The organism is Agromyces indicus, from assembly GCF_031432295.1.
Classification (GTDB): Bacteria; Actinomycetota; Actinomycetes; order Actinomycetales; family Microbacteriaceae; genus Agromyces; species Agromyces indicus.
The window spans coordinates 170,662-285,609 of record NZ_JAVKGS010000004.1 but is presented as its reverse complement, the minus strand read 5'-3'; the positions used below and the strand labels follow the sequence as shown (position 1 = coordinate 285,609).

Below are 114,948 nucleotides of genomic sequence, written 5' to 3'. Positions count from 1 at the left end.
CGTCGCGGTGACCGTGCACTGAAGCACCTCAGTCGACGGCGCGCGGCCCTCCGGAGCGCAGGCCGGACAACTCGATGACGTTGGCGAACTCGCCCTGATGCCACGCCGAACGACGCCTCGTGGCCTCGTACTGGTCGTCGATCCACAGTTCGAGCTGGGTGCGCTCGACTCGCCAGGGCCCGCGTTCGCCGACTCGGATCGCGGGGAGCTCGCCCGACAGGATCAGGTCATGAACGGTCTCGACGTCGACGGCGAGCACCTCGGCCGCATCGGCGACCGTGAGGAAGCGGCCGATCGCATCGCCCGGACCGTTCTGGATCATCACTCGATTATCGACCTCGCCGTCGGACGCCGTCCGCGGTGTGGATAACTTCACGGTGACCTCTCGGCAACGCGCCACCATGGTCCCGGCGACCGAGGAGAGGAGTCGGAATGGCGGTTCGCAGCGCACGACGAGAGCGGGGCTCGACGCGAGTCGATCCCCGCCTGCTCATCGGGCTGGCGCTCGTGGCCGGATCCAGCCTCGGGGTCTGGGCGCTCGTCGAGGCGCTCGACGACACCCGCGAGGTCCTCGTCGCCCCAGCGACGCTCACGCCGGGCACGCGCGTGGAGGCCGCCTCGCTCCGGGTCGAATCCGTCCGGCTCGGCGCCCTCGCCGACGGCTACCTCGCCCCCGACGACCTCCCCGAGGGCGGCCTCGTGGTGGTGCGCACCGTTCAGGCGGGCGAGCTCCTGCCCGCGGCATCCGTCGCCGATCGCGAGCGCGCCGACCTCGCGGTGGTGGTCGTCACGAGTTCGCGTCCGCTGCCGGGCGAGGTCGCGCCCGGCGCCCTCGTCGACGTGTGGACCGCCGCCGAGGTCGAGCGCGGCGCGTTCGAGCCGCCGGTGGTGCTGGTGCCCGGTGCCGAGGTCGCGGCGGTCGCCGAATCCGACGGCATGATGTCGACGGGCGGGCCTACGGTCGAGTTGCTGATCCCGCGCGAGAAGACCGCGGCGCTCCTCGAGGCGCTCGCCGCGGGCGACGCCGTCGACCTCGTCCCCGCGACCGGCGCGGTCCGCGACTGATGGCCCGTCTCGCGCTCGCCCTCGATCCGTCGCTCGAGGACGGCATCCTCGCCGACCTGGTCGAGTCGGGGCACACGATCGTGGCCCGGCTGGTCGGATGGCGCGACGTGCTCGACTGCCTCGACGTCGTCGGGCCGGAGGTGGTCGTCGTCGGCGCGGGCCGCGCGACACTGACGCCCGAACTGCTCGCCGCGTGCGACGAGCGCGGCATCCGCTGCATCGCGCTCGCCGATTCCGACCACGATCGCGCGCAGGCCAATCGCATCGGGCTCCACGAGGTCCTCGACGCCGGGGTGCCCGTCGCCGAGCTCGAGGCCCTCGTCAGCGGCGGGGTGACCGTCCCGTCGCGTCTGGGCGACCCGGCCACCGCGGGCCGGGACGCCGGCCCGGCGAACGGGATCGTCGCGGTCTGGGGCCCGGCGGGCGCCCCGGGCCGGACCACCGTCGCGGTCAACGTCGCCGCCGAGCTCGCCGCCGCGGGCCACCGCGTGGCCCTCGTCGACGCCGATCCCTACGGCGGCGCCATCGCGCCGATCCTCGGCCTGCTCGACGAGGCGCCGGGATTCGCCTCGGCGTGCCGGCTGGCCGGTGCGGGGGCGCTCGATCGCGCCGAGCTCGAGCGCATCGCCCAGCGCTACTCGTCGCCGCGCGCCCCGTTCGAGGTGTTCACGGGGCTCGTCGGGCCGAGCCGGTGGCCCGAGCTCTCCGACGAGCGCGTCACGGCCGCGCTCGCGGCCATGCGCGAGCGGTTCGAGTACGTCGTGGTCGACACGGGGTTCTCGCTGGAACGCGACGAGGAGCTCATGACCGACCAGTTCGCGCCGCGGCGCAATGCCGCGACGTTCGCCGCACTCGCGGCGGCCGATCGCGTGCTCGCCGTCGGCCTCGCCGACCCAGTGGGACTGTCGCGGCTGCTGCGTGGCCACGGCGAGCTGGTCGACCTCGTCGACGCGGAACGCGTCGACGTGGTGGTGAACCGCGTGCGGTCGAGTGCGCTCGGCCTCGATGCGCATGCGCAGGTCCGCCAGACGCTGCGGCGGTTCGCCGGGCTCGCCGAGGCGACGCTGCTCCCGCACGACGGGCGGGCGACGGATGCCGCGATCCTCATGGCGCGCACGCTCCGCGATGCCGCGCCGCGGTCGCCGCTCCGGGCGGCACTGCGTGCCTACGTCGACGACCGGCTGCTGCCCGAACCGGAACCCGCGCCGCGCCGGCGCGCACACCTGCCGCTCGGCCGCCGCCGCGCCGCGGTGGCCTGAGCAGGCCGTCGGCGCTCGCTACGCTGGGTCTGTGTCGACCCTCAGTGATCTCGTCCTCGCCCAAGGGCGCAGCAGCCAGGCGGACGTGGACTGGCTCCACATGCTCGTCGGCGACCTCCAGCTCCTCGCCGACCTCGCCTTCGCCGACATCGTCCTCTGGGTGCCGTCCGGCGATGACGACTTCGTCGCCGTCGCGCACTCGCGTCCGTCGAGCGCGGCGACCCTGTTCTACCGCGACTTCGTCGGGCAGGCGATCCGTGCGGAGTGGCGCGACCTCGTCTCGCAGGCGTTCGACTCGGGCGCGATCGTCGACTCCTCGGCACCCGACTGGTACGAGGAGATGCCGACGCGCGTCCGCTCCGTGCCCGTGATGCGTCGGCTCTCCGTCACCGGCACCGAGCTGGCGCCCGAGCCGGTCGCCGTCATCACCCGGCACACCAACCTCGGGTCGACCCGCACCCCGAGCCGTCAGGAGCTGACGTTCAACGACTGCGCGGCCGAACTGTTCCAGATGATCGCCTCGGGGGACTTCCCCGACCTCGGCGCGCCGACGGGCCCCCGGCGCGGCGCGCCGCGCGCGTCGGACGGGCTCATCCGCCTCGACGTCGACGGCATCACGACGTTCGCCAGCCCGAATGCGCTGTCGGCGTTCAACCGCATGGGCTTCGACGACGAGCTCGAGGGCCAGTCGCTCGCCGATGTCGCGTCGCGGCTGCTCAGCGGGCGGCTCGACGTCGACGAGTCCCTGCCGCTCGTCGTGACCGGGCGCGCGCCGTGGCGCACGGACGTCGAGTCGCGCGGTGTGACGGTGTCCCTCCGAGCCATCCCGATCCGTCGCCGCGGCGAGCGCACCGGCGCGATCGTGCTCACACGCGACGTCACCGAGCTGCGCCACCAGGAGCAGGAGCTCATCACCAAGGATGCGACGATCCGCGAGATCCACCATCGCGTGAAGAACAACCTGCAGACGGTCGCGTCGCTGCTGCGCATCCAGGCCCGGCGCACGCACTCCGACGAGGCGCGCGACGCCCTCACCCAGGCGATGCGACGCGTCGGTGCGATCGCCGTCGTCCATGACACCCTCTCGGAGGGCCTCAGCCAGAACGTCGACTTCGACGAGGTGTTCGACCGCGCGCTGCTGCTCGTGGCCGAGGTCGCCGCAGCCCACAACACGACGGCGCACCCGAAGAAGTCGGGGACGTTCGGGGTGCTGCCGAGCGCCTACGCCACGCCGCTCGCCCTCGCGCTCACCGAGCTCGTCACGAACGCGGTCGAGCACGGCCTCGCCGGGCAGGAGGGCGACGTCGAGGTCATCGCGAGCCGGTCCGAGACGATGCTCATCGTGCAGGTCCGAGACACCGGCTCCGGGCTGCCCGAGGGCAAGGTCGGCGAGGGCCTCGGCACCCAGATCGTCCGGACGCTGATCCAGGGCGAGCTCGGCGGCACGATCGACTGGCACACCGTGGTCGGCAGCGGCACCGAGGTGACGATCGAGGTGCCGCTGCGCTGGATCACGAAGCCCTGATCAGGGGGCGCCGCGGCCCGACGAGGATCGCTCCCCGCATGCGGACGGCACCCGCGCGATGCGGGTGCCGTCCGGTTCGGGTGCTTGCGGGGAGTTCGGGCCGTGGGCCTGCCGGTCGAAGTCGATCCGGGGACTGCGGCAGCCGGCCCGCAACGCGCGCGGGCGTCAGCCCGCGCGACGTGCTCGCGCGGCGCGGCGCTTGAGGGCGCGGCGCTCGTCTTCGCTGAGGCCGCCCCACACGCCCGAGTCCTGGCCGGTCTCGAGGGCGTACTGGAGGCAGATCTCGGTGACGGTGCATCGGGCGCAGACCGCCTTGGCCTTTTCGATCTGGTCGACGGCCGGTCCGGTGTTCCCCACGGGGAAGAAGAGTTCCGGGTCCGCGGTCAGGCAGGCGGCCTTGTCGCGCCAATCCATTCAGATGCTCCTTGCGTTGTCGATCCGCAGCAGACGCATGCGTGCGCTGCCGGGAACCGGCGGGGCTGCGGTGGGGGAAAGCCGAATCTCGGGAAGTAGGATCGTGGAAGATCGGCTCACGTCCCTGTGAGCATCAATTCGGCCTCATAAATGGTCGCATAGCGTGGGAAGTGAATCAAGAGTGCACTTTCGGAGAAGCCTGTGAATGGGCGGGACGCCGGCCGAGACGCCACCGCGTCCGCGCCGGGAGGGGTCCGGGCGGCGCTGCTCACGGTCACCGTCCTGCTCTTCGCCGAGGCGGCGGCGCTCGCGGCGATGGTCGCGTGGCTCGTCATCGACCTGCTGGTGCTGCAGCCGTCGTCGTTCGCGACCGCGATCGCCCTCATCGTGATCACCGCCCTCGCGGCCGCCTGGGTCGCCGCCATCGCGGTGGCCTCGGTGCGGCGTGCGCCGTGGGCCCGAGCCGGCGCGATCGTCTGGCAGGTGCTCCAGCTGTCGATCGCCGTGGGCGCGTTCCAGGGCCTCTTCGCGCGCCCGGACATCGGGTGGGCGCTGCTCATCCCCGCCGTCACGGTGGTCGGCCTGCTGCTCTGGCCGCCGGTCCGCGCGGCGTACGCACGCGACGAGGACGCCTCGCACCCAGCGGCCGGCTGACCCGCGATGCCGGCCTGAGGCGGAGCGGAGACGCCGCGGGCGGCCGCCGCATCGCGACGACCGCCCGGAGGAACGGCGGGTCTCAGCCGTCGAGGCCGAGGTCCTTGCGGATGCGGGCGACGTGCCCGGTGGCCTTGACGTTGTACATGGGCTTGTCGATGCGGCCCTCCTCATCGATGACGAAGGTCGAGCGGATGGCGCCCGTGACCGTCTTGCCGTAGAGCGACTTCTCGCCCCACGCGCCGTACGCCTGCTGCACCGCGAGGTCGGTGTCGGAGAGGAGCGGGAAGTTCAGGCCGTCGCGCTCGGCGAACTGCTTGAGCGTCGCGACGTCGTCCTTCGAGACGCCGACCACGCGCACGCCCGCGCCGGCGAACGAGTTGAGGTGGTCGCGGAAGTCGCAGGCCTCGGTGGTGCAGCCGGGCGTCATGGCGGCGGGGTAGAAGTAGAGCACGACCTTCTGCCCGCGGAGGGACGAGAGCGTGACGGGGTTGCCGTCCTGGTCGGGCAGGGTGAAGTCGGGGGCGAGGTCGCCGGCGGCGAGTCGAGCGTCGGTCATGCCCCAATCGTAGGCACGGCGACGGATGCCGCGGCGCGCGCCCGCGGCATCCGAGGTGCTCGGAACCTCAGGCGAACGTCGCGAGCAGTCGCTGCAGCGAGTCGAGGCGCACGCGCCCGGATTCGCCGAGGTCGCCGGCCTCGACGGCCTCGATGATCGCGCAGTCCGGGGAGTCCGGCAGGTGGGTGCAGCCGCGCGGGCAGTCCTCGGCGATGCGGGCCAGGTCGGCGAAGGCGCCGAGGATGTTCGCGGGGTCGACGTGCCCCAGGCCGAACGAGCGGACGCCGGGAGTGTCGATGACCCAGCCGGTCCGGCCCTCGTGCTCGAGGCGCAGGGAGACGGTCGACGACGACGTGTGTCGCCCGCGGCCCGTGACCACGTTGACGTGCCCCGTGGCGCGATGCGCTTCGGGGACGAGGGCGTTCACGAGCGTCGACTTGCCGACGCCCGAGTGCCCGACGAACACCGTGCGGTGGCCGACGAGCCGCTCGGCGATCTCGTCGAGCGGCATCGCGTCGGCGCGGCTGCGGAGCACCGGGAGGTCGAGCCCGGCGAAATTCGCCAGGAACGGTTCGGGGTCGGCGAGATCGGTCTTCGTCACGCACACGATCGGGGCGATCCCCGCGTCGTACGCGGCGACGAGGTAGCGGTCCACGAGGCGCACGCGGGGCTCGGGGTCGGCGGCGGCGATCACGATGAGCATCTGGTCGGCGTTCGCGACGATGACCCGCTCGACGGCGTCCGTGTCGTCGGCGCTGCGGCGAAGCAGGGTCGTGCGCTCCTGCACGCGCACGATGCGGGCGAGCGTGCCCTCGTCGCCCGACGTGTCGCCGACGAGGTCGACCCGATCGCCGGTGACGACCGACTTGCGGCGCAGCTCGCTCGCGCGAGCGGCGGTGATCTCCCGTTCGGTCGGTTCGGCGTCGTCGACGAGCACGGTGTAGCGGCCGCGGTCGACGCCGAGCACGATGCCGGTCTCGGCGTCGGCGTGCTCCGGACGCACCTTCGTGCGCGGCCGGCTCCCGCGGCGGCTGGGTCGGACCCGCACGTCGGACTCGTCGTACTGGTCGTACTCCGGCTCGTCCTCGTCGTCGGTGTCCCACCAGCTCATCCGAGCATCTGCTCCCAGAGCTCGGTGAACTGGGGCAGCGTCTTCGACGTCGATCCGATGTCGTCGACGACCACGCCCTCGACCGCGAGCCCCACGATGGCGCCCGAGGTCGCCATGCGGTGGTCGGCGTACGCCTTCCACTCCCCGCCGTGCAGCGGCGCGGGCTCGATGCGCAGGCCGTCGTCGAGCTCGGTCACCCGTCCGCCGAGGCCGTTGAGCTCGGCTGCGAGCGCCGCGAGCCGGTCGGTCTCGTGGTGTCGGATGTGCCCGATGCCCGTGAACGTGCTCGGGTCGTCGGCGAGCGCCGCGAGCGCCACGAGGTTGGGCACGAGCTCGCCCGCCTCCGAGAGGTCGAGCTCGACGCCGCGGATGCCGCGTCCGCCGTCCTCGGCGGGCTCGGGCGCGTGCACGGTGAGCCGGTCGCCGTCGCGCTCGACGCGGGCGCCGAACCGGGGGAGGAGGTCGGCCAGGTGCGCGCCGACCTGCGTCGTCGCGGTGGGCCACCCGGAGATCGTGACGGACCCGCCGGCGACGACCGCCGCGACCAGGAACGGCGCCGCGTTCGAGAGGTCGGGCTCGATGTCGACGTCGCGTGCGGCGATGGGCCCCGGAGCGACGATCCAGCGGCCGACCGCGGGCTGCTCGACCGCGACGCCGCGCAGGGCGAGGGTCTCGATCGTCATCTCGATGTGGGGCAGGCTCGGCAGGCGTTCGCCCGTGTGCGTGAGGTCGAGTCCGCGCTCGAAGCGGGGTGCGGAGAGCAGCAGCCCCGAGACGAACTGGCTCGAGGCGGAGGCGTCGATGGCGAGCTCGCCGCCCTCGACCCGCCCGAAGCCGTGCACCGTGAACGGCAGGGCGCCCCGACCGTCGTCGTCCAGGTCGACGCCGAGGCCGCGGAGGCCGTCGATCACGCCGCGCATCGGACGGCGACGGGCGCCCTCGTCGCCGTCGAACGTCGTGGGACCGAGGGCGAGCGCCGCCACCGGGGGCAGGAACCGCATGACGGTGCCCGCGAGTCCGCAGTCGATCGTGGTCGACCCGACGAGCTCGTCGGTCGGCGTGACCCGGAGGTCGTCGCCGAACCCGCCGGCACCCGGCATCCGCTCGAACCCGACGCCGAGCTGCCGCAGCCCCTCGATCATGAGCTCGCTGTCGCGCGACCACAGCGGAGCGCGGAGCGTCGAGGGTCCGTCGGCGAGCGCGGCGAGGACGAGTTCGCGGTTGGTGAGCGACTTCGAACCGGGTAGCGATAGGGTCGCCGCGAGCGGCGCCGAGGCCACCGGCGCACGCCATCCGTCGTCCGACTCCACCTGGCGGTTGTCGCCGTACGGGTCGAACTCGGGCGCGGAATACCTCGAAAGCTGCATCGGTTACCAACAGTAGCGCTCGGCGGAACGGGAAGGAGTTGGTGCGCGTGACGATGACGGTGCTCGACCGCCCGGTGGTCTCGGAGCCTCAGGACCTAGGATGGCCCCTGATGACCGCCGACGACACCGCGAACCAGGCCGACGCCGATCGGCCCGACGACGAGACGCGCGACCTCGGCGCGCTGTTCGAGGAGCAGGCGCTGCCGTTCATCGACCAGCTCTACGCGGCCGCGCTGCGCATGACCAAGAACCCGGCCGACGCGCAGGACCTCGTGCAGGAGACGTTCGTGAAGGCGTACGCCGCCTTCGGGTCGTTCACGCAGGGCACGAACCTGAAGGCGTGGCTGTACCGCATCCTCACCAACACCTTCATCAACACCTACCGCAAGAAGCAGCGGGAGCCCTATCAGGGCACGATCGACGACCTCGAGGACTGGCAGCTCGGCGGTGCCGAGTCGACGACCGCGTCCTCGAGCCGCTCGGCCGAGGCGGAGGCGATCGACCACCTCCCCGACTCGGCCGTGAAGGACGCGCTCCAGGCCCTTCCCGAGGACTTCCGCCTGGCCGTGTACTTCGCCGACGTCGAGGGGTTCTCCTACCAGGAGATCGCCGACATGATGAACACCCCCATCGGGACCGTGATGAGCCGCCTGCACCGTGGCCGGCGTCTGCTCCGCGAGTCCCTCGCCGAATACGCGACCGAGCAGGGCATCGCCGTCGCGCCGGCGACCACCCGATCCCGGAGGAGCACGAAATGACGGACTGCGGCTGCGAGAAGGCCAAGGCCGAGCTCGAGGAATACCTGCACAACGAGCTGTGCAGTGCGGATGCCGCCGACATCCGCGAGCACATGGAGCACTGCGAGGACTGCCGCGGCGAGCTGCGCGTCGGCGTGGCGATCACCGAGGTCGTGCAGCGGGCGTGCCGCGAGACGGCGCCCGAGGAACTGCGCCTCATGGTCATGACGCGCATCCGCGACATCCAGTCCGGGCACGGCGTCCTCGTCGACTGATCCCGGCGGTGCGCCGTCCGGGGGGCGGGCGCGGTCCGAACTTTCGATGGACGCGCCGGGCGGTGCCCGTTCCGTACCGTCGGTGACGATGAACGAGACCGCCACCCCCGCCAAGCGCCCCGGACGTGTGCCCACGTGGCTCCGGGTGCTCATCCCGACCGTCCTCATCCTCGTCTGGTTCGCGCTGTTCGGCGCGGGCGGTGCCGCGTTCGGCACGATCAGCGAGGTGCAGCAGAACGACCAGGCGTCGTTCCTGCCGGCCTCGGCCGAGGCCACCGAGGTCAACGACCTCCAGGACGGCTTCCGCGACTCCGACAACGTCCCCGCGATCGTCATCGTCGCGAGCGACGACGGCGCGCAGCTCACCGAGGCGCAGCTCGCCGACGTCGAGGCGCTGCGCGACGACGTGCTCGACGTCGAAGGCGTCGTCGCCGACGAGACGTCGCCGGTCATCCCGTCGGAGGACGGCGAGGCCGCCCAGTTCGTCGCGTCGGTCGCGCCCGGTGAGGGCGAGGAGGGCTCGGGCGTCACCATCGAGGAGATGCGGGCGCTGCTCGAGGAGTCGGCGATCGACGGCACGACGGCGGCCGTCACGGGACCCGCCGGCTTCACCGCCGACCTCGCCGAGGCGTTCTCGGGCATCGACGGCCTGCTCCTGCTCGTGGCCCTGTCGGCCGTGCTCGTGATCCTCGTCGTCGTCTACCGCTCGCCGCTGCTGCCGATCATCGTGCTCTTCACGAGCCTCACGGCGCTGACCGCCTCCGTGTTCACGGTCGTGCAGCTCGCGCAGGCCGACCTGCTGCTGCTCTCGGGGCAGACGCAGGGCATCCTCTTCATCCTCGTCATCGGCGCCGCGACCGACTACGCGCTGCTCTACATCGCGCGGTACCGCGAGGCGCTCGCCCAGCACGAGCGCAAGTGGGATGCCACGTGGGCGGCGTTGAAGGGCTCGTGGGAGCCCATCGCGGCGTCGGCCGGCACCGTCATCGTCGCGCTCCTGATCCTGCTCGCGAGCGAACTCAACTCGAACAAGATCCTCGGCCCGGTCGCGGCCATCGGCATCGTGTTCGCGCTGCTCGCCGCCCTCACGCTGCTCCCGGCGCTGCTCCTGTGGGCCGGGCGCGTGGCCTTCTGGCCGCGCCGCATCGCCCGGCCGGATGCCACGGCCGCAGACCCCTCGCACGGGCGTCACGCCGACGTCGTCGACGACCGCGCTGCGGGCGAGCGGGGACTGTGGGGCGCCGTCGGACGCCTCGTGTCCCGCCGCCCCCGCACGGTGTGGATCCTCTCCACCCTCCTGCTCGCGGTGATGTCGATCGGCCTCGTCCGACTCGACGCCGACGGCGTCCCGTCGAGCGAGTTCATCCTCGGCGAGTCGCAGGCCCGCGACGGCCAGGAGCTCGTGAGCGAGCACTTCCCCGGCGGCTCCGGCACCCCGGCCGTCATCATCGGGCCGGAGGACGACCTGCAGGAGATGGCCGACGTCGCGCTCGGCATCGACGGCGTGGCATCCGTCGCGGTGCTGTCGACCGACTCGCCCGCGGGCAGTGCGCCCGTCACCGAGGACGGCGTGCAGGCCTTCGGCCCGCCCGGCACGCCCGCGCCCGAGCCGACCGTCGTGGACGGCAACGTGCTGCTCCAGGCCACCCTCGACGACCCGTCCGACTCGGCCGAGGCGGAGGCGACGGTCGTGGACCTTCGCGCGGCCCTCGACGACGTCGGCGAGAACGTGCTCGTCGGCGGCCCGACCGCGGTGGCGCTCGACACGAACGAGGCGGCGGTGAACGACCAGCGCCTCATCATCCCGCTCGTGCTGCTCGCGATCCTCGTGATCCTCATGCTGCTGCTGCGCGCCGTGATCGCACCGCTCATCCTGATCGCGAGCGTCGTGCTCTCGTTCGCGGCGGCCCTCGGTGTCTCGGCGCTCGTCTTCGAGTTCATCCTCGGGTTCCCCGGCGCCGACCCGTCCGTCCCGCTCTTCGGGTTCGTGTTCCTCGTCGCGCTCGGCGTCGACTACAACATCTTCCTCATGACCCGCGTGCGAGAGGAGGCCATGCGGCACGGCACGCGGGAGGGCATCCTCCGCGGGCTGCGGCTCACCGGCGGGGTCATCACGTCGGCCGGGCTCGTGCTCGCCGCGACCTTCGCCGCGCTCGGCGTGCTGCCCATCCTGTTCCTCGCGCAGATCTCGTTCATCGTCGCCTTCGGCGTGCTGCTCGACACATTCCTGGTGCGGACCCTGCTCGTGCCGGCCGCCACGTACGACATCGGCCGGGCGATCTGGTGGCCGAGCCGGCTCGCGCGCGAGGAACGACGCCACGGCGTGCACGCGGCGCCCGACGCCGCCGAGCCGTCGTCGGACGGGTCCGAGGCGGGCCCGACGGAGCCGAGCGAAGACTTCGCGGACGGGGACACGGCCGACGCGGCCGAGCCTCCGCGACGCGACCCGGTCCAAGCCGGGTGACGGACCGCCGGCCGCGGCACCGCCCACGCCACCGCCGCGGCCGGCTTCCCCTCCAGGAGGGGAGAACGGAACGAGCGGATGCCCCCTCTGGAGGCATCCGCTCGTTTCGCGTTTCGCGGCTAGCGGCTGAGCGCCCGCTTCACGAGGTCGGCCTGCTCGGCGGCGTGGCGCTTGGCCGAACCGGTCGCGGGCGACGCCGCGGCCGGGCGGGCCACCACGCGCACCTCGCGGGGACCGAGCTTGTTCGTCTCGATGATGAAGAACGGCCACGCGCCCTGGTTCTCCGGCTCGTCCTGCGCCCAGACCAGCTCGGCGTTCGGGTACGAGTCGGCGACGGCCTTGAGCTCCGCCGCGGGCAGCGGATAGTACTGCTCGAGGCGCACGAGCGCGACCTCGGGGTCGGGGTGCTTCTCGAGTTCGGCGAGCAGGTCGTAGTACAGCTTGCCGGCCATGAACACGACCCGCTTGACCGCGGCCTTGTCGGTGATCCGCGCGTCGTCGATCACCGGCTCGAACCGGCCCTGCGTGAAGTCCGACACCTCGCTCGTCGCGCCGCGCAGGCGGAGCATCGCCTTCGGCGTGAAGACCACGAGCGGACGACGCGGACGGGCGTACGCCTGACGGCGGAGCAGGTGGAAGTACGACGCGGGCGTCGACGGACGCGCGACGGTCATGTTGTTCTCGGCGCACATCTGCAGGTACCGCTCGATGCGGGCGCTCGAGTGGTCGGGGCCCTGGCCCTCGTACCCGTGCGGCAGCAGCAGGACCACGCTCGAGCGCTGGCCCCACTTCTGCTCGGCAGACGAGATGAACTCGTCGATCACGATCTGCGCGCCGTTGGCGAAGTCGCCGAACTGCGCCTCCCACAGGACGAGGGCGTCGGCGCGCTCGACCGAGTAGCCGTACTCGAACGCCATCGCCGCGTACTCCGACAGCAGCGAGTCGTAGATCCAGAACCGCGCCTGCTGGTCGCCCAGGTTCTGCAGCGGCAGCCACTCCTGGCCGTTCGCCCGGTCGTGCAGGACGGCGTGGCGCTGCACGAACGTGCCGCGTCGCGCATCCTGGCCGACGAGGCGGACCGGAGTGCCCTCGAGCAGGAGCGAGCCGAGGCTCAGCAGTTCGCCGAAGCCCCAGTCGATCTTGCCGTTGCGGCTCATGTCGACCCGCTTGGCGAGCAGCTGCTGGATCTTGGGGTGCACCGTGAAGCCGTTGGGCTTGTTGGCGAACGCGTCGCCGACCGCGTGCACGACCTCGAGCGACACGCCAGTGGTCTCGGGCTCGCCCGCGGCGGGCTCGGGCTGCAGGTCGTCGGCGCCGACGATCGGGATCGCGCCGGTCTGGGCCGCATGCGTCTCCGCGAAGGCCCGCTCGAGGCGGTCCTGGAAGTCGCGGTGCGCGTTCTCGTACTCCTCCTCGGTGATGTCGCCGCGTCCGACGAGCGCCTCGGTGTAGAGCTTGCGGACCGAGCGCTTGGCCTCGATGAGGTTGTACATGAGCGGCTGCGTCATCGACGGGTCGTCGCCCTCGTTGTGGCCGCGGCGGCGGTAGCACACGAGGTCGATGACGACGTCGCGCTTGAACTCCTGACGGTAGCGGAACGCGAGCTCGGCGACGCGGACGACGGCCTCGGGGTCGTCGCCGTTCACGTGGAACACGGGGGCCTGGATGGCCTTCGCGACATCCGTCGAGTAGATCGAGGACCGCGCGTCGCCGGGGACGGTCGTGAAGCCGACCTGGTTGTTCACGACCACGTGGACGGTGCCGCCCGTGCGGTACGCCCGCAGCTGGGACATCTGCAGGGTCTCGAACACGACGCCCTGGCCGGCCATCGCCGCGTCGCCGTGCACGAGGATCGGCAGGATCGAGAACGAGCCGACGGGCTTGCGGTCCTGCTTGGCGCGGACGATGCCCTCGAGCACCCCGTTGACCGCCTCGAGGTGCGACGGGTTGGCGGCGAGGGACACGGGGATCTGCGTGCCGTCGTCGGCGGTGAAGGTGCCCTCGGTGCCGAGGTGGTACTTCACGTCGCCCGAGCCGGAGAAGCCCTTGGTGTCCTGGGTTCCCTCGAACTCGCGGAACACCTGGCCGTACGTCTTGCCCGCGATGTTCGTGAGCACGTTGAGGCGGCCGCGGTGCGCCATGCCGATGGCGACCTCGTCGAGGCCCTCCTTCGCGGCGCCCTGCAGCACCTCGTCGAGCAGCGCGATCATCGACTCGCCGCCCTCGAGGCTGAAGCGCTTCTGGCCGACGTACTTGGTCTGCAGGAACGTCTCGAACGCCTCGGCCTCGTTGAGCTTGCTGAGGATCCGCATCTGCTCGTCGTGCGTGGGCTTCTCGTACTTGCGCTCGACCTGGTGCTGGATCCACTTGCGCTGCACCGGGTCCTGGATGTGCATGTACTCGATGCCGATCGTGCGGCAGTACGAGTCGCGGAGCACGCCGAGGATGTCGCGCAGGAGCGCCGTGCGCTTGTCGCCGAACCCGCCGGTGACGAACTCGCGGTCGAGGTCCCAGAAGGTGAGGCCGTGGCTCTCGAGGTCGAGGTCGGGGTGCGAGCGCTGCACGTACTCGAGCGGGTCGATGTCGGCCATCATGTGGCCGCGCACCCGGAACGAGTTGATGAGCTCCTGCACGCGCGCGGTCTTGTCGATCGCGCTCGCGATGTCGACGGAGATGTCCTCGTTCCACTTGATGGGCTCGTAGGGCAGGCGCAGCGCCGCGAAGATGTCCTGGTAGAAGTTCCGCTCGCCGATGAGCAGCTCGTGGACCTTCTTCAGGAACTCGCCCGAACCCGCGCCCTGGATGACGCGGTGGTCGTAGGTCGAGGTGAGCGTGATGGTCTTGCCGATGGCGAGGTTCGCGAGCGTCTTCTCGCTCGCGCCCTGGAACTCGGCCGGGTACTCGAGGGCGCCCGCGCCGATGATGCAGCCCTGCCCCTTCATGAGGCGCGGCACGGAGTGCACGGTGCCGATGCCGCCGGGGTTCGTCAGCGAGATCGTCGCGCCCTTGAAGTCGTCGGCGGTGAGCTTGTTGGTGCGAGCGCGACGCACGAGGTCCTCGTACGCGCCGAGGTACTCGTTGAAGGTCATGGTCTCGGCGCGCTTAATCGCCGGGACCAGCAGCGAACGCGTGCCGTCGGGCTTGGGCAGGTCGATCGCGATGCCGAGGCCGATGTGGGCGGGCTTCACGAGGGCCGGCTTGCCGTCGACCTCGGTGTATGAGACGTTCTGGCTCGGGAACTCCTTCAGCGCCTGGATCAGCGCCCACCCGATGAGGTGCGTGAACGAGATCTTGCCACCGCGCGTGCGCCGGAGGTGGTTGTTGATCACGATCCGGTTGTCGATCATGAGCTTCGCGGGCACGGTGCGCACGCTGGTCGCGGTGGGCACCGTGAGCGACGAATCCATGTTCGCGGCGAGGGTCTTCGGCATGCCCTTCAGCGGCACGATCTCGTCTTCGCGCTCGCCGCCGTCGGGCTGCTGCTGCGGGCCCGTGACGGGCACGTCGGCCGGGACGGGTGCGGTGCGCGGGGCGACCGAGGTGGTGCGCGCCTCGGGCGCCTGGCCGACCACGGCGTTCGGCGAGGTGCTCGGGCCGGTGGATGCCGCGGGCTCGACCGGCTGCGCGTTCGGCTGGGCGGCGGGCGCCTGGGCGTCGGCCTGCGGCGCGGCGGCCTCGGACCGCGGCTGGTCGGGGGCGGGGGCGGGGGCGGAGGCGGGGGCAGCGGCGGCGGGTGCCTCGGCGGCCGGAGCCGGGGCGGACGCGGCGGGCGTCGCGGTCTCGGCCTGCTCGCCGGCGGCCTGGTACACCGCGGCCTCATCGGGCATGGTCGTGGGGGTGGCCGATGCGGGCTGCTCGCCGTTGGCCTTGACCCTGCGGTACTGCTCGAGCACGGGGCGCCACGTCTCGTCGACCGAATCCGGGTCGGCGAGGAACCGCTCGTACATCTCGTCCACGAGCCATTCGTTGGCTCCGAACTCCGCCGCAGTCGTCTCTTCGGACCCCGACCCGGTCAATTGGCTCGACACAGCCTCTCGCCCACTCTCTCCATTGATGGATGCTCACCTGGTGGCGTGGCGCGCGCAGCACGTCGCGGAACGCCCCATCAAGCCTAAACCCGTTCGGGGAGCACTCGGCACCGCTTGCGATCGGCATCGGAGTGTGTGCGCATCGACCGCGTCGATCCGCCGCGGCCGCCGCTCTCGGGTGGCACCCACCACGCCCGAATACGCTGGGTGGCATGCAGTTCTATCGCACGACGCCGCGGCACGACCTCACGTACTCCGACGTCTTCCTCGTGCCGAGCCGCTCCGGCGTGACCAGCCGGCTCGACGTGTCGCTCGCGCCCGACGACGGGTCGGGCAGCAGCATCCCCATCGTGTCGGCGAACATGAACTCCGTCACCGGCCCGAGGCTCGCGGCGACCCTCGCCCGGCGCGGCGGCATCGGCGTGCTGCCGCAGGACCTGCCGCTGCAGGAGCTCGACGAGGCCATTCGCTGGGTCAAGTCCCGGCCCGCGCAGTTCGACGTGCCCCACGCCTTCTCGGCCGACCAGACCGTCGCCGACGCCCTCGAGGTGCTCCCGCCCGTCGAGGGCCACGGCATCGTCCTGCACGACGACGACGGCCGGTACGCCGGCACCATCCCCGCCGCGCGGCTCGCGACGGCGCTGGCCGACGCCCGGCTCGGCGACCTCGTCCACGGCGCCATCCCGTCGCTCGACGCCGTCGACGTCGACACGCCCCGCCGGGCGTTCGACCTCATGGTCGACGCCGGCATCGACTTCGCCCCCGTGCTCGAGCACGGCCGCGTCATCGGCACGCTGAGCCGACGCAGCGCCCTGCGCGGCACCGTCTCCGAGCCCAACACGGATGCCTCGGGGCGGCTCCGGGTCGCCGCGGCGATCGGCATCAACGGCGACGTCGAGGCGAAGGCCCGTGCGCTCGCCGCCGCCGGCGTCGACATGCTCGTCGTCGACACCGCGCATGGGCACCAGGAGGGCATGATCCGCGCCGTGCGCGCCGCGAAGGCGGCCGGGCTCGGCATCCCGATCGTCGCCGGCAACATCGTGACCGCCGATGCGGTCGCGGATCTCGTCGCGGCGGGCGCCGACGTGCTGAAGGTGGGCGTCGGCCCGGGCGCCATGTGCACGACGCGGATGATGACGGCCGTCGGCCGGCCCCAGTTCTCGGCCGTGCTCGAGACCTCCGAGGCCGCCCGCGAGGCCGGCGCGACGGTGTGGGCCGACGGGGGAGTGCGCTACCCGCGCGACGTTGCGCTCGCGCTCGCCGCGGGCGCGGCATCCGTCATGATCGGCTCGTGGTTCGCGGGCACCATCGAGGCACCGGGCACGCTGCGCCGCGACCTCGACGGCCGCGTGTACAAGGAGAGCTGGGGCATGGCCTCGACCAAGGCGGTCAAGGAGCGGTTCGGTCGGCTGTCGCCGTACGAGCTCGCCCGCAAGGAGCTCTTCGCCGAGGGCATCTCGTCGTCGGCGATCTACCTCGACCCGCTCCGGCCGTCGCTGGAGGACCTGCTCGACATGATCACCTCGGGCGTCCGCAGCTCGTTCACGTACGCCGGGGCGCGCAGCGTGCCGGAGTTCCGCGAGCGGGCGCTCGTGGGCATCCAGTCGGCCGCGGGCTACGAGGAGGGCAAGGCGCTGCCGGTCAGCTGGTAGCGGCCGAGAGGCGGATGCCGCAGCGAACGCACCGGTGGGTCCGTGACGCGGCGGTCGTGCCGTGCGGCGCGAGCCGGCGCAGACGCGCTCGTGGAGGTTCGCTCGCGGCATCCGTCGATATACTGGGCGGCACAATGGACGACCCTCCTTCTGCCAGTTCGCCCGGCCATAGACCCTCGCCCGTGACCGAACGGGGAGGTGCGGATGTCTGAGTGGATCCTCCTCGGCATCGGACTCCTCCTCACGATCGGCACGGGCCTGTTCGTTGCGAGCGAGTTCGCGCTCGTCAACCTCGACCGCGCCGACCTCGAGTCGCGCCGCGCGAAGGGCGAGTCGCGACTCGGCCTCACCATCGAGGCGCTCAAGATCACCTCGACGCACCTCTCGAGCGCGCAGCTGGGCATCACGCTCACCACGCTGCTCACCGGGTACACGATGGAACCGGCGATCTCGTCGCTCCTCGCCGATCCGCTGCGCTCGATCGGGCTGCCCGACGGGCTCATCCGCCCCGTCGGCGCGGTCACCGCGGTGGTCGTCGCGACCCTCCTGTCGATGATCATCGGCGAGCTCGTGCCGAAGAACTTCGCGCTCGCGCTGCCGCGGCAGACCGCCAAGGTGGTCGTGCCGTTCCAGACGGCCTTCACGTGGATGTTCCGTCCCGCGATCGCCGTGCTGAACGGCAGCGCGAACCGCCTGCTGCGCGCCATGGGCATCGAACCGAAGGAGGAGCTCTCCGGGGCGAGGTCGGCCGAGGAGCTCTCGAGCCTCGTGCGGCGCTCGGCGAGCGCGGGGTTGCTCGAACAGGACACCGCCACGCTCCTCGGCCGCACCCTGCGCTTCTCGGAGCACGACGCGTCCGACGTCATGACGCCGCGTCCGCGCGTCGCGGCCGTGCAGCGGCTCGAACCGGCGGAGGCCGTCATCGAGCTCGCACGGCAGACGGGCTTCTCGAGGTTCCCGGTCTACGACGAGAACCTCGACGACGTGGTCGGCCTCGTGCACGTGAAGCAGGCCGTCGCCGTTCCGCGCGAGAAGCGCGACCAGGTTCCCGCCTCGGCACTGCAGTCCGACGCGCTGCGGGTTCCCGAGACGATGAAGCTCGACCTGCTCCTCGGCGAGCTGCGCGGCCGCGGCTACCAGATGGCCGTGGTGGTCGACGAGTACGGCGGCACGGCGGGCGTCGCAACCCTCGAGGACCTCGTGGAGGAACTCGTCGGCGAGGTCGCCGACGAGCACGACCGCACGCGCGCGGGCGTCGTCCGACGCGGCGAGTTCGTGAGCTTCCCCGGAATGCTCCGGCCCGACGAGCTGCTCGATCGCACGGGCATCCAGGTGCCCGAGGACGGCGCCTACGAGACCGTCGCGGGTTACGTCATGAGCGTGCTCGGCCGCCTGCCCGCGGTGGGCGACGAGGTCGAGGTCGAGGGCGGCCGCTTCCGCGTGCAGCGCCTCGACGGTCGCCGCATCGACCGCATCCAGTTCACCCCGGCGACCGCGCGGACGCACGCCGACGTGCTGACGGAGGTGGAGCGATGAGCGACTGGGCCGGCCTCGCCTGGCTGTTCGTGCTGCTCGCCGGCAACGCGTTCTTCGTCGGCGCCGAGTTCGCCGTCATCTCGGCGCGCCGATCGCAGATCGAGCCGCTCGCCGAGCGCGGCAAGCGCAGCGCCAAGACGGCGCTGTGGGCCATGGAGCACGCGACGCTCATGCTCGCCATGAGCCAGCTCGGCATCACGATCTGCTCCCTGCTGATCCTCACCGTCTCGGAACCGGCGATCCACCACCTGCTCGAGTACCCGCTCGGGCTCACGGGATGGTCGCCCGAGGTCGTCTCCACCGTGGCCTTCGTCATCGCGCTGCTGCTCGTGTCGTACCTGCACGTCGTGCTCGGCGAGATGGTGCCGAAGAACCTCTCGTTCTCGCTGCCCGACCGCGCCGTGCTCGTGCTCGCGCCGCCGCTCGTGTTCATCGCGCGCGTGTTCCGGCCGGTGATCGTCGTGCTGAACGCCATCGCCAACGGCGTGCTGCGCCTCTTCGGCGTCGAGCCGAAGAACGAGGCGACCTCGACCTACACGCTCGAGGAGGTGCAGACGATCGTCGACCAGTCCCGCCGCGAGGGGATCCTCGCCGACGCGAGCGGCACGCTCACGGCCGCCTTCGAGTTCACGACCAAGCGGGTCGAGGACGTGGCGGTCCCCATGGACGAGCTGGTCTGCCTGCCGGCGGATGCCACCCCGGCCGACGTCGAACGCGCCGTGGCCCGTCGTGGCTTCTCGCGATACGTGCTGGCCGGCGACGACGGCGAGCCCAACGGCTACGTGCACCTCAAGGACGTCATCGACCTCGACGACGACGAGTTCGACGACCCCATCCCGGCCAAGCGGGTGCGTCGCCTCGTGTCGATCTTCGACGGGACCGATCTCGAGGACGCCCTCGCGACGATGCGCCGCCTCGGCACCCACGTGGCACGCGCGTTCGACGGCGACGGCGCCACGACCGGCGTGATCTTCCTCGAGGACATCATCGAGGAACTCGTCGGCGAGGTGCAGGACGCGACCCGGAGGGGCTGATCCGCCCGCCCCCCGATCCACCGCGATCGGGGGGCGCGGGTCGATGGGCGCGCGCGTAGAATTCGCGCGTCACGAAAGCTGAGGTGCACTCATGTTCGAGAACTCCATCACGATGGCCACGCTGCCCGCCTCCGACCTCGAGCGGGCGCGCCGGTTCTGGCACGACGTCCTGGGTCTCGACCCGGTCCGCAGCGACTGGGGCGGCGACTTCTACGCGGTCGGGGGCAATGGCGTGCTCGTCTACGAGTCGCAGTACGCCGGCACGAACAAGGCGACCGCGCTGTCGATCATGACCGACGACCTGGACCGCGACATGGCCGCCCTCCGTGCGAAGGGCGTCGCGTTCCACGACTACGACCTGCCGGGCCTCACGACCACGGACGGGGTCGTGGACATGGACGGCGAACGCGGCGCCTGGTTCGACGACAGCGAGGGCAACATCATCGCGCTGGCCCAGCCGACCCGGGTCACCATGGACGAGGCGAGGGGCATGCTCTCGGCAGCGGGCGCCTGAGCCGGATCGCGCTCACCACTCGCCGTCGTTCAGGTCCGGTCGCGCACGGACGTACTGCGGCGGCCACATCGACGTGTCGGCGCCGAGTTCGTGCGCGGCCCGCAGGGCGAAGTGCGGATCCCGCATCATCGCCTTCCCGAACATGACCGCGTCGGCCGCGCCGGAGGCCACGAGCGCCTCGGCTTGCGCCGGCGTGGTGATCCGGCCCACTGCCGACACGGAGACGCCTGCACGGTCCCCGACGAACTCCGCATGCGCCGCCTGGTAGGCGGGGCCGACCGGGATCCGCACATCGCGGACCAGGCCGCCCGTGGAGATGTCGAAGAAGTCGGCCCCGACTTCGGCCGCCCACCCGGCCGCGATCGAGGTCTGCTCCTCGTCCCACCCTCCGGGCGCCCAGTCGGTCGCCGAGAACCGGACGAACAGCGGCATCCGCTCGCCGATCTCGTCGCGCACGGCGCGGACGGTCTCGAGCAGCAGCCGCGCGCGGTTCTCGAGCGAGCCGCCCCAGCGGTCGTCGCGTCGGTTCGACAGCGGCGAGAGGAACTGGTGGATCAGGTAGCCGTGCGCCGCGTGCACCTCGACGAGGTCGAAGCCGGCGTCGACCGCGCGGCGCGCCGCCGCCCGGAAGTCGTCGATGACCGCGAGGATGCCGGGCTCGTCGAGCGCCGTCGGCTCGCGCAGCCCGTCGAACGCCACCGCCGAGGGCGCGACCGTGGGCCAGCCGCCCTCCTCGATCGGCTGCGAGCCGGGCAGGCGGCGGAACTCCGGCCACACCGAGGCCTTCCGCCCGGCGTGCGCCAGCTGGATGCCCGAGGCCGCACCCTGCGAGCGGAGGAACGCCGTGATCTGGGACCACGCCTCGGCCTGCGCGTCGTTCCAGAGCCCCGTGTCGTGGTCGGAGATGCGGCCCTCCGGGCTCACGGCCGTGGCCTCGGCCATGACGAGCCCGGCGCCGCCCGCGGCCATCGCGCCGAGGTGGACGAGGTGCCAGTCGTGCGGGACGCCGTCGCGGGCGGTCACCGAGTACTGGCAGAGCGGCGGAACCCAGACGCGGTTGCGGATCTCGAGCCCGCGGATGGTGATCGGGCGGAACAGCGCCGGAGTCGTCGCCTCCGACGGGGTCGTGCCGCGCTCGCGCGGTCGGGGCGCGGACGCGTGCGGCGCGGGAATGGTCGAGGGCATGCCCATCAACCTATCGTTGGGGCATGGGTACCGGGACCTGGCGCGAATGGGCCGCCGACGACGCATCCGAATGGCTGAGCGAGCCCGGGGCCGACGACGACAAGTACCGCCGGGGCGTGCTCGGCGTCATCACCGGATCGCCCGACTACCCCGGGGCGGCGGTGCTCGGCGTGGAGGCCGCGCACCGCACCGGCGTGGGCATGGTGCGCTTCACCGGGCCCCGCGCCGTGCGGCAGGCGGTCATTTCCGCGCGCCCCGAGACGGTCGGGGTCGCTGGCCGGGTCCAGGCGTGGCTCCTCGGCTCGGGCATGGACGCGTCGCACCGGTCCTTCCTGCTCGCGGGCGAGCTGCAGCACGCGCTCGCCTCGGGACAGCCGACCGTGCTCGACGCGGGAGGACTCGACCTCGTCGGCTCGCACACCGCGCCGACGGTGATCACGCCGCACGCACGCGAGCTCGCGAACCTGCTGAACGAACGCGACATCCCGACCTCGGTGGAGGAGGTCGAGGCCGACCCGGCGGCGTGGGCGGACCGCGCCGCCCGCGAGCTCGACGTCGCGGTGCTGCTGAAGGGCGCCGTCACCCACGTGACCGACCCCGACGGCACCCGCCTCACGGTGACGGTCCGGACGCACTGGCTCGCGAGCGCGGGCACGGGCGACGTGCTCGGCGGGATCGTGGGCGCCCTCGCGGCGACGCACCATGAGCGGCTCGCCGCGGATGCCACCGCCATCACGCGTCTCGCCGCGACCGCGGCCTACGTGCACGCCGAGGCGGCGCGCCGGGCGAGCGCCGCGTGGGACGGCGGTCCGGTCACCGCGCTCGACGTGGCGCACGCCGTTCCGCCCGTGATCGGCGGGCTCCTGCGGCGCTGACGGCGGAGTCGTGGCAGTGACCGGGAGCAGCGTCGAGCAGGTGACGTCGGACGCACCGCCACGCGGCATCCGCCGGCTGCTCGGCGGCCGCGCCGCGGCGTGGGTGGCCTTCGTGCTCGTCCACGCGCTGCTGGCCGCCCTGAACCTGTTCGCGCCGGGGTACCCGATGGGGGATGTCACGGGCGTGTACCTGGTGTGGGCGGAGACCGCACAGCAGGGATGGCTGCGGATGGGGATCGACACCCCGTGGGTGTACCCGATCCTCGCGTTCGCGCCCATGACCGCCGCGCTCGCGTTCGGTGCGGAGTGGTACGGCGAGGCCTGGCTCGCCATGGTGACGGTGCTCGACGCGTTCGCGTTCGCCGTGCTGCTCGGCCGCGGGAGGCTGTCGGTGCGCCGTCGCGCCGCCGCCTGGTGGTGGGTCGCCTTCCTCGCGATGCTCGGCCCCATCGCGCTCGGGCGCATCGACGCGGTGACCGTGCCGTTCGCGATCGTGGGGCTCCTCTGGGCGGCCGGCCGGCCGCGGGTCGCGGCGATGCTCCTCACGGTCGGCGCCTGGATCAAGGTCTGGCCCGGTGCGCTCGTGGCGAGCCTCGTCGTCGCGCTCCGCCGGCGCGGGGAGGTCGCGGTGATGGCCGTGGCGCTGTCGGCCGGCATCCTCGGCGTCAGCCTCATCGCCGGGTCGGGCCTCAACGCGTTCGGCTTCGTGGCCCAGCAGGCCGGCCGCGGCCTCCAGGTCGAGGCGCCGCTCGCCGTGCCGTGGCTGTGGTGGATCGTCGCCGGAACCGACGAGGCGACGATCGAGTACGACCGCAGCATCCTCACCTTCCAGGTCGAGGGGCCGGGCGTCGAGGTGGCGTCGGCGCTGACCACCCCGCTCATGGCGATCGCGGTGGCCGCGGTCCTCGCCCTCGGCATCCGCGCAGCGATGCGGCGGGCACCGGTCGTGGCACTCCTGCCGCCGCTCGCGCTCGCCTTCATCGTCGCCCTGATGCTCGCGAACAAGGTGGGTTCGCCGCAGTTCGTCACCTGGCTCGCCGCCCCGGTGATCCTCGGCATCGCCCTCGGCGGGGGGCGCTTCCTGACGCCGGCGGCGATGACCGCCGCGATCGCGCTGCTCACCCACGTGATCTACCCGTACTGGTACGGCTGGCTGCTCATCGCGAATCCCGGCTTCGTGCTGCTGCTCACGCTGAAGGTCGTCCTGCTGGCTGCGCTGCTCGCGTGGGCCCTCGTGCGCGTGTGGCAGGCTGGGTCCGCGCGCCGGCCGCCGGCGGTCGATGCCTCCGCCTGAGCGGCGTGCGCGCGGAGAGGGGAGCACCATGCTGGTCGCATTCTCGGTCGCGCCGAGCGGCACGGGTCGGAAGGACGCCTCGGTGCACGACGCGGTCGCCGCCGCGGTGCGGATCGTGCGCGAGTCCGGCCTGCCGAACCGGACGACGTCGATGTTCACCGAGATCGAGGGGGAGTGGGACGAGGTCTTCGCGGTCGTGAGGGCGGCCACCGAGGCGGTGGGCGACTACGGTTCGCGGGTCTCGCTCGTGCTGAAGGCCGACATCCGGCCGGGTTGGTCGAACGAGCTCGAGGGCAAGGTCGACCGTCTCGAGGCGGCGATCGAGAACGACGGGTGACGCCCGCCCGGGCGGTCCGCCCCGGAGGCTGACGCCCCCTGCCGCGATTATCGAATCGATTCGATCCGTGGCAGAATCGTGCGGGTGACTCGCCACCCGCACGCGCCGGCAACCCTGTCGCCGGCTCGCATCCGTCTCGCACTCATCGCCCTCGCGATGGGCGGGTTCGGCATCGGCGCGACCGAGTTCGTCGCGATGGGCCTGCTGCCCGACATGGCCCTCGACCTCCTGCCCGGCCTCGCCGCGACCTCGACCGAGGCCGCCAACGCGGCCGCGGGCTGGATCATCTCCGCCTACGCCCTCGGGGTCGTCGTCGGCGCCCCCACGATCGCCGCGGCCGCGGCGCGATGGCCGCGCAAGCAGCTCCTGCTGACCCTGCTCGCCGCATTCACGCTCGGCACCGTGGCATCCGCCCTGCTGCCGACGTTCGAGCTCGTGGTGGCCGCACGCTTCGTCGCCGCCCTGCCGCACGGCGCCTACTTCGGCATCGCGTCGCTCGTCGCGGCGAACCTCATGGGCCCCGGCAAGCGCGGGCGCGGCGTCGCCCTCGTGCTGTCCGGACTCACCATCGCGAACGTCGTCGGCGTGCCCGCGATCACCTGGCTGGGCCAGCTCGCGGGCTGGCGCATCGCCTACCTCGCGGTCGCCGCGATCTTCGCCGCCACGTTCGTCGCCGTACTCGCGGCCGTGCCGTGGCAGCCCGGCGACCCGGGCGCGACGATCGGCCGCGAGCTGCGGATCTTCACGCGCACGCAGGCGTGGTTCGCACTCGGGATCGGAGCGATCGGGTTCGGCGGCCTCTTCGCCGTGTACAGCTACGTGGCCCCCCTCGCCACGGAGGTGACGGGGCTCGACGCCGCGCTCGTGCCGCTCGTGCTCATCGTGATCGGACTCGGGATGACGATCGGCAACTTCGTCGGCGGTCGCCTCGCCGACTGGAGCGTGCGCCGATCGATGTACCTGGGGTTCGGCATCATGGCCGCATCGCTGGTGCTGCTCGCGCTGACCGCGTCGAACCCCGTCGGCCTCATCACGGGCCTCTTCCTCGTGGGCGGCTCGGCGTCGGCGCTGTCGCCCACCATCCAGATGCGGCTCATGGACATCGCGCGCGACAGCCAGTCGATCGCCGCCGCACTGAACCACTCGGCGCTGAACATCGGCAACAGCCTCGGGGCCATCCTCGGCGGCGTCGTGATCGCCGCCGGTCTCGGCTACGTCGCCCCGGTCTGGGTCGGGCTCGCGCTGACGCTCGCAGGCACCGTGCTCGCGCTCGCGTCGTTCGGACTCGATCGCGCTCGCCTCCGCCGCGGCATCCCGATGCCCTCGGTCACCGGCGCGATGCCCGCGATCGGGGACTGATCCGCTCGCCTACTCCGACTGCAGGAGGATGCCATCGGCGATGGCCCGCTTCCGCAGGGCGACCTTGGTGCCGACGTCGTAGCCGGCCAGCCGGTACTTCTCGCGGATGCGCTTGAGGTAGCTCTTCGCCGTCTCCTCCGAGATGCCGAGCTGGAAGGCCACCGCCTTCACCGGTTGGCCGGCGCCGTACAGCGCCATGACGCGGCGCTCCTGGGCGCTGAGTCGCGGTGCGGCCCCGTCGTCGTCGAGCGCGCCGATGAGCTCGGTCGAGATGTAGGTCTCGCCGGCCTGCGCGGCACGGATCGCCTCCACGATCGTCTCGACCGGCTCGGACTTCACGAGGTAGCCGAGCGCACCGGCACCGAGCGCCTCGCGCACCACCGCCGGTTCGGAGTAGGTGCTCATGAGCATGGTCGCGACGTTCGCCGACTTCAGCGTCGACAGCTTGATCGAGATCGGGATGTTGTCGCGCAGGTCGAGGTCGAGCAGGACCACGTCGACGGGGAACTCCGGATGGGCGAGCAGTTCCGACCAGGACGGCACGGCCGCCACGAGGTCGATGTCGGATGCCGCGCCCCGGACCCACTCGGTGAGCGCACCGAGCAGCATGCGATGGTCGTCGACGATCGCCAGCCGGATCGGGCTGGTGTCGGGTTCGGGCACGTCAGACTCCCCTCAGTCAAGCGGCGCCGGACGGCGTCGCAGTTCCCGCACGGTTCGCGGGGTCGATCCGGCAGTCGATGTCGACCCGGAAGCCGTCGGCTCCCACGACCACATCGTGTCTTCCGACATTATCCAGTGCCTCCCACGTCGCCTCGTCGACCCTCCGTGCGGTGACGCCGGACACGTCGAATCGGATCGCGATGCGCGTGCCGTCGAACCGCCGGCCGTCGTCGGGCTCCGGATCGAGCGCCTCGCGGTCGCGGCAGGTCACCAGCACGCGCAGCGGCGGGGCCGAGGCCTTGGTCCGCCGCTGGCCGGCGATCAGCCAGAGCGCGAGCAGGAGGCCGTCGCGCTGGGCCGGGCCGAGAAGGCCCGCGAGGCCGGCCGGGTCGTCGACCGTCACCCGTCGGCTGAGGTACGCGGACTCGGTGACGGCGTGGCGCAGCCAGGTGTCCGTCCGACCCTCGATGAGCCGGACGCGCAGCCGCGCCGCGAGCTGGCCGGCACGTTCGGCCGCCGCCGGCGGCAGCGGCAGCGCGATCCGGCCCGCCCCGACGTCGTCGAGCAGCGCTTCGGCATCGTAGTCCAGCTCCGCGAGCTCCTCCGAGGCGCGCATGCCGACAGCAGAACGCGGCGTGGAGACGGTGCTCTGCACGAGCGTGAGGTCGAGTTCGCGCCCCACGAGGCGCCGGAACCCCCGGACCGCGATGACCACGAGCACCACGGGCACCACGGCGGAGGCCGCGATGGCCACGCCCACCACCGTGCGGGTGCCCGCCTCGGGCGCCTGGATCAGCGCCTGGACCAGCAGCACCGCGGCGATGGTCACCGCCGCGGCGAGCGGTCCGCGCGTCTCGCGCAGCGCGGCCACCGGCATGAGCAGCGCCGCGGCGGCCGGGGCGGCGGTCGGCGTGATCCCGAGCTGCAGGGTGTCGACCGTGGCGGCCACGTCGAGCCAGATCGGCACCGCGAGCGCGACGAGGAGCGTGCCGAACACCCAGTCGGGCACGCGGCTGAGGCCGCGGGTGGCGACCACCGCGCCGACGGTCACGAGTCCGAGGGCGATCCACGCGGGCCCGGGGTCCCGACCGGGCGGGAAGATGTCGGACAGGCCCCACGCGTGCAGCAGGTGGGCGAGCACGATCGCGACGCAGGCGACGGTGACGCCCGCCGCGAGGCGGCGGCCGCCGTGCGCGCTGCGGATGTCCTCCGCGGCGCGGGCCGACCGCGTCGGCCGGCGGAACTGCACCTCGTGGGTGGTGTCGCGCGGCACGTCGTCCGGCGGGAGGCTGCGCTGGAACCGGCTCACGGCTTCGGCACCTCCAGCATCACGGTCGTGCCCGACCCGGGCGAGCTGAAGACCCGCGCGCGGCCGCCGACGGCATGCAGTCGACCCACGACCGACTCCGCGAAGCCGAGTCGTGCCGGGTCGACCGCCGCGGGCTCGAAGCCGGCGCCCTGGTCGGTGACCATCGCGCGGACCGTCCGGTCGTCGTCGGTGATCGTGACGTCGGCCTCCTTCACCCCGGAGTGACGGCGCACGTTCTCGAGGCACTCGCCGAGCGCGCCGAGGAGCGCGTCGAGCGTGTCGCGCGGCAGCACGAGCTGACCGGCGCCGTGCCAGTTGACGTCGAGCCCCATGCGGGCGAACCGCTGGCGGACGGAGTCGAAGGTCGTGCCGAGCACGTCGGCGGGGGAGTCGGGTGAGAAGGCGGTGCTCGAACCGTTGTCGAGCGGGGCGCCCAGGCGGAGCTGCTTCAGCAGGCGCGCGTCGTCGCCGGCCTGCTGGCGGAGGGCGCTCTCGCCGACGCCGACACCGGAGTGGGCGAGGAGGCTCAGCGTCGCGAGCACGGTGTCGTGCAGCACGCGGGCATCCTGACGCTGCTGCGCCTCCGACTCGCTCGCGAGCCGCTCCGCCCGGTGGGCGCGGCCGACCTCGTCGATCCGTTCGGCCGCGCGGTCGATGGCCCGCGCGAGCCACAGGCCGGTGGCGGTCGACGCGGCCCAGCCGGCGATGGAGGCGACGAGCACCGTGCCGAGGTCGGCCCCCGCGAACCACGACGCGACCACGGCCGTCACGACGGCGAGCCCGGAGAGCACGACGAGCGCCACGCCGTTCGGGCGCACGATCGAGGGGATCGCGATGGCCGCGGCGGTGAGCGCGCCGGTCACCGCCATGGCGGTCTCGGCGGCGGGGTCGATGGTCGGGTCGAGCCCGATCACGAGCAGCAGGGCGACGGATGCCACGATCGTGCCGAGGATCGGCAGCGTGGCGCCGCGCGCCGTCGCGAGGACGACGAGTCCGATGAGCGCCAGGTCGAGGATCACCGCGAGGGCGAAGCGGTCCGCGTCCAGGGCGCCCGGGACGAGCAGGCAGGCCAGCGCGAGGACCGCTCCGGTGAGGCTCCCGGCGCGTGCGAGTCGTCGCAGCAGCCGGTCACGTTCCTTGTCGATCCGACGCATGCCACCCCTCTCGCGGCTCGCCATGACGGCACCCGGGTGCCGTCATCCTCGAAGATAACCCAGAGCGACCCCCGGACGCGGGCCAAACGGCCCGAACCGGGGCGACGGGTCCGGTTGTGGTCAGGCCGCGAGGAGGTCGCCGATCGCCCGGCCGACCGCGTCGTCCTCGATGAGGAACGCGTCGTGACCGTAGTCGGAGCGGAGCACGACCGGCTCGTCGCCGTGCACCGTCCGCCGCAGTCCGCGCGCGATCTCGCGCTGGCCCTCGAGGGAGAAGTAGCGGTCGCTGTCGATCCCGAGCACGAGCGCGCGCGCCTCGATGCCGTCGAGCGCCGCCGGCACCCCGTCGCGGCCGCGGCCGAGGTCGTGGGAGTTCATCGCCTCGGTCAGCACGAGGTAGCTGTTCGCGTCGAAGCGGCGCGTGAACTTGTTGCCGTGGAAGTCGAGGTACGACTCCACCGCGAAGCGTCCGCCGCCGCCGAGCGGGTCGAGGCCGGACTGCCAGCTGCGCTCGAACCGCTGGTTGAGCTCGACCGGCGTGCGGTAGTTCAGCATCGCCATCCGCCGTGCGAGCGCGAGCCCGCGGGTGGGTCCGTCGCCGTCCGGGGCGTCGTAGTACGCGCCGCCGCGGAAGGCGGGGTCGCTGCGCACGGCTTCGAGCTGCACCGAGTTCAGGGCGATCTGGTCGGCCGTGGTCGCCGCGGGGGCGGCGAGCACCGCGATCCGCTCGACCGCGTCGGGGGCCATGACGGCCCACTCGAGCACGTGCATCGCGCCCATCGATCCGCCCACCACGGCGGCGAAGCGCTCGATGCCGAGCTCGCGGGCGAAGGCGATCTGCGCGGCGACCTGGTCGCGGATGGTGAGGAACGGGAACCTGGCGCCCCACTCGACGCCGTCGGGCGCCACGGATGAGGGACCGGTCGAACCCTGGCATCCGCCCACGACGTTGGGGGCGACGACGAACCAGCGGTCGGTGTCGATCGCGCGACCCGGGCCGACGACGCCCGGCCACCAGCCGGCGCTCGGATGGCCGGGGCCGGCCGGACCGAGCACGTGGCTGTCGCCCGTGAGCGCGTGCAGGACGAGGATCGCGTTGTCGCGGGCCGGCGCGAGCGTGCCCCAGGTCTCGTAGGCGATGCGCACGTCGGGCAGCGCCTGGCCCGACTCGAGCGCCAGGTCGCCGATGCGCGCGAACCGGCGGTCGCCGACCGGGTCGCCGGCGCGCCACGCGCCCGTGGCGGGGGCCCGGCCGGCGAGCTGGTGGGCGGCGCGGGCCTCGGGCACGATGCTCGCGGGCACCGTCTCCGAGGTCGTCTGCCAGTCCATGCCTCGATTCTCCCGGACGCGCGACGGGGCTGCTCGTCTGTTACGCCCACCGGCCGCCGCGACGCCGCCGGCCCGCGAAGACGACGGATGCCGCGTCCCGGGCGGGACGCGGCATCCGTTCGGTGCTCGTGCGGTCGTCAGACCCGCGCGGCCTCCGTGGCACGACGCGCGGCCGCGAGGCCGGCCTCGAGGTCGGCCTTGAGGTCGTCGACGTTCTCGATGCCGACCGAGAGCCGCACGAGGCCCGGCGTGACGCCGGTCGTGAGCTGCTGCTCGGGGGTCAGCTGCGAGTGCGTCGTCGAGGCGGGGTGGATGACGAGCGAGCGCACGTCGCCGATGTTCGCGAGGTGGCTGAACAGCGACAGGTTGTCGACGAGCGCACGGCCGGCGTCGACGCCGCCCTTGAGCTCGAACGACAGCACCGCGCCGACGCCCTTGGGGGCGTACGTGTTGGCGGCCGCGTACCACGGGCTCGAGGGCAGGCCCGAGTAGTTGACGCTCGCCACGTCGGGGTGGCCGTCGAGCCACTCGGCGATCTCCTGCGCGTTCTGCACGTGGCGCTCGACGCGCAGCGAGAGCGTCTCGATGCCCTGGATGAGCTGCCACGCGCTCGCCGGCGCGATCGACGAGCCGAGGTCGCGCAGCAGCTGCACGCGCGCCTTGATGACGTAGGCGAGCGCGTCGCCGACCGCGGCGGTGTAGCTCGCGCCGTGGTACGACGGGTCGGGCTCGGTGAGGCCGGGGAACTTCTCGACGTGCTTCGACCACTCGAACCGGCCGCCGTCGACGATCACGCCGCCGATGACGGTGCCGTGGCCGCCGAGGAACTTCGTCGCCGAGTGGATGACGATGTCGGCGCCGTGCTCGAACGGGCGGATGAGGTAGGGCGTCGCGATCGTGTTGTCGACGATGAGCGGGATGCCGTTCTCGTGCGCGATGCCCGCGACGAGCTCGATGTCGAGGACGTTGATCTTCGGGTTGCCGATGGTCTCGGCGAAGAAGAGCTTCGTGTTCGGACGGACGGCCCGGCGCCACTCGTCGGCGTCGTCCTGGTTCTCGACGAACGTGGTCTCGATGCCGAGCTTGGCGAGCGTGTACTTGAACAGGTTGTACGTGCCGCCGTAGATCGACGACGACGAGACGATGTGGTCGCCGGCCTGCGCGATGTTCAGCACGGCGAAGGTCTCGGCCGCCTGGCCCGACGCGACGCGCAGCGCGCCGGAGCCGCCCTCGAGCGCGGCGAGGCGCTCCTCGACGACGGCCTGCGTCGGGTTCATGATGCGCGTGTAGATGTTGCCGAACTCGGCGAGCGCGAACAGGTTCTGCGCGTGCTCGGCGGAGTCGAAGACGTACGACGTCGTCTGGTAGATCGGCGTCGCGCGCGCCTTCGTGACCGGGTCGGGGGCGGCGCCCGAGTGCACCTGCTTCGTCTCGAAGCGCCAGTCGGCCTGCTCTGCCATGGGGACTCCTTCGCGTTCGCGGTGCGGCAGCGCCGCAACCGGAGCCCACGTTACGAGCGGTCGATCAGGCGATCAACGGATGCCGCAACACGGCGTCACGCGCCGCGTTCGCCGTCGCGCGGGTCGCCGCCCGGCGGTCGCGCGTCGGGCGCCGTCGCGTCCTCGGCCGCCGTGCGCGGCGCGGAGGGCGCCGGCGGCAGCGCCTCGGGCGGGAGCACGAGCGTGCCGGTCGCGGTCGCCGGCTCCGGGCGGAACAGCCACCGCGCCCGCGGCTCGACGAGGGGGCGGAAGACCCGCCGCACGGACTTCAGCGACAGCACGACCGAGACGCCGATGCAGAACACGATCATGGCCGGCAGCACCCACCACGGCTGCTGCCCCTCGAGCAGCGGCGTCTCGCGCAGCGGGAACAGCACGAAGGAGTGCAGCAGGTAGATGTACATCGTGGCGCTGCCGAACGCGGTGAACCAGGTGGTGCGCCGCGGCATCAGCACGAGGAAGGCGACCGCGAGGAGCATCGCGAGCAGCAGCAGGAACAGCCGGATGGCGCCGGACCAGGGCTCGTCGTAGCCGATGGACTCGTAGGACTCGTCGTAGAGCATGAACCGGCGCAGCCGCAGGTCGCGCCAGGTCTCGATGGCGATGGGGAGCACGACGAGCAGTCCCGCGAAGAGCGCGATCGCGCCGGCCCGCCAGCGCCACGTCACCGCCGTGGGCAGGTCGAGCCAGCGGTCCGTGATGCGCCACTGGCGGAGCTTCCAGCCGAAGACGAAGAAGGGGAACATGCCGAACGTGCGCGCCAGGGCGAGCGTCGAGTCGATCTCGACGGCGTAGCCCGCGCCGATCGAGATCGCGATGGCGATGAGGAGCGGATAGCGCAGGAGCACCAGGAACGGCAGCGCGATGCGCCAGATCGCAAGGGCGATGAGGAACCACAGCGTCCACGAGGCGGTGGTGTAGTCGAGGACGAAGTCCCCGCCGAGGGCGAAGCGGATGACGGTCCAGATCGTCTCGAAGATGAAGTACGGGAAGACGATGTCGGTGAGCACCTGGCGCATCGCGCGCGCGTTCGGCGGACCGGACTTGGCGAAGTACCCGGACACCGTCACGAACACCGCGACGTGGAACGAGTAGATGAACAGGTACACGCTGTAGGCCGCGTCGTCCTCGCCGATGAGGGGCAGGATGCCGTGCCCGATCACGACGAGCGTGATCGCGATCCAGCGCGCGTTGTCCCACAGCGGCACGCGGCGCTTCCGCTGGGGCGGCTTCGGGGCGCGGGTCGACGGCGTCGGCTGCATCCGCCCATTCTCGCGCATGGCCCGCGCCGTGCACGTGGCCGACCGCGCCCGCCGGTGCAGAATGGCCGCATGGACGGCATGCGCGCAGTGGTCACCGGGGCGAGTTCGGGCATCGGGGCGGCCACCGTGCGGGCGCTGCGCCACGACGGATGGGACGTCGTGGCCGTCGCGCGGCGCGAGGACCGCCTGCGCGCGCTCGCCGCCGAGACCGGGTGCGAGGTGGTCGTCGCCGACGTCACCTCCGACGCGGACGTCGCGGCGCTCGCCGAGCACCTCGCGTCGACGGGTCCGGTGCACGCCCTCGTGAACAACGCCGGCGGCGCGAAGGGGCTCGCCTCGGTCGAGGAGTCCGACCTCGCCGACTGGGCGTGGATGTTCGAGGTGAACGTGCTCGGCGTCAAGCGCGTCACGAGCGCGCTGCTGCCCCTCCTTCGGCGCGGCGCCGACGAGCGCGGCGTCGCCGACCTCGTCAACGTGACCTCGCTCGCCGGACACGTCGCCTACGTCGGCGGCGGCGGGTACAACGCCGCGAAGTTCGCCGCGCACGCGCTCACCGAGGTGCTCCGGCTCGAGCTCAACGGGGAGCCCATCCGGGTCGTCGAGGTGGCGCCCGGACTCGTGAAGACGGACGAGTTCGCGCTGGTGCGGTTCGGCGGCGACCGCGAGCGCGCCGACGCCGTCTACGAGGGGGTGCCCGAGCCGCTGGTGGCCGAGGACGTGGCATCCGTGATCGTCGACGCGATGTCGAAGCCGCCGCACGTGGACCTCGACCTCATCGTGGTCAAGCCCGTCGCCCAGGCCGCGCCGCACCGGCTCGCCAAGGGACCGCTCGTCACGCGGCGGGAGGCGTCGCGATGAGCGTCGGCGGGGTCGAGCGGCGGCAGCGCTGGGTCGACGCCACCGGCCGGCTCCTGGCGCTGCTCGGCATCGCGTTCATCGTCGCGTACACCGTGTGGGTGCTGGTCCCGGACCTGCCCACGTCGATCGTGGTGGCCTTCAACGCGATCTTCGTGACCACCTGGGTGCTGTTCCTCGTCGACGCGGTCATGCGGATCGTCCTCACCCCGCGGGGAGCGCGGTGGCGGTACGCCTGGCGTCACCCGATCGAGCTCCTCTCGGTCGTGTTCCCGGTGTTCCGCGCCCTGCGGGTGGTCTCGCTGCTGGGCTACCTCCCGGTGCTGCAGCGCCGGACGACGGAGGCCGTGCGGGCCCGATTCATCCTCTCGGCGATCATCTACGCGACGGTCTACGTGTTCTTCATCTCGCTCGCGGTGCTCCAGGTCGAGCGGGACGCGCCGGGCGCCAACATCACGAGCTTCGGCGAGGCGATCTGGTGGGCCGTCGTCACGCTCGCCACGGTGGGCTACGGCGACACCTACCCGGTCACCGTGCCCGGCCGCATGTGGGCGGCGTTCCTCATGGCCGGCGGCGTCGCGATCGTGGGCGTCGCGTCCGCGACGGTGATCTCCGTCCTCAACGAGCGCCTCTCCGGCCTGCGGAGCGAACACCCGCACCGGCGCGGGGTCGCCGCCGAGCGCGAGGGGCTCGCCGCGGGCGACGACGTCGCGGAGCGCGACGCGAGCGACGACCCGGGCCCCGAGCGGGCGGGCCGCTAGCCTTGGGGGAATGAGCTTCGACGCGAACGACGCCGCTGCGAGCGGCGCGGACGGGATCCGCCGCGAGATCCTGACCTGGGACGACTTCTCCGCCGCGGCCCGCGGGCTCGCCGCCGACGTGCTCGGCTCCGGGTTCCGCCCGGACGTGGTCATCGCGATCGCACGCGGCGGGCTGCTCCTGGCCGGCGCGATCGCGTACGCGCTCGGCACCAGGTCCTGCGGCTCGATCAACGTCGAGTTCTACACCGGCGTCGACGAGCGGCTCCCGGAGCCGGTGCTGCACCCGCCCATGCTCGACGCCCCCGCGCTCGAGGGCAAGCGGGTGCTCCTCGTCGACGACGTGTCCGACTCGGGCCGGACCCTGGCGAAGGTCGTCGACCTGTTGGGCGGGGTCGGTGCCGACGTGCGGAGCGCCACGCTCTACGTCAAGCCGCGCACGGTGCTCGTCCCCGACTTCGCGTATCGCGAGACCGAGGACTGGATCGTCTTCCCTTGGTCGGCGCTGCCTCCTGTGCGAGTGGAGGAGGAGGTCCGATGAGCGTCCACCTCGTGGGGGGCGGCTGGAGCGCGGAGCACGCGCCCGCCGTGTACGCGCCCTTCATCGCCGAGGCGGCCGCGGCCGCCGGCCGCTACGCCGTCGAGCGGCCCCGCGTCGCCGTGCTGCTCGTCGCGCCCGAGGCCGAGGGCGTCGAGCTCGCCGCGCGGTGGCGCGCCGTCCTCGAGTCGGTCGCCGACGTCGACGTCGCGGTCTCGGTCGTGGACGAGGAGGGCGCGTTCGCGATCCCGGCGCTCGCGGGCGCCCACGGGGTGCTCGTCGGCGGCGGCCTGACGCCCGCCTACCGCCGGGCCGTGGAGCCCGTCGCGGGCGAGCTGCGCCGGCTCGTGGCATCCGGCCTGCCGTACCTCGGCTTCTCGGCCGGCGCCGCCATCGCGGCCGACACGGCGCTGCTCGGCGGCTGGCGCATCGGCGGCGTGCCCGTCGCCCCCGAGGAGGCCTCCGAGGACCTCGACGAGGTCACCGCCGAGGCCGGCCTCGGGCTCGTCGACCTCACGATCGACTGCCATGCCGCACAGTGGGGCACCCTCACGCGGCTGATCGCGGCGACCGAGGCGGGGCTCGTCGACGGCGGCATCGCGATCGACGAGGACACGCTGTTCTCGATCGGCACCGCGGGCCTGCGGGTCGCCGGCGCGGGCAGCGTCTGGAGCGTCACCGCGGGCGACGACGGCGTCGTCGTGCGGAGCATCACCGGCTGATGGGCCGCACCCTTCCGGAGCTCGCCGAGGCGGGCCTCATCGATGCGAGCTGGGCCGAGGCGCTCGCGCCCGTGTCCGACGACATCGCCCGCATGGGCGACTTCCTGCGGGCCGAGGTGGCCGCGGGTCGCTCGTACCTGCCCGCGGGCGACCGCGTGCTCCGAGCGTTCCGGCAGCCGGTCGCCGACATCCGCGTACTCATCGTCGGCCAGGACCCGTACCCCACGCCCGGTCACCCGATCGGACTGTCGTTCGCGGTGGAGCGCCACGTCCGGCCCATCCCGCGGAGCCTCGCCAACATCTACCGGGAGCTCGCGGACGACGTGGGGTGCACGCCGCCGGAGCACGGCGACCTGGGGGCGTGGAACCGCAGCGGCGTCATGCTGCTGAACCGCGTGCTCACCGTGCGGCCCGGCGAGTCCGGCTCGCACCGCGGCAAGGGGTGGGAGCGCGTGACCGACCACGCCATCCGCACCCTCGTGGGCCGGGGGACCCCGCTCGTGGCCATCCTCTGGGGTCGCGACGCGCAGTCGCTCGCCCCGCTGCTCGGCGACACCCCCCGCATCGCGTCGGCCCACCCGAGCCCGCTCTCGGCGAGCCGCGGATTCTTCGGCTCCCGCCCGTTCAGCCGGGCCAACGCCCTCCTCGAGGCCCGCGGCGGGCGACCCGTCGACTGGTCGCTCGCCGACGACTGACCGCCTGACGACGGCGGGCACCGCCGCCGGCGGCGTCCGCGCGCGTCATCCGTTCGCAACACGGCGCGCGTACCATGGCGGGATGCTCGAGGAGGAATACCAGCAGCGACGGGTGCTGCCCCGGCACCTGCGCCGGCCCGAGCCGGAGGAGACGCCGTTCGCGTACGAGATCCGCCCGGCGCGGCCCGCCGACCTGCCGGCCGTGCGCGAGATCTACAACTACTACGTCGCGAACTCGACCGTGACCTTCGATGAGGACGCGATGACACTCCGCGAGTGGAAGCAGAAGTTCGCGATGCTGCAGAAGCTCGGCATGCCGTTCCTCGTCGCGGAGTCGCCCTCGGGGCAGCTGCTCGGCTACGCGCTCGTCTCCCCGTGGAAGCAGAAGCGGGCCTACCGCTACACGGTCGAGGACTCGATCTACCTCGGTCCCGCGGCATCAGGCAAGGGCCTCGGGCGGGCGCTGCTCGGCGAGCTCATCGAGGCGTCCAAGGCGGCGGGGCTGAAGGAGATCCTCGCCGTCATCGCCGACCAGGGCGCCGAGGCGTCGATCGCGCTGCACGAGCGCTTCGGGTTCACCGAGATCGGGCGCATGGGCCGGGTCGGCTTCAAGTTCGACCGGTGGCTCGGCACCGTGCTGCTGCAGAAGTCGCTGAAGTAGCCGCCGGGTCAGAGCACGAGTTCGTGCGTGCCCTGCAGCGCGGGCAGCATGACCGCCACGACGAGCCCGGTGGCGCTGAACAGGCCCGGGTGGGCCAGGCCGATCACCGTGCGACGCAGCGCCGGCCGGCTCGCGAGCATCGCGGGCGGCACCCGGTCGGACGCGGGCACCTCGCCCCAGCCGCGCACGCGCCCCAGGAACCACGCGCAGCGCAGCACGAACGCGGCCCACAGCAGGGCGACGAGGATCGGGACGAGGAAGAGCATGACGTCCACGCCCGTGCCGAGGATCTCGTCCTCCCGCCCCTCCGCCGCGAGCTGGATCGCCTGCGAGATCGCCGCGCCGACCACGACCGAGGCGCTCCACGCGACGACGCCGATGACGAGCGCCGCGTAGCGCACGGCGAAGTGGCCGAAGACCGACGACATCTCGTCGAAGTGGCGTCGCGGGGTCGCGTGCAGCACCGTCACCGTGGCCGCGAGCGACGGCCCGACCATGGCCGTGAGGACGATCGCGTCGGCCCACGCCGGCCAGTCGGCGACGAGCGCGACCACGAGCAGCGCGCCGAACGACAGGCTCCAGGCGGCACCCCAGGCGAGCGGATGCCGCGCCACGGCCCCCGCGATGCGCTCTCCGGCTGCCACCCCCGCCACGTGCGTCACTCTACCGGCGACGCTGCGTAGGCTCGTGACGTGGCCGACCCGATCGAGGACCTGCACGAGTACACGGCGTTGGAGCTGCACCAGTTGCTGCAGCGCCGCGACGTGACGCCGACGGAGGCGGCCGAGCACTACCTCGCCCGGATCGAGCGGCTGGATCCGGTGGTGGGCGCGTTCGCGGCGGTCACGCCCGACCTCGCGATCGACCGGGCGCGCCGGGTGGAGCGCGACGTGCCCCGCGCCGCCCCGCTGTGGGGCATGCCCCTGGCCGACAAGGACCTGCACCCGCGCGCCGGCGTCCCCACGGCCTTCGGGTCGCGCGCCCACGAGGGGCACATGCCCGACGAGTCGGACGACGTGGTCGACGCGGTCGATGCGGCCGGCGCGGTCAGCCTCGGCAAGACCGCCACGCCGGAGTTCGGGCTGCCGTCGTACACGGAGCCCGTGGGCGGTCGACCGGCGCGCAACCCGTGGGACCTCGAGCGCGGGGCGGGCGGCTCGAGCGGCGGGGCGGCGGCGGCGGTGGCGGCCGGCCTGCTGCCGTTCGCGCCGGGCAGCGACGGCGGCGGCTCGATCCGCATCCCGGCCGCGTCGTGCGGCCTGGTCGGCGTGAAGCCGTCGCGCGGACGGGTGCCGTCCGGATCGGGACTCGACCGGCTCGCGGGCCTCGGCGTCGTCGGCCCGATCGCCCGGACCGTCGCCGATGCCGCGCTCCTGCTCGACGGCATGATCGCGCCGCACGGGTACCCGCCGCGGCATCCGTTCGCGGTGCGGGCGCCCGGGGACGACGGACCGTACCTCGGTGCGGCGATCCGTGGCGAGGGCCGCTTCCAGGTCGCCGTGATGACGGACACGCCGTGGGACGAGTTCACGGAGATCCGGCTGGATCCGGCCGCGCGCGCCGCCCTGGATGCCGGCGTCGCGCTGCTCGACCGGCTCGGCCACGGCGTCGAGGAGCTCGCCCCGGCGGCGGAGCCCGGGTACCCGGCGGCGTTCCGCACCGTCTGGCAGGCCGGTGCCGCGACGATCGACGTGGCCGAGGAGCGCGCCGACCGGCTCGAGCCCCTCACGCGATGGCTCATGGGCCGGGGACGTGCCCTGACCGCCGCCGACCTCGCCGCGGCGCAGTCGTGGCTCACCGGCTTCGAGCGGCGCACCATCGCGCGCTTCGCCCCCTTCGACGCGGTCATGACGCCCGCGCTCGCCCTCGAACCGCGTCCCGTCGGCTGGTACCACGCCGAGGACGGCGAGGAGAACTTCGCGCAGCAGGTCCGCTTCACGCCGTACACGTCGTTCGTCAACGTGGCGGGCATGCCGGCGCTCACGCTGCCCGTGCTGGACACCGAGGGCGGGCTGCCCATGGGGGTGCAGCTGATCGGACGCCCGGGTGGGGAGGCGACGCTGTTCGCCCTCGCCGCCCAGTTGGAGCGCGCGGCTCGGCGGGGGAGGCGGCGACCGCCGGTGTGGTGACGCGAGGTTGCGGTCGCAGCCGAACCGTGTGCAAGACTTAGGTAATGCTTACCTCACTCGCCCAGGCGGAGGTCGTCGCCCGCCCACGTCCCGCCTACCGGACGTTCCGCGCGAGCGTGTCGCGGGTCGAGCGGCTCTCGCCGCACTTCGTGCGCGTGACCTTCGCCGGCGACGACCTGGCCGGGTTCGGCACGGCCGGATTCGACCAGCGGGTCAAGGTGGTCCTGCCGCTGCCCGGCACCGGCTTCACGTCGTTCCCCGAGGGCGAGGACTGGTTCGGGGAGTGGCGGCAGCTGCCGGCGGACCAGCGCAACCCGTTCCGCACCTACACGATCCGCGGGGTCCGTCCCGGCTCCCGCGAGGTGGACATCGACTTCGTGGCGCACGGCGACACCGGTCCGGGATCCGCATGGGCAGGCCGCGCCGCTCCCGGCGACGAGATCGTCCTCGTGGGACCGGACGAGCTGAGCGAGGGGCGCACGGTCGGCATCGACTGGCGTCCCGGCGACGTCGACACCGTCCTGCTCGCGGGCGACGAGACCGCCGCCCCCGCGATCTGCGCCATCCTCGAGTCCCTCCCCGCCGACGCGACCGGTGCCGCGGTCATCGAGGTGCCGTGCGCCGAGGACGCGCTGCCCGTCCGCGCGCCGTCGGGCGTCGAGGTGCGCTGGCTGCCCCGCCTCGACGGACAGGCGCACGGCGAGCGGCTGGTCCCCGCGGTCCGCGACTGGGTCGCTCGCACCTGCTGGCTGCGCGACTGCGCCGACCCCGTCGCCGCGGTGGCCGAGACGTCGCGACGCACGCTCGCCGACCTCGAGGCGGCCGCCGACGCCGACGGCATCCTGTGGGACGTGCCGGAGGGCACGAGCCTCGACGGCGACTGCTACGCCTGGATCGCCGGGGAGGCGTCCGTCGTGAAGACGCTCCGGCGGTTCCTCGTGCAGGAGGCCGGCCTCGACCGCCGCCAGGTCGCGTTCATGGGGTACTGGCGCCGCGGTCGCGCCGAGCTCGACTGATCCGACGATGGTCCAGCGGATGCCGGTGGCCGAACGGTCGCGCCCCGACGGCGGTGCGGCGGCGGGGCGACCCCACCGCGCGCCCCGGCCGCGCGCACCGTTCGGCGTCGTGCTCGCGGCATCTGTCGCCCTGCTCGGACTCGCCGTGCTCGCGAGCCTCGCGATCGGCTCGCGTGCCGTGCCGTTCGACGTGGTCTGGAGCGCGTTCAGCGCCCCGGTCGACGGCGACACCGACCAGCTCGTCGTGCGCGAGCTGCGGCTGCCCCGCGCGATCATCGGGGTGCTCGCGGGCGCGGCGTTCGGCGCCGTCGCCTCGGTGCTCCAGGGCGCGACGCGCAACCCGCTCGCCGATCCCGGGCTCCTCGGGCTGAACGCCGGCGCATCGCTCGCGGTCGTCGCCGCCATCACCTTCCTCGGCGTCTCGACCCCGCTCGGATTCATCTGGTTCGCGTTCGCCGGCGCGGCCGCTGCGGCGGCCGTCGTGTTCGCCATCGGCTCGGCGGGCGGCGGCGCGACCCCCGCCCGCCTGGCCCTCACGGGCGCGGCGGTCATGGCGGCCACGACGCCCCTCATCACGCTCGTGTTGATCCGCGACCTGGCGACTCTGAACCAGTACCGGTTCTGGTCGGTCGGCTCGCTCGCCGGACGCGGGCTCGAGACCGCCGCCGCCCTCTGGCCGTTCCTTGTCGCGGGACTCGTGCTCGCCGCGTGGCTCGCGCCGCGGCTCAACCTGATGGCGCTCGGCGACGACGTCGCCCGCGGCCTCGGCGTCCGCCTCGGGGTGACCCGTCTCGTCACCGCCGTGGCGGTGATCGTCCTCGCCGGGACGGCGACCTCGCTCGCGGGACCGATCGCGCTGCTCGGCCTCGCCGTCGCCCACGCCGCCGGCGCGTCGGCCGGCGGCGACTACCGGCGGCGCATCGCGCTCGCCGCCGTCCTCGGCGCCACCGTGCTCGTCACGGCCGACGTGATCGGGCGCGTGGTCGCCCCGCCGGCCGAACTCGAGGCCGGCATCGTCGCGGCCGTCGTCGGTGCGCCCGTGCTCATCGCGCTCGTGCGCCGGCGCGGGGGAGCGGCGACGTGACCGCCGTCCGCCCCGACGCCGGCGCCCGCACGCCGTCCGGACCGACGGCGGAGGCCGCCGCGAGCGTCGTCGCCGCCGTGCACTCGGCCACGCGCCGGCGCGCGATCCTCGTGGGCGTCGCGGCCGCGGCCGTGGTGCTCGTCGCCGCGACGGCCGCGCTGCTCCTCGGCGCGGCTGGCGTCTCGGCGCCCGACCTCGTCGCGGCGCTCACCGGCCGGGCCGATCCCACCACCGACCTGGTGGTGTACCGGCTTCGCCTGCCCCGCGTCGTCGCGGCCGTCATCGCGGGCGTCGGACTCGGCCTCGGCGGCGCGCTCTTCCAGTCGACGCTGCGCAATCCGCTCGCGAGTCCCGACATCCTCGGCGTCACCGGCGGGGCGAGCCTGGCCGCCGTGACGGCGATGCTCCTCTTCGGCCTCACCGGCCCGGCGGTCTCGCTCGCCGCCTTCGCCGGCGCCCTCGCCGTCGCGGCGATCGTCTGGGCGCTCGCGTGGCGAGACGGGCTCACCGGCATCCGCTTCGTCCTCGTCGGGATCGGCGTCGCCTCGATCGTGTCGGGGCTGCTCGGGTGGCTCATCACGCGTGCGGAGATCCGCGAGGCGCCTGCGGCGCTCGTGTGGATGGTCGGCGGCGTCTCGAGCATCGGCTGGGACGAGCTCGCGATGGCCGGCGGCGCGCTCGCGATCGTCCTCGCCCTCGCGGCCGTGTTCTCACCGCGCATGCCGCTGCTCGCACTCGACGACGACACGGCCCGCGGGCTCGGCGTGGACGTGACCCGATCGCGCCTGATCGCCATCCTGCTCGGCGTGGCGGCCGTCGCGGTCGCGACCGCGCTCACCGGTCCGATCGCCTTCGTCGCCCTCGTGGCGCCGCCCGTGGCGAGGGCGCTCGCGGGGCACGGGCGGCCCTCGCTCGCGGCATCCGCCCTCGTCGGCGCCGCGATGGTGCTCGTCGCCGACCTCGTCGCCCAGCACGCGCTCGGCGGCGTGGCCGTCCCGGTGGGCATCGTCACGGGCCTGATCGGCGCGCCGTACCTGCTGTGGCTCATCGCGCGCGGCAATCGGAAGGGAGCAGACGGATGACGCATCCGGACTCGCACGCACTCCGTGCGGAAGGGCTGCGGCTCGGCTACGACGGCCGCACGGTGGTCGACGGGCTCGACCTCGCCGTGCCCGACGCGCGCATCACCGCGATCGTCGGCCCGAACGGCAGCGGCAAGTCGACCCTGCTGCGCGGGCTCGCCCGGCTCATCGTCCCGCAGTCGGGGCGGGTCTCGCTCGACGGACGCGACGTGCGTTCGTACGGCGCGCGGGAGTTCGCGCGCCGCGTCGCCGTGCTGCCGCAGCAGCCGGTCGCACCCGACGGGGTTCTCGTCTCCGAGCTGGTCGCCCGCGGTCGCCATCCGCATCGCGGCTGGTTCGGCGGACGCTCCTCGGACGACGATCGGATCGTGGCCGAGGCGCTCGCGGCCACGGGCACCGCCGAGCTCGCCGCCCGCCCCGTCGCGGAGCTTTCGGGCGGCCAGCGACAGCGCGTCTGGATCGCGATGGTGCTGGCCCAGCGGGCCGGCATCGTCCTGCTCGACGAGCCGACGAGCTTCCTCGATGCGGCCCATCAGCTCGAGCTGCTCGACCTGCTCACGGAGTCCAACCGTGAGCACGGCACGACGGTGGTCATGGTGCTGCACGAGTTGAACCTCGCGGCCAGGTACGCCGACCACCTCGTCGTCGTCGACGGCGGGCGGATCCGCGCGGCCGGACACCCCGCCGAGGTGATGACCGCCGACACCGTGGCGGAGGCGTTCGGCCTGGAGTGCCTCGTCACGCAGGATCCGGTCGCGGGTTCGCCCCTGGTCGTGCCGATCGGGCGATACCACCGGGGCGCGAGCGATTTAGGTTAGGCTAAGCTAAGTTCGCTGGATCTCCGATCCGCACGCCCAACCCCTCCGTCGAAAGGCCCTCCATGCACGCGCGCCGACAGCTCGCCGCCATCGCGGTGACCGCCGCCACCGCCCTCGCCCTGACCGGCTGCGCCGGGACCGGAGCCGCCGATCCGGGCGGCCAGGGCGCCGCCGCCGCATCGGACGGCGCGTTCCCCGTCACGATCGAGCACGCCTTCGGCGAGACGGAGCTCGCCGAAGCGCCCGAGCGCGTGGCGACCTGGGGCTGGGGGAGCACCGAGGCGTCCCTCGCCCTCGGCGTCGTGCCGGTCGCCATCGCCCAGCAGACCTACGGGGCGAACGAGGACGGCGTCCTGCCCTGGGTCGCCGACGAGCTCGAGGAGCTCGGCGCCGAGACGCCCGCCATCCTCACCGACGACGGCGAGGCGCCGCCCTACGAGGAGCTCATCGAGGCCGCTCCGGACGTGATCCTCGCGCCGTACTCCGGCATCACCGAGGAGCAGTACGAGCTCCTGAGCGAGATCGCCCCCACCGTCGCCTACCCCGACGCGGCATGGACCACGCCGTGGCGCGAGGTCGTGACGACCGTCGGCACGGCGCTCGGGCTCGAGGACGAGGCGCAGGGCGTCCTCGACGACCTCGACGCCGAACTCGCCGCGAAGGCCGAGGAGCACCCGGAGCTCGCCGGGAAGACCGTTGCGGCCGTCTGGGACACCGCGGGCACCTTCTACGTCTACACCCCCGAGGACTCGCGCGTGGAGTTCCTCTCGGCGCTCGGCCTCGAGGACGCGCCCGCGGTGGCCGAGCTCCAGAACGGCGACTCGCCGTTCTTCTACACGCTGAGCTACGAGCAGCTCGACCAGCTCGACTCCGACCTGGTCCTGAGCTACCACGACACGCAGGCCGAGGCCGACGCGTTCCTCACCTCCGCCCCGATCTCGGCCATCCCGGCGGTCTCGCGCGGCCAGGTCGCCCAGGTCGTCGGCACCGAGCTCATCGCCGCCGTCTCGCCGCCCACGGCGCTCTCGCTCACCTACGGCCTCGACGAGCTCGTCTCGGCGCTCTCCGCGGCGGCCGAGCCGTCGAACTGACGCCCGCTCGTCAGCCGGCGGATGCCGCCTCCCGGCCCGGGCGCGTCGAGCGCCCGGGCCGCTTCACGTAGCCGCCGGCCTCGAGGCCGGCCTCGATCTCGAAGCGATTGGCGAGCGGGTCGCGCCCCGACATCCAGTAGAGGATCGGGAAGAGCATGCCGTATCGCCGCCACTGGGCCCGGTGGACGGCCTCGTGCCCGAGGACGGCGTGCGACACGTTCGTCGAGGTGAGGTAGCAGCCGCCGACGCAGGATCCACCGCGGCCGAAGGTCCATCGGGGCATGCCGCGGAACACGATGAGGCCGCGGCGCCGCTCGATCCGGCCACGGCTCCAGAGGAAGCCCCACGCGAAGCCGACCGCCGTCGCCCACCAGTACCCGGCGAGGCTGATGGGGGAGTCGGTCAGGCGGAGGCGAAGGGTGCGGTTCCGCGGCGCGCTCGGCGGCCACGGCGCCCGGGCGGATGCGCGGTGGGCGGCGCTCATCCGTCGGCCTCGGGACGCCCGAGCGACTCGAGCAGGCGCAGCCAGATCTCGCTGAGCGTCGGGAAGCCGGGGACGGCGTGCCACAGCCGGTCCACCGGGACCTCGCCCACGATGGCGATCGTCGCGGCGTGCACCAGCTCGGCCGTGTCCGGCCCGACGAAGGTCGCACCGACGACGACGCCGCGGTCCGCGTCGATCACGAGGCGGGCGCGCCCCTCGTACCCGTCGGCGAGGATCCCGGCACCGCTCACGCTCGAGAACGGCACCTCCGCGAGCCGGACCGCGATCCCGGCCTCCTCGGCCGCTGCGGCGGTCAGCCCGACCGTCGCGACCTCCGGATCCCCGAACACGATGCTCGGGACGGCGACGCGGTCGGCGGTGGCCGCGTGGATGCCGAATCGCGCATCGTCGACAGCCCGGCCGAGTGCCCGCGCGCCGATCACGTCGCCGGCGGCGCGGGCCTGGTACTTGCCCTGGTGGGTGAAGAGCGCACGGTGGTTCACGTCGCCGACGGCGTAGAGCCACGGAGCGGCACCGTCGGCCGCGGCATCCGCGAGCTTCGTGACGGCGAGGGTGTCGTCGACGTCGATCCACGCTCCGGCCTCGAGTCCGACCGTCTCGAGCCCGATGCCCGTGGTGCGCGGTCGTCGCCCGGTCGCGACGAGGACCTCGTCGGCGTCGACGGTTCCCCCGCCCGGAAGGGCGATCACCACCCGGCCGTCGTCGCCCCGATCCACGCGTTCCGGCGAGACCCCGAGCCGCACGGTCGCGCCCGCGGCGCGGAGCCCGGCGACGACCGCCTCTCCGGCGAACGGCTCCATCGATCCGAGCATGGTCGTGCGGGCGAGGACCGTCACCTCCGTGCCGAAGCCGGCGTACGCCGACGCCATCTCGGCCGCCACGACGCCGCCGCCGATGACGGCGAGGCTCCGGGGGGCGCTCCGGGCGCTCGTGGCCTCGCGGCTCGTCCACGGGCGGGCCTCGGCGAGGCCCGGGATGTCGGGGACGTTCGGGGTCGAGCCCGTGCACACCGCCACCGCGTGCCGCGCGACGAGCGCCACCTCCGTGTCGTCGGGACGGGTCACGACCACTCGTCGCTCGCCGTCGAGTCGTCCATGACCGCGGACGAGCTCGACGCCGATGCTCTCGACCCACGCCACGCCGTTGCGGTCGTCCCAGTCGGAGACCCACTCGTCGCGCCGGGCGAGCACCGCGGCGACATCGAGCTCACCCGAGGCCGCCTCCGCCGCGCCCGGGACGCGGCGCGCCGCGCGCAGGACGGTCGAGCTGCGCAGGAGCACCTTCGACGGCACGCACGCCCAGTACGAGCACTCGCCGCCGACGAGCTCGTGTTCGACGATGGCGACCTCGAGGCCGGCGGCACGCGCGCGGTCGGCGACGTTCTCGCCGACCGCTCCGGCCCCCAGCACCACGACGTCGAACTCGCGGTGGTCCATTCCGACTCCCTCCGGTGGCGCCGCGATGCACCGGGCGGCCCGACCCCAGCCTAGGCACCGGGCGCCGTCGCCGGCATCGGCTCGCGGCGATTCAGCGGCCCGCGCTCGATGCGCCCGATGCGAGCGCGCCGACGATGCGGAGGATCGTCGGGAGGTCGTCGTTCGCGAGCTCGGCCGAGGCGGGCGTGAACCCGGCGATCGACGCACCGGCGAGCGGGAACGCCTCGACCACGGCCTTCAGCACCGCGACCAGTTCCACGGCTCCGATGCCGAACGGCAGCGGGTACGACAGCCCGGCGATGGCCGACGGATCGAGCACGTCCAGGTCGACGTGCACGTACACGCGGCCGGCGCCGGTGGCTCGGAGCGCCGCCACGACCGACGCGGGGTCGGCGAGCTCGCCCACCCCGAACGCCGTCACGCCGTGCTCGTCGAGGAACGCCTGCTCGCCGTCGTCGATCGCGCGCAGCCCGCCGAGGACGAGACGCGACGGCGGGATGCGCGTCGCCCCGTCGAGCGCGAGCCCGTCCGCACCATCGCCCGTGATGGCACGCAGCACCATGCCGTTGAACGCGCCCGACGGGCTCGTCTCGGGCGAGTTCAGGTCCGGGTGCGCGTCGAGCCAGAGCACCGCGACCTCGCCCGGGTGCGCGGCGGAGGCCGCGGCCACCGGCGCGAGCGCGATCCCGCAGTCGCCCCCGATGGCGATGGGCGTGCCCGTGGCCCGCGCGAGCGCGTCGGCGGTCCGTTCCCGGACGCGCCGCAGCGCGCTGTACCGCTGCACTCCTGTCCCGAGCGCGTCGCCCGCTTCCATGGGCACGTCGACGAGCACGGTGGAGGCGGACGGCAGGTCGCCGTGGATCGCGTGCGCGCCATCGGCATGGCTCATGGCACGGGACGACACGGAGCCCTGCCACTCGGGGATGACGAGGAAGGCGGCCGGCATGCTCCCAGTATGTTCCGCGGGGCACGGGTCCGCCACGACGCGCCGGGCACCGCCCGCGGCTCGGCGCCTCACTGGTCGGGGAAGCGGACCAGCCGACCCTGCACCGCCAGGCCGAAGCAGGCGATCGCCATGAATCCGAGCCCGAGCAGGCCGGCCACGGTCGTCGATGCGATGACCGCGATCGCGCTCAGTCCGAGGAGGACCAGGGTGATCCGCCACACCCACCGGCGACCCGTGAGCGCGGTGGCCAGCGCGAAGGCGATGAGCAGCCCCAGCCGCACCCAGAGGTCGGCCGGCGTGAACAGCGGGCCGGTCGCCGTGGACAGGATCGCCCCGACGACGGTCAGTGCCGTCCAGGCCGCGAACAGCCACCAGCCGAACGGTCGCCGGTGCGCGGTCTCCGGCCGCGTGGCATCCGCCGGGGGGCGTTCGACCACGATGCGAGCGGATGGCGCGGGCCGGCGCGGCGCCGCGAGCAGCACGTCGTGCGCCCGGGTGACCTCGATGAACCGGTCGCTGGCCGCCCGCACCTCGTCGGCCGGACGGCCCGTGTAGCGGTCGGGGTGCAGTTCGCGCGCAAGGCGCCGGTAAGCGCGGTCGATCTCCGCGGAGTCGGCGTCGCGGTCGACGCCGAGCGCGGCAGCGGCCTCGTCGGGCGTCATGGCGTCGACGCGCGCGGCTCGCGGGCCGCAGGCGCGCGCCGGACGGAGGCGGCCATCACGCCGGCCCTCCGCCGAGGTCGCCGTTCAGCAGCGTCACGGGCGAGCCGGCGGGCGCCTCCGGGCGGGTCTCCCCGGCTCGCGGATCGACCGAGTGGGGCTCGGGCCGGCGCATGGCGGGATCGTGCTCGGTGTCCGGCACCGGTCGGGGGTCCGCCGGAGCGAGGTCGGGCGGGGAGGCGAAGACCTCGGCCGTGCCCTCGGCGCGCAACCGGTCGCGCGCCTGGTGCTCGGTGAGCACGGGCACGAAGTCGCGGATCGGGCGTCCGTCGAAGCGCCGGTACTCCTGTTCGACGACCTCGGCGATGCGCTCGGGCGCGATCTCCGGGAAGTGCGCGGCGAGCCGGTCGGGGATGCGACCGACCAGGGTCCGCTCGTCCTCGGCGTGCATCTCTCGGCTCCTTCCGCCGCGGGGTCGGGTGGTGGCCAGGCGAGGGGCGGATGCCGCGCGGCGGGCGGCCGGCGGCATCCGCTCACTCGTCAGTTCGACGCGATCTGCCCCTGGTCGGAGGAACCGCCGCCGGCCTTCAGCGCGGCGAGCCGGGCCTCGACCTCGGTGAGCTCGCCGAGGTCGTCGAGCTCGTTGAACTGCGCGTCGATGCTCGACGCGGCGATCTCGGCCTGGCCGCGCGCCTTGGCCTCCTCGCGGCGGATCTTGTCCTCGAACCGGCCGAGCTCGCTCGTCGGGTCGAGGATGTCGATCGACTTGACGGCGGCGTGGACCTGCTGCTGCGCCTGGGCGGTCTTGGCGCGGGCGATGAGCTCGGACCGCTTGTTCTGCAGGTCGACGAGCTTCTGCTTCATGCCGTTCAGGCCGCTCTTGAGCTTGTCGACGACCTCGGTCTGCGCGGCGATCTGCGGTTCGGCCGCGCGTGCCTCGTTCTCGGACGAGATCTGCCGGCTGAGCGCGACCTTGGCGAGGTTGTCGAACTTGTCGGCGCCCGCGGCGTCGCCCGCGGTGCGCAGCTGGTCGGCCTTGCGGCTCGCGGCGAGGGCCTTGTCGCCCCACTCGCGCGAGGCCTCGAGGTCCTCGCGGTGGTCGTCCTCGAGCAGGCGCAGGTTGCCGATGGTCTCGGCGATGGCCGCCTCGGCGTCGGCGATCGAGTTGGTGAAGTCGCGCACCATCTGGTCGAGCATGACCTGGGGGTCCTCGGCCTGGTCGATGAGCGCGTTGACGTTCGCCCGCAGCAGCTGCGAGATCCGTCCGAAGATGGACTGCTTGGTCATCGTGGCTTCCTTCCGGTTGGTGGTCGTGGGGTGTGGGCGGTGGAGCGGGTCAGAAGCGGCCTCCGCTGCCGCGGCGGGCGCGCGTGGCCGAACCGCCGAAGCTGCCGGGGGAGCGCCCGCCGCCGAAGCCCCCGCCGAAGCCGCCCCGGCTGCGGCCGCCGCCTCCGCCGCCGCCGAACATGCCGCCGCCTCCGCCGCCGCCCATCATCGAGTTGATGAGGATGCCGCCGAGGACCGCGCCGAACATGTCGCCGCCTCCGCCGCGCGCGGGCTGGCCGAACATCCCGCCGCCCGGCATGCCGCCGCCGAATCCGCTGACGTCCTGCTGGGCGAGCGACATCGCGCTCGACGCGAGCTGTTCGGCCCGCTGGGCGCTCGCGAGGGCTCGGGGCGGGTCGGATGCCGCGAGCGACTGCGCCTCGACGACGAGGCGGCCGGCCTCGGCGAGCCGGGTCCGGGCCTCCGAGCCGATGGCGCCGCGGCGCGCGACGAGGTAGTCCTCGGCGGCCTGCACCTGGCTTCGGGCGGCCAGCAGCGAGCGGTCGAGCTCGGCGCGGGTGCGCTCGGCCTGCACCTGCGCGTCTCGGGCACCCTGGACGGCCCGGTCGATCTCGGCGTTGACCCGGTCGACCCGTGCGGCGAGGTCGAGCGGCGACCGGCCAGGGCGAGCGAGTTCGGCTCGGATCGCGGCGGACTCCGCTTCCACGCGGTCGGCGAGGCCGGCGAGCGACGCGTCGGGCAGGCCGCGTGCGGTGCGGACGTCGGCGTCGAGGTCGTCCACGCCGGCCGCGACGGCCCGGTCGCCCTGGGCGAGGTCGGCGGCGAGGCGTTCGATCGCCGCCGTGAGCAGGCGCGCCTGGTCGGTGGCCTCCTCGGCGGCCCGGATGTCGACGGCCGCGGCCCCGCTCTCGCCGCGCTCGAGCGCGGCCCGCGCCTCGCCGATCGAGTCCCTGGCGAACGCGATCCGGGTGCGCGCCTGCTCGGGGTTGTCGGCGACCGTGGCGAGCGCGGATGCCGCGTACTGGGCGCCGAGCGCCTGCAGTCGCTGCGCGGCGGGGGCGATGCCGTCCTCCGCGGCGCGGGCGGCGGCCTCGACGCGTGCGAGCGCCTGCGGGGCGTTCTGCTCGAGATCGCGCAGAGCGTCGAAGCGGTCGGCCTCGGCGTCGAGCATCGACTCCGCCTCCGCCGTGAGGGCCAGGATCGCGGTGTACCACTCCCGTTGCTGCTGCTCGGTGTCGGGCTCGTGGTCGTCGAGTCGCTGCTGCAGCGTGAACGCCTCGGCGACGCGCGCCTTCGCGGACTCGAGCGCGGTGCGGAAGCCCGCGGTGGCCTCCTCGCCGTAGCCCGCGGTCGCGAAGCCGAGCTCCTCCTCGCTCGTCTTCAGTGCGTCGTCGGCCTGGACCAGCGCGCTCGCGGCGCGGCGGCGGAGCTCCTCGAGCGGGACCTGCGGTTCGGCGTCCGCACCGGGCGCACCCCCGGGGACCCCGGGCGCCCCCGCGTCGCGACGGCGACGCCGCGCCAGCACCACGGCGACGACCGCGATGACGGCCGCGCCGCCGAGGAGGATCCAGAGGAACCCGGCGCCGAACCCGCCGCCGCCTCCGCCGCCGCCGAGCGCCTGGGCCGCCGCGACGGCCGCGCCCGCCCAGTCCTCGTCGCGGAGCCGGGGCTCGATCCGCTCGATGCTGATCCGGTCGGTGTCGGCCTGCGTGAGGGATGCGTCGGGCGCAGCGGAGAAGTAGTACGAACGACCCTCGACGGCGACGGCGAGCAGGTAGTCCTCGGTGCCCATGTTGTTGGCGTTCGCGGTGTCGGTCGCCCACGACGCGGCATCCGCCGGATTCGTGAACTCGTCGACGAAGGCGACGAAGAGCTGCCGGCCGGTGTCGTCGGCGGCGCGTTCGATCGCGGCCTCGACCTCGGTGAGCTCGGACGCGCTCAGGGCATCGACGGTGTCGACGACCGGGCTCGCGCCGAACGAGACCGGGTCCTCGGCATGGGCGGCCGCTGCGGGCGCGACCGCGAGCAGCCCGGCCAGCACGGCGACCGCGATCGAACTCCCTCGTACCGACCGCATGTGCCAGACGCCTTCCCCTCGGACCGGAATGTCTGGAGTCTATGGCGGCGCGGACGGGAGCGTCCACGCATCGGCCGCAGACGTGCAGCAGACTTCCAGCGGACGCGGGGGAGTCGCGGAGCGGCCGGGCGTCGGGCGGCTGGGCGCCCGGAAACGGAATGAGCCGGGCCCTCAGCTGACTGAGTGGACCCGGCTCTTCACGACGTGCCCCCGGAGGGATTCGAACCCCCGACCTACGGTACCGGAAACCGGCGCTCTATCCCCTGAGCTACGGAGGCGCACAGCCATTCACACTACCACCTGACGCACCCTGCGCATGACGCGCGGCGGGCTCGCCCGGGCGTGCTCAGCGCGCCGCAAGGTTGCTGCGGACGGCGGTGACGAGCGGCTCGGCGTCACCGGGCTCGAGGAACTCCGGCGACTCGAGCACGATCCAGTAGCCGTCGGCGAACACCTGCGCCCGGCCGACGCCGCCCGACTGGCTGAAGAAGCCCTCGACCTCCGGCGGCGTGCCGTACGTCGGCACCGCGGTGCTGTCGACCGCCGCGCGTCCGACCTGGGCCGCGAACGCGTTCCCGGGCAGGGTCGCGACGCCGAGCCCGATCAGGTCGCCGCTCGTCTGGTTGCTCCATCCGCACACGGTGCCCTGCGCGTCGGCGACCGCGACGAGGTCGTCCGACTCCGGCTCGAAACCGGGGGCCTCGCCGAAGTTGGGGTTGAACTCGTACATCTGGTCGAGCGTGATGAGGTCGGCGCACGCCGCCTCGAACGGGAGCGGCTCCTCGGTCGGCGCCGGCGTCGGTGCCGCCGATCCGCTGGGTGCCGGCGTCCCGGATGACGTCGGCGTCTCGGTGGCCGACGGCGCGTCGGGGGTGGTGCATCCGGCGAGGGCGAGCACGGCGGCCAGGGCGACCGCGGAGCGGCGGAGCTGGGTGTTCGGGCGCGGCATGCGGGAAACCCTACCAACGGCGACGGGTAGGATCTTCGAGTGACTCCCGCCGATCTCTCGCGTGTCCTGTTCGACCTCGTCTCCGAGCTGGTCGAGCGACGACGCGCATCGGGCGAGGAGGTCGCGCTCGAGCTGGCGCCCGAGGCCGTGACGCTCGAGCGTCCGAAGCTGCGCGAGCACGGCGACTGGGCCTCGAGCATCGCCCTGCGCATCGCCAAGCCGCTCGGTTCGAACCCGCGCGAGCTCGCCGGCGAGCTCGCCGCGGGCCTGGCCGACGTCGACGGCGTCGCGAGCGCCGAGGTCGCCGGCCCCGGCTTCATCAACATCCGGCTCGATGCCGCCGCGGCCGGTTCGCTCGCCAAGGCGATCGTCGAGGCCGGCGCGGCCTACGGGCGGGGCGACTCGCTCGCCGGTCGGGTGATCAACCTCGAGTTCGTGTCGGCGAACCCGACCGGACCGCTGCACATCGGCCACACGCGCTGGGCGGCGCTCGGCGACTCCATCGGCCGCGTGCTGCGGGCCGCGGGGGCGAAGGTCGCCAACGAGTACTACATCAACGACGCGGGCAACCAGATGGACAACTTCGGCGCGTCCGTGCTGGCCGCGGCGAAGGGCGAGCCGACGCCCGAGAACGGCTACCCGGGCCAGTACGTGGCCGACCTGGCCGCCCGCGTGCTCGAGCGCGAACCGCACCTGCTCGAGCTCGACGACGAGGTGGCGCTGCACACGGCGCGCGAGATCGCCTACGAGCTGCAGCTCGGCGAGATCCGCGAGTCGCTCGAGCGCTTCAACGTGCACTTCGACGTCTGGACCAGCGAGCGCGCGCTGCACGCGAAGGACGACGAGGGCGTGTCGGCGATCGACGCCGCCGTCGAGCGCCTCCGCGCGCAGGGGCACGTGTACGACGAGGACGGCGCGGTCTGGGTGCGCACGACCGACTTCGGCGACGACAAGGACCGCGTCATCCGTCGCGCGAACGGCGTCTACACCTACTTCGCCGCCGATGCCGCGTACTACCTCGACAAGGGCGACCGCGGCTTCGAGCACAAGATCTACCTGCTCGGCGCCGACCACCACGGGTACGTCCACCGCCTCAAGGCCCTCGCCGGTGCCGCCGGCGACGACCCCGAGCGCGACATCGAGGTGCTCATCGGCCAGCTCGTCAGCATCAACGGCGCCAAGCTCTCCAAGCGCGCGGGCAACATCATCGAGCTCGACGACCTGCAGGCCTGGCTCGGCACCGACGCACTGCGCTACACGCTGGCGCGGTACCCGGCCGACTCGCCGCTCGCGATCGACCCCGAGGTGCTCCAGCGGCGCGGCAACGACAACCCCGTGTTCTCCGTGCAGTACGTGCACGCGCGCACGACCCAGCTGGCGCGCAACGTCGCCGAGGCGGGGGTGGACCGCACCGCGTTCGCGCCCGAACTGCTCGATCACGAGACCGAGTCGGCGCTGCTCGGGGCGCTGCAGGAGTTCCCGCGCATCGTGGCCCAGGCGGCCGAGCTGCGCGAGCCGCACCGCGTGGCCCGCTACCTCGAGGAGCTCGCCGGCCTCTACCACCGCTGGTACGACAATTGCCGCGTGCTCCCGCTCGGCGACGAGCCCGTCACCGACCTGCACCGCACGCGCCTCTGGCTGAACGACGCGACGGGCCAGGTCATCCGCAACGGCCTCGACCTCCTCGGCGTGTCGGCCCCCGAGCGCATGTAACCTCCCGACCCATGGCCGCTTCCGACGCTGACACCGTCCGCTTCGACTCCACGCCCGTCGACGACGGGCCCAGGCGTCGCACGAGCGCCGGCACGCGCGCCGCGATCATCGTCGGAGCGCTGCTCGTCATCGTCGTCGGCCTCCTCGTCCTCGTCGAGACCGTCGGCCGGGGCATCGCCGAGCGCGCGGTCGCCGACTCGATCGAACGCGACCTGCCGGAGGGCGTCGAGGGCGAGGTCGACGTGCAGATCCGGGGGGTCTCGGCGCTCTGGCAGGTCCTCACCGGTCGCATGGACGAGGTCGTCGCGACCGCTCCCGAGCTGTCGGTGCAGGGCGTCCCCGTCGACGCGACCGTCACCGCGTACGGCGTACCCCTCGAGGAGGGTGGAAGCGTGGAACGCGCGGTCGCCGAGGCGACCGTCGACGAGGCCGCGCTCGATGCGATCGCCGAATCCCAGGGCATCGACGGCGGCCTGGCGCTCGGGGAGGGCACGGTCGCGTACTCCGACGAGCTCGAGGTCCTCGGCCTGCGCGTCGGCTTCGAGATCACGGCCGAACCCGATGCCGCGGGGGACCGCGTGCTGCTCACGCCGGTCGCGGCCGAGGTGCGCGCCGGCGGGGCGACGATCGACGCCTCGAGCCTCGTCGATCGCGTGCTCGGCGGCGACCCCTACCCGGTGTGCGTCGCCGACCGCCTCCCCGAGGGCGTCGAGGTGGCCGGCATCGACGTGACCCCGGAGGGGGCCACCGTGCGACTCGAGGCGTCCGACCTGGCGATCGCCGCGGACACCCTCGCGACCACCGGAACCTGCGGCTGAACCGCGCCGTCCCCGTCGTGACCGTGCCCGGGTCGTCCGGCGTCACCCGATTCGGCGGCCGCGGCGCTCGTCGCTAGACTCGCGGGGACGCCGCCTCACGAGGGCGGCTCGCACCGAGGCTTCAGGAACCGATCCGGGTTCGCTCGCCGACCGAGTGATCGTCGTTCCCAAACGTCCCGTGAGGTTCCCGTGGCATCCAGCGCTTCCGCCCCCGTGCCTCCGCCCGCGCCGGCGGACCCGAACGCCCTCGCGCCGCAGGTGTGGCCCGAGGGCGCGCACCGCGACGACGAGGGCCGGATCGTGCTCGCCGGCGTCGACGTCCGCACGCTCGCCGACCGCTTCGGCACGCCGCTCTACGTGGTCGACGAGACCGTCGCCCGCGCCCGGGCCGCGCGCACGCGTGCGGCCTTCGAGCGGGCCGCGGCATCCGTCGGCACCACCGCCGTCGTCTACTACGCCGGCAAGGCGTTCCTGTCGGGGGCCATGGTGCGGTGGATGACCGAGGAGGGCCTCGCGGTCGACGTCTCCACCGGCGGCGAGCTCGCGGTCGCGCTCCGGGCGGGCGCCGATCCCGCACGCATCGGCTTCCACGGCAACAACAAGTCGACGGCCGAGATCGAGCAGGCGATCGCGGCGGGCGTCGGCACGATCGTGATCGACAGCGAGATCGAGGTCCGGCGGGTGGCGGATGCCGCGTCCCGGGCCGGTCGCGTCCAGCGCGTGCGCCTGCGGGTCAACTCGGGGGTGCACGCGTCGACGCACGACTTCCTCGCGACCGCCCACGAGGACCAGAAGTTCGGCATCCCGCTGCAGGACGCGGCACGGGTCGCCGGCGACATCCGCTCGCACGACTCGCTCGACTTCGTCGGACTGCACTGCCACATCGGCTCCCAGATCTTCGACGCCGCGGGCTTCGCCGAGTCGGCAGAGCGGCTGCTCGCGGTCCACGCCGAGCTCGCCGCGTCGGCTCCGGTGCCGGAACTGAACCTCGGGGGCGGCTTCGGCATCGCCTACACCGAGGCCGACGACCCGCAGCCCATCGAGGCGATCGCCGATCGCATCGCCGCGGCGGTCGCCGAGGCCGCCGGTCGTCACGGCGTGCCCGTGCCCCGGCTCGCGTTCGAGCCGGGCCGCACGATCATCGGTCCGGCCGGGGTGACGCTCTACACCGCCGGGACCGTCAAGGCGGTGCCCACCGACGACGGATGGCGCCACTACGTGTCGGTCGACGGCGGCATGAGCGACAACATCCGCACCGCGCTCTACGGCGCGCAGTACACCGTGCGCCTGGCCTCCCGCACCTCCGACGAGGCGGCGGCCCTCGCCCGCGTCGTCGGCAAGCACTGCGAGTCCGGCGACATCGTCGTCGAGCACGACTGGCTGCCGCACGACGTCGCCCCCGGTGACCTCCTCGCGGTGGCCGCGACGGGCGCGTACTGCTGGTCGCTCGCCTCGAACTACAACCACGTCCCGCGGCCGCCGGTCGTGGCGGTCGCCGACGGGGCGGCGCGCGTCATCGTGCGCGGCGAGACCGTCGACGACCTCCTCGCGCGCGACGCCGGGCTGTCCGACCACGACGATGACCGACACGGAGTCACCGCATGATCGAATACCGTTCCATCCGGGTCGCGCTCCTCGGCGCCGGCTCGGTGGGCTCGCAGGTCGCGCGCCTGCTGCTCGAGCAGCGCGAGGAGCTGGCCAGCCGCATCGGCGCCCACCTGGAGCTCGCCGGGATCGCGGTGCGCGACGTCGACGCGCCGCGCGACGCCGACCTCCCGCGCGAGCTGTTCACGACCGACGCCGAGTCGCTCATCGTCGGCGCCGACATCGTCATCGAGCTCATGGGCGGACTCGAACCGGCCCGCACGCTCGTCCTCAAGGCCATCGCCTCGGGCGCCGACGTCGTGACGGGCAACAAGGCGCTGCTCGCCACCCACGGTCCTGAGCTGTTCGCGGCCGCGGAGCAGGTGGGCGCGCAGCTGTCGTACGAGGCGGCCGTCGGCGGCGCCATCCCGATCATCCGCCCGCTCCGCGACAGCCTCGCGGGCGACCGGATCGAGCGGATCCTCGGCATCGTCAACGGCACGACGAACTTCATCCTCGACCGGATGGACACCACCGGCGCCTCGCTCGAGGACGCCCTGGCGACCGCGACCGAGCTCGGTTACGCGGAGGCCGACCCGACGGCCGACATCGGCGGCTACGACGCGGCCCAGAAGGCGGCCATCCTCGCCAGCCTCGCGTTCCACACGGCCGTGCCGATCGAGTCGGTCCATCGCGAGGGCATCACGGGCGTGACCGCGGCGCAGGTCGAGTCGGCCGCCCGCGCCGGCTACGTGGTGAAGCTGCTCGCGATCTGCGAGCGCCTGGCCGACCCCGAGACGGGGGAGGAAGGCGTCTCCGCGAGGGTGTACCCGGCCATGGTGCACCGGAGCCATCCGCTCGCGGCCGTGCACGGCGCGAACAACGCGGTGTTCGTCGAGGCCGCGGCGGCAGGACCGCTCATGTTCTACGGCGCCGGGGCCGGCGGCGTGCAGACCGCCTCGGCCGTCCTCGGCGACCTCGTCGCCATCGCCCGGCGGCACGTGCTCGGCGGTCCCGGCACGGCCGAGTCGACCCACGCCGAGTTGCCCGTGCTCGACATCGGCCGCATCACCACGCGCTACGCCATCACCATCGAGGCCGCCGACGAGCCCGGCGTCCTCGCCACGATCGCCCACGTGTTCGCCGACCACGGGGTCTCCGTCGGCGAACTGCAGCAGACCATCAGCGATGAGACGGGCCGGGCTACGCTGGTCATCGGCACCCACGAGGGGCGCGAGTCCGCGCTCGCCGAGACGGTGCGCGCCCTCGGAGACAGCCCCGTCGTGACCTCCGTCGCATCCGTCATCCGAGTCGAAGGAGCAGAGTGAACCAGCAGGCAACGAAGGCGACGTCGCGCCAGTGGCGCGGGGTCATCCGCGAGTACGCCGACCGGCTCGACGTGACGGATGCCACGCCCGTCGTCACGCTCGGCGAGGGCGGCACGCCCCTGCTGCCCGCTCCGGCGCTCTCGCGCCGCACCGGTGCCGACGTGTGGGTCAAGTTCGAGGGCATGAACCCGACGGGGTCGTTCAAGGACCGCGGCATGACCATGGCCGTGACCAAGGCCGTCGAGCGCGGCGCCGAGGTCGTCATCTGCGCCTCGACGGGCAACACCTCGGCATCGGCCGCCGCATACGCCACGCACGCCGGCATCAAGGCGGCCGTGCTGGTGCCCGAGGGCAAGATCGCAATGGGCAAGCTCAGCCAGGCCATCGCGCACGACGCGCACCTCATCCAGATCCAGGGCAACTTCGACGACTGCCTCGACATCGCGCGGGATCTCGCCGAGAACTACCCGGTGCACCTGGTCAACTCGGTCAACAACGACCGCATCGAGGGGCAGAAGACCGCCGCGTTCGAGGTCGTGGAGGTGCTCGGCGACGCGCCCGACTTCCACTTCATCCCGGTCGGCAACGCGGGCAACTATACCGCGTATACGCGCGGCTACCGCGAGGACATCGAGGCGGGCAACGCCACGCGGCTCCCGCGCATGTTCGGCTTCCAGGCCGCGGGGTCGGCGCCACTCGTGCGAGGCGAGCCGGTGAAGCACCCGGAGACCATCGCGAGCGCCATCAGGATCGGCAACCCGGCCTCGTGGCACCTCGCGCTCGAGGCGCGCGACCTCACCGACGGCTACTTCGGCGCCATCGAGGACGACCGCATCCTCGAGGCCCAGCGCATCCTCTCGGCCGAGGTCGGCGTCTTCGTCGAGCCGGCGTCGGCGATCAGCGTCGCCGGGCTGCTCGAGCGGTCCGCCGCCGGTCAGGTGCCCGCCGGTTCCCGCGTGGTGCTCACGGTCACGGGGCACGGCCTGAAGGACCCGCAGTGGGCCCTCCGCCTGCCCGACGGGTCCGACGTGCAGCCGACCGTCGTCCCGGCCGACACCGCGCACGTGGCGCAGGTGCTGGGGCTCGCATGAGCGCCGCCTCCGCCGAGGCGTCGGCGATCGCGACCGCGGAGCTCTCGGGTCGACGCGTGCACGTCAAGGTGCCCGCGACGTCCGCGAACCTCGGGCCCGGCTTCGACACCCTCGGGCTGGCGCTCGCGCAGTACGACGAACTCGACGTCGAGGTCGGCGGCGACGGCCTGCGCATCGAGGTGCACGGCGTCGGCGCCGGCGAGGTGCCCCTCGACGAGTCGCATCTCGTCGTCCGCGCCATCGCCCACACGCTCGCGCACTACGGTCGCGACCTGCCGCCGCTGAAGCTCGTGGCCCGCAACGCGATCCCGCACGGCCGCGGACTCGGCTCCTCCGGGGCGGCGATCGTCGCCGGCGTCATGGCCGCCCGGGGACTGCTCGCGCCCGAGGTCGAGATCTCGCCGGACGAGCTTCTCGAGCTCGCGACCGAGCTCGAGGGTCACCCGGACAACGTGGCGCCCGCGCTGTTCGGCGGCCTCACGATCGCGTGGGTCACCCCCGAGGGTCCCCGCCACAAGAAGCTCATGGTGCACCGGGGCGTGTCGCCGCTCGTCCTCGTCCCCGAGCACGAGATGTCGACCGCCCTCGCCCGGAGCCTCCAGCCCCAGTCGGTGCCCCACGAGGACGCGGTCTTCAACGTGTCGCGCTCGGCGCTGCTCGTCGCCGCCCTCATCCAGAGCCCCGAACTGCTGCTCGCGGCGACCGAGGACAAGCTGCACCAGCGCTACCGTGCGGAGGCGATGCCCGAGACCGACCGGCTCATCCGGGTGCTGCGCGACGCGGGCCACGCCGCGGTGGTCTCCGGCGCCGGACCGTCGATCCTCGTGCTCGCGAGCGATCCGAGCGAGCGCGCCGACGCGGTGCGGCTCGTCGAGGAATCGGCCGAGACCGCGTGGCAGGCGCTGCCGCTGGCCGTGGACTTCCTCGGTGCGACGGTGACGCGGGTCGACGAGGCCTGACCCGGCGCACGAGCCCGGGTCGCGCCGCGACGGCGTGGCGCGTGGTCGGGACGCGACCCGGCCGGTGCTAGACTGATGGCGCACCCGGCAGACGCTGCAAGCTCGCGTTCCCGCCGCATCGTGCAATTCCCGGCATTTCATGCTTTCGCAACGCGCAGTCTGCGCCCCGTGCGCACGACTCCGTCGCGCCGCGATCAGCTCTCCTCGGCCAACCCAGCACCTGGCGAGGGGAAAGGACGAATCCCAGTGACCAACGGAACCGACCACGCCGACGGCGTGGCGACCCGCACCCGCCTGACCACGATGAAGGTGGCCGAGCTCCAGGAGCTCGCCGCCTCCCTCGGCATCGCGGGCGCCTCCAAGCGCCGAAAAGGAGAACTCGTGGACCTGATCTCCGCCCACCACGACGCCGACTCCGCCGACTCCGCCGACGCTGCCGTCGCCGCAGTCGAGGCTCCGGCCACCGACGGGCAGGCCCTGCCCGGGCTCGAGGCTCCGGCAGCCGCCGAAGCCGGGCCCGCCGCCGACACGACGCCCGCTCCGGCGCCGTCGGTCGACGGCGACGCGGCCCGATCCGAGGCGCCCGCCGCCGCGGCATCCGTCACCGACGCCCCGCCCGTCGAGGCGCCCACACGACGCGGCCGCCAGCCGCGACGCGCGACGAGCGCGACGGCCGCGGCCCGCCACGCCAACGCCGGACTCAGCGGCGTCGACCTCGTGCCCGGCGACCGCCCGGCCGAGGCCCCCCAGGCGGACGAGCCGGGCGACGACGCCCGCGAGGCGGCGCGCGCCGCCGTCCGCGAGGAGCTCGCCGCTGTCACCGGCGGCGCCGGCGACGCCGGCCGCACGCCCGCCCCCGAGGGCGAGCAGGCCGAGGGCGAGCAGGCCGAGAAGGAGCCGCGTCAGGGCCGTGGCCGCAACCGCGGCCGACGCGGCGGCGGCGACCGCGACCGCAGCGAGGGCCAGAAGCCCGAGCAGAAGGGCGACGACCGCCAGAACGGCAAGGGCGGCCAGGAGGCCGGCAAGCAGGCCGACGCCGGCCGCGGCCAGGACCCGCGCAAGGCCGACGAGTCGGGCGACGAGCGCCAGGCAGACTCCGACCGGGGCCCGAAGGAGCAGGGCGGCCGCGGCCAGCAGTCGCGCAGCGACCAGCAGCAGGGCGAGGGCGAGGGCGGCCGCCGCAACCGCTACCGCGACCGCAAGCGTCGCGGTCAGGGCGGCGGCGACGAGGTCGAGCCCGAGATCCTCGACGACGATGTGCTGATCCCCATCGCCGGCATCCTCGACGTGCTCGACAACTACGCCTTCGTGCGCACGACGGGCTACCTCCCCGGTCCGAGCGACGTCTACGTGTCGCTGGGCCAGGTGAAGAAGTACCACCTCCGCAAGGGCGACGCGGTCGTCGGCGCGATCAAGCAGCCTCGCGAGGGCGAGGGCAACAGCCGCCAGAAGTACAACGCGCTCGTCAAGGTCGACTCGGTCAACGGCCAGTCCGCCGAGGAGGCCGCCGCGCGGGTCGACTTCCAGAAGCTCACCCCGCTCTACCCGCAGGACCGCCTGCGCCTCGAGACCGAGCCCACCAAGCTCACGCAGCGGATCATCGACCTGGTGGCGCCGATCGGCAAGGGCCAGCGCGGCCTCATCGTCGCGCCGCCCAAGGCCGGCAAGACGATCGTGCTGCAGCAGATCGCGAACGCCATCGCGACGAACAACCCCGAGGTCCACCTCATGGTCGTGCTCGTCGACGAGCGTCCCGAAGAGGTCACCGACATGGAGCGCACGGTCAAGGGCGAGGTCATCGCGTCGACCTTCGACCGCCCGGCCGAGGACCACACCACGGTCGCCGAGCTCGCGATCGAGCGCGCCAAGCGCCTCGTCGAGCTCGGCCACGACGTGGTCGTGCTGCTCGACTCGATCACCCGCCTCGGCCGCGCGTACAACCTCGCGGCACCGGCATCCGGTCGCGTGCTCTCGGGCGGCGTCGACGCCTCGGCGCTCTACCCGCCGAAGCGCTTCTTCGGTGCGGCGCGCAACATCGAGAACGGCGGCTCGCTCACCATCCTCGCCACGGCGCTCGTCGAGACCGGGTCGAAGATGGACGAGGTGATCTTCGAGGAGTTCAAGGGCACCGGAAACTCGGAGCTGCGCCTGTCGCGCCAGCTCGCCGACAAGCGGATCTTCCCCGCCGTCGACGTCAACGCGTCGTCCACGCGTCGCGAGGAGATGCTGCTGTCGCCCGACGAGGTCAAGATCACCTGGAAGCTCCGCCGCGCCCTCGCCGGGCTCGAGCCGCAGCAGGCCCTCGAGGCCGTCCTCGGTCGCCTCCGCGAGACCCAGTCGAACACCGAGTTCCTGCTGCTCATGCAGAAGTCGGCACCGGTCGGCGGCAACGGCAACGGCCACGGGCACGACGCCGACCACCACCGCTGAGCATGTTCGAGTCCGTCCGGGCCCTGATCGCCGAGCACGGCGAGCTCCAGGAGGAGCTCGCCGACCCGGCGCTGCACGCCGACGCCGCGCGCGCCAAGCGCGTGAACCGTCGCTACGCCGAGCTCAGCCGCATCGTCACCGCGCACGACGCCTGGCAGCAGGCGCAGAACGACCTCGAGGCGGCACGCGAGCTCGCCAAGGAGGACGCCGCCTTCGCCGAGGAGGTGCCCGCGCTCGAGGAGCAGCTCGCCGAGTCGCAGGAGAAGCTCCGGCGCCTCCTCATCCCGCGCGATCCGGACGACGGTCGCGACGTGATCATGGAGATCAAGGGCGGCGAGGGCGGCGCCGAGAGTGCGCTGTTCGCCGCCGACCTGCTGCGCATGTACATCCAGTACGCGCAGTCGAAGGGCTGGAAGACCGAGCTGCTCGAGTCCGACGAGTCCGACCTCGGCGGGTACAAGAACGTGCAGGTCGCCATCAAGTCGAACGCGAGCGACCCGGCGCAGGGCGTGTGGGCCCACCTGAAGTACGAGGGCGGGGTGCACCGCGTCCAGCGGGTGCCCGTGACCGAGACGCAGGGGCGCATCCACACCTCGACGACGGGGGTGCTCGTCTTCCCCGAGGTCGACGAGCCCGAAGAGGTCGAGATCAACCAGAACGACCTCAAGATCGACGTGTACCGCTCCTCGGGTCCCGGTGGGCAGTCCGTGAACACCACCGACTCCGCCGTGCGCATCACGCACGTGCCCACGGGCATCGTGGTGGCCATGCAGAACGAGAAGTCGCAGCTGCAGAACCGCGAGGCGGCCATGCGCGTGCTGCGAGCCCGCCTGCTGGCGCGCCAGCAGGAGGAGCTCGCCGCGGCCGCGTCGGACGCGCGCAAGTCGCAGATCCGCACCATGGACCGCTCCGAGCGGATCCGCACGTACAACTTCCCCGAGAACCGCATCGCCGATCACCGCACCGGTTACAAGGCGTACAACCTCGACCAGGTGATGAACGGCGCGCTGGATCCGATCATCGAGTCGGCCGTGCAGGCCGACGAGGAGGCCCGGCTCGCCGACCTCGGCGACCAGTGAGCGACGTCGTCGTCCGGCCGATCCGCGACGAGGACTGGCCCGCGGTCTTCCGCATCATCGACGAGGTCGTCCGCGACGGCGAGACGTACGCGTACCCCGAGGAGCTCACGACGGAGTCCGCACGGGCATTGTGGATCGAGCCGCCGCCGGGACTCACGGTCGTGGCCGAGCGCGACGGGCGCATCCTCGGGTCGGCCAAGATGGGGCCGAACCGCCCCGGCCGCGGCGACCACATCGGCACGGCCTCGTTCATGGTCGCCGCCGAGGCGCGCGGCGCCGGAGTGGGCCGCCTCCTCGGCGAGTGGGTCGTCGACTGGCACCGTCGGGCGGGCTTCGCCGGCATCCAGTTCAACGCGGTCGTCGAATCGAACGTGGTCGCGGTCCGCCTCTGGCGCTCGCTCGGGTTCGAGGTCGTCGGCACGGTCCCGGGCGCCTTCCGCTCGCGTCGGCGCGGCCCGGTCGGCCTCGCGGTGATGTACCTGCCGCTCTGACCGTTCGCGGATCGGAGCGCGTCGGCCCGCCCGCCACCGGCACCCGGCGGAAGCTCCCGCACGGCGGGACGGTCGAGGCTCAGATGTGGAAGTCGACGTGCCAGTCGTGGACGCCACGCGCGGCATCCGCCGTCGCGGGCGAGAGCGGCTTCGCGACCGCCGGGATGCCGACGAGCAGCGAGTGCGGCGGCGCGCCGCGGGTCACGACGGCGTTCGCGCCGATCGCGCTCCACGAGCCGATCTCGATGTCCCCGAGCACCTTCGCACCCGCTCCGACGGTGACGCCGTCGCCGAGCGTCGGATGCCGCTTGCTGCCCTTCGGCGCGCCGCGCGGCGCCTTCCCGCCCAGGGTGACGCCGTGGTACAGCATGACGTCGTCGCCGACGACGGCGGTCTCGCCGATGACGACGCCCATCCCGTGGTCGATGAAGAACCGCCGGCCGATGGTCGCTCCGGGGTGGATCTCGACGCCCGTCAGGAACCTCGTGAACTGCGACAGCAGTCGCGCGGGCAACCGCAGTGCGGGGGTGTGCCAGAGGCGGTGCGCGAGCCGGTACGACCAGATGGCGTGCAGGCCGGAGTAGGCGAGCACGATCTCGATGCGGCTGCGGGCCGCGGGGTCGTGGGAGCGCGCGGTCGCGATGTCGTCCCTGAGGGTGCCGAGGATTCCCACCGGCTCAGTCAAGCAGATGCCGTCTGGGGATCAGTCGAGCAGCCCCTCGTAGAGCACCGTCGAGAGGTAGCGCTCGCCGTAGCTCGCGAGGATCACCACGATCGTCTTGCCGGCGTTCTCGGGCCGCTTGGCGAGCTGGGTGGCCGCGTACACGGTGGCGCCCGACGAGATGCCGCCCAGGATGCCCTCCTCGACGCCGAGGCGACGCGCGGTCGCGACGGCCTGGTCGATGTTCACGTCGATGATCTCGTCGTAGACGTCGCGGTCGAGGATCGACGGCACGAAGTTCGCGCCGATGCCCTGGATCTTGTGCGGGCCGGGCTGGCCGCCGTTGAGGATGGGCGACTCGAGCGGCTCCACGCCGACGATCTGCACCTCGGGCTTGCGCTCCTTGAGCACCTGGCCGACGCCGGACAGGGTGCCGCCGGTGCCGATGCCCGACACGAAGATGTCGACGGCGCCGTCGGTGTCGTTCCAGACCTCCTCGGCGGTGGTGCGACGGTGGATGTCGACGTTCGCCTGGTTGTCGAACTGGCGGGCGAGCACGGCGCCCGGGGTCTCGGCGGCGATCTGCTCGGCGCGCGCAACCGCGCCCTTCATGCCCTCGGATCCGGGGGTGAGTACGAGCTCGGCGCCGTACGCGCGCAGCAGCGCGCGGCGCTCCTTGCTCATGGTCTCGGGCATGGCGATGACCACCCGGTAGCCGCGAGCGGCGCCGATCATGGCGAGCGCGATGCCGGTGTTGCCGCTCGTGCCCTCGACGATGGTGCCGCCGGGCTTCAGCTCGCCGGAGGCCTCGGCCGCGTCGACGATGCCGATGCCGAGGCGGTCCTTCACGCTCGCGGAGGGGTTGTAGAACTCGAGCTTGCCGAGCACCGTCGCCTCGGCGCCATCCGTCACGCGGTTCAGCTTCACGAGCGGCGTGCGCCCGAAGACCTCGGTGATGTTCTCGTAGACCTGAGCCATGGTGTTCCCTCTCGTGACGACGGCGGCGTGCCGCGACCCAGCCTACGGCGGCCGGCGGGGCAGGGGGAGTGGGTTACATTCCTTTGCGTGAATGCTTCCGCGACGTCCGGCGCCCGCCCACTGCGCGAGGCGCGCGACGAGGCGGTCGACGCGCTGCGGGCGGCCGGAGTGCCCGACCCCGAGGTCGACGCCGACCTGCTCGTCGGCCACGTGCTCGGGCTGTCGCGCGGCGGGGTGCACGCGAAGCTCGTCGTCGGCGCCGAGCTGACGGCGTCGGATGCCGCGGCGCTCGCCTCGCTCGTCGCCAGGCGAGCGCGCCGCGAGCCGCTGCAGCACCTGACGGGACGCGCCCCGTTCCGGTCGCTGGAACTGGCCGTCGGCCCGGGCGTGTTCGTCCCGAGGCCCGAGACGGAGCTCCTCGCGCAGTTGGCCATTGACGCACTCCGAGCCGCCGCCGAGCCGGAACCGGTCGCGCTCGACCTCGGCGCGGGCAGTGGTGCGATCGCGCTCGCCATGGCGACGGAGGTGCCGCACGCGCGGGTGTACGCGGTCGAGAACTCGCCGGAGGCGTTCCCCTGGACGCAGCGCAACGTCGAGGAGGTCGGCGCGCCGAACCTGACCCTCGTCTTCGGCGACCTCGCCGACGCGCTCGGCGAGCTGGAGGGTCGCGCCGCGGTCGTCGCGTCCAACCCGCCGTACATCCCGCAGGATGCGATCCCGCGCGACCCGGAGGTGCGGCTGCACGATCCGGAGCCGGCGCTCTACGGCGGCCCCGACGGGCTCGACGTGGTCCGGATCCTGTCTCGCCGCGGGCTCGAGCTGCTGCATCCCGGCGGCGCCCTCCTCATCGAGCACGGCGAGACGCAGTCGGCCGAGATCGCCGGCATCCTCGCAGGCGACGGATGGCACGCCATCGCCCATCACCGCGACCTCACGGGTCGCGACCGCGTCACGACCGCTCGGCGCTGAGGTCCCGCGCGGGCGCGGCCTCTAGAATCGACGGGCCATGACTTCCATCCACGACTGCTCGGTCGAGTCCGAGCTCCTCGCCGGCATGCGCCTGGCCCGCCGCGCCATCGGCAGCGGCGAGCTCGTCGTCATCCCCACCGACACCGTCTACGGCGTGGCCGCCGACGCGTTCAGCGCCGAGGCGGTGCAGCGGCTGCTCGACGCCAAGGGGCGCGAGCGCACCTCGCCGCCGCCGGTGCTCATCCCCGGCATCCCGACGCTCGATGCGCTGGCGGTCGAGATCCCGGAGGCGGTCCGCACGCTCGTCGCCGAGTTCTGGCCGGGCGGCCTCACGGTGATCCTGCGCGCCCAGCCCTCGCTGCAGTGGGACCTGGGCGAGACGCGCGGCACCGTGGCACTGCGCATGCCAGCCAACCGCATCGCGCTGGAGCTGCTCTCCGAGACCGGCCCGCTCGCGGTGTCGTCGGCCAACCTGTCCGGCATGCCGTCCGCGACGACGGCCGAGGCCGCGCACGAGATGCTCGGCGACCGCGTGGCCGTGTACCTCGACGGCGGCGAGGCCGGAACGGACTACAAGGCGATCGGCGAACGGCCGGGCGACACGTCGTCGACCATCGTCGACGCGACCGGCATCGGGGCCGACGGCTCGGGCGAGCTGCGCATCGTCCGCGCGGGCGTCATCTCGCGCGAGCGCATCGCCGCGGTCGTGGGGGAGTCGCTGCTCGCCCCCGAGCGCACGGTCATCGGCCCCGATGCGACCGACGGGGCGCCCGAGCTCGTCGACGGCGACGCCGATGCCGACGTGGCATCCGCTGACGCGACGCCCGCCGACGCGGCATCAGCTGACGCGGCGCCCGACGATCGAACGGATGCCGCCGCCTCATGACCCTGTTCGTCGCCCTCGCGCTCGTCGCGGCGATCGTGACGTTCGCCGGTTCGATCGTGGTCTGGAAGCTGAGCCTGAAGTACCGGCTCTACCCGAAGATCCGCGAGCGCGACGTGCACACCCGCCCGACGCCGCGTCTCGGCGGCATCGCCATGTTCGGCGGCATCCTCGCCGCGATCGGTGCGGCGGCGTGGGTCTCGACGCTCGGGATCGACCGGTTCGCGAACGTGTCGATCATCTTCCAGGACCGCTGGCAGGTGCTCGCGATCCTCGTCGCCGCGGCCCTCATCGTCGCGATGGGCGTGGCCGACGACATCTGGGACCTCGACTGGATGACCAAGCTGGCGGGACAGTTCCTCGCCGCGGGCCTGATCGCCTGGCAGGGCGTGTCCATCGTCTCGCTGCCGATCGGGCTCGGCCCGGACGGCGGGCTCATCGTTGGATCGTCGTGGATGAGCGCCGTCATCACGGTCTTCACGATCGTGCTGGTGATGAACGCCATCAACTTCATCGACGGGCTCGACGGCCTGGTCGCGGGCGTGGCGCTCATCTCGAGCGGCGTCTTCTACCTCTACTCGTACCTGCTCGTCCAGCAGACCTCGCCGACCAACTACTTCAACCTCGCGTCGTTGCTCGCGGTGGTCGTCGTGGGCGCGTGCCTGGGCTTCCTGCCGCTGAACTGGCACCCGGCCAAGCTGTTCATGGGCGATGCCGGAGCGCTCCTCATCGGCCTGCTCATGGCCACGTCGGCGATCGCGGTCACCGGCCAGATCGACCCGGGCACCATCAGCACCCAGGGCGAGCTGCTGTTCCCCGCGTTCATCCCGATCATCATCCCGTTCGCGGTGCTGATCATCCCGCTGCTCGACTTCGGCCTCGCCGTCATCCGCCGACTGCGCGCGGGCAAGTCGCCGTTCGCGGCCGACCGGAAGCACCTGCACCACCGGCTCCTCGACATGGGCCACTCGCACCTGCACGCCGTGCTCATCTTCTACGGCTGGACCGCCGTCGCCTCGCTCGGCTGCCTGCTCGCGTTCGTGCTGCCCGTCTACTTCCGCATCGACCCGATCTGGGCGTTCGCGTTCATCGGGGTGGGCTTCGTGGTGCTCGCCGCGGTCACGCTCGCTCCGCTCGGCCGTCGCAAGCGGCAGACCGTGGCGGCCGAAGCGGATGTCGCGAACGCGCCGTACGCGCCCGGACTCGACGAACTCGCAGCCAACGGCAGCCCGCAGCAGCCCGAACTCGCCCCTGCCACGCCCGCCACCCCCGACACGTCCGCGTCCGCGGACGAGAACCGCACAGGAGCCCGATGAGCGCCGCACCCCGAGACCCCGCCGACCGCACGCCCACCTCGAACCCCGTGCTGCGGCGCGCGCTCCTGTGGAGCGGCGTGCTGGCCGCCGTGATCGCGGTCGTGGGCGGCGTCGTGGGCTTCGTCGTCGCGGGCACCGAGGGGCTCGTGAGCGCCCTGCTCGGCACGCTCATCGCCGTCGGCTTCATGGGCATCACCGCTGCGAGCATCCTGATCGCCAACCGCTTCGCGGGATCCGACCTGTTCGTCGGGGCGTTCTTCGGCATCGTGCTCGGCGGCTGGCTGCTGAAGTTCATCCTGTTCATCGTGCTCGTGGTGCTGCTGCGCGGCGCGCCCTGGCTGGACCCCATGGTGCTGTTCATCGCCATCGTTGCCGGCGTGCTCGGATCGCTCGTCGTCGACGTCCTCGTCGTGGCGAAGTCGCGGCTGCCCTACGCGAGCGACACCAAGCTGCCCCCGGCGCCCTCCGACGACTAGCATCCGGGTGGCATCGGATGCCTCGCGGAGCATGCTCGCGGCGTCCGGGCCGGTCGCCGCGGACTTCTACGCGATGTAGCGATTCGGCAGGCGCCCGAAGTCTTGCTAGAGTGGGGGCGATCCCCCACGGTCCAGCCCAGCTCAGGCATGGGTTCCGGACCGTGTCCGATGTTCGTCGTCGCGAGAGCCCTGCTCCACGCCCCGAAACAGGAGATAGCGCTGCTAGCTAACGCTGTGAACCTGCTGGTTCTGACTGCAACCGAAGATGGTGGCTTCCATGCGCCCTCGATCTCGGAGTTCTTCCCCGAAGTGGTGCTCTTCGAGGGGACCCCGTTCGCGATCAACCGGATCATGCTGGTCCGCTTCATCGCGGTCGCGGCCCTCCTCCTGGTGTTCTGGCTGGGCACGCGACGCATGCGCGTCATCCCGGGCCGATTCCAGAGCATCGTCGAGATGGGACTGGACTTCGTCCGCGTGAACATCGCCGAGGACCTCCTCGGCAAGAAGGACGGCAAGCGATTCCTGCCGATCCTGACGACGATGTTCTTCATGATCCTGTTCATGAACCTGACGGGCGTCATCCCCGGGCTCAACATCGCGGGAACGTCGGTGATCGGCGTCCCGCTCGTGCTCGCGATCGTTTCCTACGTCACGTTCATCTACGCCGGCATTAAGAAGAGCCCCAAGAACTTCTTCAAGAACTCGCTGTTCCCGTCGGGCGTGCCGATCTTCGTGCTCCCGATCGTCGCCCTCATCGAGCTGATCTCCACGTTCATCCTGCGGCCCGTCACGCTGACGCTACGACTCCTGATGAACATGATCGTCGGGCACCTCCTGCTCGTGCTCTTCTTCTCGGCGACGCACTTCTTCCTGTTCACCCTGGGCGGCGCGTGGACCGTGCTCGCAGCGGGCAGCCTGGCCTTCGGCTTCGCCTTCACGCTGTTCGAGATCCTCGTCGCGATCCTCCAGGCCTACGTCTTCACACTCCTCACCGCCGTGTACATTCAGCTCGCGGTGGCCGAGGAGCACTGAGCCGGGCAAACGCCCAGAACACCCCCAAGAAAGGAAACACAACGTGGACGCAACCACCGTTCTCGCGGAGATCAGCGGCAGCATCGCGACGGTCGGCTACGGCCTCGCGGCGATCGGCCCGGCCATCGGCGTGGGCATCGTCGTCGGCAAGACCATCGAGGGCGTCGCTCGCCAGCCCGAGCTCGCCGGCCGACTCCAGGTCCTGATGTGGATCGGCATCGCCTTCACCGAGGCGCTCGCGTTCGTCGGTATCGCCACCGGCTTCATCTTCGGCTTCTGATCGGGCCACGCACACCGAGGAGGCAATCGTGCTTCATGCAGTCGTGAGTGCTGCTACCGAGGGGGAGTACAACCCGCTGCTGCCGGCCGACTACGACATCATCTGGTCGGCGGTCATCTTCGCGGTGCTGCTGCTCTTCTTCTGGCGCTATGCGCTGCCCCGACTCCAGAAGCTGCTCGATGAGCGTGCCGAGGCGATCGAGGGCAACATCGCGAAGGCCGACGAGGCCCAGCGCAAGGCCGAGGCGGCGCTCGAGGAGTACACCGCCCAGCTCGCCGACGCGCGTGCCGAGGCCGGCCGGATCCGCGAGACCGCTCGCGAGGACGGCAAGAAGATCGTCGCCGAGGCGAAGGAGCAGGCATCGACCGAGGCGGCTCGCATCACCGCGAGCGCGCAGGCGCAGATCGAGGCGGAGCGCCAGACCGCGCTCGTCTCGCTCCGCTCCGAGGTCGGCACCATCGCGATCGACCTCGCCTCCGGCGTGGTGGGGGAGACCCTCACCGACGACCAGAAGGCCAAGGCCGTCGTCGACCGCTTCCTCGCCGACCTCGAGGCGTCCGAGCAGGCCGCCGCAGGAGGGAAGAAGTAGTCCATGGGCAGCGCTACGAGAGGGGCCCTGGCCGGGACGCGAGCGGAGCTCGCGACGCTCGGCCGGGCCGAGCTCCCGGTCGCCGGCGACCTCCTCGCCGCGACCCGGGTCATCGGCGCCACGCCGCAGCTGCGTACGGCCCTCACCGACAACGAGGCCGGTCCTGACCAGAAGCGCGCGCTCGTCGAGCGCGTCTTCGGCGGCCGTCTCCAGCCTGCGGCCGCGGCGCTCCTCGCGAGCGCGGCGTCGCAGCGCTGGTCCTCGGCCGAGGACTTCCTCGGCGGGCTCGAGGACCTCGGGCTCCGCGTCGCCGCCGAGGCGGCGGGCGAGTCGGTCGAGGTCGACGCCGAGCTGTACGCGTTCCAGCGCGCAGTCGCGTCCGACGCCGAGCTCGAGCTCGCGCTCGGATCGAAGCTCGGTTCGACCGATGCCAAGGTCCGGCTGGTCGAGCGGCTGCTCGCCCCGCGCGCGTCGGCGGCCACCACGATGATCGTCGGACACCTGGTGCAGCAGCCGCGAGGCCGCCGCATCGGCGAGATGCTGCGGCACGCGGCATCCGTCGTCGCCGACCAGCGCGGCTTCGACGTCGCCACCGTCACGAGCGCGGTTCCGCTCACCGACGACCAGGTCGCCCGGCTCGAGCGCACGCTCGGAAGCCAGGCCGGCCGCCGCATCCGCTTCGACTCCATCGTCGACCCCGAGGTCCTCGGCGGCGTGCGGGTGCAGATCGGCGACGACGTCATCGACGGCAGCGTCGCCAGCCGCCTCAACGACCTGAGGCAGCAGCTCGCCGGCTGACGCCGGCCCCACCCGACCGGCGTCCGCGCCGCGACCCACCAGCAGCTGTACCCCGGTACAGGACAGGGCCTGGCCCTCAGAAAAGGAAATGGCAATGGCAGAACTCTCCATCAGCCCCGACGAGATCCGTTCGGCTCTCTCGGAGTTCGCCCGGGACTACGAGCCGGGCGCGGCGCAGAAGACCGAGGTCGGCTACGTCGTCGACGCCGCCGACGGCATCGCCCACGTCGAGGGCCTGCCCTCGGTCATGGCGAACGAGCTCGTGCGCTTCGCGGACGGCACGCTCGGCCTCGCGCTCAACCTCGACGAGGACGAGATCGGTGTCGTCGTGCTCGGCGAGTTCACCGGCATCGAGGAGGGCATGGAGGTGACCCGCACGGGCGAGGTCCTCTCGGTGCCCGTCGGCGAGGGCTACCTCGGGCGCGTCGTCGACCCGCTCGGCAACCCGATCGACGGCCTCGGCGAGATCGCGAGCGAGGGGCGCCGCGCGCTCGAGCTCCAGGCGCCCGGCGTCATGCAGCGCAAGTCGGTGCACGAGCCGCTGCAGACCGGCATCAAGGCGATCGACGCGATGATCCCTGTCGGCCGCGGCCAGCGCCAGCTCATCATCGGCGACCGCCAGACCGGCAAGACCGCCATCGCCATCGACACGATCATCAACCAGAAGTCGAACTGGGAGTCGGGCGACCCCACCAAGCAGGTGCGCTGCATCTACGTCGCGATCGGCCAGAAGGGCTCGACCATCGCCTCGGTGAAGGGCGCGCTCGAGGACGCCGGTGCGATGGAGTACACCACCATCGTCGCGGCGCCGGCGTCGGACCCCGCGGGCTTCAAGTACCTCGCGCCGTACACCGGCTCGGCCATCGGCCAGCACTGGATGTACGCCGGCAAGCACGTGCTCATCATCTTCGACGACCTGTCCAAGCAGGCCGAGGCCTACCGCGCGGTGTCGCTGCTGCTGCGCCGTCCGCCGGGCCGTGAGGCGTACCCGGGCGACGTCTTCTACCTGCACTCGCGGCTCCTCGAGCGTTGCGCGAAGCTGTCGGACGAGCTCGGTGCGGGTTCGATGACGGGTCTGCCGATCATCGAGACCAAGGCGAACGACGTCTCGGCCTACATCCCGACCAACGTGATCTCGATCACCGACGGTCAGATCTTCCTCCAGTCCGACCTGTTCAACTCGAACCAGCGCCCCGCGGTCGACGTCGGCATCTCGGTGTCGCGAGTCGGCGGTGACGCGCAGGTCAAGTCGATCAAGAAGGTCTCCGGCACGCTCAAGCTCGAGCTCGCGCAGTACCGCGCACTCGAGGCCTTCGCGATGTTCGCGTCTGACCTCGACGCGGCCAGCCGCCGCCAGCTCGAGCGCGGCGCGCGCCTCACGGAGCTGCTCAAGCAGCCGCAGTACTCGCCGTACCCCGTCGAGGAGCAGGTCGTCTCGATCTGGGCGGGCACTAACGGCAAGCTCGACGAGGTCCCCGTCGAGGACATCCTGCGCTTCGAGCGCGAGTTCCTCGACTACCTCGGCCGCAACACCTCGGTGCTGGCGGACCTCCGCGAGTCGAACGTGCTCTCCGACGAGACGGTCGCGACTCTCGAGTCCGAGGTCGACAAGTTCAAGCTCGAGTTCCAGACGGGTGAGGGCAAGCCGCTCGCCTCGGTCGGCAGCGAGCAGTTCGAGGCGATCGCCGAGGAAGAGGTCGTCCAGGAGAAGATCGTCAAGGGTCGTCGCTAGTCGATTCCTTCGTCCCCGGGCCCTCGGCGTCGGCCGAGCCGGCGTGAGGGTCCGGGAACGGGAAATCAGGACACAGGAGAAACATGGGAGCGCAGCTTCGGGTCTACCGCCAGAAGATCAAGTCGGCGCAGACGACCAAGAAGATCACGCGAGCGATGGAGCTCATCTCCGCCTCGCGGATCCAGAAGGCGCAGGCGCGCGTCGCCGCGTCGACGCCGTACTCCGACGCGATCACTCGCGCGGTGTCGGCGGTGGCGAGCTACTCGAACGTCTCGCACGTGCTCACGACCGAGCCCGAGCGCGTCGACCGCGCCGCGATCGTGATCTTCACGTCGGACCGCGGCCTCGCGGGCGCCTTCAACTCGCAGGTGCTCCGTGAGGCGGAGGAGCTCGCCGAGCTGCTTCGCAGCCAGGGCAAGCAGGTCGTGTACTTCCTCATCGGCCGCAAGTCGGTGGGGTACTTCACGTTCCGACGCCGGGACTACGAGCGCAGCTGGATCGGCGGGACCGACAACCCCGAGTTCGACACCGCCAAGGAGGTCGCGGACGCCGTGCTCGAGGCGTTCCTCCGCGACTCCGCCGACGGCGGCGTCGACGAGATCCACATCGTCTACAACCGGTTCGTGAGCCGGATCACGCAGGTGCCGGTCGTCACCCGACTGCTGCCGCTCGAGGTCGTCGAGGCCGAGGAGGAGCAGGCGCCCACCGGCAAGGCGGAGGTGTTCCCGCTCTACGAGTTCGAGCCCGACGCCGAGACCGTCCTCGACGGGCTCCTCCCCGTCTACATCGAGAGCCGCATCTTCAACGCGATGCTGCAGTCCGCGGCGGCGAAGCACGCGGCGACGCAGAAGGCGATGAAGTCGGCCACCGACAACGCCGACAAGCTCATCACGGACTACACGCGACTGGCCAACGAGGCCCGTCAGTCCGAGATCACGCAGCAGATCGCCGAAATCGTGGGTGGAGCCGACGCGCTCTCCTCCTCCAAGTAGCCAAGATTCATCCAGAAGGAAGAGAACATGACTGACACCGCAACCGCGCCGGTCCAGGACCGGACCGGGGCCGTCGGCCGCATCGCCCGCGTCACCGGCCCGGTCGTCGACATCGAGTTCCCGCACGACTCGATCCCCGAGATCTACAACGCCCTGAAGACCACCATCACCATCGAGGGCGAGAGCACCGAGCTCACGCTCGAGGTCGCGCAGCACCTGGGCGACGACCTCGTGCGCGCCATCGCGCTCAAGCCGACCGACGGCCTCGTCCGCGGCCAGGAGGTGCACGACACCCGCGCACCGATCTCGGTGCCCGTCGGCGACGTCACCAAGGGCAAGGTCTTCAACGTCATCGGCGAGGTGCTGAACGGTGAGCCCGGTGAGACCATCGAGATCACCGAGCGCTGGCCGATCCACCGCAAGCCGCCGAAGTTCGACCAGCTCGAGTCCAAGACCCAGCTCTTCGAGACCGGCATCAAGGTCATCGACCTGCTCACCCCGTACGTGCAGGGTGGCAAGATCGGCCTCTTCGGTGGTGCGGGCGTCGGCAAGACGGTCCTCATCCAGGAGATGATCCAGCGCGTCGCCCAGGACCACGGTGGTGTCTCGGTGTTCGCCGGCGTCGGCGAGCGCACGCGTGAGGGCAACGACCTCATCCACGAGATGGAGGAGGCCGGCGTCTTCGACAAGACGGCCCTGGTCTTCGGCCAGATGGACGAGCCGCCCGGGACGCGCCTGCGCGTCGCGCTGTCGGCGCTGACCATGGCGGAGTACTTCCGCGACGTCCAGAAGCAGGACGTGCTGCTGTTCATCGACAACATCTTCCGCTTCACCCAGGCCGGTTCCGAGGTGTCGACGCTGCTCGGCCGCATGCCCTCCGCGGTGGGCTACCAGCCGAACCTCGCCGACGAGATGGGCATCCTGCAGGAGCGCATCACGTCGACGCGTGGCCACTCGATCACCTCGCTGCAGGCGATCTACGTGCCCGCTGACGACTACACCGACCCGGCGCCCGCCACGACGTTCGCGCACCTCGACGCGACCACCGAGCTCTCGCGTGAGATCGCCTCGAAGGGCCTCTACCCCGCGGTCGACCCGCTGACCTCCACGTCGCGCATCCTCGACCCGCGTTACCTGGGCGAGGACCACTACCGCGTGGCCACCACGGTCAAGCAGATCCTCCAGAAGAACAAGGAACTGCAGGAGATCATCGCCATCCTCGGTGTCGACGAGCTCTCCGAAGAGGACAAGATCACGGTGTCGCGTGCGCGCCGCATCCAGCAGTTCCTCTCGCAGAACACCTACATGGCCAAGAAGTTCACGGGTGTCGAGGGCTCGACCGTCCCGCTCAAGTACACGATCGAGTCGTTCGACGCGATCGCCCGCGGCGACTTCGACCACGTCGCCGAGCAGGCGTTCTTCAACGTCGGACCGATCTCCGACGTCGAGGAGAAGTGGGCGAAGATCCAGAAGGAGAACGGCTGATCATGGCCGCCCTCAACGTGAGCGTCGTCTCGGCGGACCAGGAGGTCTGGTCCGGCGAGGCGGCCATGGTGGTGGCGCGCACGGTCGAAGGCGAGATCGGCATCCTGCCGGGTCACGAGCCGATGCTCGCGATCCTCGCCGGCGGCGAGGTGCGCGTCACCCTGCCCGGCGGTGAGAAGATCACCGCCAACGCGGAGGACGGATTCCTGTCCGTGCAGTCCGACGCCGTGCAGGTCGTGGCCTCGCGGGCCGCGCTCGCCTGAGAGGCTGCGGATGCAGGGGGAGCAGCCGTTCGACCGCCAGTTCGGTGACCTGAGCGTCACCCAGCTCATCGTGATGGCCGGGCTGCCGGGCGCGGGCAAGTCGACGATCGGCGAGATCGTCGGCGCCCGCCTCGGCGCCACGGTCGTCTCGGTCGACCCGATCGAGTCCGCGATCCTCCGTGCGGGGATCGACGCCGACCAGCCGACCGGCCTCGCCGCGTACCTCGTGGCCGAGCAGATCGCCGAGAAGGAGCTCGAATCCGGGCGCACGGTGATCGTCGACGCGGTGAACGCCGCGGAGTCCGCCCGCCTGCAGTGGCGGGACCTCGCCCAGCGCAACGACGTCCGCCTTCGCGTGATCGAGGTCGTCTGCTCGGACGAAGCGCTGCACCGGCAGCGTCTCGAGAAGCGCGAACGGCACCTCCCGCACCTCGACGAGACCACCTGGCGTGCCGTGGAGCAGAGCCTCGAGGGGTACGCACCCTGGACGGGGCCGTCTTCAGCGCTTCCGCGCGTGACGATCGACAGCGCGCAGTCGCTCGGCGCGAACGTCGACGCCGCGCTGGCGTTCATCGGCTCGTAGTGCTGCTCCTGCTGCCGCCGTCCGAGACCAAGCGCGAGGGTGGGACCCATGGTCCGTTCCAGCCGTCGCAGCTCTCCTTCCCGACGCTCGCGGAGCCACGGGCCGAGGTGCTGGCGGCGGTGACGTCGCTCGCCGCGGATCCCGACGCGATGATGCGCGCCCTCAAGCTCGGACCCCGCCAGGCCGGCGAGGTGGAGCGCAACCGCGCGCTGCGGGAATCGCCGACCATGGCGGCGATCGATCGCTACACCGGCGTCCTGTTCGACGCCCTGGATGCGCCGACCCTCGGCGAGGAGGCGCGTCGGTACGCCGCGTCGCACCTGGCGGTGCACTCGGCGCTCTTCGGGCTCGTCGGCGCGCTCGACCGCATTCCCGCGTATCGCCTGTCCCACGACTCCCGGCTGCCGGGTCTCCGATTGAAGTCGCTGTGGCGGGAGCGCATCGCCGAGGTGCTCTCCGACCACCCGGGACTCGTGGTCGACCTGCGGTCGGAGGGGTACGCCGACCTCGGACCGGCTCCCGCGCGCCGCGACTCCGTCTACCTGCGCGTCGTCTCCGCCGACGCGCAGGGGCGTCGGCGTGCGCTGAACCACTTCAACAAGCGTGCCAAGGGCCTGTTCGTGCGGGCGCTGCTCGGCGACCAGCCGGTCCTCCACGACCGGGACGACCTCATCCAGTGGGCCCGTGCCGCGGGCTTCACCCTCGACGCAGGAGCCGCCGTCGACGGGGCTCGGCCGGACGAGCTCGAACTCGTCGCCTGACCGGACCGGTCCGCGCCCGCGGCGCCCGAGCCGTCAGCGCCGCGGAGCGTCCTCGGCTCCGGCTCTGAAGCACCCGGCGACGTGGTCGTCCACCATGCCGGTCGCCTGCATGAGCGCGTACATCGTCGTGGGTCCGACGAATCGGAAGCCGTGCGAGCGGAGCGCGCGGCTCATGGCGGTGGATTCCGTCGTCACGGCGGGTACCTCGGCGAAGGAACGAGGCGCGCGCCCGCGTCGCGGAGGCGCGAATCGCCACAGGTAGCGGTCGAGGGGCTCGTCGAGGGCGAGCACGGCATGGGCGTTCGAGATGGTCGCCTCGATCTTGCCGCGGTGTCGGATGATGCGGGCGTCGGCGAGCAACCGCTCGACGTCGGCCTCGTCCATCTGCGCCACTCGCTCGGGCGCGAAGCCGTGGAAGACCTCGCGGAACGCGGGACGTCGCCGGAGGATCGTGATCCAGGACAGCCCGGCCTGGAAGCCTTCGAGGCAGAGCTTCTCGTAGAGGCGTACGGGGTCGTGTTGCGGACGACCCCATTCCTCGTCGTGGTACCGCCGGTACTCGGCATCCGCCGCCCCCCACGCGCAGCGGGCGAGGCCGTCCTCGCCCAGGACCACGTCGACGGAGGTCGTCATGCGGCGAACCCGACGCGTTCGTGAGCGAGCAACCACAGCTTGGTGGGGACGCCCTCGCCGCCCGAGTAGCCGGTGACCCGCCCGTCGGACGCGAGCACGCGGTGGCACCCCACGATGATCGGCACGGGATTCGCCCCGACGGCCCCGCCGATGGCGCGAGCCGAACCCGGGCGGCCGACGGCGGCAGCCAGCGCGCCGTACGACGTCGCCTCGCCCCACCCGAGCCGCCCGAGCTCCGACCAGACCGCCTGCTGGAAGGGCGTACCCACCAGCCGGACCGGGAGGTCGAACTCCGTGCGGGTGCCCGCGAAGTACTCCGTGAGTTGGCGGCGTGCCGACTCCAGCACGGGATTGGGACGCTCCGGCTCGTCGTCGTGGGGGAGCGTCCCGTCGCGCTCCATGGTGAGCGAGGTCAGGTGCGTGTCATCGGCCTGCAGTTCAATGCGGCCGACGGGGCTGTCGAAGCGAAGGAGGTACGGGGAGGTCATGCTTCGAGGCTAGCCGCGGCATCCGTCATCGACTGGCGGGAATCGGACACTGCTCGTGCGGCGGTCAAGACCGCGGCCTGTGGAGGAGCGGTCCGACCAGTCCTCCCCAGGCGGCCGTGACTCCGCGGCGCCCACCGGCAGGATGCGCCGCCTCCCAGGCGGTCGCCCGTCGCCGACGCTTGGCGCATGACGACGATCATCCGCGCCGGCTCGGCGCACGACTTCCTCGCACTCGTTCCCGCCCTCGTGGGCTACCGTCCCGCCCGATCCGTGCTCTGCGTGGCGTTCAGCGGCAACCGCACGGGCGGCGTCCTGCGCCACGACCTTCCCGCAGATCCGGAATCGGCCGACGCGCTGGTCTCGACGATGGTCGGCACGATGTGCCGGCTCGCCGAGGCCGATGCGGTCGTCCCCATCGTGTACACCGACCGGGAATTCGCAGAGGACGGCGGCATGCCGCATCGCGAGCTGCTCGAGGCGATCGTCCGACGGGCCGAGGAGGCCGGCTTCCTGGTGCGGGACGCGTTGTGCGTCGCCGCGGACGCCTGGGGTTCGCTGCTCGACGACGACCTGCCGTCCGGAGGGCGCGAGCTCAGCCTCGTCGCCGAGAGCGCGCTCGCCGCACGGGCGGAGGAGCACGGGCCGGTCGCGGACTCGCCGGCGAAGCTCGCGCGCCTGCCGGAACCGGACCCGCTGGTGAGCGCCGAGATCGCCCGCCTGCTCGCCGAGCTCGACGGCCCGGTCGACGGCGCGGACGAGGTCGTCGAGTGCGAACGGCGGCGGCGGGCGGCGCTCGACGAACTCGAGCGCGAACTGGGCGACGGGCTCGATCCCGTCGTCGCCGCGGAGCAGCTCGCGCGGGGCGAGATCGCCTCGCCCGCCGGCCTCGCCTGGCTCGTGCACCTGCTCGAGCGGCCCCTGTTCCGCGACGCCGTGCTCCTGCAGGTGGCCTTCGGTGCGGTGATCGGCGAGCTCGCCCTCGACTCCGCCGAGGACGCCGCGCTCCGCGCCCGCGACGCGGATGCCAGCCTCGAGGAGCTCATGCGGCGCGAGTTCGACGAGGCCGATGCCGAGTCGGTCGACGCGTTCCTCACCCGCCTGCTGCTCGGCCAGGCCGCCGCCAGGCCCGAGCGCCGACGCATCGAACGGGCGCTCGAGACGCTCACCGTCGCCGCCGCGAACGCTCCGGTATCGCACCGCGCCGGCGCGCTGTGCGTCGCGGCATGGCTGTCGTGGGCGCTCGGCCGCGGCTCGGCTGCGGGCGCGCTCATCGAACTCGCCCTCGAGTCGGACGCCGAGCACGGCATGTCCCAGGTGCTCGCCCGATTCTTCGGAACCGGCACGCTGCCGGAGTGGGCGTTCCAGCCGCCGGCGGATACCGCATGGGAGCGCCGGACGGGTCAGTGACCGGTGAACGGGCCGATCATCCTCGCCAGCAGGGAAGGCCGCCTGGTCGCGCGCTCCTCGGCGTCGGCGATCGCCATGCCGGTGATGCCGAGGTTCGCGAGCACCCAGCGGATGGGCTCCGGTTCCCAGAGCGGCGAGCGATGGTTCGCCCACGGCAGCTCGGTGAGGTCGCTGCGACGCCCGAGCACGAGGTCGGCGAGCGTGCGTCCGGCGAGGTTGGTCGTCGAGAGGCCGTCGCCCACGTACCCGCCGGCGAAGCCGACTCCCGTGCGCGGGTTGTAGCTGGCGGTCGCATGCCAGTCGCGCGAGATGCCCAGCGGTCCGCCCCAGCGATGGGTGATCGCGGCATCCCCGACGGCGGGGAACAGGTCTCGGAGCGCGCGGCGGAGATGGGTGAAGACCGCGTCCGAACGCTCGAACCGAGGGTCGACGGCGCTGCCGAAGTGGTAGTGCGCGCCCCGTCCGCCGAACGCGACGCGATTGTCGGCGGTGCGCTGGCCGTAGACCAGGAGGTGCCGGAAGTCGCTGAACGTCTGGCCGTGCTCGATCCCGATCTCGTCCCAGACGGCGTCGGGGAGCGGCTCGGTGGCGATCATGAGCGAGTAGATCGGCAGGATGCGCCGCCGTACGCGGGGGAGACCGGGCCCGTACCCCTCGGTGGCCACGATCACGTGGCGCGCGGCGAGGGTCCCCTCGGCGTCGCTGCCGTCGAGCGCTCGGAACCGCACGCGCCCGGCCGCGAAGTCGACGACCTCGGTGCGTTCGAAGATCGCGACGCCGCGCGCCTCGAGGACACGGGCGAGTCCTCGCACCAGCTTGGCGGGATGGACCCTGGCGGTGGCCGGGTCGATCACCGCCGCCGGGACTCGCCCGTCGAGTCCGACGGCGCCGAACCGGTCGGCGACGGCGTCGGCATCCCAGTACTCCAGGGCGTCGACGCCGAACCGGTCGGCCTCGAGCACCTCCGCCCGCGCCGCACCGCGCTGGACCTCGTCACGGGCGAACAGCACCGTCCCGCCCTGGGCGAAATCGCAGTCGATGCCCTCGACGTCGACCACGCGCCCCACCTCGGCGACGGTGTCGACCATCGCACGACGCATCGCGACGGCCGCGTCGCGGCCGTGCGAGCGTTCGAGCGAACTCGCCGACCGCGGGAACAGCGCCGAGCACCAGCCGCCGTTGCGACCGGACGCGCCGAAGCCGGCGATCTCCCGTTCGAGCACGGCGATCCTCAGGTCCGGATCGGCCGCATTCAGCGCATACGCGGTCCAGAGCGCCGTCAGGCCGCCGCCGATGAGGCACACGTCGAATCGCGCGTCTCGCGTGAGCGCCGCGCGCGGGCGGAGGTCGTCCAGCCCGCGCGCGGCGAGGTCGTCGAGCCAGAAGCTCGCGCGGCGGTACCCCGCCGGAGCGGCATCCGTCGCGTCGCCGACCGCCGTCATCAGAGGCGGCTCCACGCCTCGGTGAGGACGCCGCGGAGGATCTGCTCGATCTCGCGGAACTCCGAAGGTCCGATCGTCAGGGGCGGTGCCAGCTGGATGACGGGGTCGCCGCGGTCGTCGGCGCGGCAGTACAGGCCGGCGTCGAAGAGCGCCTTCGACAGGAACCCGCGGAGCAGGCGCTCCGACTCGTCGTCGTCGAAGGTCTCCCTGGTGGCCTTGTCCTTCACGAGCTCGATGCCGAAGAAGTAGCCGTCGCCGCGCACGTCGCCGACGATCGGCAGGTCGAGGAGCTTCTCGAGCTCGGCGCGGAACAGCGGCGAGTTCTCGCGGACCCGCTCGTTGAGACGCTCCTCCTCGAAGATGTCGAGGTTCTCGAGGGCGACGGCCGCCGAGACGGGGTGCCCGCCGAAGGTGTAGCCGTGGTAGAACGACGTCGTGCCGGACTTGAACGGCTCGTAGATCTTCTCGGAGACGATCGTCGCGCCGATGGGCGAGTAGCCGGAGGTCATCGCCTTGGCGCACGTGATCATGTCGGGCACGTAGCCGTAGGCGTCGCACGCGAACATGTGGCCGACGCGACCGAACGCCGCGATGACCTCGTCGGAGACCATGAGCACGTCGTACTTGTCGCAGATCTCGCGCACGCGCTGGAAGTAGCCGGGCGGCGGCGGGAAGCATCCGCCGGAGTTCTGGATCGGCTCGAGGAAGACGGCGGCCACCGTCTCGGGGCCCTCGAAGAGGATCATCTCCTCGATGCGGTCGGCGGCCCAGCGTCCGAAGGTCTCGACGTCGTCGGTGGGGCCGCCCATCTCGGCGGCGCGGTAGAAGTTGGTGTTGGGCACGCGGAACCCGCCGGGGGTGAGCGGCTCGAACATCTGCTTCATCGCGGGGATGCCGGTGATGGCGAGGGCGCCCTGCGGCGTGCCGTGGTACGCCACGGCACGCGAGATGACCTTGTGCTTGGTCGGGATGCCGCGCAGCTTCCAGTAGTACTTCGCGAGCTTGAAGGCGGTCTCGACCGCCTCGCCGCCGCCGGTCGAGAAGAAGACGCGGTTCAGGTCGCCGGGGGCGTAGTCGGCCAGGCGGTCGGCGAGCTCGATGGCCGCGGGGTGCGCGTACGACCAGATGGGGAAGAACGCGAGCTCCTCCGCCTGGCGTGCGGCGACCTCGGCGAGCCGACGGCGGCCGTGGCCGGCGTTCACCACGAAGAGCCCGGAGAGCCCGTCGAAGTACTTGCGGCCGCTGATGTCGAAGACGTGGTGCCCGTCACCGCGCGTGATGATGGGGACCCCGTTCTCCTCCATCGTGGACTGGCGGGCGAAGTGCATCCACAGGTGGTCCTTCGCCTTCTGCTGCAGCGCGGCGTCGTCGAAGCCGGCCGAACCCAGGCTCGGGGCTGCATCGAGGGTGGTCATCGGATCTCCTTCCGGGCGGCCCGCGGTCAGCGGGTGCCCCAGTTGTAGAACTGCTTCTGCAGCTTGAGGTAGACGAACGTCTCGGTGGTCTGGACGCCGTCGAGGTTGCGGATCCGCGAGTTCAGCAGGGTGATGAGCTGGTCGTCGTTCTCGCAGACGACCTCGGCCATGAGATCGAAACTGCCCGCGGTGAGGACGACGTAGTCGATCTCCGGGATCTCCGCGAGCGCCTCCGCGAGCGCGCGCGTGTCGCCGGTGGCGCGGATGCCGATCATCGCCTGGCGGGTGAAGCCGAGCTGCATCGGGTCGGTCACCGCGACGATCTGCATCACGCCGGCCTCGGTCAGGCGCTGCACGCGCTGGCGCACGGCGGCCTCCGAGAGGCCGACGGCCTTGCCGATGTCGGCATAAGAGCGGCGACCGTCGGCCTGGAGCTGCTCGATGATCGCCTTCGAGACGTCGTCGAGTTGCACCGGCCGATGGCCGGACGTGCGGTTGCCGTTCGACATGCGTCCGATCATGACAGTCGCTTCGTCCATCCACAAGTGATTCCGTCGAGATGTGCGCGATTCGCAACGGATTCCATCGTGAATGCCCTTCCGATCAACTGTTCGCCGTGGCACGATGGTGCGCATCGCGAGCGCCGCGCCGGGCATCCCCACGCCTCCGGCCGCGGCATCCGCCCCACCTACCGGAGGACCCCGTGACCGAGACCCTGCGCAACTTCATCGGCAACGAGTACGTCGACGCCCGCGGCGAGGAGGTGCTCGACCTCGTGGATCCCGCGACCGAGGAGGTCTACGGACGGGCACCCGTCTCGACGGCAGCCGACATCGACGCCGCCTACGCGGCGGCGTCCGCGGCGTTCGACGCCTGGGGCCGCACCACGCCGGCCGAACGACAGCTCGCACTCACGCGCATCGCCGACGCCATGGAGGCGAGGGCCGACGAGTTCGCGGACCTCGAGTCGCAGGACACCGGCAAGCCCCGTGCCACGCTCGTCGCCGACGAGATCCTCCAATCGGTCGACCAGCTGCGATTCTTCGCCGGCGCCGCCCGCAACCTCGAGGGGCGCTCGGCGGGCGAGTACGTCGCCGATCACACCTCGTTCGTGCGCCGCGAACCCATCGGCGTCATCGGCCAGGTCGCCCCGTGGAACTACCCGCTCAACATGGCGGTGTGGAAGGTGGCCCCGGCCATCGCCGCCGGCAACACCGTCGTCCTCAAGCCGTCCGACACCACGCCGCTCGCCACGCTGAAGCTCGCCGAGGTCGCTGCGGAGTTCCTGCCCGCCGGCGTCCTCAACGTCGTCACCGGCGACCGCGCCACCGGAGCGGCCCTGCTGCAGCACCCCACCCCCGAGATGGTGGCCATCACCGGCTCCGTCCGCGCCGGCATGGAGGTCGCGCGCGCCGCGGCATCCGACCTCAAGCGCGTGCACCTCGAGCTCGGCGGCAAGGCGCCCGCGATCGTCTTCGACGACGTCGACCTCGAGCAGGCGGCCGAGGGCATCGTCACCGCCGCCTACTTCAACGCCGGCCAGGACTGCACGGCCGCGACCCGCGTGCTCGTGCACGAGTCCGTCCACGACGAGCTCGTCTCGGTGCTCGTCGAACGCGCACGCACCCATGCCCGCACCGGCGGCCCCCGCGAGGACGGGGTCTTCTTCGGTCCGCTCAACAATCCCACCCAACTCGCCAACGTCGCCGGCTTCGTCGACCGGCTGCCCGACCACGCCGACATCGCCACGGGCGGCCGACGGCAGGGCGACCGCGGGTACTTCTGGGAGGCGACCATCGTCACCGGGCTCCGACAGGAGGACGAGGCCGTGCAGCGCGAGATCTTCGGGCCCGTGCTGACCGTCCAGCCGTTCCGCGAGGAACGCGACGCCGTCGCCATGGCCAACGGCGTCGACTACGCGCTCGCTGCCTCCGTCTGGACCCGCGATCACGGCCGCGCCATGCGCTTCGCGCGCGACCTGGACTTCGGATGCGTGTGGATCAACACCCACATCCCGTTCGTCTCCGACATGCCGCACGGCGGGTTCAAGCACTCCGGCTACGGCAAGGACCTCTCCCAGTACGGCTTCGAGGACTACACGCGCATCAAGCACGTCATGAGCTTCATCGGCTGACCGGCGGCTCGGTCGGTGGGACACTGGTTCCCATGGTCGAGGGGGCAGTGCGCAGCAGGATCGACCCCGATGCGCCCCAGTGGGACGTGGTGGTGGGAGCCCGCTTCATCGTCGCGCTCGCGGCGCCGGCGCCCGACCGGGTGACCAGCGCGATAGCCGACCTGGCAGGCGACGAGTCGGTCGAGGTCGAGGACCTCGTCGCCCGCATCCCGATGGGACCCGCCGGGATCGAGGACCTCGCCCTCGTGTGGTGGCCGCGGGGCGGCGACCCGCTCACGGCGCTCGTGCGCGGCCGAGCCGTCGTCGACCTCGCCTCGCCCGGCGGCGCCCGCCGGCTCGACGCGCGCGGCATCACGCCCTGGCACCTCGCCGAGTTCTCGGCCGTCACGCGGCTGCGGATCGCGGCCGCCGGCTCGCCCCTCGAGGCCGTCCGGCACGCGGCCGTGGCCGGCGAGGGGGTGCCGTCGGAGCGCGCCGCGTTCCGGGCCGCCGCGATCGAGTGGGCGTGGAGGGAACTGCCCGAGCGCGCCGACCCGTACGCGCTCGACGCCGACACGGTGCTGGCCCGCCGTCCGCCCGCGGACGCCGCGCCCGATCCCGACACCGTCCGCTCCCTCCGGCACGCGCCGCCGACCGCGCCGATGCCCATCGTGGAGGACGCCGACACGATCCGCTCGCCCGCGCGAAGCGGCTCGACGAGCACCGTCCGGGTGCCGCGCCCCGAGCTCGTCATCGAGGACGACACGGTCGCCGCCCGGGACGACGACGCCGGCGACACCCTCGAGCTGCCGATCCCCGCGACCGCCTACCGCGTCGTGGGCGGTCCGGCCGGGGTGATCGACGCGCCCGTGATCATCGGGCGCAGCCCGAGCCCGCCGCGGATGCCGCAGGGCGACGTCGTGCTCGTCCGCGTCGAGTCGCCCGCCGAGGTCGTGTCGGCGACCCATCTGGAGCTCCGCCGCGAGGGCGGCCGCGTGGTCGCCACCGACCTGCGGTCGACGAACGGCACCATCGTCAACTCCGCCGCGGGCGTCCGGCGGCTCCGGCCCGGGGAGTCCGTGGTCGTGGCCGCGGGAACGACGCTCCAGCTCGGAGGGGATACGATCGTCGAGATCCTCACGGACCTCGGAGGCATCGACGCATGACCTCCACCGGACAGGGGCGGACCAGGTGACGCAGATCGGCAACGGCAACAGCCGGCACCGCGTCGCGCTGCCGGACGGCACGGAGGTGACCCTCTCGTGGGCGGCGGCGACCGACACGGGACTGCGTCGCGCCGTGAACGAGGACAGCTTCGTCGCGCAGGCCCCGCTGTTCGCGGTGGCCGACGGGATGGGCGGCCACGCGGCCGGCGACTTCGCGAGCGCCGCCGTCGTCACGCGCCTGGCCGAGCACGGCGGCAAGCCCGCCGTGGGCACCTCGGACATCGACGCCGCGCTGCAGCTCGCCGTGCAGGACATGGGGCGCGGCGCGGGCGTGACCGACGAGGGCAGCGGCACCACGGTGACCGGCATCGCGCTCGGCGTGATCGGCGACCAGCCCGCCTGGATCGTGTTCAACATCGGCGACTCGCGCGTCTACCGGCTGGTCGGCGGAGTGCTCGAGCAGCTCACGGTCGACCACTCCATCGTCCAGGAGCTCGTGGACGCCGGTCAGATCTCGCGCGAGGAGGCGGACACGCACCCGCACTCCAACGTGATCACGCGAGCGGTCGGATTCCACGAGGCGCCGATCCCCGACTACCGGGCCATCGCGCTCGAGGAGGGCATGCGACTGCTGGTGTGCTCAGACGGGTTGACCAAGGAGCTGACCTCCTACGGCATCCGCCACTTCCTCATCTCCGGGCGCCGGCCCGAGCAGGCGGTGCACCAGCTCGTCGAGGCCGCGGTCGGCAACGGCGGGCGCGACAACATCACCGTCGTCGTCGTCGACGTGCTGCGGGTCGAGCGCCCCGGCGCAGGCGAGACCGGGACCGCGTGAAGTCACCGCGCCCCGCGGCATCCGCCGACCTACAATAAGGCGATGCACCGGGCGGGAGCCGCGCACCGGAGATGCTGCCGGTGCCCGAGCCCGCAGGGAGGAACGTGACGAGGCGACTTCCGTCCACGCCGCCGAACCTCCCCGGGTTCTCGTTCATCCGGGTGCTCGGAGCCGGCGGCTTCGCCGACGTCTTCCTCTACGAGCAGAACATGCCGCGGCGCCTGGTGGCGGTGAAGGTATTGCTCGCCGAGGTCGTCAACGACGACGTCCGGCGGATGTTCCAGGCCGAGGCGAACCTCATGGCCCAGCTGTCGAGCCACCCGTCGATCCTCACCGTGTACCAGGCGAGCGTCGCGGCCGACGGACGCCCCTACCTCGTCATGGAGTACTGCTCGGCCACGCTCGGCCAGCGGTACCGGGCCGTGCAGCTTCCGATCGCCGAGGTGCTCTCGATCGGCGTGCGGATCGCGAGCGCGATCGAGACCGCGCACCGGCAGGGCGTCCTGCATCGCGACATCAAGCCGTCGAACATCCTCACCACCGCATACGGCCACCCCGTCCTCGCCGACTTCGGCATCGCGGCCACGCTCGGCCAGGCCGAGGCGAGCGACGCGGTCGGGCTGTCCATCCCGTGGTCGGCACCGGAGGTGCTGCTCGATGAGGTCTCGGGCACGGTGGCGAGCGAGGTGTGGTCGCTCGGCGCGACCGTGTACTCCCTCCTCGCCGGACGGAGCCCGTTCGAGGTGCCCGGCGGCGACAACGGCACGCGGGCGCTCATCGCCCGGATCGAACGGACCAAGCTTTCGCCGACCGGTCGGCCCGACGTTCCCCGCAGCCTCGAAGCGGTCCTCGCTCGGGCGATGTCCAAGCGACCCGCGGACCGCCAGGCGGGCGCCCTCGAGTTCATCCGCGACCTCCAGTCGGTCGAGGAGGAGCTGAACCTGCCGCAGACGCCGCTCGAGGTGGCCATGGACGACTGGGCGCTCGCGACCGCCGTCGACCTCGACGAGCGCACCCGACTGGGCGCCGGCAGTTCGGCGGATGCCGCGGCGTCCCGGTCGCGTCGTCGCCGGTCGTCCTCCACGCGAGCCGGCGCGGCGACCGCCGACTCGCGATCCCGGGGGACCGCCCGCGGCCCCGGGGCGCGGCGCGCGACCGCTCCGCCGACGCCTCGCCGGCTCATGTGGGGCGTCGGCATCGCGGCGGCCGTCTTCGTGGGACTCGTCGCAGCGGGACTGCTCACCGTCGCCCGGGGCGCGGCGTCGATCCCGGTCGTCGCCGACGTGCGCGCCGAGGTCGTGGGCGAGAACGTCGTCTTCTCCTGGGATGACCCCGGACTGCGGCCGGGCGACACGTACATCGTGACCGTCGGCGGGAGCGACCGACCTCCGCAGCGGGAGACCGTCGCGACGGCGCCGGCCGATGCGGGCGCGTCGGTGTGCGCGACGGTATCGGTGTCGCGCGACGGGCGCTCCGGTCCGCCGAGCGCCGAGCGATGCGTGGAAGCGGGGGCGCCGTGATCGACGTCGCCGAGATCTGGCGGGCCCGCCGCGGGCCGCTCCTGACCGGCACGGCGGTCGGCGTCGTCGTGGCCGTCGTCGCCGGGGTGGCGGTCGCCTCGGGCGGCTACTCGGCGCAGCGCATCGACCTCGGCGACGCTTCGGTGTGGGTGGCCAACCAGAGCTACGAGTCCGTCGGCCGGGCCAACACGGCCGTCGGCGAGCTCAACGCCGTCGTCGAGGCGGGCGGCGCCAGTCCCGAGATCGTGCAGCGCGGCGCGACCGTGCTGGTCCTCGACCGGGACCGCTCGAGCGTCGGCATCGTCGATCCGGCCACTGCCGCCGTCGCCGACACCGTCTCGATGCCGCCCGCCGGCGCCGAGATCGCGCTCGCCGGCGACCGGGTCGTGGTCACGGCCGACGGCGACCTGTGGGTCGAGCCGATCGAGCAGTTCGGCGGCTTCAGGAGCGAGGACGAACCCGCGTTCGAGTTCGGCGCCCAGTCCGTGACGTCGGTCGACGAGGCGGGACGCGTGTTCGGCTACACCCCGTCCACGGGCGACCTCCGGCAGGTCGACGCGACGGCGCCCGAGAGCCCGGTCGACACGTGGCAGGTCGGTCCGATCGATCGACCCGAGGACGCGCAGGTGACCTCGGTCGGCGGTCGCTGGGCGGTGTGGGACGCCGGTGCGCGACTGCTGCACCTCGACGGTCGGTCGGTGGACCTCTCCGACGTCGCCGCGAGCGGTGAGCGGACGGTCCTGCAGCGGCCCGCGCTCGACGGCGACGGGGTCCTCCTCGCGACCCGCGAACGACTCGTCGAGGTGCCCTTCGACGGCGCCGAGCCGGTGATCCTGGCCGACGGCATGACCGGGAGCCCGGCGCGCCCCGTTCGCCACGGCGAATGCGTCCACGCCGCCTGGGGCGGCGGTACGGCGTGGCGGGCCTGCGACGGTGCGACCGGGCAGCGTACGCCCCTCGGCCGGCGCATCGCCGCGCCCGGCCCGCGCTTCCTCGCGAACGGCGACGCGCTGGTGCTGAACGACCCGCAGACCGGGGCGACCTGGTCGGCCGCGGGAGACTACGAGCTCATCGACAACTGGGCGAAGCTGATCGAGATCGAGCGAGACGAGCGCCGCGTCGAGCAGAACGATCCCGACTCGCCCGTGGCGACCGAGAAGAGCCAGGTCCCGCCCGTCGCCGTCGACGACGAGTTCGGCGCGCGTCCGGGGCGGGCGACGCTGCTGCCCGTGCTGCTGAACGACTACGACGCCAACGGCGATGTGCTCGTCGTGCGCAGCACCTCGGGGAACCTCCCGGCCGGCGCGCGGGTCGACCTCGTCTCGAACCGGCAGCAGCTGCAGCTCACGCTCGACGAGGCGGTCACGGGCGCCTTCGACCTCCGCTACGACATCGACGACGGTCGCGGCGGCGTCGCCCAGGCGCTCGCGCGGGTCACCGTGCGGGAGCCGGACGAGAACGGTCCTCCGGCGCAGGTCCGTCCGGTGAGCGCGGTGGTCGAAGCCGGCGGCCGGGTGAACACCCCGGTGCTCGGCGAGTGGGTCGACCCGGACGGCGACCCCATGTTCCTCCGCGCCGCCACGGCGAACGATCCGGACGACGCGACCTCCACCGCCGACGGCGTGGTGGTCTTCGACGAGCGCGGCGGCGAGGGCGATCGGCGCCGCGTCGGTCTCATCGTGTCGGATGGGCGCGACGAGGGCACGGGCACGCTCGAGGTTCGGGTCCGGGCGCCGGGTGAGGCGCCGCTCATCGCGGAGTCGTTCGTCGCGCTCGCCACGGCGGGCGAGGAGATCCGGCTCGAACCCCTCCGCCACGTCCGCGGCGGTTCGGGAGATGCCCGGCTCTCGGCGGTTCCGTCCAAGCCCGAGGCCGACCTGGCACCGGACTTCGACAAGGGCACCTTCCGGTTCTCGAGTGCCGCCGTGCGCACCCATTTCCTCGAGTACACCGTGACCGACGGCGGTCAGACCGCGACGGGCACCGTCCGCGTCGAGGTCGCCGCCCCGCCGGAGCGCGACACCACCCCGATCACCGTGCCGCACACCGCGTTCCTCCGCCAGGACCAGCCCATGGAGGTCGACGTCCTCGCGGGCGACATCGATCCGACCGGCGGGCTGCTCGTCATCACCGGACTGGGGGAGGCGCCCGACGACCCCGGCGTGCGCGTCGAGGTGATCGAGCACCGGATCCTGCGCGTCAGCCTCACGAGCCCGCTCGAACAGGGTTCGGCGACCTTCGGCTACCGCGTCAGCAACGGGCTGGCCGATGCCGAGGGCACGGTGACGGTCGTGCAGGTGCCGCCGCCCGGCATGCCGCAGCCCCCCGTCGCCGCGCCCGACACGGCGTCGGCGCGCACGGGCGACGTGATCGACATCCCGGTGCTCGACAACGACCAGCACCCCGACGGCGAGGCGCTGGAGCTCGACCCCGAGCTGGTGTCGGCGCCGTCGGCCGGTCTGCTGTTCGCCGCGGGCAACCGGCTCCGATTCCAGGCGCCCGGCGAGCCGGGCGTCTTCGAGGCGTCGTATCGCGTCCTCGGTCCGGACGGGCAGAACGCCACGGCATCCGTCACGATCACGGTGCGCGAGGCCGACCCGGCGACGAACTCCACGCCCGTCCCGGCGACCGCCACGGCCCGCGTGCTCGCGGGCGACACGGTCCGCGTCCGGATCCCGCTGGCGGGCGTGGACCCCGACGGGGACTCCGTGCAGCTGCTCGGCCAGGAGTCGAACCCCGAGCGCGGTGCCGTCGTCGACCGCGGCACCGACTGGCTCGAGTACGAGGCGGGGGAGTACTCGGCAGGCACGGACACCTTCGAGTACTCGGTCGTCGACGCGCTCGGCGCACGTGCGACCGGCGTCGTCCGCGTCGGCGTGGCGCCGGGTCTCGACGGCGTGCGCGCCCCGGTCGCCCTCGACGATCGCATCACCGTCCGACCCGGTCGCTCGCTCGCCGTGCGCGTGCTCGCGAACGACTCCGACCCGGACGGCGCGTCGCTCTCGATCGCGGGAGTCGAGCCGAACACCGGCAGCGCCACCGCCGAGGTGGACGGCGACGTGATCCGGGTCGACGTGCCTGCCGGCGAGGGCGACCACAGCTTCATCTACACCGTCGAGAACGAGCGTCTCGGGGCGACCACGGCCTTCCTGCGCATCGACGCGCGCGACGATGCGCCCCTCATCAGGCCCGAAGCCGCCGACGTGGTGCTGAGCCTCAGCGACGTACTCGACGAGGAGCGCGTCGACGTCGACGTCCTTGGCGAGGTCTTCATCGCGGATGCCGACCAGCGCGACGCCCCCGTCTCGCTGGTCGAGGGGTACGACGACGGCGCACGGGTGACCTCGGACGGCTCGATCGAGGTCGAGGTGCAGGACCGGCGCCGCATCATCCCCTACTCGGTCGGCCACCCGGACGACCCCGACCTGCGCGCGTTCGCCTTCATCTGGGTTCCCGGCCGCGACGACGCCCTTCCGCAGTTGCGGCGCGACGCCCCACAGGTGCGCGTCACGACCGGCGAGGAGGTCGTCCTCGAGCTCGAGGACCACGTCGTTGCGGCCTCCGGGCGGCCGGTCCGGGTGACGGATGCCGCGACCGTCCGGGCATCGCACTCCGACGGCAGCGACCTGGTCGTCGACGCCGACACCCTCCGCTTCCGCAGCGAGGCGGGCTACTTCGGCCCCGCGTCGATCTCGTTCACGGTCACGGACGGGGCGTCGGCCGACGACCCGGACGGGCGCACGGGCACGATCGTCATCCCGATCGACGTGCGCCCGAACGAGGACCAGCCACCGACGTTCGTCGGCGGCATGATCGACTTCGAACCCGGCCAGTCGCGGACCATCGCCCTGGAACGGCTGACCAACCGACCCGACGACGAGGGCGGCGCCGAGCTGGCGTACCGGGTCATCGGCGAGGTGCCCGAGGGTTTCGAGGCCTCGGTCGACGGCGGGGAGCTCCGCCTGCGCGCCGCTGAGGCGACGCCCCACGGCACGCGGGGCGCCATCACCATCGCGGTCGTCGACGGTGACGTGGAGGGCACGCCCGGGCGGATCGAGCTGCGGGTCGTCCCCTCCACCCGCCCCCTGGCGCAGCCGGCTCCCGACACCGCCGTCGCGCCGCGCGGCCGCAGCACCACGGTCGACGTGCTCGCGAACGACGCTGCCGGCAACCCGTTCCCGGACACGCCGCTGCGGGTGATCGCGGTGCGCGGCCTGGATTGGGGGGACCTCCCGGCGGGGGTGTCCATCACGCCGAACGCGGACCGCTCGCGGCTGTCGATCACCGTCTCCGCCAACGCGGCGCCTGTGAACACCGTCGTCCAGTACCAGGTGGCCGACGCCACCGGCGACCGCAGCCGGTACGCCTGGGGCACCGTGACGGTCTCGGTGCAGGACCGCCCGGACCCGGTCAGCGACGCGCGCCTGACGGGCTTCGGCGACGGCACGCTCGACGTCGCGTTCGGCGCCGGCGCCTTCAACAACTCGCCGATCCAGGGCTACCGCATCTCGCTCGCCGACCCCCGGGACGGCCGCGAGATCGCGGCGACCGAGTGCGGCGCGACGACGTGCACGGTCGCCACGCCGGGCAACGGACCCGAATCGGCCGTCCGCGTGCGCATCCAGGCGCGAAACGGCATCGGCCTGTCCGACCCGGTCGAGTTGCCGAGTCCGGTCTGGTCGGACGTGGTGCCCGGGCCGGCGTCCGGCCTGCGCGCCATGCCGCTCGACGGCCGGCTCCGCATCGAGTGGGCGCCCGTGTCGACCGGTTCCGGCAGCCCCGTCAGCACCTACGTGGTCACGGTCGCGGGCTCGCCGGTGGAGGTCTCCGCGTCGCGCGTCTGCACCGCCACCCGGTGCGCGACCGACTCGCAGCAGCTCGCGAACGGCAGCAGCGCGGCCGTGTCCGTGAGCGCGCGCAACGGCGCGTTCCCGGCGCTCGCCCAGTGGACCGAGGCCACCACCACCGGGACGCCCTTCGGCGCGCCGATCCCCGGTGACATCGCCGTGGCCGCGGATCCCGCCGCCGGGGCCGTCGTGGTGTCGTGGACGCCGTTCGCCGGCAACGGCGACGCCATCGGCGGCTACTACGTCGAGCGCCTCGTCGAGGGCGAGTCCGGCGTGCCCACCGGCGCGCAGGCCTGCTCGGTCACGCGGCCGGCCCCGGGTACGGTCGTCGCACCCACGGCAGGCGGCACCGTGGCCGAGGTCGTCAGGGTGGGTCCGGATGTCTCGAGCGTGTCGTTCACGGGAACGTCGACCGAGTCCGCGCGGTACTCGTTCATCGTGTGGGGTCACAACCGCGCCGGCTGCGTGCACACCGCGGTCGCCGGGACGGTGGTCCGGCCCGCTCCCGGGGCCGTCTCGGGCGTGGACAGCGCGATGGACTGGCTGAACGCCGAGACGTGGGACCGCTACGTGTCGAACGTCGACGCCGGCACCCGGCGCCTGCAGATCATCGCGGTCGACGCCAACGGCGTGCGCATCGGGACGCCGCGCGACTTCTCCGGCTCGGGGTGGCTCCGCGCCCTGCTGAACCGGCCGTTCGGCGAGACCGCGCGGTTCCAGGTCCGTGCCTGCTCGGTGTGGGGCTCGTGCGGGCCCTGGTCGGAGACGCAGCCGTCCGGCGAGACGCCGTCGCTCACCTTCGCCCTGCCGGGGCGCGCGTACGACCCGGCGAGCGTGACGTGGACGTGGACCGCCGACCCCGCGAACGGCGGGCTGCCGGCCGCGTACCGCTGCGGTGTCGTGGGCGGTTCCGAGAGCCGGGCGGCGCAGTCGCCGACCTCGTGCCAGGTCCCGGGCGCCGCCCCGGGCGACCGCGTCTGGTTGGATGTTGAGGTCGCGGGCGTCACCGCGAGATTCGAGGCCCGATGAACTCGCAGGGAGCAGGAGCACGCATGACCATGACCCCCGAGGACGCGACGCGGTTCGCCGCGGACCTGGACCGACTGGTGGGGGCGGTCGAGGAGGTCCTGCTCGGCAAGAACCGCGTCATCCGCCTCGCCTTCACCGCGCTGCTCAGCGAGGGGCACCTGCTCCTCGAGGATGTGCCGGGCACCGGCAAGACCTCACTGGCCCGCTCGATGGCGCAGTCCGTCGCGGGGTCGAGCAACCGGGTCCAGTTCACTCCCGACCTCCTGCCGGGCGACATCACGGGCGTGTCCGTGTACGACCAGCGCACCGGCGCGTTCGAGTTCCATCCGGGTCCGATCTTCGCGAACATCGTGCTCGCCGACGAGATCAACCGCGCGAGCCCGAAGACCCAGTCCGCACTGCTCGAGGTCATGGAGGAGGGCCAGGTCACCGTCGACGGGCAGACCCACCCGGCCGGCCGGCCGTTCATGGTGATCGCCACGCAGAACCCCGTCGAGCAGGCCGGAACGTACCGGCTGCCCGAGGCGCAGCTCGACCGCTTCCTGATGCGGACCTCGATCGGCTACCCCGACCACGCCTCGACCATCCGGATCCTCGAGGGAACCGACCAGCGCGCCCACGACCACCGCGTCGAACCGCGACTGGGCGCGGCGGACATCGTCCGGATGGCGGCGCTCGCGCGGACCGTATACGTCGACCCGACCATCCACGACTACGTGTCCCGACTGGTCGAGTCCACGCGGACCGCCAAGGAGGTGCGGCTCGGCGTCAGCGTCCGCGGCGCACTCGCGCTCGTGCGGGCGGCGAAGACCCATGCGGCCGGTCGAGGCCGGCACTACGTCGTGCCCGACGACGTGAAGGCGCTGGCCGAGCCCGTGCTCGCCCATCGCCTCATCCTCGACCCCGAGGCCGAGTTCGACGGGGTGACCGCGTCGAACATGATCGCGCAGGTGCTCATCGAGACCCCTCCGCCGTCGGCGAGGCAGGCCGGGTGACGTTCCAGACCCGCTCCACGATCCCCGAGGAGGCGGCCACCGAGGGCCTGCTCGCGGTCGTGATCGGGCGCGCGGTCGCGGCCGCGCAGGCTGCGGCATCCGTCATCGGGCGATGGTGGGCGACGGCCCGCGGCGTCGTCACCCCCCTCGGCTGGGGCGTGGTCGTGGGCGCAGCGGCGGCGCTCGTCATCGGCTACGGCTGGGGATGGGCGGAACTGGTCGTCATCGGCTGGGGACTCGGCCTGCTCGTCGCGCTCGCCTCGGCGTACCTCGCCGGCCGCGGCGCGGGCACCATCGACCTCTCGCTGCCCGTCGCGCGCGTCGCCGTCGGCGAGGAGGCGCAGGCGCGGCTCGTCGTGCGCAACCCCGGCCGCCGGCGGTTCGCGGCGGCCCGCCTCGAGCTCCCGGTCGGCGACCGCGTCATCGCGAAGGTCCTGCCGCCGCTCGCGCACGGCGCGGTGTTCGACGAGCGCGTCGCGATCCCGACCCGCCGTCGCGGCATCGTCGAGGTGGGCCCCGTGCAGACCGTCCGTGCCGATCCGATCGGCCTGATGCGGCGCGAAATCGAATGGTCGGGCGTGCGGATGCTGCACGTCCACCCCCGCACGATCGCGGTCTCGCCGCTCAGTACGGGCTACCTCCGCGACCTGGAGGGCACGGCGACACGCGACCTCACGATCAGCGACATCTCGTTCCACGCGCTGCGCGAGTACCAGCCCGGGGACGACCGGCGCTTCATCCACTGGCGCAGCTCGGCGAAGACCGGAACCTTCATGGTGCGGCAGTTCGAGGAGACCCGTCGCAGCCGCATGATGGTCGTGCTCGACCTCGCGGCCGACGCCTACGACGAGGACGACGACTTCGAACTCGCCGTGAGCGCGGCCGCCTCCCTCGGGGCTCGCGCCATCCGGGACGCCCGGAGCATCAGCTTCGTCGTGTCGGGTCGGGCTCGGAGCGCCCGGCGGGCTTCGGACGACGGGGAGGGACGCCGCGACCCCGCCATGCGGGAACTGCCGACCGCCTCGCGTGATCGACTGCTCGACGGGCTCTGCATCGTGGAGACCGACACGCGCGCGGCCCGGCTCGCCGAGACCGTCCGATCCGCATCCGAGTCGGTGACGGGGGTCTCGCTCGCCTTCCTCGTCACGGGGGCCGCCCGTCCGGTCGCCGAGCTCCGTCACGCCGCCTCCCGCCTTCCCCCCGGCGTCGAGGGCGTCGTCGTGCGCTGCAGCGCCGAGGGCGAGGCGGCGGCGCGTTCGATCGGGGCCATGACGGTGCTCGACCTCGGCTACCTCGACGACCTGCGCGCGATGATCGCGAGATCGGCGTCGGTCGCATGAGCGAGCGCATCATCGGCCCGGAGCGGTTCGGCGGCGCCGAACCGGTCCGGCGCACCGGGCGTCGGCGGGAGCGATGGACGGTCGGGCGCGCGTCATCGCCGCGCTCGGCCGTGGTCTCGGTCGTGATGGTCGCGGCGATGACCGCCGCCGCGATGGTGCCGTGGTGGCCGGTGTACGAGAGTCGGTCATTCGTGGTGGCCGCGGCCGTGGCGATCCTCGTGGGCTCGGTGATCGGCGTGATCGGCGCCGTACGGCGGTGGCCGTCGTGGGCGGTGGTCGCCGCCGTGGCCGGTGCCTACCTGGTGCTCGGCGTGCCGGTCGCGGTGCCGGGCCGGGCGTTCGGGGACGTGCTCCCGACCTCGGAGGGCCTCGTCGAGCTCGTCGCCGGCACGGCGCTGTCGTGGAAGCAGCTCGTCACCATCGCCGTCCCCGTCGGCAGCTACCAGGCGCTGCTCGTCCCGCCCTTCCTCCTCGGACTGATCGCGAGCACCGCGGCGGTGACGATCGCCCTGCGCACCGCGCGGCCCGCGGCGGCCGCACTCCCTCCGGCGCTCCTGCTCGTCGCGGGCATCGCGGTCGGCGTGATCCACGATGAGCTCGCCGTCCAGTCCGGGCTCGCGTTCCTCGTGGCGTGCGTCGCCTGGCTCGTGCGGGTCGGACTGGCGTCGCACCGGGCGATCATCGGCGAGCGGCCCTCGGAGGCCGTGGTCGCGGGAGTCCGCCGCATCATCGGAGCGAGCGCCCTCGTCGCGGTGGCACTCGTGGGGGCGACCGCCGCCGCCTTCGTCATCCCGCCCGGCCCTCGCGAGGTCGTGCGCGCGCAGCTCCAGCCGCCGTTCGAGCCCGACGACTTCGACAGCCCCCTCGCCGGCTTCCGCCGCGCCTTCGATCCGGATGTCGGAGCCACCCCGATGCTCGCCGTCAGCGGCCTTCCCGACGGGGCCGGGCTGCGCGTGGCGACGCTCGACACGTACGACGGCATCGTCTACTCCGTCGGCGGAGCCGACCGCTCGGCGGCATCCGGCCAGTTCACCCGCCTGCCGTTCCGGCTCGACCAGACCGGGACGCCCGGGCAGTCGGTCGACATCACGGTGGAGGTGCTCGGCTACGACGACGTGTGGGTGCCGGGGATCGGGCGACTGGAGCGCATCCGGTTCGTGAATCCCGACGATCGGGCCCCGGTCCTCACCGAGGAGTTCCACTACAACGACGTGACGGGCACGGGCGGCGTCCGGACCGGCTTGCGCGAGGGCGACGAGTACCGGGCACGGTCCGTCGCCTCGATCGACGACGTCGACCTCGCCGAGCTCCGGCCGGGCGGCGCGGTGCTGCCGGAGGCGCCCGACCCGCCCGAGGAGCTGCTGCAACTCCTCGACTCGTGGGCGCCGGCCTCCGATCCGCCGGGGGTCCGACTCGCGAAGGTCATCGACGGGTTCCACGGCCAGGGCTACGTCAGCCACGGCGTCGGCGACGACGAGCCGAGCCGATCCGGTCATTCCCTCGACCGCATCGCGGAGCTCGCGACCGTCAAGCCGATGCTCGGCGATGGCGAACAGTACGCGGTGGCCGCCGCCCTCATGGCGCGCGCGATCGGGTTCCCGGCCCGGGTCGTGGTGGGCTACCTCCCCGGCGAGGACCCGAGTGAGGACGACGCGGGCAGGCGCGTGTTCCGCAGCGACGAGCTCCAGGCGTGGATCGAGGTGCAGGCCAGCACGGGAGCCTGGATCCAGGTCGACCCGAATCCCGAGCGCCGCCCGGTTCCCGAACGGCAGCCGGACGAGCCCACCATCGTCTCCCGACCGCAGTCCGCCCTCCCACCGCCAGAGGAGCGCACCCCGATCGACGACCTGGTCGTCGAGCCGGATACGGGGGCCGACGACCGGGACGACGACCGCGCCGCGTGGCTCGAGGCCCTGCTCGCCGTCGCCCGCGTCGTCGGCATCGGGCTGGCCGCCCTGCTCCTCACCCTCAGCCCGTTCCTCGCGATCGTGCTCGCCAAGGCGCGCCGACGCCGCATCCGGCGGCGGGCGCCGACTCCCGTCGAGCGCATCGAGGGCGGCTGGCACGAGTTCACCGACACCGCCGCCGACTACGGCTACCCCATCTCGGCGGGCGCGACCCGCGCCGAGCAGGCGGCCACCGTCGGCGGGTTGGAGCCGCTCGTCCTGGCCGCGGTCATCGACCGAGCCGTCTACGCGCCGGACGGCCCGGACGAGGGCGACGACGAACGCATCTGGTCGGCGGTCGACGAGCTGCAGCAGCGCATCGCCGCCCCACGGTCGTGGCGGGAGCGCCTGCGCGCGGCCGTCTCCCTCGCCTCGTTCGGCCGCTACGCTGGCAACCGAAGGGAGGCGGCTCGTGACCTGCCGGATCTGCGGCGCTGACCTGCCCGAGGGCGCCATGTTCTGCGGCGAGTGCGGCAGCTCGACGTCGGCCACGCCCGAGTCGCGTCGACCGGTCGACCCACGGCCGGGCGACACCTCCGTCCTGCACCGCTCGGAGAGCGGAGTGATCAGCATCCCCGTCATCGGGGAACCCGTCGGCGTCGAGCGCCGGGCCGAGCCGGAGGTCTCCCCACCCGGTCCGGACGCGACGCCGTCCGGACCCGCGGGCGGCGTGACCTGGCCCGCCGAGCCCCCCGTTCCGGCCGGGCCCGCCGAGCCCGCCGAGCCCGAGGGGGAGCCCGACGCCGGGTCCGCGGTCTGGGTACTGCGCTTCACGACCGGCGAGGTCGTCAGCGTCTCCGGCTCGGGGCTCGTCGGGCGACGGCCGATGCCGCAGCCGGGGGAGCGGTTCGCGCACCTCGTGCAGATCGTCGACCGGGGACTGTCGGTGTCGAAGACGCACCTCGAGTTCGGCGAGCACGACGGCGACCTCTGGATCGCCGACCGGTTCTCGTCCAACGGCACCGTCGTCCGCCGGCCCGGCGAGGGCGGGGTGCGCTGCGAACCCGGGCGGCGGGTACTGGTCCCGCGCGGCAGTCGCGTCGAGATCGGCGAGCAGGCCTTCACCGTCGCCTGACCCGTCCTCCCCAGCGCCGCCGGATGTCGCCGGCGCACCGCCGGGCCCCGATCCGCGTGACGACGGGTGACCGGGGTGCTGGGCTGGACCGGTGTCCGATCCGAGCCACTGGTCCCCGCCCGGCCTCATCCCGCTCGCCCTCCCACCGCGGCCCCCGGAACCGGCTCCGCCCGGGTTCCCCTGGATCGCGTCGGCTGCGCCCGTCGTCGGTGCGACGGCGATCTGGGCGGTCACCGGATCGACGTTCGCGCTGCTGTTCGCCGTGCTCGGTCCACTGGTCGCGGTCGCCTCGATGCTCGACGGGCGCCGCGAGTCCCGTCGCGAACGCCGGCGGTCGGCAGGCGAGCGCCGAGCTGCCCTCGAACGGCTCCGACAGGAGATCGCGCTCCGCCACGACCTCGAGCGCGAGGCGGCCTGGCGCCTGGCGCCCGGCGCCCGTCGGGTGATGGAGCGAGGCATCCCGGCGTGGCGAGCCACTGAGCCGGGGCCCGTGGTCCTCGGCGCCGCGACGCTGCCCAGTCGGGTGCGCATCGACGGCATGCCGTCCGATGACGACGACGCCGACCTGCTGCGGTCGGCGGGCCGGCTCGCCGAGGCACCGCTGACCGCGGAGGTGGACGGCGGACTCGGCTTCACCGGTCCCCGGAGTCTCGCGCTCGCCGCGGCGCGGGCGGCGCTCGTGCAGTGCGCGGACGCCGTGCCCCCGGGCACGATCGCGATCGAGGCGCCCGGCACCGAGGCCTGGCAGTGGATCGCCGGCCTCCCGCACGTGACGGTGCCGGCTCGAGCACGACTGCGGGTCGTCGACGCCGCCGCTGCCGCCGTCAGTCGCGAGGCGGACGGCGACCGGGTGCACCTCATCGCGGTCGGCGCCACCGCCGATGAGCTTCCCCCGGGTCTCGCCACGGTCGTCGAGCTGCGGCACCGGGCACTCGCCGTGGTCGGACGCGGAACGGCCATCCCCGTCGTCCCGGAACTCGCCGGCACCGTCGAAGCGGGAGCCTGGGTGGCACGAGCCGCCATCGCGGGTCGCCGGGCGGGCATGGACGGCGCGGCGGCGCTGCCGGCCAGGGTCGAGCTGTCCGAGCTCGACCTGGCTCCGGCAGCCGGCGATCGGTCGAGCCTGCGGGTTCCGGTCGGTGCAAGCGAGTCCGGCCCGCTCCACCTCGACCTCGCCACCGGACCGCACGCGCTCGTGGCCGGGACCTCGGGCAGCGGCAAGAGCGAGTTCCTGGTCACCTGGGTGGCGGCGCTCGCGGCCGTCCACCCGCCCGACCGCGTGGCCTTCCTCCTCGTCGACTTCAAGGGCGGGGCGGCGTTCGACCCGGTCGCCGCGCTTCCGCACGTGACGGGTGTCGTGACCGACCTCGCCGAGTCGGAGGCCGGGCGGGCGGTGGCGAGCATCCGCGCCGAACTCCGGCATCGCGAGCACGTCCTGGCGTCCGTGGGTGCGCGCGACCTCGCGAGCTTGGGGCCGGACACCGTGCTCCCTCGCCTGGTCGTCGTCATCGACGAGTTCCAGGCCATGGTCGAGCGGTTCCCGGAGCTGGGGGCCGTGATCGCCGACGTCGCCGCGCGCGGCCGATCGCTCGGGGTGCACCTGATCCTCGCCTCGCAGCGCCCGAACGGCGTCGTGCGGGAGAACGTGACCGCCAACTGCGGGATCCGGGTCTCGCTGCGCGTGCTCCAGCGAGCCGACAGCACCGCGGTCGTGGGAACCGAGGCGGCCGCGTCGATCGAGGCGAGCACGCCGGGGCGAGGGATCGCTGATGCCGGTGACGGGCGCGTCGTCCGGTTCCAATCGGCGCTCGCCGATGACGCCGCGGTTCGATCGGCGGCCGATCGCCACGCCGAGGTCGCCCTGCCGCGCCGCCCGTGGCTCGATCCGCTCCCACGCTCGCTCACGCTCGGCAGCGTCGGCGCCGTCCTCGGTCCGGAGCGTCCGGATCCCGATGCGATCCTGCTCGGGGTGGCCGACGACCCGGATCGTCAGCGCCGGGTGCCGATCGAGTGGCGTCCCGCGAGCGACGGACCGCTGGCCGTGCTCGGGGCGCCGGGCTCCGGTCGGACCGCACTGCTCGCAGCGATCGCGAACCAGGTCGCCGAACGGCGCGGCCCAGATGGGGTGCTCCGGATCGAGGGTCCCCGGAGCGCCGTGTGGGACGCGCTCGACCAGCTCGATCGTGCGCTCGCCGACGGTCGGCGCCTCCCCGCGCTCGTCGTGCTCGATGGCCTGGACTCGTGTTTCGCCGCATGGCCCGACGAGGCGCGCCTCACCGGAATCGCCCGGGTCGAATCGATCCTGCGGGGCGTCCGCGACCTCCGGTCGGCCGTCGTCGTGTCGGCGGCCCGGCTCACGGGGCTCGGCGCCGGCGTGCGCGACGCCCTGGGATCGACCGTGCTCCTGCGCCACCCGACGCGTGCCGACCTCGTGCAGGCGGGCGGGGAGGGGACCCTCTGGGAACCCGACGCGGTGCCGGGCTCCGGCCAGTGGCACGGTCTCCGAGCCCAGTTCCTCGCCGCACCGCGGCCGTCGGCGGGGACGCCGCGCCCGCCGCTGCCCTACGAGCCGGCGCGGCATCCGTTGACGGCCGTGTGCTCGCGCACGCCGAGAGCGGACGCCGCCGCGATCGCCGCCGCATGTTCGGAGGCGGAGGTGGTGCTGCTCGGCGACGGTCCGGAGGCGGCCGCTCGTGCGACGGCGGCGCTGCAGCGCGGGCCCGAGCCCGGATCGACGCGGATCGTCGTGGGCGACGCCGAGTCGTGGACGACGAACTGGGCCCTCGCGGCGCAGGCGCGCGGTCGCGCCGCGATCGTCGTACACGGCGGGGCGGGGGAGTACCGCGCGCTCGCCCGGGACGCCGCTCCGCCGCCGCTCCTCGACGACCACCGTCGGCAGTGTTGGGTGGTCCCACCGGAGGCCCCGCCGGAGCGCCGATCGTGGATTCGGCGGCACGACTGATTCCGACGCTGTCGGCGCAATCGGGCACTGATTCCGTGCGTGACGACGCGAGAAATTAACGATTCGGACATCAACTCGTGATTTCCGCCACGCAGTGTGGCATCATCTTCGCACCCCTGCACGAACATCGAAGCCGATGAGGAGCCCCCGCGTGACCAGCCGACCCCTTCCCCAGGACCCAGTCGTCCGCGCTCTGATCGCCCAGGCCCGGCAGGCGCAGCTCACCCGTCGCACGCTGCTCGCGGGCGGCGCCGCCGGCGCGTCCGCGCTCGCGCTCGCCGCGTGTTCGACGGGCGGCGGCCAGGCCCGCCCCACCGCGGCCGCCGACCGGTCCGACAGCGACAAGACGCTCAACTGGGCCAACTGGGCCGCCTACATCGACGAGGACGATGCGGGCAACTACCCGACCCTCGATCGCTTCGAGGAGGAGACCGGGATCTCCGTCAACTACGAGGTCGCGGTCGACGACAACAACACGTACTACGGCAAGGTCAAGGACCAGCTCGCGCTCGGCCAGGACATCGGCGCCGACACCGTCTGCCTCACCGACTGGATGGTCTCGCGCTGGATCCGCCTCGGCTACACGCAGGAGCTCGACCACGACAACATCCCGAACATCGCGAACCTGACCCCGGCGCTGCAGAACCCCGACTTCGACGAGGGCCGGAAGCACTCGCTGCCGTGGCAGGGCGGGTTCGCGGGCATCTGCTGGAACACCGAGAAGGTGCCGGGCGGGCTCCGCGAGGTCCAGGACCTCTGGAGCGCCGACCTGAAGGGGCGCGTCGGCGTCCTCTCCGAGATGCGCGACACCATGGGCCTGATCATGCTGCAGAACGGCGTGGACATCTCGGGCGACTGGGGCGACGCCGAGTTCGAGGCGGCCATCGAGACCCTCGACGAGCAGGTCGCCAACGGGCAGATCCGCAACATCAAGGGCAACTCCTACCTGGAGGACCTGAAGAGCGAGGACACGCTCGCGGCGATCTGCTGGTCGGGCGACATCACCGTCCTGAACGCGGAGGCGGGCGACAAGTGGCAGTTCGCCATCCCCGACGCGGGCGGCACCCTCTGGAACGACAACTTCCTCATCCCCGTCGGCTCGCCCCGCAAGACGAACGCCGAGACGCTCATCAACTACTACTACGACCCCGCGGTCGCCGCCGAGGTCGCGGCATGGGTGAACTACATCACGCCCGTCGTGGGCGCGCAGGAGGCCGCAGCGGCCATCGACCCCGAACTCGCCGAGAACCAGCTCATCTTCCCGAACGAGGAGACCCTCTCCAACGCGTACATCTTCCGCGCGCTGTCGGGCGCCGAGGAGCAGAAGTACCAGGCGCAGTTCCAGCAGATCCTGCTGGGGTCGTGATGTCGGGTCGCGAGTTCGCCGAGCGCGGCGCCGACCTCGAGCTGGTCGGCATCCAGAAGCGCTTCCCCGGATTCACCGCCATCGAGGAGCTCGACCTCACGATCCCCGCCGGGTCCTTCTTCGCCCTGCTCGGTCCGTCCGGCTGCGGCAAGACGACGACCCTGCGGCTCGTCGCCGGGCTCGAGGAGCCCACGCAGGGCCGCATCCTGATCGGCGGCAGGGACGTCACCGACACCAGGGCGCACCAGCGCCCGGTGAACACGGTGTTCCAGAGCTATGCCCTGTTCCCGCACATGTCGATCATCGAGAACGTCGCGTTCGGGCTGAAGCGTCGCCGCATGGACGACCCGATGGGCAAGGCGCACGAGGCGCTGAAGCTGGTCGAGCTCGACCACCTCGCGCAGCGGCGTCCCGCCCAGCTCTCCGGCGGCCAGCAGCAGCGCGTCGCTCTCGCCCGCGCGATCGTCAACCGTCCTGCCCTGCTGCTGCTCGACGAGCCGCTCGGAGCGCTCGACCTCAAGCTGCGTCGGCAGATGCAGCTCGAGCTCAAGACGATCCAGGAGGAGGTCGGCCTGACCTTCCTCCACGTCACGCACGACCAGGAGGAGGCCATGACCATGGCCGACACCGTTGCCGTGATGAACAAGGGCGCGATCGAGCAGATGGGCGCGCCCGAGGAGCTCTACGAGCTGCCGCGCACCGCCTTCGTCGCGAACTTCCTCGGCAAGTCGAACCTGTTCACCGGCGACGTCGTGGGCACCACGAGCGAGGCGCTCTCGGTCGACGTCGCGGGGCACCGCATCACGGTGCCGGTCGCCCGGGCCCAACGCCACCAGGGTCTCGTGACCGTCGGCGTGCGACCCGAGAAGGTCGCGCTCCACCTCGAGGCGCCGGATGCCGCATCCACCCGGAACGTGCTCGGCCCGGGCCGGGTCATCGACGTCTCCTTCGCGGGCGTGAGCACCGAGTACATCGTCGCCGTCCCCGGCGCCGGCACGCTGTCGGTCTTCGCGCAGAACGTCGGGTTCGGTCCCGTCGCGCACGAGGGCGACGAGGTGTGGGTCAGCTGGCAGGTCGAGCACGGCTTCGGCCTCGCCGACGAGCCGGAGGACTCCGACCGGTTCCCGGCCGACGACGACACCCGGTCCATCGCGGTGCAGCGGCGCGAGGCGCTCATCTCGGAGCTCGAGGGCAGCTGATCCATGGCCTTCGCAGCATTCGCGACGACGGAGGCGCAGCCGCAGGCACCCCGCAAGCGGAGCCGCATCGCGCTGCTCCTGCTCCTGCCCGGCATCCTCTACCTCGTCCTGTTCTTCCTGACTCCGCTGATCTCGCTGTTGCTGACGTCGCTGCAGGCGCCGTCGGAGTTCGGCGACATCGGCGTGTACGACTACGCGTTCAACTGGCAGAACTACGTCGACGTCGTCAACGCCTACTGGCCGCACATCCTGCGCTCGTTCGGCTACGCCCTCGCGGCGACGGTGCTCGCCCTGGTGATCAGCTACCCGATCGCCTACTTCATCGGCGTCAAGGCGCGGCGCCGCCCGCTGCTGCAGAGCCTGCTGCTCGTGCTCGTGATCGCCCCGTTCTTCATCAGCTTCCTGCTCCGCACGCTCGCGTGGAAGCAGATCCTGTCCGACGAGTCGATCATCATCACGTCGCTGAAGGCCCTCTCCCTGCTGGCGCCCGACGCGTACTTCACCGGCACGCCGTTCGCGGTCATCTTCGGCCTGACCTACAACTTCATCCCGTTCATGACCCTGCCGCTGTACACCACGCTCGAGCGACTCGACACCCGGTACCTCGAGGCGGGCAGCGACCTGTACGCGAACCCGGTCACCGTCTTCCGCAAGGTGACGATCCCGCTGTCGATGCCCGGCATCGTGGCCGGCACGCTGCTCACCTTCATCCCCGCAGCGGGCGACTACGTCAACGCCAGCCGCGACTTCCTCGGCGGGCCCGACACGCAGATGATGGGCAACGTGATCGAGGCGAACTTCCTCGTGCTGCTCAACTACCCGGCGGCCGCAGCGCTGTCGATCATCCTGATGGCGGCGATCCTCGTGCTCGTCGGCGTCTACGTGAAGCGATCCGGAACGGAGGACCTGCTGTGAGCGGCGAAGCACAGGCCGGGGCGGTCCTCGGCGGACTGGCCGGCAGCGAGGAACTCGAGGAGCGGCGACCGCCGCAGGCGCCGCGCCGCAGGCGCGTCGGACTCGGCGACTGGCTGCTGCCCGTCTACGTGACGATCGCGTTCGTGTTCCTGCTCATCCCGATCGCGTACACGTTCGTCTTCTCGTTCAACGACTCGATCAAGTCGAACATCTCGTGGCGCGGGTTCACCTTCGACAAGTGGCTGAACGTCTGCAACGTCGAGGGCGGCGCGGTCTGCGAGGCCTTCGGCAACAGCATCGTGATCGCGCTCGTCTCGACGGTCGCCGCGACGACGCTCGGCACGATGATCGCGATCGCTCTGGTCCGCTACCGGTTCCGGGCGCGCTCGGCCATCAGCCTCCTGCTGTTCCTGCCGATGGCCACGCCCGAGGTCGTGCTCGGCGCGGGGCTCGCCGCGCAGTTCCTCGCGGTCGGCGTGCCCAAGGACATGCTGACGATCATCCTGGCCCACACGATGTTCTGCATCAGCTTCGTGGTCGTGACGGTGAAGGCGCGCGTGGCCAGCCTCGACCCGGCGCTCGAGGAGGCGGGCCGCGACCTCTACGGCTCGCCGCGCGCGGTGTTCTGGCGCGTGACGTTCCCGCTCCTGGTGCCGGGCATCATGGCGGCGGCGCTGCTCGCGTTCGCCCTGAGCTTCGACGACTTCATCATCACGAACTTCAACTCGGGTTCGGTGACGACGTTCCCGAAGTACGTGTACATCTCCGCTTCGCGCGGGATCCCCGCCGAGGCGAACGTCATCGCGTCGGCGGTGTTCATCCTCGCGCTGGCGATCGTGATCATCGCGCAGGTCACCCGCGCCGCACGCGCCAAGCGATTGGCGAACGCCGCGGGCTGACCCGCCCCGACGCAGCGACGAGCGGATGCCGCGACCCGAGCAGGGCGCGGCATCCGCTCGGTCGTCCAGGCGTCGGCTGCGTGCGCGGGGTCCGGTTCGCCGGCGCCGACTCAGACCGTCGCGCGGATCCGGCCGACCACGGCGCCGCCGCCCATGACCTCGAGGCCGAGGGCGGGCTCGGCCGCGTCGACGGCCGACGCCTCGAGCGCTCCCGTGGCGACGAGCAGGCGCGCGGCGACGATCGCGAGGGCGCGCGGGGAGCCGTCGAGGATCTTGAGTGCGACCGTGGTGCCGTCGGGCGCGGTCATGACCTGGACGCCCTCGGCGCCGAACTTGGCGAAGACGCCGAGCCGCTCGATCGCGACGGTGTCGGTGCGGCCCGGGCCCGCGACGGCCCAGCCGTTGGCGCGGACCGCCTCGGTGAGCGCCGCCGCCTCGCGGAACAGCGCGAACGGCGAGGAGGTCGACGACGTGGTGATCTTCTGGATCCCGCGGGCGAGGGCGGTGAGGCTGAGGGCGTGCACGGGCGCGCCGCAGCCGTCGATCACCGTGGCGGCGGGACGCTCTCCGGTGAGCCGTTCGACCACGTCGAGCACCCGCTTCTGCAGGGGGTGGTCGAGGTCGAGGTACCCGTCGAGGGGCCACTCGTTGGCGTGGCAGGCGAGCAGCATCGCGGCGTGCTTGCCCGAGCAGTTCATCGTGATCGACTCGGGCCGGAGCCCCTGCCGCACGAGCTCGTCGCGCGCCTCGCGGTCGGTGGGGTACTCGGCGGGGCAGCGGAGCGCGGACGCGGGCAGGGCGGCCCGCGCGAGCAGCGCGCGGACGAGCGCGACGTGGCGCGCGGTGCCGGTATGGCTCGCGGTCGCGATGGCCGCATCCTCGCCGCGGAGGCTCACCCCCGAGGTCATCGCGGCGACGGCCTGGAACGGCTTCATGCTCGAGCGGGGGAGGATCGGCGTCCGCACATCGCCGAGCGTGCGGACCACCTCGCCGTCGGGCGCGAGCACGATCGCCGAGCCGACGTGGCGGGACTCGGCGAAGCCGCCCCGCTCGACCACGGCGAGCTCGACGGCATCGGAGGCGCGGAAGGTGCCCTCCACGTTCAGGCGAGGGTCGCGAACGCGTCGTCGAGCACGCCGAGCGCGTCGGCGATGAGCTCGTCGGTCATGCGCAGGCTCGGGAGGAAGCGGAGGACGTTGCCCCACGTGCCGGCGCTGAGGAACAGCACGCCCTGCTGGGCGGCGTGCGCGACGAGCGCCGACACCGCCTCGGGGTTCGGCTCCTTCGTCGTCTCGGCGGTGCCCGGCTTCACGAGCTCGATCGCGATCATCGCCCCGCGGCCGCGGATGTCGCCGATCACGTCGTACTTCTCGCGCAGCCGTTCGAGCCCGGCCGTCAGGGTCGCCTCGATGCGGCGGCCCTCGGCGAGCAGGTCCTCCTGCTCGATCGCCTCGAAGACCGCGACCGCGGCGGCGCACGCCACCGGGTTGCCGCCGAAGGTGCCGCCGAGCCCGCCGGGCTGCGACGCATCCATGATCTCGGCGCGGCCGGTGACGGCGGCGAGCGGCATGCCCGCGGCGATGCCCTTCGCGGTGAGCACCAGGTCGGGCACCCAGCCGAAGTGCTCGGCGGCGTAGTAGCGGCCCGTCCGGGCCATGCCCGACTGGATCTCGTCGGCGATCATCACGACGCCGTTCGCCGTGCACCACTCCTGCAGCGCCGGGAGGAACCCGTCGGCGTACACCATGAAGCCGCCCTCGCCCTGGATCGGCTCGACGACGAGGCAGGCCAGGTCGGTGGCGCCGACGACCTTCTCGAGGTAGCCGATGGTGCGCTTGGCCGCCTCCTCGCCCGAGAGCCCGTCGCGGAAGGGGTAGGAGCTCGGCGCGTGGTAGACGTCGCCCGCGAGCGGGCCGAAGCCGGTCGCGTACGGCATGGCCTTGTAGTTCATGGCCATCGTGAGGTTCGTGCGGCCGTGGTAGGCGTGGTCGAGCACGGCCACGGCACGGCGGCCGGTGTGCTTGCGGGCGATCTTCACGCCGTTCTCGACCGCCTCGGCACCGGAGTTCACGAGCACCGTCTTCTTCGGGAAGTCGCCGGGGGTGTGCTCGGCGAGCAGTTCGGCGACGCGCACGTACTCCTCGTACGGCGTGATGGTGAAGAGCGTGTGCAGCACGTCGCGCGCCTGCCCGGTGATCGCCTCGACCACGTTGGCGGGCGTGTGACCGGCGGTGGTCACGCCGATGCCGGCGCCGAAGTCGAGGAACCGGTTGCCGTCGACGTCGACGAGGATCGCGCCGTTCGCGCGCTCGATGTAGACGGGCAGCACGCTCGAGACGCCCGAGGACACGACCGCGGTGCGCCGGGCGTGGAGTTCCTGCGACTTCGGGCCGGGGATGGCGGTGACGACCCGTCGCTCCTGCGGCACGGCGGCGGCCTGCGCGCTCGACTCGGCGGGGAGGGACTCGACGGGGATCTGGGTGTCAGTCATGGTCGGACCAGCTTATCGCCGCCGACCCGGCGGGCCGTCGGCGGGCTCGTGCAGAATCGACGACGAGGCGGCATCCGCTGCCGGGAGGAGGCCCCATGCTCGGCGAGCACCGGTACGCGGTCGAACTCGAGTGGCAGGGCGACCGAGGCGAGGGCACGGCGTCGTATCGCGCCTACGGGCGGCAGCACATGGTGCGCGCCGAGGGCAAGCTGCACGAGATCGCCGGATCGAGCGACCGGGCCTTCCACGGCGACCGCGACCGCTGGAACCCCGAGGAGCTCGTGCTCGCGGCGCTCAGCGAATGCCACATGCTCTCCTACCTCCACGTCGCGACCAATCACGGCGTGGTCGTCGTCGGGTACTCGGATGCCGCGACCGCGACGATGCAGGAGGACGGCCGGGGCGGCGGGCGCCTCGTCGAGGCCGTGCTGCGCCCCCGCGTCACGGTGGCGGATCCATCCATGCGCGAGCTCGCCGACGCGCTGCACCACGAGGCATCCGAGAAGTGCTTCATCGCCGCGTCGGTGAACTTCCCGGTCCGCCACGAGCCCGTCGCCGTCGTGCGCGGGGTCGACGACTGACCCGCCGGGTCAGCCCGCCGCGCGCGGATCGGCGTCCGGCACCGGGGGCACCGCCGGCGGGCAGGTGTAGCCGCCGACCAGCCGCGAGCAGGGCGGGAAGTACGCCGGGAGCCGCTCGGCCTGCGGGTCGCCGAACCAGCGGTGCCAGAGCCGCCAGAAGTTGAGGTTCCCGTACGCCGAGCAGTCGTCGCCGTCCGACGGGTCCGCGAGCACCGCCTCGTTCGGCTGGTACGGCGTGTAGTTGTAGAGGTTCGCGGTGGCCTGGTTGCGGATGCGGACGGTGCTCGACCCGCACGCGGCATCCGGGTGGTAGCCGACCTCGACCGAACCCACCCGGTACTGCCGGTCGGGCTCGGCGGTGTACTGCCGGAACTGCCAGCCCGCACGGTAGACCTGGTTGAAGAAGCCGAAGTAGCGGGCATCGCAGTCGGCGTCGTCGGGGCACGCGTAGCCGGTCGCACGCTCGTAGCCGAACGCGCTCGGACGGGTGAGCAGCGACTGCTCCTTCTGCAGGAGCACGAGCAGCACGCGCGGGCTCACGCCGCAGGCCTCCGCGACCGCGGCGATGATCCGGCTCGCGGGCACCGCGTCGCCGCCCTCGACGGCATCGCAATGGCGCGGCCCGACGGCCGGCACCGGTGGGACCGGTTCGACGTGGTCGGCCAGGCACGGCACGTCGTCGACGGGGCGGCAGTCGCGGGCCTCGAGGAACTCCTGGACCTCGCCCTCGTCCATCGCCCGGCCGTCGAAGAACGCGTCGTCGCTCACGATGAAGCCCGGGTCGAACGCGTCGGTCGAGGGGATGCGGCGCTCGGACGGCTCGTCGCCGCGGTCGAATCCGGGCTGCGGCGCGCACCCGGCGAGCACGAGGGCGACGGATGCCGCGATCGCGGCGATCCACGTGCGCACCCTCGTCCTCATCGGCACGACCCTAGCGAAGGGCGCTTCCCGAAGGCTGAACGCGGGATCAGACCCGCTCGCGCGGCGCGACGCGGTCGGCGAGGCGCGCGAGCGTGCCCTGCGGCGGGGCCTCGTTGTAGGCCTCGGCGAGTTCCTGTCCGGTCAGGGCGTGGATGGCGGCCATGATCTCGTCCGTCGCGGCGCGGCGTGCGCGACCCGAGGTCGCCGCGCCGTGGCGGCTGACGTCGATCGGCGCGCCGAAGTGCACCTGCACCGGCCGGACGCGCGGCATCCGGGAACCCACGGGCTGGATCTCCTGCGTGCCGACGAGTCCCACCGGGACCACGAGGGCGCCGGTGGTCAGGGCCAGCCAGGCCACGCCCGTGCGGCCGCGGTAGAGGCGCCCGTCGAGCGAGCGCGTGCCCTCCGGGTACAGCGCGAACGCGCTGCCGGACTCGAGGATCCGCCGCCCCTGGTCGAGCGCCGCCTGCGCCTGCGCGCCCGCGCCGCGCTCGACGCTCACGGCGCCGATCGCCGTGAAGAAGGTGCGCGACAGCCAGCCCTTCACGCCCGTGCCGGTGAAGTAGTGCGACTTGGCGAGGAACTGCACGGGGCGGGGCGCGGCGAGCGGGATCACCACGCTGTCGACGAAGGACAGGTGGTTGGAGGCGAGGATGACGGGTCCGGACTTCGGCACGAGCTCGGCGCCCGTGATGCGCGGCCGGTAGATGAGGCGGACGAGCGGGCGGAGGACGCCTCGGACGATGCCGTAGACGGGGCCCGGCTTCGACCGCGGGGCGGGAACGGCGTCGGCCTCGATCTCACTCACGGTCCGACGGTACGCCACCGCCCATGCGCGCAGCGGAATATCCCGCGGGCTCGGACGCATGCCGCAGGTGCGCCATCATTGGCGCATGGACCTCACCGAGCACGACGTCGTCGCACTGGGCGACACGGGCGCCAGCGCCGTGGTCGTCGTCGGCGGCCGACGGCCTCCCGCCGTCGAGGCCGTGCTCCGTGCCCACCTGGCCGACTCTGCCGACGTGCCCGCGGACGACATCGAACTCGACCACGGTTGCGCGGAGTGCGGCGCACGGCACGGCAGCCCGACGGTGGTCTACCCGACGACCGCGGCCGGCGGGCGCTGGTACGCCGATGCCGGGATCGCCGGCATCGTCGTGGTCGCGGCCGTCGGCACGCGGCATCCGCTCGGGGTGGGCCTCGAACCGGCGACCATCGCATCGGCGCCGCTCGTGGACGAGGCCGCGCTGCACCCGGAGGAACGCGAGCGCCTCGCCGACCTCGATCCCGTGGCGCGCCCGCTCGTCCGCGCGCAGCTGTGGGCGCGGAAGTCGGCGCTGCTCCGGGCGGTCGGCCACGTGGGCGTCATCGAACCGGCGCTCCTCGCGGTCTCCGACCCGGTGCACGACGACGGGATCGGACGGATCACGCGCACCCTGCCGGAGTTCGGGTCGCGCTGGGATCGGGTGCGGTTGCACGACGTCGCCGTGCCGGGACGGGTCGCGGCATCCGTCGCCGTGCTGCCACGCGACTGAGCGCACCCCCGGCCTAGAGTGGTCGCGTGCGCAGCGTCATCATCCTCGGGTCCACGGGTTCCATCGGCACGCAGGCGCTCGACGTCATCCGCGCGAACCCCAACCGCTTCGACGTGGTGGGGCTCGCCGTCGGCTCCAACCGCGCCGAGCTCGAGCGCCAGGCCGAGGAGTTCGGCGTGGAGCACACCGCGGTCGGCGTCGAGGAGGCCGTGCAGCTCGTGCGCAGCGTCGACGCCGACGTCGTGCTGAACGGCATCACCGGATCGGTGGGCCTCGGCCCCACGATCGCGACCCTCGAGCGCGGCATGACGCTCGCCCTGGCGAACAAGGAGTCGCTCATCGTCGGCGGCGACCTGGTGACGCGGCTCGCCGCGCCCGGGCAGATCGTGCCCGTGGACTCGGAGCACTCCGCCATCGCGCAGGCGCTGCGCTCGGGCACCGACCACGAGGTGCGCCGGCTCGTGCTCACGGCGTCGGGCGGCCCCTTCCGCGGAAGGACGCGGGACGAGCTCGGCGACGTCACGCCCGCCGACGCGCTCGCGCATCCGACGTGGGACATGGGGCTCGTCGTGACGACCAACTCGGCCACGCTCGTGAACAAGGGCCTCGAGGTCATCGAGGCGCACCTGCTCTTCGACGTCGACTACGACCGCATCGACGTGGTCGTGCACCCGCAGTCGATCGTGCACTCGATGGTCGAGTTCGTCGACGGCTCGACGATCGCGCAGGCCTCGCCGCCCGACATGCGGCTGCCCATCTCCCTCGGCCTCGACTGGCCGCACCGCGTCGCGGCCGCCGGGCGACCGCTCGACTGGACCACGGCGCAGCAGTGGACCTTCGAACCGCTCGACGAGGCAGCGTTCCCGGCCGTGCGGCTCGCCAAGCAGGTGGGCCGGGCGGGAGGCGAGTACCCGGCGGTCTTCAACGCCGCCAACGAGCAGGCCGTCGCGGCGTTCCACGACGGGCGCATCGGCTTCACCGACATCGTCGACACCGTCCGCGACGTGGTCGAGTCGCACGAGGCGTCCTCGGGCGAGCTCAGCGTCGACTCGCTCGCCGAGGCCGAGCGCACGGCGCGACGCCAGGCCGACCTGCGCATCGCGCGGCGCTGATCGCGTCCCGTCGCGGGTCGTCGGCGCGGCCACGCGACCGGTGCCCGCCCGAGGCATCCGCTCACAGCGCACGGACAGCGCGCACCGAGCCGCCGGCCCTACGATGACGGGGTGGAAACCGTGCTCGCCTTCGTCGTCGGCGTCCTGATCATCGTCGTCGGCCTCGCCGTCTCCATCGGCCTGCACGAGATCGGGCACCTCGTGCCCGCGAAGCTCTTCGGCGTCAAGGTGACGCAGTACATGATCGGCTTCGGCCCGACGATCTGGTCGAAGCGGCGCGGCGAGACCGAGTACGGCATCAAGGCGATCCCGCTCGGCGGCTACATCGCGATGATCGGCATGTTCCCGCCGGGCAAGGGCGAGCAGGCCGGCGAGGGGAGCACGAGCTTCCTCCGCGGCATGGTGCAGGATGCGCGCGCCTCGAGCGCCGAGTCGATCACCCCGGGCGACGAGCACCGCGCGTTCTACCTGCTGCCGGTGTGGAAGCGCATCATCGTGATGTTCGGCGGCCCGCTGATGAACCTCCTACTCGCGATCGTGCTGTTCGCGATCCTGCTCATGGGGTTCGGCGTCGCGCAGCCGTCCACGACCATCGGCTCGGTCTCCGAGTGCGCGCTTCCGGCCACGAGCGAGCGGCAGACCTGCGAGCCCGGCGATCCCGAGGCGCCCGGCGCCGAGGCCGGCCTGCAGCCGGGCGACGAGCTCCTCTCGGTCGACGGCACCGCCATCGCCTCGTGGACGGAGTCGACCGCGATCATCCGCGACCACCCCGGTCAGCCCATCGACGTGGTCGTGCTGCGCGACGGCGAGGAGGTGACCCTCGAGGTCACGCCGCTGCTCAGCGAACGGTACGTCACCGACGAGCGCGGTCAGGTCGTGACGGATGACGCGGGGGAGCCGGTCACGGTCGAGGTCGGGTTCATCGGCATCGGGCCGGCGTCGGAGACGGTGCGGCAACCCGCGACGGCGGTCCTGCCCACGGTCGGCGAGAACATCACGGGCGTGGCGAACATCATCCTGAACCTGCCCCAGCGCATGGTCGACGTCGCCGAGGCCGCGTTCGGACCCGAGGAGCGCGACGCGAACGGCCCGATCAGCGTCGTCGGGGTGGGCCGCGTCGCCGGCGAGGTCGCGAGCCTCGACGAGGTGCCCGTGGCCTCGCGCGCGGCCTTCCTCGTGGGCCTGCTCGCCTCGCTCAACGTGGCGCTGTTCGTGTTCAACCTGATCCCGCTGCTGCCGCTCGACGGCGGGCACATCGCGGGCGCGCTGTGGGAGGCGATCCGCCGCGGATGGGCCAAGCTGCGCCGGCGACCCGATCCGGGTCCCGTCGACCTCGCACGCCTCATGCCGCTGACTTTCGCGGTGGTGATCGTGCTCGGCGGCATGAGCGCGCTGCTCATCTACGCCGACATCGTCAAGCCCATCAGCGTGCTCTGATCAGGCCAGTGAACGTCGGAGGGCGTCCGCCTGGTGGCGGTGCCCGACCGTCTCGTAGCCGACGATGACGACCACCGGCGAGAGCGCCGCGAGCACGATGCCCGTTCCCATGCTCGCCCCCGCGGCGACGGCCCAGACCGCGCCGGCGAGGGGCGCGAGGCTCGCGACGAACAGGCCGATGTGGAAAGGGTCGAACTCCCGGAGCAGCAGGCTGTAGAGC

104 protein-coding genes and 1 tRNA gene (2 of these 105 cut by a window edge) are annotated in these 114,948 nt (G+C 72.7%); 70 read left to right on the top strand and 35 right to left on the bottom strand.

Features of this window, described 5'->3' with window-relative positions:
* On the top strand, window positions 1-22 hold the final stretch of the coding sequence (locus tag RH861_RS14620; RefSeq protein WP_310521601.1) for a hypothetical protein. The gene continues 569 nt to the left of window position 1, outside the view; the window shows 22 of its 591 coding nt (coding positions 570-591); its start codon lies beyond the left edge, outside the window; the stop codon is at window positions 20-22.
* A 6-nt stretch (window positions 23-28) separates the two neighbouring features.
* Here RH861_RS14620 and RH861_RS14615 read toward each other — a convergent pair whose 3' ends face one another.
* On the bottom strand, window positions 29-322 hold the full coding sequence (locus RH861_RS14615; RefSeq protein ID WP_067945146.1) for a helix-turn-helix domain-containing protein: 294 nt from the start codon (window positions 320-322) through the stop codon (window positions 29-31).
* Window positions 323-432: 110 nt separating this feature from the next.
* Between RH861_RS14615 and RH861_RS14610 the strand changes: the two genes are divergently transcribed.
* The 3 genes from RH861_RS14610 to RH861_RS14600 are packed head-to-tail and all read left to right on the top strand — an operon-like array spanning window position 433 to window position 3,849.
* Window positions 433-1,065, top strand: a complete 633-nt coding sequence (locus RH861_RS14610) for an SAF domain-containing protein (protein WP_310521600.1) — start codon at window positions 433-435, stop codon at window positions 1,063-1,065.
* The gene (locus RH861_RS14605; protein ID WP_310521599.1) at window positions 1,065-2,324 is read left to right on the top strand and encodes a CpaE/TadZ family protein; all 1,260 of its coding nucleotides are present in this window, start codon (window positions 1,065-1,067) and stop codon (window positions 2,322-2,324) included. The genes RH861_RS14610 and RH861_RS14605 overlap by 1 nt, the downstream gene beginning before the upstream one ends.
* 31 nt (window positions 2,325-2,355) lie before the next feature.
* Window positions 2,356-3,849: a sensor histidine kinase gene (locus RH861_RS14600; RefSeq protein ID WP_067945151.1), complete on the top strand. Its 1,494-nt coding sequence runs from the start codon at window positions 2,356-2,358 to the stop codon at window positions 3,847-3,849.
* 165 nt (window positions 3,850-4,014) lie between these two features.
* Here RH861_RS14600 and RH861_RS14595 read toward each other — a convergent pair whose 3' ends face one another.
* A complete protein-coding gene (locus tag RH861_RS14595; RefSeq protein ID WP_055859573.1) occupies window positions 4,015-4,263 on the bottom strand; it encodes a WhiB family transcriptional regulator in 249 nt (82 codons plus the stop codon).
* Window positions 4,264-4,464: 201 nt separating this feature from the next.
* Between RH861_RS14595 and RH861_RS14590 the strand changes: the two genes are divergently transcribed.
* On the top strand, window positions 4,465-4,917 hold the full coding sequence (locus tag RH861_RS14590) for a hypothetical protein (RefSeq protein WP_310521598.1): 453 nt from the start codon (window positions 4,465-4,467) through the stop codon (window positions 4,915-4,917).
* Between the two features lie 82 nt (window positions 4,918-4,999).
* Here RH861_RS14590 and bcp read toward each other — a convergent pair whose 3' ends face one another.
* From bcp to aroA, 3 genes are all read right to left on the bottom strand, one after another.
* Entirely contained in the window at window positions 5,000-5,476 is a 477-nt protein-coding gene (gene bcp, locus RH861_RS14585; RefSeq protein WP_310521597.1) for a thioredoxin-dependent thiol peroxidase, read from the bottom strand.
* A 67-nt stretch (window positions 5,477-5,543) separates the two neighbouring features.
* Window positions 5,544-6,587 carry a ribosome small subunit-dependent GTPase A gene (rsgA, locus tag RH861_RS14580; protein WP_310521596.1) on the bottom strand — a complete coding sequence of 348 codons (1,044 nt, stop codon included), beginning with the start codon at window positions 6,585-6,587 and terminating at the stop codon, window positions 5,544-5,546.
* Window positions 6,584-7,954, bottom strand: a complete 1,371-nt coding sequence (gene aroA / locus RH861_RS14575; protein ID WP_310521595.1) for a 3-phosphoshikimate 1-carboxyvinyltransferase — start codon at window positions 7,952-7,954, stop codon at window positions 6,584-6,586. Before aroA ends, rsgA begins: the two co-directional genes overlap by 4 nt.
* A gap of 110 nt (window positions 7,955-8,064) precedes the next feature.
* Here aroA and RH861_RS14570 point away from each other — a divergent pair, with 110 nt between their 5' ends.
* The 3 genes from RH861_RS14570 (at window position 8,065) to RH861_RS14560 (ending at window position 11,430) form a co-directional block, all read left to right on the top strand.
* On the top strand, window positions 8,065-8,712 hold the full coding sequence (locus RH861_RS14570; protein WP_197466912.1) for a sigma-70 family RNA polymerase sigma factor: 648 nt from the start codon (window positions 8,065-8,067) through the stop codon (window positions 8,710-8,712).
* The gene (locus RH861_RS14565; RefSeq protein ID WP_067945159.1) at window positions 8,709-8,966 is read left to right on the top strand and encodes a zf-HC2 domain-containing protein; all 258 of its coding nucleotides are present in this window, start codon (window positions 8,709-8,711) and stop codon (window positions 8,964-8,966) included. Before RH861_RS14570 ends, RH861_RS14565 begins: the two co-directional genes overlap by 4 nt.
* Before the next feature lie 88 nt (window positions 8,967-9,054).
* Entirely contained in the window at window positions 9,055-11,430 is a 2,376-nt protein-coding gene (locus RH861_RS14560) for an MMPL family transporter (protein WP_310521594.1), read from the top strand.
* A gap of 119 nt (window positions 11,431-11,549) precedes the next feature.
* Here the strand turns inward: RH861_RS14560 and RH861_RS14555 are convergent, their stop codons facing one another.
* A complete protein-coding gene (locus tag RH861_RS14555) occupies window positions 11,550-15,458 on the bottom strand; it encodes a multifunctional oxoglutarate decarboxylase/oxoglutarate dehydrogenase thiamine pyrophosphate-binding subunit/dihydrolipoyllysine-residue succinyltransferase subunit (protein WP_310521593.1) in 3,909 nt (1,302 codons plus the stop codon).
* A 212-nt stretch (window positions 15,459-15,670) separates the two neighbouring features.
* Here RH861_RS14555 and guaB1 point away from each other — a divergent pair, with 212 nt between their 5' ends.
* From guaB1 to RH861_RS14535, 4 genes are all read left to right on the top strand, one after another.
* On the top strand, window positions 15,671-17,110 hold the full coding sequence (gene guaB1, locus RH861_RS14550; RefSeq protein ID WP_310521592.1) for a GMP reductase: 1,440 nt from the start codon (window positions 15,671-15,673) through the stop codon (window positions 17,108-17,110).
* A gap of 204 nt (window positions 17,111-17,314) precedes the next feature.
* Window positions 17,315-18,646, top strand: coding sequence for a hemolysin family protein (locus tag RH861_RS14545; protein WP_310521591.1), 1,332 nt, complete (start codon window positions 17,315-17,317; stop codon window positions 18,644-18,646).
* On the top strand, window positions 18,643-19,680 hold the full coding sequence (locus RH861_RS14540; protein ID WP_310521590.1) for a hemolysin family protein: 1,038 nt from the start codon (window positions 18,643-18,645) through the stop codon (window positions 19,678-19,680). Before RH861_RS14545 ends, RH861_RS14540 begins: the two co-directional genes overlap by 4 nt.
* A 91-nt stretch (window positions 19,681-19,771) precedes the next feature.
* The gene (locus RH861_RS14535) at window positions 19,772-20,194 is read left to right on the top strand and encodes a VOC family protein (RefSeq protein WP_310521589.1); all 423 of its coding nucleotides are present in this window, start codon (window positions 19,772-19,774) and stop codon (window positions 20,192-20,194) included.
* Between the two features lie 12 nt (window positions 20,195-20,206).
* Here RH861_RS14535 and RH861_RS14530 read toward each other — a convergent pair whose 3' ends face one another.
* Window positions 20,207-21,379, bottom strand: coding sequence for an NADH:flavin oxidoreductase/NADH oxidase (locus RH861_RS14530; protein ID WP_310521588.1), 1,173 nt, complete (start codon window positions 21,377-21,379; stop codon window positions 20,207-20,209).
* 23 nt (window positions 21,380-21,402) lie between these two features.
* Here RH861_RS14530 and RH861_RS14525 point away from each other — a divergent pair, with 23 nt between their 5' ends.
* The 4 genes from RH861_RS14525 (at window position 21,403) to RH861_RS14510 (ending at window position 25,244) form a co-directional block, all read left to right on the top strand.
* The gene (locus RH861_RS14525; RefSeq protein WP_310521587.1) at window positions 21,403-22,254 is read left to right on the top strand and encodes an ADP-dependent NAD(P)H-hydrate dehydratase; all 852 of its coding nucleotides are present in this window, start codon (window positions 21,403-21,405) and stop codon (window positions 22,252-22,254) included.
* A gap of 16 nt (window positions 22,255-22,270) precedes the next feature.
* Window positions 22,271-23,548 (top strand): glycosyltransferase family protein, encoded by a 1,278-nt coding sequence (locus RH861_RS14520; protein WP_310521586.1) that lies wholly within the window; start codon window positions 22,271-22,273, stop codon window positions 23,546-23,548.
* 28 nt (window positions 23,549-23,576) lie between these two features.
* A complete protein-coding gene (locus tag RH861_RS14515) occupies window positions 23,577-23,885 on the top strand; it encodes a thiamine-binding protein (RefSeq protein WP_310521585.1) in 309 nt (102 codons plus the stop codon).
* Between the two features lie 156 nt (window positions 23,886-24,041).
* A complete protein-coding gene (locus RH861_RS14510) occupies window positions 24,042-25,244 on the top strand; it encodes an MFS transporter (protein ID WP_310521688.1) in 1,203 nt (400 codons plus the stop codon).
* A gap of 9 nt (window positions 25,245-25,253) precedes the next feature.
* On the opposite strand, the gene RH861_RS14505 is transcribed toward RH861_RS14510, so the two are convergent.
* From RH861_RS14505 to RH861_RS14480, 6 genes are all read right to left on the bottom strand, one after another.
* On the bottom strand, window positions 25,254-25,907 hold the full coding sequence (locus RH861_RS14505) for a response regulator (protein WP_310521584.1): 654 nt from the start codon (window positions 25,905-25,907) through the stop codon (window positions 25,254-25,256).
* Window positions 25,908-25,923: 16 nt separating this feature from the next.
* Window positions 25,924-27,216 carry a hypothetical protein gene (locus RH861_RS14500; protein WP_310521582.1) on the bottom strand — a complete coding sequence of 431 codons (1,293 nt, stop codon included), beginning with the start codon at window positions 27,214-27,216 and terminating at the stop codon, window positions 25,924-25,926.
* Window positions 27,213-28,370 carry a sensor histidine kinase gene (locus RH861_RS14495; protein WP_310521579.1) on the bottom strand — a complete coding sequence of 386 codons (1,158 nt, stop codon included), beginning with the start codon at window positions 28,368-28,370 and terminating at the stop codon, window positions 27,213-27,215. Before RH861_RS14495 ends, RH861_RS14500 begins: the two co-directional genes overlap by 4 nt.
* A 120-nt stretch (window positions 28,371-28,490) precedes the next feature.
* The gene (gene metX / locus RH861_RS14490; RefSeq protein WP_310521578.1) at window positions 28,491-29,699 is read right to left on the bottom strand and encodes a homoserine O-acetyltransferase MetX; all 1,209 of its coding nucleotides are present in this window, start codon (window positions 29,697-29,699) and stop codon (window positions 28,491-28,493) included.
* 137 nt (window positions 29,700-29,836) lie between these two features.
* A complete protein-coding gene (locus RH861_RS14485) occupies window positions 29,837-31,159 on the bottom strand; it encodes a bifunctional o-acetylhomoserine/o-acetylserine sulfhydrylase (RefSeq protein ID WP_310521576.1) in 1,323 nt (440 codons plus the stop codon).
* A gap of 95 nt (window positions 31,160-31,254) precedes the next feature.
* On the bottom strand, window positions 31,255-32,460 hold the full coding sequence (locus tag RH861_RS14480; RefSeq protein ID WP_310521575.1) for an acyltransferase family protein: 1,206 nt from the start codon (window positions 32,458-32,460) through the stop codon (window positions 31,255-31,257).
* A gap of 69 nt (window positions 32,461-32,529) precedes the next feature.
* Here RH861_RS14480 and RH861_RS14475 point away from each other — a divergent pair, with 69 nt between their 5' ends.
* From RH861_RS14475 to RH861_RS14450, 6 genes are all read left to right on the top strand, one after another.
* Window positions 32,530-33,318, top strand: a complete 789-nt coding sequence (locus tag RH861_RS14475) for an SDR family oxidoreductase (protein WP_310521573.1) — start codon at window positions 32,530-32,532, stop codon at window positions 33,316-33,318.
* Window positions 33,315-34,076: a potassium channel family protein gene (locus tag RH861_RS14470; protein WP_310521572.1), complete on the top strand. Its 762-nt coding sequence runs from the start codon at window positions 33,315-33,317 to the stop codon at window positions 34,074-34,076. Before RH861_RS14475 ends, RH861_RS14470 begins: the two co-directional genes overlap by 4 nt.
* A 10-nt stretch (window positions 34,077-34,086) precedes the next feature.
* Complete coding sequence (locus RH861_RS14465) at window positions 34,087-34,614, top strand: phosphoribosyltransferase (protein ID WP_310521571.1); 528 nt, start codon at window positions 34,087-34,089, stop codon at window positions 34,612-34,614.
* Window positions 34,611-35,333 carry a type 1 glutamine amidotransferase family protein gene (locus RH861_RS14460; RefSeq protein WP_310521569.1) on the top strand — a complete coding sequence of 241 codons (723 nt, stop codon included), beginning with the start codon at window positions 34,611-34,613 and terminating at the stop codon, window positions 35,331-35,333. Before RH861_RS14465 ends, RH861_RS14460 begins: the two co-directional genes overlap by 4 nt.
* Window positions 35,333-36,028: a uracil-DNA glycosylase gene (locus RH861_RS14455; protein WP_310521568.1), complete on the top strand. Its 696-nt coding sequence runs from the start codon at window positions 35,333-35,335 to the stop codon at window positions 36,026-36,028. Before RH861_RS14460 ends, RH861_RS14455 begins: the two co-directional genes overlap by 1 nt.
* 82 nt (window positions 36,029-36,110) lie before the next feature.
* The gene (locus tag RH861_RS14450) at window positions 36,111-36,689 is read left to right on the top strand and encodes a GNAT family N-acetyltransferase (RefSeq protein WP_067945198.1); all 579 of its coding nucleotides are present in this window, start codon (window positions 36,111-36,113) and stop codon (window positions 36,687-36,689) included.
* Between the two features lie 8 nt (window positions 36,690-36,697).
* On the opposite strand, the gene RH861_RS14445 is transcribed toward RH861_RS14450, so the two are convergent.
* Window positions 36,698-37,342, bottom strand: coding sequence for a hypothetical protein (locus tag RH861_RS14445; protein WP_310521567.1), 645 nt, complete (start codon window positions 37,340-37,342; stop codon window positions 36,698-36,700).
* A 51-nt stretch (window positions 37,343-37,393) separates the two neighbouring features.
* On the opposite strand from RH861_RS14445, the gene RH861_RS14440 reads away from it, so the two are divergent.
* From RH861_RS14440 to RH861_RS14415, 6 genes are all read left to right on the top strand, one after another.
* Window positions 37,394-38,818 (top strand): amidase, encoded by a 1,425-nt coding sequence (locus RH861_RS14440; protein ID WP_310521687.1) that lies wholly within the window; start codon window positions 37,394-37,396, stop codon window positions 38,816-38,818.
* Window positions 38,819-38,862: 44 nt separating this feature from the next.
* Window positions 38,863-39,834, top strand: a complete 972-nt coding sequence (locus tag RH861_RS14435) for a siderophore-interacting protein (protein WP_310521566.1) — start codon at window positions 38,863-38,865, stop codon at window positions 39,832-39,834.
* A 7-nt stretch (window positions 39,835-39,841) separates the two neighbouring features.
* Window positions 39,842-40,918, top strand: coding sequence for a FecCD family ABC transporter permease (locus tag RH861_RS14430; protein WP_310521565.1), 1,077 nt, complete (start codon window positions 39,842-39,844; stop codon window positions 40,916-40,918).
* Complete coding sequence (locus RH861_RS14425) at window positions 40,915-42,000, top strand: FecCD family ABC transporter permease (protein ID WP_310521564.1); 1,086 nt, start codon at window positions 40,915-40,917, stop codon at window positions 41,998-42,000. The genes RH861_RS14430 and RH861_RS14425 overlap by 4 nt, the downstream gene beginning before the upstream one ends.
* The gene (locus RH861_RS14420; RefSeq protein WP_310521563.1) at window positions 41,997-42,818 is read left to right on the top strand and encodes an ABC transporter ATP-binding protein; all 822 of its coding nucleotides are present in this window, start codon (window positions 41,997-41,999) and stop codon (window positions 42,816-42,818) included. The genes RH861_RS14425 and RH861_RS14420 overlap by 4 nt, the downstream gene beginning before the upstream one ends.
* Before the next feature lie 62 nt (window positions 42,819-42,880).
* Entirely contained in the window at window positions 42,881-43,909 is a 1,029-nt protein-coding gene (locus tag RH861_RS14415) for an iron-siderophore ABC transporter substrate-binding protein (RefSeq protein ID WP_310521562.1), read from the top strand.
* Between the two features lie 10 nt (window positions 43,910-43,919).
* Here the strand turns inward: RH861_RS14415 and RH861_RS14410 are convergent, their stop codons facing one another.
* The 9 genes from RH861_RS14410 to RH861_RS14370 form a co-directional block, all read right to left on the bottom strand.
* Window positions 43,920-44,393 carry a Fe-S oxidoreductase gene (locus RH861_RS14410; RefSeq protein WP_310521561.1) on the bottom strand — a complete coding sequence of 158 codons (474 nt, stop codon included), beginning with the start codon at window positions 44,391-44,393 and terminating at the stop codon, window positions 43,920-43,922.
* Complete coding sequence (locus tag RH861_RS14405) at window positions 44,390-45,850, bottom strand: dihydrolipoyl dehydrogenase family protein (protein ID WP_310521560.1); 1,461 nt, start codon at window positions 45,848-45,850, stop codon at window positions 44,390-44,392. The genes RH861_RS14410 and RH861_RS14405 overlap by 4 nt, the downstream gene beginning before the upstream one ends.
* Before the next feature lie 91 nt (window positions 45,851-45,941).
* Window positions 45,942-46,796, bottom strand: coding sequence for an arginase family protein (locus RH861_RS14400; protein ID WP_310521559.1), 855 nt, complete (start codon window positions 46,794-46,796; stop codon window positions 45,942-45,944).
* 68 nt (window positions 46,797-46,864) lie between these two features.
* Window positions 46,865-47,458, bottom strand: a complete 594-nt coding sequence (locus tag RH861_RS14395) for a J domain-containing protein (protein WP_310521558.1) — start codon at window positions 47,456-47,458, stop codon at window positions 46,865-46,867.
* A gap of 55 nt (window positions 47,459-47,513) precedes the next feature.
* A complete protein-coding gene (locus tag RH861_RS14390) occupies window positions 47,514-47,906 on the bottom strand; it encodes a three-helix bundle dimerization domain-containing protein (protein ID WP_310521556.1) in 393 nt (130 codons plus the stop codon).
* A gap of 89 nt (window positions 47,907-47,995) precedes the next feature.
* Window positions 47,996-48,742 carry a PspA/IM30 family protein gene (locus RH861_RS14385; RefSeq protein ID WP_310521555.1) on the bottom strand — a complete coding sequence of 249 codons (747 nt, stop codon included), beginning with the start codon at window positions 48,740-48,742 and terminating at the stop codon, window positions 47,996-47,998.
* Between the two features lie 49 nt (window positions 48,743-48,791).
* Window positions 48,792-50,819 carry a TPM domain-containing protein gene (locus RH861_RS14380; RefSeq protein ID WP_310521554.1) on the bottom strand — a complete coding sequence of 676 codons (2,028 nt, stop codon included), beginning with the start codon at window positions 50,817-50,819 and terminating at the stop codon, window positions 48,792-48,794.
* A gap of 205 nt (window positions 50,820-51,024) precedes the next feature.
* Window positions 51,025-51,097 (bottom strand) — tRNA-Arg (locus RH861_RS14375).
* Window positions 51,098-51,165: 68 nt separating this feature from the next.
* Window positions 51,166-51,768, bottom strand: a complete 603-nt coding sequence (locus RH861_RS14370; protein ID WP_310521553.1) for an iron ABC transporter ATP-binding protein — start codon at window positions 51,766-51,768, stop codon at window positions 51,166-51,168.
* A 39-nt stretch (window positions 51,769-51,807) separates the two neighbouring features.
* On the opposite strand from RH861_RS14370, the gene RH861_RS14365 reads away from it, so the two are divergent.
* The 9 genes from RH861_RS14365 (at window position 51,808) to RH861_RS14325 (ending at window position 63,261) form a co-directional block, all read left to right on the top strand.
* Window positions 51,808-53,481 (top strand): arginine--tRNA ligase, encoded by a 1,674-nt coding sequence (locus RH861_RS14365; protein ID WP_310521552.1) that lies wholly within the window; start codon window positions 51,808-51,810, stop codon window positions 53,479-53,481.
* 11 nt (window positions 53,482-53,492) lie between these two features.
* Window positions 53,493-54,299 (top strand): LmeA family phospholipid-binding protein, encoded by an 807-nt coding sequence (locus RH861_RS14360; protein WP_310521551.1) that lies wholly within the window; start codon window positions 53,493-53,495, stop codon window positions 54,297-54,299.
* Window positions 54,300-54,488: 189 nt separating this feature from the next.
* Window positions 54,489-55,904, top strand: coding sequence for a diaminopimelate decarboxylase (gene lysA / locus RH861_RS14355; RefSeq protein WP_310521550.1), 1,416 nt, complete (start codon window positions 54,489-54,491; stop codon window positions 55,902-55,904).
* Complete coding sequence (locus RH861_RS14350) at window positions 55,901-57,211, top strand: homoserine dehydrogenase (RefSeq protein ID WP_067950609.1); 1,311 nt, start codon at window positions 55,901-55,903, stop codon at window positions 57,209-57,211. Before lysA ends, RH861_RS14350 begins: the two co-directional genes overlap by 4 nt.
* Window positions 57,208-58,302, top strand: a complete 1,095-nt coding sequence (thrC, locus tag RH861_RS14345) for a threonine synthase (protein ID WP_248598387.1) — start codon at window positions 57,208-57,210, stop codon at window positions 58,300-58,302. The genes RH861_RS14350 and thrC overlap by 4 nt, the downstream gene beginning before the upstream one ends.
* Complete coding sequence (gene thrB / locus RH861_RS14340) at window positions 58,299-59,261, top strand: homoserine kinase (protein WP_310521549.1); 963 nt, start codon at window positions 58,299-58,301, stop codon at window positions 59,259-59,261. Before thrC ends, thrB begins: the two co-directional genes overlap by 4 nt.
* A gap of 246 nt (window positions 59,262-59,507) precedes the next feature.
* Window positions 59,508-61,691, top strand: coding sequence for a transcription termination factor Rho (gene rho, locus RH861_RS14335; protein WP_310521548.1), 2,184 nt, complete (start codon window positions 59,508-59,510; stop codon window positions 61,689-61,691).
* A gap of 2 nt (window positions 61,692-61,693) precedes the next feature.
* Complete coding sequence (prfA, locus tag RH861_RS14330; protein ID WP_310521547.1) at window positions 61,694-62,770, top strand: peptide chain release factor 1; 1,077 nt, start codon at window positions 61,694-61,696, stop codon at window positions 62,768-62,770.
* Window positions 62,767-63,261 carry a GNAT family N-acetyltransferase gene (locus RH861_RS14325; protein ID WP_310521546.1) on the top strand — a complete coding sequence of 165 codons (495 nt, stop codon included), beginning with the start codon at window positions 62,767-62,769 and terminating at the stop codon, window positions 63,259-63,261. Before prfA ends, RH861_RS14325 begins: the two co-directional genes overlap by 4 nt.
* A 79-nt stretch (window positions 63,262-63,340) precedes the next feature.
* Here the strand turns inward: RH861_RS14325 and epsC are convergent, their stop codons facing one another.
* A complete protein-coding gene (gene epsC, locus RH861_RS14320; protein WP_310521545.1) occupies window positions 63,341-63,934 on the bottom strand; it encodes a serine O-acetyltransferase EpsC in 594 nt (197 codons plus the stop codon).
* A 30-nt stretch (window positions 63,935-63,964) separates the two neighbouring features.
* Complete coding sequence (gene cysK, locus RH861_RS14315) at window positions 63,965-64,900, bottom strand: cysteine synthase A (RefSeq protein WP_248598391.1); 936 nt, start codon at window positions 64,898-64,900, stop codon at window positions 63,965-63,967.
* Window positions 64,901-65,020: 120 nt separating this feature from the next.
* On the opposite strand from cysK, the gene prmC reads away from it, so the two are divergent.
* From prmC to RH861_RS14245, 14 genes are all read left to right on the top strand, one after another.
* Entirely contained in the window at window positions 65,021-65,869 is an 849-nt protein-coding gene (prmC, locus tag RH861_RS14310) for a peptide chain release factor N(5)-glutamine methyltransferase (RefSeq protein WP_310521686.1), read from the top strand.
* Between the two features lie 37 nt (window positions 65,870-65,906).
* The gene (locus RH861_RS14305; protein WP_310521544.1) at window positions 65,907-66,755 is read left to right on the top strand and encodes an L-threonylcarbamoyladenylate synthase; all 849 of its coding nucleotides are present in this window, start codon (window positions 65,907-65,909) and stop codon (window positions 66,753-66,755) included.
* Complete coding sequence (locus RH861_RS14300) at window positions 66,752-68,068, top strand: MraY family glycosyltransferase (protein WP_310521543.1); 1,317 nt, start codon at window positions 66,752-66,754, stop codon at window positions 68,066-68,068. Before RH861_RS14305 ends, RH861_RS14300 begins: the two co-directional genes overlap by 4 nt.
* Entirely contained in the window at window positions 68,065-68,544 is a 480-nt protein-coding gene (locus tag RH861_RS14295) for a Cg1360 family ATP-synthase-associated protein (protein ID WP_067947118.1), read from the top strand. Before RH861_RS14300 ends, RH861_RS14295 begins: the two co-directional genes overlap by 4 nt.
* A 234-nt stretch (window positions 68,545-68,778) precedes the next feature.
* Entirely contained in the window at window positions 68,779-69,576 is a 798-nt protein-coding gene (atpB, locus tag RH861_RS14290) for a F0F1 ATP synthase subunit A (RefSeq protein WP_067947116.1), read from the top strand.
* Between the two features lie 43 nt (window positions 69,577-69,619).
* Complete coding sequence (gene atpE, locus RH861_RS14285) at window positions 69,620-69,856, top strand: ATP synthase F0 subunit C (protein ID WP_067947113.1); 237 nt, start codon at window positions 69,620-69,622, stop codon at window positions 69,854-69,856.
* A 28-nt stretch (window positions 69,857-69,884) separates the two neighbouring features.
* The gene (locus tag RH861_RS14280; RefSeq protein WP_248598395.1) at window positions 69,885-70,445 is read left to right on the top strand and encodes a F0F1 ATP synthase subunit B; all 561 of its coding nucleotides are present in this window, start codon (window positions 69,885-69,887) and stop codon (window positions 70,443-70,445) included.
* 3 nt (window positions 70,446-70,448) lie between these two features.
* Entirely contained in the window at window positions 70,449-71,243 is a 795-nt protein-coding gene (locus tag RH861_RS14275) for a F0F1 ATP synthase subunit delta (protein ID WP_310521542.1), read from the top strand.
* 94 nt (window positions 71,244-71,337) lie between these two features.
* Window positions 71,338-72,975 carry a F0F1 ATP synthase subunit alpha gene (atpA, locus tag RH861_RS14270; RefSeq protein ID WP_310521541.1) on the top strand — a complete coding sequence of 546 codons (1,638 nt, stop codon included), beginning with the start codon at window positions 71,338-71,340 and terminating at the stop codon, window positions 72,973-72,975.
* An 83-nt stretch (window positions 72,976-73,058) separates the two neighbouring features.
* A complete protein-coding gene (locus RH861_RS14265; protein ID WP_067947105.1) occupies window positions 73,059-73,967 on the top strand; it encodes a F0F1 ATP synthase subunit gamma in 909 nt (302 codons plus the stop codon).
* Between the two features lie 27 nt (window positions 73,968-73,994).
* Window positions 73,995-75,452, top strand: coding sequence for a F0F1 ATP synthase subunit beta (gene atpD / locus RH861_RS14260; protein WP_310521540.1), 1,458 nt, complete (start codon window positions 73,995-73,997; stop codon window positions 75,450-75,452).
* Window positions 75,453-75,454: 2 nt separating this feature from the next.
* Window positions 75,455-75,715 carry a F0F1 ATP synthase subunit epsilon gene (locus RH861_RS14255; protein ID WP_067947101.1) on the top strand — a complete coding sequence of 87 codons (261 nt, stop codon included), beginning with the start codon at window positions 75,455-75,457 and terminating at the stop codon, window positions 75,713-75,715.
* A gap of 10 nt (window positions 75,716-75,725) precedes the next feature.
* Window positions 75,726-76,298: a P-loop nucleotide/nucleoside kinase family protein gene (locus RH861_RS14250; RefSeq protein ID WP_067947099.1), complete on the top strand. Its 573-nt coding sequence runs from the start codon at window positions 75,726-75,728 to the stop codon at window positions 76,296-76,298.
* A complete protein-coding gene (locus tag RH861_RS14245; protein ID WP_310521539.1) occupies window positions 76,298-77,059 on the top strand; it encodes a YaaA family protein in 762 nt (253 codons plus the stop codon). Before RH861_RS14250 ends, RH861_RS14245 begins: the two co-directional genes overlap by 1 nt.
* A gap of 33 nt (window positions 77,060-77,092) precedes the next feature.
* Here RH861_RS14245 and RH861_RS14240 read toward each other — a convergent pair whose 3' ends face one another.
* Window positions 77,093-77,692, bottom strand: coding sequence for a DNA-3-methyladenine glycosylase I (locus RH861_RS14240; protein ID WP_310521538.1), 600 nt, complete (start codon window positions 77,690-77,692; stop codon window positions 77,093-77,095).
* Entirely contained in the window at window positions 77,689-78,180 is a 492-nt protein-coding gene (locus RH861_RS14235) for a methylated-DNA--[protein]-cysteine S-methyltransferase (RefSeq protein ID WP_310521537.1), read from the bottom strand. Before RH861_RS14235 ends, RH861_RS14240 begins: the two co-directional genes overlap by 4 nt.
* A 186-nt stretch (window positions 78,181-78,366) precedes the next feature.
* On the opposite strand from RH861_RS14235, the gene RH861_RS14230 reads away from it, so the two are divergent.
* Window positions 78,367-79,587, top strand: a complete 1,221-nt coding sequence (locus RH861_RS14230; RefSeq protein ID WP_310521536.1) for a DUF4192 family protein — start codon at window positions 78,367-78,369, stop codon at window positions 79,585-79,587.
* Here the strand turns inward: RH861_RS14230 and RH861_RS14225 are convergent.
* From RH861_RS14225 to RH861_RS14215, 3 genes are read right to left on the bottom strand one after another with little or no spacing between them, the layout of a single operon-like run.
* The gene (locus RH861_RS14225) at window positions 79,581-81,029 is read right to left on the bottom strand and encodes an NAD(P)/FAD-dependent oxidoreductase (RefSeq protein ID WP_310521535.1); all 1,449 of its coding nucleotides are present in this window, start codon (window positions 81,027-81,029) and stop codon (window positions 79,581-79,583) included. The two genes, RH861_RS14230 and RH861_RS14225, sit on opposite strands and share 7 nt — an antisense overlap.
* Window positions 81,029-82,444, bottom strand: a complete 1,416-nt coding sequence (locus RH861_RS14220; protein ID WP_310521534.1) for an aspartate aminotransferase family protein — start codon at window positions 82,442-82,444, stop codon at window positions 81,029-81,031. Before RH861_RS14220 ends, RH861_RS14225 begins: the two co-directional genes overlap by 1 nt.
* A gap of 26 nt (window positions 82,445-82,470) precedes the next feature.
* A complete protein-coding gene (locus RH861_RS14215) occupies window positions 82,471-82,953 on the bottom strand; it encodes an Lrp/AsnC family transcriptional regulator (RefSeq protein ID WP_067947159.1) in 483 nt (160 codons plus the stop codon).
* A 194-nt stretch (window positions 82,954-83,147) separates the two neighbouring features.
* Here RH861_RS14215 and RH861_RS14210 point away from each other — a divergent pair, with 194 nt between their 5' ends.
* The 14 genes from RH861_RS14210 (at window position 83,148) to RH861_RS14145 (ending at window position 106,651) form a co-directional block, all read left to right on the top strand.
* Window positions 83,148-84,578 (top strand): gamma-aminobutyraldehyde dehydrogenase, encoded by a 1,431-nt coding sequence (locus tag RH861_RS14210; protein WP_310521533.1) that lies wholly within the window; start codon window positions 83,148-83,150, stop codon window positions 84,576-84,578.
* Window positions 84,579-84,610: 32 nt separating this feature from the next.
* Window positions 84,611-85,723 (top strand): FHA domain-containing protein, encoded by a 1,113-nt coding sequence (locus RH861_RS14205; protein WP_310521532.1) that lies wholly within the window; start codon window positions 84,611-84,613, stop codon window positions 85,721-85,723.
* A gap of 25 nt (window positions 85,724-85,748) precedes the next feature.
* Window positions 85,749-86,558 (top strand): PP2C family protein-serine/threonine phosphatase, encoded by an 810-nt coding sequence (locus RH861_RS14200; protein WP_067947081.1) that lies wholly within the window; start codon window positions 85,749-85,751, stop codon window positions 86,556-86,558.
* Between the two features lie 104 nt (window positions 86,559-86,662).
* Window positions 86,663-88,078: a serine/threonine-protein kinase gene (locus tag RH861_RS14195; protein ID WP_310521531.1), complete on the top strand. Its 1,416-nt coding sequence runs from the start codon at window positions 86,663-86,665 to the stop codon at window positions 88,076-88,078.
* A complete protein-coding gene (locus RH861_RS14190; protein ID WP_310521530.1) occupies window positions 88,075-93,954 on the top strand; it encodes an Ig-like domain-containing protein in 5,880 nt (1,959 codons plus the stop codon). The genes RH861_RS14195 and RH861_RS14190 overlap by 4 nt, the downstream gene beginning before the upstream one ends.
* Window positions 93,955-93,977: 23 nt before the next feature.
* The gene (locus RH861_RS14185; RefSeq protein ID WP_310521529.1) at window positions 93,978-94,949 is read left to right on the top strand and encodes an AAA family ATPase; all 972 of its coding nucleotides are present in this window, start codon (window positions 93,978-93,980) and stop codon (window positions 94,947-94,949) included.
* Window positions 94,946-96,289, top strand: coding sequence for a DUF58 domain-containing protein (locus RH861_RS14180; RefSeq protein WP_310521528.1), 1,344 nt, complete (start codon window positions 94,946-94,948; stop codon window positions 96,287-96,289). The genes RH861_RS14185 and RH861_RS14180 overlap by 4 nt, the downstream gene beginning before the upstream one ends.
* Entirely contained in the window at window positions 96,286-98,673 is a 2,388-nt protein-coding gene (locus RH861_RS14175) for a transglutaminase TgpA family protein (RefSeq protein WP_310521527.1), read from the top strand. The genes RH861_RS14180 and RH861_RS14175 overlap by 4 nt, the downstream gene beginning before the upstream one ends.
* A complete protein-coding gene (locus tag RH861_RS14170) occupies window positions 98,648-99,310 on the top strand; it encodes an FHA domain-containing protein (protein WP_310521526.1) in 663 nt (220 codons plus the stop codon). Before RH861_RS14175 ends, RH861_RS14170 begins: the two co-directional genes overlap by 26 nt.
* A gap of 91 nt (window positions 99,311-99,401) precedes the next feature.
* Window positions 99,402-102,272, top strand: a complete 2,871-nt coding sequence (locus tag RH861_RS14165) for an FtsK/SpoIIIE domain-containing protein (RefSeq protein ID WP_310521525.1) — start codon at window positions 99,402-99,404, stop codon at window positions 102,270-102,272.
* Between the two features lie 136 nt (window positions 102,273-102,408).
* A complete protein-coding gene (locus RH861_RS14160) occupies window positions 102,409-103,638 on the top strand; it encodes an ABC transporter substrate-binding protein (RefSeq protein WP_067947066.1) in 1,230 nt (409 codons plus the stop codon).
* The gene (locus tag RH861_RS14155; protein ID WP_310521523.1) at window positions 103,638-104,837 is read left to right on the top strand and encodes an ABC transporter ATP-binding protein; all 1,200 of its coding nucleotides are present in this window, start codon (window positions 103,638-103,640) and stop codon (window positions 104,835-104,837) included. The genes RH861_RS14160 and RH861_RS14155 overlap by 1 nt, the downstream gene beginning before the upstream one ends.
* A 3-nt stretch (window positions 104,838-104,840) precedes the next feature.
* Window positions 104,841-105,752, top strand: a complete 912-nt coding sequence (locus RH861_RS14150; protein WP_310521522.1) for an ABC transporter permease — start codon at window positions 104,841-104,843, stop codon at window positions 105,750-105,752.
* 113 nt (window positions 105,753-105,865) lie between these two features.
* Window positions 105,866-106,651, top strand: coding sequence for an ABC transporter permease (locus tag RH861_RS14145; protein WP_310521685.1), 786 nt, complete (start codon window positions 105,866-105,868; stop codon window positions 106,649-106,651).
* Window positions 106,652-106,761: 110 nt separating this feature from the next.
* Here the strand turns inward: RH861_RS14145 and RH861_RS14140 are convergent, their stop codons facing one another.
* Complete coding sequence (locus RH861_RS14140; RefSeq protein ID WP_310521521.1) at window positions 106,762-107,751, bottom strand: asparaginase; 990 nt, start codon at window positions 107,749-107,751, stop codon at window positions 106,762-106,764.
* A gap of 2 nt (window positions 107,752-107,753) precedes the next feature.
* Window positions 107,754-109,142: a 4-aminobutyrate--2-oxoglutarate transaminase gene (gene gabT / locus RH861_RS14135; protein ID WP_248598410.1), complete on the bottom strand. Its 1,389-nt coding sequence runs from the start codon at window positions 109,140-109,142 to the stop codon at window positions 107,754-107,756.
* Window positions 109,143-109,237: 95 nt separating this feature from the next.
* Between gabT and RH861_RS14130 the strand changes: the two genes are divergently transcribed.
* Window positions 109,238-109,723: an OsmC family protein gene (locus RH861_RS14130; protein ID WP_310521520.1), complete on the top strand. Its 486-nt coding sequence runs from the start codon at window positions 109,238-109,240 to the stop codon at window positions 109,721-109,723.
* A gap of 9 nt (window positions 109,724-109,732) precedes the next feature.
* Here the strand turns inward: RH861_RS14130 and RH861_RS14125 are convergent, their stop codons facing one another.
* On the bottom strand, window positions 109,733-110,644 hold the full coding sequence (locus tag RH861_RS14125) for a hypothetical protein (RefSeq protein WP_310521519.1): 912 nt from the start codon (window positions 110,642-110,644) through the stop codon (window positions 109,733-109,735).
* A 46-nt stretch (window positions 110,645-110,690) separates the two neighbouring features.
* Window positions 110,691-111,452 carry a lysophospholipid acyltransferase family protein gene (locus tag RH861_RS14120; protein WP_374255953.1) on the bottom strand — a complete coding sequence of 254 codons (762 nt, stop codon included), beginning with the start codon at window positions 111,450-111,452 and terminating at the stop codon, window positions 110,691-110,693.
* Window positions 111,453-111,537: 85 nt separating this feature from the next.
* On the opposite strand from RH861_RS14120, the gene RH861_RS14115 reads away from it, so the two are divergent.
* The 3 genes from RH861_RS14115 (at window position 111,538) to RH861_RS14105 (ending at window position 114,728) form a co-directional block, all read left to right on the top strand.
* Window positions 111,538-112,179, top strand: a complete 642-nt coding sequence (locus tag RH861_RS14115; protein ID WP_310521518.1) for a 4'-phosphopantetheinyl transferase family protein — start codon at window positions 111,538-111,540, stop codon at window positions 112,177-112,179.
* Window positions 112,180-112,205: 26 nt separating this feature from the next.
* Complete coding sequence (dxr, locus tag RH861_RS14110; RefSeq protein WP_310521517.1) at window positions 112,206-113,291, top strand: 1-deoxy-D-xylulose-5-phosphate reductoisomerase; 1,086 nt, start codon at window positions 112,206-112,208, stop codon at window positions 113,289-113,291.
* A 111-nt stretch (window positions 113,292-113,402) separates the two neighbouring features.
* On the top strand, window positions 113,403-114,728 hold the full coding sequence (locus tag RH861_RS14105; RefSeq protein WP_310521516.1) for a M50 family metallopeptidase: 1,326 nt from the start codon (window positions 113,403-113,405) through the stop codon (window positions 114,726-114,728).
* On the opposite strand, the gene RH861_RS14100 is transcribed toward RH861_RS14105, so the two are convergent.
* On the bottom strand, window positions 114,729-114,948 hold the 3' portion of the coding sequence (locus tag RH861_RS14100; protein WP_310521515.1) for a low temperature requirement protein A. The gene runs 1,061 nt beyond the window's last position; 220 of the gene's 1,281 nt are visible here — the last part of the coding sequence; its start codon lies off the right edge, out of view; the stop codon is at window positions 114,729-114,731. It lies immediately after the preceding gene.

Bases quoted from the DNA above. Each gene is read 5' to 3' on its own strand.
- RH861_RS14615 (WP_067945146.1), bottom strand. From the start codon at position 322: ATGATCCAGAACGGTCCGGGCGATGCGATCGGCCGCTTCCTCACGGTC.
- RH861_RS14610 (WP_310521600.1), top strand. From the start codon at position 433: ATGGCGGTTCGCAGCGCACGACGAGAGCGGGGCTCGACGCGAGTCGAT.
- RH861_RS14605 (WP_310521599.1), top strand. From the start codon at position 1,065: ATGGCCCGTCTCGCGCTCGCCCTCGATCCGTCGCTCGAGGACGGCATC.
- RH861_RS14595 (WP_055859573.1), bottom strand. From the start codon at position 4,263: ATGGATTGGCGCGACAAGGCCGCCTGCCTGACCGCGGACCCGGAACTC.
- bcp (WP_310521597.1), bottom strand. From the start codon at position 5,476: ATGACCGACGCTCGACTCGCCGCCGGCGACCTCGCCCCCGACTTCACC.
- rsgA (WP_310521596.1), bottom strand. From the start codon at position 6,587: ATGAGCTGGTGGGACACCGACGACGAGGACGAGCCGGAGTACGACCAG.
- aroA (WP_310521595.1), bottom strand. From the start codon at position 7,954: ATGCAGCTTTCGAGGTATTCCGCGCCCGAGTTCGACCCGTACGGCGAC.
- RH861_RS14570 (WP_197466912.1), top strand. From the start codon at position 8,065: ATGACCGCCGACGACACCGCGAACCAGGCCGACGCCGATCGGCCCGAC.
- RH861_RS14565 (WP_067945159.1), top strand. From the start codon at position 8,709: ATGACGGACTGCGGCTGCGAGAAGGCCAAGGCCGAGCTCGAGGAATAC.
- RH861_RS14560 (WP_310521594.1), top strand. From the start codon at position 9,055: ATGAACGAGACCGCCACCCCCGCCAAGCGCCCCGGACGTGTGCCCACG.
- guaB1 (WP_310521592.1), top strand. From the start codon at position 15,671: ATGCAGTTCTATCGCACGACGCCGCGGCACGACCTCACGTACTCCGAC.
- RH861_RS14545 (WP_310521591.1), top strand. From the start codon at position 17,315: ATGTCTGAGTGGATCCTCCTCGGCATCGGACTCCTCCTCACGATCGGC.
- RH861_RS14540 (WP_310521590.1), top strand. From the start codon at position 18,643: ATGAGCGACTGGGCCGGCCTCGCCTGGCTGTTCGTGCTGCTCGCCGGC.
- RH861_RS14535 (WP_310521589.1), top strand. From the start codon at position 19,772: ATGTTCGAGAACTCCATCACGATGGCCACGCTGCCCGCCTCCGACCTC.
- RH861_RS14530 (WP_310521588.1), bottom strand. From the start codon at position 21,379: ATGCCCTCGACCATTCCCGCGCCGCACGCGTCCGCGCCCCGACCGCGC.
- RH861_RS14525 (WP_310521587.1), top strand. From the start codon at position 21,403: ATGGGTACCGGGACCTGGCGCGAATGGGCCGCCGACGACGCATCCGAA.
- RH861_RS14515 (WP_310521585.1), top strand. From the start codon at position 23,577: ATGCTGGTCGCATTCTCGGTCGCGCCGAGCGGCACGGGTCGGAAGGAC.
- RH861_RS14510 (WP_310521688.1), top strand. From the start codon at position 24,042: ATGGGCGGGTTCGGCATCGGCGCGACCGAGTTCGTCGCGATGGGCCTG.
- RH861_RS14495 (WP_310521579.1), bottom strand. From the start codon at position 28,370: ATGCGTCGGATCGACAAGGAACGTGACCGGCTGCTGCGACGACTCGCA.
- metX (WP_310521578.1), bottom strand. From the start codon at position 29,699: ATGGACTGGCAGACGACCTCGGAGACGGTGCCCGCGAGCATCGTGCCC.
- RH861_RS14485 (WP_310521576.1), bottom strand. From the start codon at position 31,159: ATGGCAGAGCAGGCCGACTGGCGCTTCGAGACGAAGCAGGTGCACTCG.
- RH861_RS14480 (WP_310521575.1), bottom strand. From the start codon at position 32,460: ATGCAGCCGACGCCGTCGACCCGCGCCCCGAAGCCGCCCCAGCGGAAG.
- RH861_RS14475 (WP_310521573.1), top strand. From the start codon at position 32,530: ATGGACGGCATGCGCGCAGTGGTCACCGGGGCGAGTTCGGGCATCGGG.
- RH861_RS14470 (WP_310521572.1), top strand. From the start codon at position 33,315: ATGAGCGTCGGCGGGGTCGAGCGGCGGCAGCGCTGGGTCGACGCCACC.
- RH861_RS14465 (WP_310521571.1), top strand. From the start codon at position 34,087: ATGAGCTTCGACGCGAACGACGCCGCTGCGAGCGGCGCGGACGGGATC.
- RH861_RS14460 (WP_310521569.1), top strand. From the start codon at position 34,611: ATGAGCGTCCACCTCGTGGGGGGCGGCTGGAGCGCGGAGCACGCGCCC.
- RH861_RS14455 (WP_310521568.1), top strand. From the start codon at position 35,333: ATGGGCCGCACCCTTCCGGAGCTCGCCGAGGCGGGCCTCATCGATGCG.
- RH861_RS14450 (WP_067945198.1), top strand. From the start codon at position 36,111: ATGCTCGAGGAGGAATACCAGCAGCGACGGGTGCTGCCCCGGCACCTG.
- RH861_RS14435 (WP_310521566.1), top strand. From the start codon at position 38,863: ATGCTTACCTCACTCGCCCAGGCGGAGGTCGTCGCCCGCCCACGTCCC.
- RH861_RS14430 (WP_310521565.1), top strand. From the start codon at position 39,842: ATGGTCCAGCGGATGCCGGTGGCCGAACGGTCGCGCCCCGACGGCGGT.
- RH861_RS14420 (WP_310521563.1), top strand. From the start codon at position 41,997: ATGACGCATCCGGACTCGCACGCACTCCGTGCGGAAGGGCTGCGGCTC.
- RH861_RS14415 (WP_310521562.1), top strand. From the start codon at position 42,881: ATGCACGCGCGCCGACAGCTCGCCGCCATCGCGGTGACCGCCGCCACC.
- RH861_RS14410 (WP_310521561.1), bottom strand. From the start codon at position 44,393: ATGAGCGCCGCCCACCGCGCATCCGCCCGGGCGCCGTGGCCGCCGAGC.
- RH861_RS14405 (WP_310521560.1), bottom strand. From the start codon at position 45,850: ATGGACCACCGCGAGTTCGACGTCGTGGTGCTGGGGGCCGGAGCGGTC.
- RH861_RS14400 (WP_310521559.1), bottom strand. From the start codon at position 46,796: ATGCCGGCCGCCTTCCTCGTCATCCCCGAGTGGCAGGGCTCCGTGTCG.
- RH861_RS14395 (WP_310521558.1), bottom strand. From the start codon at position 47,458: ATGACGCCCGACGAGGCCGCTGCCGCGCTCGGCGTCGACCGCGACGCC.
- RH861_RS14390 (WP_310521556.1), bottom strand. From the start codon at position 47,906: ATGCACGCCGAGGACGAGCGGACCCTGGTCGGTCGCATCCCCGACCGG.
- RH861_RS14385 (WP_310521555.1), bottom strand. From the start codon at position 48,742: ATGACCAAGCAGTCCATCTTCGGACGGATCTCGCAGCTGCTGCGGGCG.
- RH861_RS14380 (WP_310521554.1), bottom strand. From the start codon at position 50,819: ATGCGGTCGGTACGAGGGAGTTCGATCGCGGTCGCCGTGCTGGCCGGG.
- RH861_RS14370 (WP_310521553.1), bottom strand. From the start codon at position 51,768: ATGCCGCGCCCGAACACCCAGCTCCGCCGCTCCGCGGTCGCCCTGGCC.
- RH861_RS14360 (WP_310521551.1), top strand. From the start codon at position 53,493: ATGGCCGCTTCCGACGCTGACACCGTCCGCTTCGACTCCACGCCCGTC.
- RH861_RS14350 (WP_067950609.1), top strand. From the start codon at position 55,901: ATGATCGAATACCGTTCCATCCGGGTCGCGCTCCTCGGCGCCGGCTCG.
- thrB (WP_310521549.1), top strand. From the start codon at position 58,299: ATGAGCGCCGCCTCCGCCGAGGCGTCGGCGATCGCGACCGCGGAGCTC.
- prfA (WP_310521547.1), top strand. From the start codon at position 61,694: ATGTTCGAGTCCGTCCGGGCCCTGATCGCCGAGCACGGCGAGCTCCAG.
- cysK (WP_248598391.1), bottom strand. From the start codon at position 64,900: ATGGCTCAGGTCTACGAGAACATCACCGAGGTCTTCGGGCGCACGCCG.
- RH861_RS14305 (WP_310521544.1), top strand. From the start codon at position 65,907: ATGACTTCCATCCACGACTGCTCGGTCGAGTCCGAGCTCCTCGCCGGC.
- RH861_RS14300 (WP_310521543.1), top strand. From the start codon at position 66,752: ATGACCCTGTTCGTCGCCCTCGCGCTCGTCGCGGCGATCGTGACGTTC.
- RH861_RS14295 (WP_067947118.1), top strand. From the start codon at position 68,065: ATGAGCGCCGCACCCCGAGACCCCGCCGACCGCACGCCCACCTCGAAC.
- RH861_RS14275 (WP_310521542.1), top strand. From the start codon at position 70,449: ATGGGCAGCGCTACGAGAGGGGCCCTGGCCGGGACGCGAGCGGAGCTC.
- atpA (WP_310521541.1), top strand. From the start codon at position 71,338: ATGGCAGAACTCTCCATCAGCCCCGACGAGATCCGTTCGGCTCTCTCG.
- RH861_RS14265 (WP_067947105.1), top strand. From the start codon at position 73,059: ATGGGAGCGCAGCTTCGGGTCTACCGCCAGAAGATCAAGTCGGCGCAG.
- atpD (WP_310521540.1), top strand. From the start codon at position 73,995: ATGACTGACACCGCAACCGCGCCGGTCCAGGACCGGACCGGGGCCGTC.
- RH861_RS14255 (WP_067947101.1), top strand. From the start codon at position 75,455: ATGGCCGCCCTCAACGTGAGCGTCGTCTCGGCGGACCAGGAGGTCTGG.
- RH861_RS14250 (WP_067947099.1), top strand. From the start codon at position 75,726: ATGCAGGGGGAGCAGCCGTTCGACCGCCAGTTCGGTGACCTGAGCGTC.
- RH861_RS14240 (WP_310521538.1), bottom strand. From the start codon at position 77,692: ATGACGACCTCCGTCGACGTGGTCCTGGGCGAGGACGGCCTCGCCCGC.
- RH861_RS14235 (WP_310521537.1), bottom strand. From the start codon at position 78,180: ATGACCTCCCCGTACCTCCTTCGCTTCGACAGCCCCGTCGGCCGCATT.
- RH861_RS14230 (WP_310521536.1), top strand. From the start codon at position 78,367: ATGACGACGATCATCCGCGCCGGCTCGGCGCACGACTTCCTCGCACTC.
- RH861_RS14225 (WP_310521535.1), bottom strand. From the start codon at position 81,029: ATGACGGCGGTCGGCGACGCGACGGATGCCGCTCCGGCGGGGTACCGC.
- RH861_RS14220 (WP_310521534.1), bottom strand. From the start codon at position 82,444: ATGACCACCCTCGATGCAGCCCCGAGCCTGGGTTCGGCCGGCTTCGAC.
- RH861_RS14215 (WP_067947159.1), bottom strand. From the start codon at position 82,953: ATGTCGAACGGCAACCGCACGTCCGGCCATCGGCCGGTGCAACTCGAC.
- RH861_RS14205 (WP_310521532.1), top strand. From the start codon at position 84,611: ATGGTCGAGGGGGCAGTGCGCAGCAGGATCGACCCCGATGCGCCCCAG.
- RH861_RS14185 (WP_310521529.1), top strand. From the start codon at position 93,978: ATGACCATGACCCCCGAGGACGCGACGCGGTTCGCCGCGGACCTGGAC.
- RH861_RS14175 (WP_310521527.1), top strand. From the start codon at position 96,286: ATGAGCGAGCGCATCATCGGCCCGGAGCGGTTCGGCGGCGCCGAACCG.
- RH861_RS14160 (WP_067947066.1), top strand. From the start codon at position 102,409: ATGAGGAGCCCCCGCGTGACCAGCCGACCCCTTCCCCAGGACCCAGTC.
- RH861_RS14155 (WP_310521523.1), top strand. From the start codon at position 103,638: ATGTCGGGTCGCGAGTTCGCCGAGCGCGGCGCCGACCTCGAGCTGGTC.
- RH861_RS14150 (WP_310521522.1), top strand. From the start codon at position 104,841: ATGGCCTTCGCAGCATTCGCGACGACGGAGGCGCAGCCGCAGGCACCC.
- gabT (WP_248598410.1), bottom strand. From the start codon at position 109,142: ATGACTGACACCCAGATCCCCGTCGAGTCCCTCCCCGCCGAGTCGAGC.
- RH861_RS14130 (WP_310521520.1), top strand. From the start codon at position 109,238: ATGCTCGGCGAGCACCGGTACGCGGTCGAACTCGAGTGGCAGGGCGAC.
- RH861_RS14125 (WP_310521519.1), bottom strand. From the start codon at position 110,644: ATGAGGACGAGGGTGCGCACGTGGATCGCCGCGATCGCGGCATCCGTC.
- RH861_RS14115 (WP_310521518.1), top strand. From the start codon at position 111,538: ATGGACCTCACCGAGCACGACGTCGTCGCACTGGGCGACACGGGCGCC.